Annotated in this window: 97 protein-coding genes and 1 tRNA gene (2 of these 98 running past the window's edge); 39 read left to right on the top strand and 59 right to left on the bottom strand. The window is 66.8% G+C overall.

The window, feature by feature from the left end:
* A protein-coding gene (locus tag ACJMK0_RS01880; protein ID WP_405235119.1) for a TonB-dependent receptor crosses the window boundary here: on the bottom strand, positions 1-477 show its 5' end (the start). 1584 nt of this gene lie to the left of the window's left edge; only the first 477 of its 2061 coding nucleotides appear in the window; the start codon lies at positions 475-477; its stop codon lies beyond the left edge, outside the window.
* A gap of 136 nt (positions 478-613) precedes the next feature.
* Complete coding sequence (gene nikR / locus ACJMK0_RS01875; protein WP_405235118.1) at positions 614-1027, bottom strand: nickel-responsive transcriptional regulator NikR; 414 nt, start codon at positions 1025-1027, stop codon at positions 614-616.
* Positions 1028-1189: 162 nt separating this feature from the next.
* Between nikR and ACJMK0_RS01870 the strand changes: the two genes are divergently transcribed.
* Positions 1190-1265: transfer RNA gene (locus ACJMK0_RS01870), tRNA-Phe, on the top strand.
* Positions 1266-1333: 68 nt separating this feature from the next.
* Here ACJMK0_RS01870 and ACJMK0_RS01865 read toward each other — a convergent pair.
* The 4 genes from ACJMK0_RS01865 to ACJMK0_RS01850 form a co-directional block, all read right to left on the bottom strand.
* Positions 1334-2416, bottom strand: coding sequence for a tyrosine-type recombinase/integrase (locus ACJMK0_RS01865; protein WP_405235117.1), 1083 nt, complete (start codon positions 2414-2416; stop codon positions 1334-1336).
* Positions 2417-2645: 229 nt separating this feature from the next.
* The gene (locus ACJMK0_RS01860; protein WP_405235116.1) at positions 2646-3512 is read right to left on the bottom strand and encodes a phage integrase N-terminal domain-containing protein; all 867 of its coding nucleotides are present in this window, start codon (positions 3510-3512) and stop codon (positions 2646-2648) included.
* Between the two features lie 1014 nt (positions 3513-4526).
* Entirely contained in the window at positions 4527-5111 is a 585-nt protein-coding gene (locus ACJMK0_RS01855) for a PIN domain-containing protein (RefSeq protein WP_405235115.1), read from the bottom strand.
* Between the two features lie 3 nt (positions 5112-5114).
* On the bottom strand, positions 5115-5579 hold the full coding sequence (locus ACJMK0_RS01850) for a helix-turn-helix domain-containing protein (RefSeq protein ID WP_405235114.1): 465 nt from the start codon (positions 5577-5579) through the stop codon (positions 5115-5117).
* 344 nt (positions 5580-5923) lie between these two features.
* Between ACJMK0_RS01850 and ACJMK0_RS01845 the strand changes: the two genes are divergently transcribed.
* From ACJMK0_RS01845 to ACJMK0_RS01830, 4 genes are all read left to right on the top strand, one after another.
* The gene (locus ACJMK0_RS01845; RefSeq protein WP_405235113.1) at positions 5924-6301 is read left to right on the top strand and encodes a hypothetical protein; all 378 of its coding nucleotides are present in this window, start codon (positions 5924-5926) and stop codon (positions 6299-6301) included.
* 373 nt (positions 6302-6674) lie between these two features.
* Positions 6675-7718, top strand: a complete 1044-nt coding sequence (locus ACJMK0_RS01840; protein WP_405235112.1) for a tyrosine-type recombinase/integrase — start codon at positions 6675-6677, stop codon at positions 7716-7718.
* 95 nt (positions 7719-7813) lie between these two features.
* A complete protein-coding gene (locus ACJMK0_RS01835; protein ID WP_405235111.1) occupies positions 7814-9565 on the top strand; it encodes a HAMP domain-containing sensor histidine kinase in 1752 nt (583 codons plus the stop codon).
* Positions 9543-10241: a response regulator transcription factor gene (locus ACJMK0_RS01830; RefSeq protein ID WP_405235110.1), complete on the top strand. Its 699-nt coding sequence runs from the start codon at positions 9543-9545 to the stop codon at positions 10239-10241. Before ACJMK0_RS01835 ends, ACJMK0_RS01830 begins: the two co-directional genes overlap by 23 nt.
* On the opposite strand, the gene ACJMK0_RS01825 is transcribed toward ACJMK0_RS01830, so the two are convergent.
* A complete protein-coding gene (locus ACJMK0_RS01825) occupies positions 10229-12058 on the bottom strand; it encodes an SLC13 family permease (RefSeq protein WP_405235109.1) in 1830 nt (609 codons plus the stop codon). The genes ACJMK0_RS01830 and ACJMK0_RS01825 overlap by 13 nt on opposite strands.
* 97 nt (positions 12059-12155) lie before the next feature.
* On the opposite strand from ACJMK0_RS01825, the gene ACJMK0_RS01820 reads away from it, so the two are divergent.
* The gene (locus ACJMK0_RS01820) at positions 12156-12368 is read left to right on the top strand and encodes a GDCCVxC domain-containing (seleno)protein (RefSeq protein ID WP_405235108.1); all 213 of its coding nucleotides are present in this window, start codon (positions 12156-12158) and stop codon (positions 12366-12368) included.
* Between the two features lie 387 nt (positions 12369-12755).
* Positions 12756-13184 (top strand): cupredoxin domain-containing protein, encoded by a 429-nt coding sequence (locus ACJMK0_RS01815; RefSeq protein ID WP_405235107.1) that lies wholly within the window; start codon positions 12756-12758, stop codon positions 13182-13184.
* An 82-nt stretch (positions 13185-13266) separates the two neighbouring features.
* Here ACJMK0_RS01815 and ACJMK0_RS01810 read toward each other — a convergent pair whose 3' ends face one another.
* From ACJMK0_RS01810 to ACJMK0_RS01795, 4 genes are all read right to left on the bottom strand, one after another.
* Entirely contained in the window at positions 13267-14028 is a 762-nt protein-coding gene (locus ACJMK0_RS01810; RefSeq protein WP_405235106.1) for a diguanylate cyclase domain-containing protein, read from the bottom strand.
* A 79-nt stretch (positions 14029-14107) separates the two neighbouring features.
* The gene (locus ACJMK0_RS01805; protein ID WP_405235105.1) at positions 14108-14377 is read right to left on the bottom strand and encodes a GlsB/YeaQ/YmgE family stress response membrane protein; all 270 of its coding nucleotides are present in this window, start codon (positions 14375-14377) and stop codon (positions 14108-14110) included.
* Between the two features lie 692 nt (positions 14378-15069).
* Positions 15070-15261: a hypothetical protein gene (locus ACJMK0_RS01800; protein WP_405235104.1), complete on the bottom strand. Its 192-nt coding sequence runs from the start codon at positions 15259-15261 to the stop codon at positions 15070-15072.
* A gap of 3 nt (positions 15262-15264) precedes the next feature.
* Positions 15265-15729: a helix-turn-helix domain-containing protein gene (locus ACJMK0_RS01795; protein WP_405235103.1), complete on the bottom strand. Its 465-nt coding sequence runs from the start codon at positions 15727-15729 to the stop codon at positions 15265-15267.
* A gap of 706 nt (positions 15730-16435) precedes the next feature.
* Here ACJMK0_RS01795 and ACJMK0_RS01790 point away from each other — a divergent pair.
* The 3 genes from ACJMK0_RS01790 to ACJMK0_RS01780 are packed head-to-tail and all read left to right on the top strand — an operon-like array spanning position 16436 to position 20453.
* Positions 16436-17605 (top strand): ATP-binding protein, encoded by a 1170-nt coding sequence (locus ACJMK0_RS01790; protein WP_405235102.1) that lies wholly within the window; start codon positions 16436-16438, stop codon positions 17603-17605.
* A gap of 48 nt (positions 17606-17653) precedes the next feature.
* Positions 17654-18607 carry a calcium/sodium antiporter gene (locus ACJMK0_RS01785; RefSeq protein WP_405235101.1) on the top strand — a complete coding sequence of 318 codons (954 nt, stop codon included), beginning with the start codon at positions 17654-17656 and terminating at the stop codon, positions 18605-18607.
* A 10-nt stretch (positions 18608-18617) separates the two neighbouring features.
* Complete coding sequence (locus ACJMK0_RS01780) at positions 18618-20453, top strand: hypothetical protein (protein WP_405235100.1); 1836 nt, start codon at positions 18618-18620, stop codon at positions 20451-20453.
* On the opposite strand, the gene ACJMK0_RS01775 is transcribed toward ACJMK0_RS01780, so the two are convergent.
* Together ACJMK0_RS01775 and ACJMK0_RS01770 are read right to left on the bottom strand one after the other, a co-directional pair.
* Positions 20428-21528 (bottom strand): alpha/beta fold hydrolase, encoded by a 1101-nt coding sequence (locus tag ACJMK0_RS01775; RefSeq protein ID WP_405235099.1) that lies wholly within the window; start codon positions 21526-21528, stop codon positions 20428-20430. The two genes, ACJMK0_RS01780 and ACJMK0_RS01775, sit on opposite strands and share 26 nt — an antisense overlap.
* Positions 21529-21635: 107 nt before the next feature.
* The gene (locus ACJMK0_RS01770) at positions 21636-22838 is read right to left on the bottom strand and encodes a helix-turn-helix transcriptional regulator (RefSeq protein ID WP_405235098.1); all 1203 of its coding nucleotides are present in this window, start codon (positions 22836-22838) and stop codon (positions 21636-21638) included.
* 219 nt (positions 22839-23057) lie between these two features.
* Between ACJMK0_RS01770 and ACJMK0_RS01765 the strand changes: the two genes are divergently transcribed.
* The gene (locus ACJMK0_RS01765) at positions 23058-23390 is read left to right on the top strand and encodes a TfoX/Sxy family protein (protein WP_405235097.1); all 333 of its coding nucleotides are present in this window, start codon (positions 23058-23060) and stop codon (positions 23388-23390) included.
* 203 nt (positions 23391-23593) lie between these two features.
* On the opposite strand, the gene ACJMK0_RS01760 is transcribed toward ACJMK0_RS01765, so the two are convergent.
* The 3 genes from ACJMK0_RS01760 to ACJMK0_RS01750 form a co-directional block, all read right to left on the bottom strand.
* Positions 23594-24001, bottom strand: coding sequence for a tetratricopeptide repeat protein (locus ACJMK0_RS01760; RefSeq protein ID WP_405235096.1), 408 nt, complete (start codon positions 23999-24001; stop codon positions 23594-23596).
* A gap of 5 nt (positions 24002-24006) precedes the next feature.
* Complete coding sequence (mrcB, locus tag ACJMK0_RS01755) at positions 24007-26298, bottom strand: penicillin-binding protein 1B (RefSeq protein ID WP_405235095.1); 2292 nt, start codon at positions 26296-26298, stop codon at positions 24007-24009.
* 67 nt (positions 26299-26365) lie between these two features.
* On the bottom strand, positions 26366-28138 hold the full coding sequence (locus tag ACJMK0_RS01750; protein WP_405235094.1) for a hypothetical protein: 1773 nt from the start codon (positions 28136-28138) through the stop codon (positions 26366-26368).
* Between the two features lie 300 nt (positions 28139-28438).
* Here ACJMK0_RS01750 and ACJMK0_RS01745 point away from each other — a divergent pair, with 300 nt between their 5' ends.
* Positions 28439-28870: a YkgJ family cysteine cluster protein gene (locus ACJMK0_RS01745; protein ID WP_405235093.1), complete on the top strand. Its 432-nt coding sequence runs from the start codon at positions 28439-28441 to the stop codon at positions 28868-28870.
* A gap of 86 nt (positions 28871-28956) precedes the next feature.
* A complete protein-coding gene (locus ACJMK0_RS01740) occupies positions 28957-29922 on the top strand; it encodes a universal stress protein (RefSeq protein WP_405235092.1) in 966 nt (321 codons plus the stop codon).
* 15 nt (positions 29923-29937) lie between these two features.
* On the opposite strand, the gene ACJMK0_RS01735 is transcribed toward ACJMK0_RS01740, so the two are convergent.
* Together ACJMK0_RS01735 and ACJMK0_RS01730 are read right to left on the bottom strand one after the other, a co-directional pair.
* Positions 29938-31656: a cation:proton antiporter gene (locus ACJMK0_RS01735; protein ID WP_405235091.1), complete on the bottom strand. Its 1719-nt coding sequence runs from the start codon at positions 31654-31656 to the stop codon at positions 29938-29940.
* A gap of 97 nt (positions 31657-31753) precedes the next feature.
* Entirely contained in the window at positions 31754-31990 is a 237-nt protein-coding gene (locus tag ACJMK0_RS01730; protein WP_405235090.1) for a hypothetical protein, read from the bottom strand.
* Positions 31991-32186: 196 nt separating this feature from the next.
* Between ACJMK0_RS01730 and ACJMK0_RS01725 the strand changes: the two genes are divergently transcribed.
* Together ACJMK0_RS01725 and ACJMK0_RS01720 are read left to right on the top strand one after the other, a co-directional pair.
* Complete coding sequence (locus tag ACJMK0_RS01725) at positions 32187-34967, top strand: TonB-dependent receptor (RefSeq protein WP_405235089.1); 2781 nt, start codon at positions 32187-32189, stop codon at positions 34965-34967.
* A gap of 20 nt (positions 34968-34987) precedes the next feature.
* Complete coding sequence (locus tag ACJMK0_RS01720; RefSeq protein WP_405235088.1) at positions 34988-36856, top strand: fibronectin type III domain-containing protein; 1869 nt, start codon at positions 34988-34990, stop codon at positions 36854-36856.
* Positions 36857-36871: 15 nt separating this feature from the next.
* Here the strand turns inward: ACJMK0_RS01720 and ACJMK0_RS01715 are convergent, their stop codons facing one another.
* Both ACJMK0_RS01715 and ACJMK0_RS01710 read right to left on the bottom strand, forming a co-directional pair.
* Positions 36872-38116 (bottom strand): acetamidase/formamidase family protein, encoded by a 1245-nt coding sequence (locus tag ACJMK0_RS01715; RefSeq protein ID WP_405235087.1) that lies wholly within the window; start codon positions 38114-38116, stop codon positions 36872-36874.
* Positions 38117-38157: 41 nt separating this feature from the next.
* A complete protein-coding gene (locus ACJMK0_RS01710) occupies positions 38158-38865 on the bottom strand; it encodes a crotonase/enoyl-CoA hydratase family protein (protein ID WP_405235086.1) in 708 nt (235 codons plus the stop codon).
* Between the two features lie 182 nt (positions 38866-39047).
* On the opposite strand from ACJMK0_RS01710, the gene ACJMK0_RS01705 reads away from it, so the two are divergent.
* Positions 39048-40769: an N-acyl-D-amino-acid deacylase family protein gene (locus ACJMK0_RS01705; protein WP_405235085.1), complete on the top strand. Its 1722-nt coding sequence runs from the start codon at positions 39048-39050 to the stop codon at positions 40767-40769.
* 287 nt (positions 40770-41056) lie between these two features.
* Here the strand turns inward: ACJMK0_RS01705 and ACJMK0_RS01700 are convergent, their stop codons facing one another.
* A complete protein-coding gene (locus ACJMK0_RS01700; RefSeq protein ID WP_405235084.1) occupies positions 41057-42067 on the bottom strand; it encodes an SMP-30/gluconolactonase/LRE family protein in 1011 nt (336 codons plus the stop codon).
* Between the two features lie 398 nt (positions 42068-42465).
* Here ACJMK0_RS01700 and ACJMK0_RS01695 point away from each other — a divergent pair, with 398 nt between their 5' ends.
* Positions 42466-44649 (top strand): winged helix-turn-helix domain-containing tetratricopeptide repeat protein, encoded by a 2184-nt coding sequence (locus tag ACJMK0_RS01695; RefSeq protein ID WP_405235083.1) that lies wholly within the window; start codon positions 42466-42468, stop codon positions 44647-44649.
* Here ACJMK0_RS01695 and ACJMK0_RS01690 read toward each other — a convergent pair.
* The 3 genes from ACJMK0_RS01690 to ACJMK0_RS01680 form a co-directional block, all read right to left on the bottom strand.
* Positions 44609-45979, bottom strand: a complete 1371-nt coding sequence (locus tag ACJMK0_RS01690) for a glutamine synthetase family protein (RefSeq protein WP_405235082.1) — start codon at positions 45977-45979, stop codon at positions 44609-44611. The two genes, ACJMK0_RS01695 and ACJMK0_RS01690, sit on opposite strands and share 41 nt — an antisense overlap.
* Positions 45960-47027 carry a Gfo/Idh/MocA family protein gene (locus tag ACJMK0_RS01685; RefSeq protein ID WP_405235081.1) on the bottom strand — a complete coding sequence of 356 codons (1068 nt, stop codon included), beginning with the start codon at positions 47025-47027 and terminating at the stop codon, positions 45960-45962. Before ACJMK0_RS01685 ends, ACJMK0_RS01690 begins: the two co-directional genes overlap by 20 nt.
* 77 nt (positions 47028-47104) lie before the next feature.
* On the bottom strand, positions 47105-48424 hold the full coding sequence (locus ACJMK0_RS01680) for a condensation domain-containing protein (RefSeq protein ID WP_405235080.1): 1320 nt from the start codon (positions 48422-48424) through the stop codon (positions 47105-47107).
* A 113-nt stretch (positions 48425-48537) separates the two neighbouring features.
* On the opposite strand from ACJMK0_RS01680, the gene ACJMK0_RS01675 reads away from it, so the two are divergent.
* Positions 48538-49536, top strand: a complete 999-nt coding sequence (locus ACJMK0_RS01675) for an aldo/keto reductase (protein WP_405235079.1) — start codon at positions 48538-48540, stop codon at positions 49534-49536.
* A gap of 9 nt (positions 49537-49545) precedes the next feature.
* Here the strand turns inward: ACJMK0_RS01675 and ACJMK0_RS01670 are convergent, their stop codons facing one another.
* The 6 genes from ACJMK0_RS01670 to ACJMK0_RS01645 all read right to left on the bottom strand — a co-directional run bounded on the left by ACJMK0_RS01670 (position 49546) and on the right by ACJMK0_RS01645 (position 56977).
* Positions 49546-50496, bottom strand: a complete 951-nt coding sequence (locus tag ACJMK0_RS01670; protein WP_405235078.1) for an L-threonylcarbamoyladenylate synthase — start codon at positions 50494-50496, stop codon at positions 49546-49548.
* A 43-nt stretch (positions 50497-50539) separates the two neighbouring features.
* Entirely contained in the window at positions 50540-51181 is a 642-nt protein-coding gene (locus ACJMK0_RS01665) for a YceI family protein (RefSeq protein WP_405235077.1), read from the bottom strand.
* A 36-nt stretch (positions 51182-51217) separates the two neighbouring features.
* Positions 51218-52246, bottom strand: a complete 1029-nt coding sequence (locus ACJMK0_RS01660) for a DUF1611 domain-containing protein (RefSeq protein WP_405235076.1) — start codon at positions 52244-52246, stop codon at positions 51218-51220.
* 44 nt (positions 52247-52290) lie between these two features.
* Positions 52291-53439: a DUF819 family protein gene (locus ACJMK0_RS01655; protein ID WP_405235075.1), complete on the bottom strand. Its 1149-nt coding sequence runs from the start codon at positions 53437-53439 to the stop codon at positions 52291-52293.
* A 60-nt stretch (positions 53440-53499) separates the two neighbouring features.
* Entirely contained in the window at positions 53500-55791 is a 2292-nt protein-coding gene (locus ACJMK0_RS01650) for a TonB-dependent receptor (RefSeq protein WP_405235074.1), read from the bottom strand.
* Between the two features lie 142 nt (positions 55792-55933).
* Positions 55934-56977 (bottom strand): helix-turn-helix transcriptional regulator, encoded by a 1044-nt coding sequence (locus ACJMK0_RS01645; RefSeq protein ID WP_405235073.1) that lies wholly within the window; start codon positions 56975-56977, stop codon positions 55934-55936.
* A 127-nt stretch (positions 56978-57104) separates the two neighbouring features.
* Here ACJMK0_RS01645 and ACJMK0_RS01640 point away from each other — a divergent pair, with 127 nt between their 5' ends.
* Genes ACJMK0_RS01640 through ACJMK0_RS01630 form a run of 3 tightly spaced genes read left to right on the top strand, consistent with a single transcriptional unit; the run spans position 57105 to position 61652 of the window.
* Positions 57105-59048: a serine hydrolase domain-containing protein gene (locus tag ACJMK0_RS01640; RefSeq protein WP_405235072.1), complete on the top strand. Its 1944-nt coding sequence runs from the start codon at positions 57105-57107 to the stop codon at positions 59046-59048.
* A 10-nt stretch (positions 59049-59058) separates the two neighbouring features.
* Positions 59059-60051 (top strand): N-acetyl-D-Glu racemase DgcA, encoded by a 993-nt coding sequence (gene dgcA / locus ACJMK0_RS01635; protein ID WP_405235071.1) that lies wholly within the window; start codon positions 59059-59061, stop codon positions 60049-60051.
* On the top strand, positions 60048-61652 hold the full coding sequence (locus tag ACJMK0_RS01630) for a serine hydrolase (protein ID WP_405235070.1): 1605 nt from the start codon (positions 60048-60050) through the stop codon (positions 61650-61652). Before dgcA ends, ACJMK0_RS01630 begins: the two co-directional genes overlap by 4 nt.
* Before the next feature lie 23 nt (positions 61653-61675).
* On the opposite strand, the gene ACJMK0_RS01625 is transcribed toward ACJMK0_RS01630, so the two are convergent.
* Complete coding sequence (locus tag ACJMK0_RS01625; RefSeq protein ID WP_405235069.1) at positions 61676-62230, bottom strand: cytochrome b; 555 nt, start codon at positions 62228-62230, stop codon at positions 61676-61678.
* A gap of 132 nt (positions 62231-62362) precedes the next feature.
* On the opposite strand from ACJMK0_RS01625, the gene yghU reads away from it, so the two are divergent.
* On the top strand, positions 62363-63244 hold the full coding sequence (gene yghU, locus ACJMK0_RS01620) for a glutathione-dependent disulfide-bond oxidoreductase (RefSeq protein WP_405235068.1): 882 nt from the start codon (positions 62363-62365) through the stop codon (positions 63242-63244).
* Positions 63237-63947, top strand: a complete 711-nt coding sequence (locus tag ACJMK0_RS01615; RefSeq protein ID WP_405235067.1) for an MBL fold metallo-hydrolase — start codon at positions 63237-63239, stop codon at positions 63945-63947. Before yghU ends, ACJMK0_RS01615 begins: the two co-directional genes overlap by 8 nt.
* Here the strand turns inward: ACJMK0_RS01615 and ACJMK0_RS01610 are convergent.
* Genes ACJMK0_RS01610 through ACJMK0_RS01600 form a run of 3 tightly spaced genes read right to left on the bottom strand, consistent with a single transcriptional unit; the run spans position 63928 to position 68491 of the window.
* Complete coding sequence (locus ACJMK0_RS01610; RefSeq protein ID WP_405235066.1) at positions 63928-64938, bottom strand: 2OG-Fe(II) oxygenase; 1011 nt, start codon at positions 64936-64938, stop codon at positions 63928-63930. The genes ACJMK0_RS01615 and ACJMK0_RS01610 overlap by 20 nt on opposite strands.
* Positions 64939-64970: 32 nt before the next feature.
* The gene (locus tag ACJMK0_RS01605; protein ID WP_405235065.1) at positions 64971-66977 is read right to left on the bottom strand and encodes a carbamoyltransferase family protein; all 2007 of its coding nucleotides are present in this window, start codon (positions 66975-66977) and stop codon (positions 64971-64973) included.
* A gap of 8 nt (positions 66978-66985) precedes the next feature.
* Positions 66986-68491 carry an alanine/glycine:cation symporter family protein gene (locus tag ACJMK0_RS01600; RefSeq protein WP_405235064.1) on the bottom strand — a complete coding sequence of 502 codons (1506 nt, stop codon included), beginning with the start codon at positions 68489-68491 and terminating at the stop codon, positions 66986-66988.
* A gap of 119 nt (positions 68492-68610) precedes the next feature.
* Here ACJMK0_RS01600 and ACJMK0_RS01595 point away from each other — a divergent pair, with 119 nt between their 5' ends.
* The 4 genes from ACJMK0_RS01595 to arsB are packed head-to-tail and all read left to right on the top strand — an operon-like array spanning position 68611 to position 70916.
* A complete protein-coding gene (locus ACJMK0_RS01595) occupies positions 68611-68991 on the top strand; it encodes an ArsR/SmtB family transcription factor (RefSeq protein ID WP_405235063.1) in 381 nt (126 codons plus the stop codon).
* The gene (locus tag ACJMK0_RS01590) at positions 68972-69394 is read left to right on the top strand and encodes an ArsI/CadI family heavy metal resistance metalloenzyme (protein WP_405235062.1); all 423 of its coding nucleotides are present in this window, start codon (positions 68972-68974) and stop codon (positions 69392-69394) included. The genes ACJMK0_RS01595 and ACJMK0_RS01590 overlap by 20 nt, the downstream gene beginning before the upstream one ends.
* Before the next feature lie 8 nt (positions 69395-69402).
* The gene (locus ACJMK0_RS01585) at positions 69403-69831 is read left to right on the top strand and encodes an arsenate reductase ArsC (RefSeq protein WP_405235061.1); all 429 of its coding nucleotides are present in this window, start codon (positions 69403-69405) and stop codon (positions 69829-69831) included.
* Between the two features lie 38 nt (positions 69832-69869).
* The gene (gene arsB / locus ACJMK0_RS01580; protein ID WP_405237868.1) at positions 69870-70916 is read left to right on the top strand and encodes an ACR3 family arsenite efflux transporter; all 1047 of its coding nucleotides are present in this window, start codon (positions 69870-69872) and stop codon (positions 70914-70916) included.
* A 45-nt stretch (positions 70917-70961) separates the two neighbouring features.
* Here the strand turns inward: arsB and ACJMK0_RS01575 are convergent, their stop codons facing one another.
* Positions 70962-72416, bottom strand: coding sequence for an MFS transporter (locus ACJMK0_RS01575; RefSeq protein ID WP_405235060.1), 1455 nt, complete (start codon positions 72414-72416; stop codon positions 70962-70964).
* Positions 72417-72608: 192 nt separating this feature from the next.
* On the opposite strand from ACJMK0_RS01575, the gene ACJMK0_RS01570 reads away from it, so the two are divergent.
* From ACJMK0_RS01570 to ACJMK0_RS01540, 7 genes are all read left to right on the top strand, one after another.
* Positions 72609-74855, top strand: a complete 2247-nt coding sequence (locus tag ACJMK0_RS01570) for a glycoside hydrolase family 3 N-terminal domain-containing protein (RefSeq protein WP_405235059.1) — start codon at positions 72609-72611, stop codon at positions 74853-74855.
* 6 nt (positions 74856-74861) lie between these two features.
* Positions 74862-75755 (top strand): LysR family transcriptional regulator, encoded by an 894-nt coding sequence (locus ACJMK0_RS01565; RefSeq protein WP_405235058.1) that lies wholly within the window; start codon positions 74862-74864, stop codon positions 75753-75755.
* Positions 75756-75880: 125 nt separating this feature from the next.
* Positions 75881-76117, top strand: a complete 237-nt coding sequence (locus ACJMK0_RS01560; RefSeq protein WP_405235057.1) for a hypothetical protein — start codon at positions 75881-75883, stop codon at positions 76115-76117.
* Positions 76118-76580: 463 nt separating this feature from the next.
* Positions 76581-79157 carry a family 16 glycosylhydrolase gene (locus tag ACJMK0_RS01555; RefSeq protein ID WP_405235056.1) on the top strand — a complete coding sequence of 859 codons (2577 nt, stop codon included), beginning with the start codon at positions 76581-76583 and terminating at the stop codon, positions 79155-79157.
* A 59-nt stretch (positions 79158-79216) separates the two neighbouring features.
* Entirely contained in the window at positions 79217-82369 is a 3153-nt protein-coding gene (locus ACJMK0_RS01550) for a glycoside hydrolase 5 family protein (RefSeq protein WP_405235055.1), read from the top strand.
* A 32-nt stretch (positions 82370-82401) separates the two neighbouring features.
* The gene (locus ACJMK0_RS01545; protein ID WP_405235054.1) at positions 82402-83157 is read left to right on the top strand and encodes a hypothetical protein; all 756 of its coding nucleotides are present in this window, start codon (positions 82402-82404) and stop codon (positions 83155-83157) included.
* 78 nt (positions 83158-83235) lie between these two features.
* The gene (locus ACJMK0_RS01540) at positions 83236-84954 is read left to right on the top strand and encodes a glycoside hydrolase family 2 TIM barrel-domain containing protein (protein ID WP_405235053.1); all 1719 of its coding nucleotides are present in this window, start codon (positions 83236-83238) and stop codon (positions 84952-84954) included.
* Between the two features lie 42 nt (positions 84955-84996).
* On the opposite strand, the gene ACJMK0_RS01535 is transcribed toward ACJMK0_RS01540, so the two are convergent.
* The 7 genes from ACJMK0_RS01535 to ACJMK0_RS01505 all read right to left on the bottom strand — a co-directional run bounded on the left by ACJMK0_RS01535 (position 84997) and on the right by ACJMK0_RS01505 (position 93940).
* Positions 84997-86031: a LacI family DNA-binding transcriptional regulator gene (locus ACJMK0_RS01535; RefSeq protein WP_405235052.1), complete on the bottom strand. Its 1035-nt coding sequence runs from the start codon at positions 86029-86031 to the stop codon at positions 84997-84999.
* Positions 86032-86073: 42 nt separating this feature from the next.
* Entirely contained in the window at positions 86074-87075 is a 1002-nt protein-coding gene (locus ACJMK0_RS01530) for a glycosyl hydrolase family 17 protein (RefSeq protein ID WP_405235051.1), read from the bottom strand.
* Positions 87068-87955, bottom strand: coding sequence for a glycoside hydrolase family 17 protein (locus ACJMK0_RS01525; protein ID WP_405235050.1), 888 nt, complete (start codon positions 87953-87955; stop codon positions 87068-87070). The genes ACJMK0_RS01530 and ACJMK0_RS01525 overlap by 8 nt, the downstream gene beginning before the upstream one ends.
* Positions 87956-87972: 17 nt before the next feature.
* Positions 87973-91434: a hypothetical protein gene (locus ACJMK0_RS01520; RefSeq protein WP_405235049.1), complete on the bottom strand. Its 3462-nt coding sequence runs from the start codon at positions 91432-91434 to the stop codon at positions 87973-87975.
* Between the two features lie 14 nt (positions 91435-91448).
* On the bottom strand, positions 91449-92207 hold the full coding sequence (locus tag ACJMK0_RS01515) for a sugar-binding protein (RefSeq protein ID WP_405235048.1): 759 nt from the start codon (positions 92205-92207) through the stop codon (positions 91449-91451).
* A 240-nt stretch (positions 92208-92447) separates the two neighbouring features.
* On the bottom strand, positions 92448-92960 hold the full coding sequence (locus tag ACJMK0_RS01510; RefSeq protein ID WP_405235047.1) for an SHOCT domain-containing protein: 513 nt from the start codon (positions 92958-92960) through the stop codon (positions 92448-92450).
* A 71-nt stretch (positions 92961-93031) separates the two neighbouring features.
* Complete coding sequence (locus tag ACJMK0_RS01505) at positions 93032-93940, bottom strand: pirin family protein (protein ID WP_405235046.1); 909 nt, start codon at positions 93938-93940, stop codon at positions 93032-93034.
* Positions 93941-94106: 166 nt separating this feature from the next.
* On the opposite strand from ACJMK0_RS01505, the gene ACJMK0_RS01500 reads away from it, so the two are divergent.
* Complete coding sequence (locus tag ACJMK0_RS01500) at positions 94107-94463, top strand: hypothetical protein (protein ID WP_405235045.1); 357 nt, start codon at positions 94107-94109, stop codon at positions 94461-94463.
* 112 nt (positions 94464-94575) lie between these two features.
* Entirely contained in the window at positions 94576-94866 is a 291-nt protein-coding gene (locus tag ACJMK0_RS01495) for a hypothetical protein (RefSeq protein ID WP_405235044.1), read from the top strand.
* Between the two features lie 52 nt (positions 94867-94918).
* On the opposite strand, the gene ACJMK0_RS01490 is transcribed toward ACJMK0_RS01495, so the two are convergent.
* The 3 genes from ACJMK0_RS01490 to ACJMK0_RS01480 form a co-directional block, all read right to left on the bottom strand.
* Complete coding sequence (locus tag ACJMK0_RS01490) at positions 94919-96775, bottom strand: hypothetical protein (RefSeq protein WP_405235043.1); 1857 nt, start codon at positions 96773-96775, stop codon at positions 94919-94921.
* 73 nt (positions 96776-96848) lie between these two features.
* Entirely contained in the window at positions 96849-97433 is a 585-nt protein-coding gene (locus ACJMK0_RS01485; protein ID WP_405235042.1) for an ECF-type sigma factor, read from the bottom strand.
* Positions 97434-97451: 18 nt separating this feature from the next.
* Complete coding sequence (locus tag ACJMK0_RS01480) at positions 97452-98459, bottom strand: YVTN family beta-propeller repeat protein (RefSeq protein ID WP_405235041.1); 1008 nt, start codon at positions 98457-98459, stop codon at positions 97452-97454.
* A gap of 52 nt (positions 98460-98511) precedes the next feature.
* Between ACJMK0_RS01480 and mrtJ the strand changes: the two genes are divergently transcribed.
* Positions 98512-98961 (top strand): JDVT-CTERM system glutamic-type intramembrane protease MrtJ, encoded by a 450-nt coding sequence (gene mrtJ, locus ACJMK0_RS01475; protein WP_405235040.1) that lies wholly within the window; start codon positions 98512-98514, stop codon positions 98959-98961.
* Positions 98962-99042: 81 nt separating this feature from the next.
* Here the strand turns inward: mrtJ and ACJMK0_RS01470 are convergent, their stop codons facing one another.
* The 3 genes from ACJMK0_RS01470 to hemG all read right to left on the bottom strand — a co-directional run bounded on the left by ACJMK0_RS01470 (position 99043) and on the right by hemG (position 103219).
* Positions 99043-101688, bottom strand: coding sequence for a choice-of-anchor O protein (locus ACJMK0_RS01470; RefSeq protein ID WP_405235039.1), 2646 nt, complete (start codon positions 101686-101688; stop codon positions 99043-99045).
* 163 nt (positions 101689-101851) lie between these two features.
* Entirely contained in the window at positions 101852-102568 is a 717-nt protein-coding gene (locus tag ACJMK0_RS01465) for a Crp/Fnr family transcriptional regulator (RefSeq protein ID WP_405235038.1), read from the bottom strand.
* A 102-nt stretch (positions 102569-102670) separates the two neighbouring features.
* Positions 102671-103219, bottom strand: coding sequence for a menaquinone-dependent protoporphyrinogen IX dehydrogenase (gene hemG, locus ACJMK0_RS01460; RefSeq protein WP_405235037.1), 549 nt, complete (start codon positions 103217-103219; stop codon positions 102671-102673).
* A gap of 208 nt (positions 103220-103427) precedes the next feature.
* Between hemG and msrB the strand changes: the two genes are divergently transcribed.
* Positions 103428-103970 (top strand): peptide-methionine (R)-S-oxide reductase MsrB, encoded by a 543-nt coding sequence (msrB, locus tag ACJMK0_RS01455; protein ID WP_405235036.1) that lies wholly within the window; start codon positions 103428-103430, stop codon positions 103968-103970.
* Entirely contained in the window at positions 103967-104596 is a 630-nt protein-coding gene (msrA, locus tag ACJMK0_RS01450) for a peptide-methionine (S)-S-oxide reductase MsrA (protein ID WP_405235035.1), read from the top strand. Before msrB ends, msrA begins: the two co-directional genes overlap by 4 nt.
* Here the strand turns inward: msrA and ACJMK0_RS01445 are convergent.
* The 11 genes from ACJMK0_RS01445 to ACJMK0_RS01395 all read right to left on the bottom strand — a co-directional run.
* Positions 104577-105743 carry an iron-containing alcohol dehydrogenase gene (locus tag ACJMK0_RS01445; RefSeq protein ID WP_405235034.1) on the bottom strand — a complete coding sequence of 389 codons (1167 nt, stop codon included), beginning with the start codon at positions 105741-105743 and terminating at the stop codon, positions 104577-104579. The two genes, msrA and ACJMK0_RS01445, sit on opposite strands and share 20 nt — an antisense overlap.
* A gap of 126 nt (positions 105744-105869) precedes the next feature.
* Positions 105870-107612, bottom strand: a complete 1743-nt coding sequence (locus tag ACJMK0_RS01440; protein ID WP_405235033.1) for a complex I subunit 5 family protein — start codon at positions 107610-107612, stop codon at positions 105870-105872.
* Entirely contained in the window at positions 107609-109216 is a 1608-nt protein-coding gene (locus ACJMK0_RS01435; RefSeq protein WP_405235032.1) for a proton-conducting transporter transmembrane domain-containing protein, read from the bottom strand. The genes ACJMK0_RS01440 and ACJMK0_RS01435 overlap by 4 nt, the downstream gene beginning before the upstream one ends.
* On the bottom strand, positions 109213-110706 hold the full coding sequence (locus ACJMK0_RS01430; protein WP_405235031.1) for a complex I subunit 5 family protein: 1494 nt from the start codon (positions 110704-110706) through the stop codon (positions 109213-109215). The genes ACJMK0_RS01435 and ACJMK0_RS01430 overlap by 4 nt, the downstream gene beginning before the upstream one ends.
* Positions 110703-112142, bottom strand: coding sequence for a complex I subunit 5 family protein (locus tag ACJMK0_RS01425; protein WP_405235030.1), 1440 nt, complete (start codon positions 112140-112142; stop codon positions 110703-110705). The genes ACJMK0_RS01430 and ACJMK0_RS01425 overlap by 4 nt, the downstream gene beginning before the upstream one ends.
* A gap of 6 nt (positions 112143-112148) precedes the next feature.
* Positions 112149-112478 (bottom strand): sodium:proton antiporter, encoded by a 330-nt coding sequence (locus tag ACJMK0_RS01420; RefSeq protein ID WP_405237866.1) that lies wholly within the window; start codon positions 112476-112478, stop codon positions 112149-112151.
* Positions 112471-113148 carry a hydrogen gas-evolving membrane-bound hydrogenase subunit E gene (gene mbhE / locus ACJMK0_RS01415; protein ID WP_405235029.1) on the bottom strand — a complete coding sequence of 226 codons (678 nt, stop codon included), beginning with the start codon at positions 113146-113148 and terminating at the stop codon, positions 112471-112473. The genes ACJMK0_RS01420 and mbhE overlap by 8 nt, the downstream gene beginning before the upstream one ends.
* Complete coding sequence (locus ACJMK0_RS01410) at positions 113138-113467, bottom strand: Na(+)/H(+) antiporter subunit B (RefSeq protein ID WP_405235028.1); 330 nt, start codon at positions 113465-113467, stop codon at positions 113138-113140. Before ACJMK0_RS01410 ends, mbhE begins: the two co-directional genes overlap by 11 nt.
* On the bottom strand, positions 113464-113778 hold the full coding sequence (gene mnhG, locus ACJMK0_RS01405) for a monovalent cation/H(+) antiporter subunit G (protein ID WP_405235027.1): 315 nt from the start codon (positions 113776-113778) through the stop codon (positions 113464-113466). Before mnhG ends, ACJMK0_RS01410 begins: the two co-directional genes overlap by 4 nt.
* Positions 113765-114037: a monovalent cation/H+ antiporter complex subunit F gene (locus ACJMK0_RS01400; RefSeq protein ID WP_405235026.1), complete on the bottom strand. Its 273-nt coding sequence runs from the start codon at positions 114035-114037 to the stop codon at positions 113765-113767. Before ACJMK0_RS01400 ends, mnhG begins: the two co-directional genes overlap by 14 nt.
* On the bottom strand, positions 114034-114125 hold the end of the coding sequence (locus ACJMK0_RS01395; RefSeq protein WP_405235025.1) for a Na+/H+ antiporter subunit E. It continues 430 nt past the right edge of the window; the window shows 92 of its 522 coding nt (coding positions 431-522); the start codon falls outside the window, past its right edge; its stop codon occupies positions 114034-114036. The genes ACJMK0_RS01400 and ACJMK0_RS01395 overlap by 4 nt, the downstream gene beginning before the upstream one ends.

Below are 114125 nucleotides of genomic sequence, written 5' to 3'. Positions count from 1 at the left end.
GGAGAAGTCGCCGGTCTCGGCCGCGTACGGGCCCTTGCGATAACGGGTGGTGGCGACCAGTTCCGGGATCAGGAAATTGAGATCGAGATAGCCCTGACCGTGGCCGTGGGTGGGCATGTTCAGTGGCACGCCCTCTGCGCTCACCGAGAAGTCCGTGCCGTGGTCCAGATTGAAGCCGCGCAGGAAGTACTGGTTGGCCTTGCCGGTACCGGAGTGCTGGGTGGCGACCATGCCCGGCACCGCCTCCACCAGCTCTCCCACCCGCAGCAGAGGAGGCAGCTGGATGTCGTCATAGCCCACCAGCCCTTCGGAGGCGGTGTCGGCGGTGCCGATGAGTTCCCTGGCCCTTCCGTAGACCACGATCTCCTCGAGTGCGGTCTCCGCGACGGCGCCGTGACCCGATGAGGTATCCGGCCAGGCCGTGGGGGTGGCGGCGATGGCCAGTGCGGCGATTGCCGCGGGCAGGGGTGTTCGCATCGGGTCGTCCCTCGAAGGGTTTCACTTGCCGGCCGCGGAGACCGGTTCCTCTCGAGGGAGTATTGGTAGCACGGTCATTCTATTCGTGCTACTCGGAAAACCCGTAGCGACGTTTCGTCGTGACAGGCCGGGCCGGTCAGAAATCGGCGGCGGTCAGCGTCAGGCGCCCGTGGCGTACGCCCTTGGTGGCGATCAGCGCGTCGGCCAGCGAGCGCACCTTCCCCGCCGGGCCGCGAAGGACGATCACCTCCATGCAGTATTCGTGGGTGAGGTGCACGTGCAGGGTGGCGATGACCGCGTGGTGGGCCTCGTGCTGCATGGCAGTGAGCCGGTCGCCGAGCCGGCGCTGGCTGTGGGAGTAGACCAGCGTTACCGTGCCGACCACCTCGGTCTCGTCGTCGGCCGCCAGCTCTTCCCTGGCGATCTCCGCGCGGATCAGATCCCGGAAGGCCTCGGAGCGGCTCGGATAGCCACGCGCCTCGATCAGGCGGTCGAATTCCTCGAGGAGATCGGCCTCGATGGCCACCCCGATACGGCTCAGTTCGGACATCCCGCTAGCCTAAGCCGCGGTCCCGCGCCCGGCAAGCGCCAGCCGGACAACCCTCCCTTGACTACCCGCCCCCGGCCCGTTGTAATACCCCGCTCGCCAAGGCGAGGCATCATGTAGAAGGGCCTTCAGGCCCGACCCCCTCTGCATGCTCCTGCACGGTACGGCCAGGTAGCTCAGTTGGTAGAGCAGCGGATTGAAAATCCGCGTGTCGGTGGTTCGATTCCGCCCCTGGCCACCAGTCTTTTCAACGACTTACGTCGTCTCCGGACATTTCACTATCGGCCTTTGCGTAAATTTTGCGGGACCCTAGCTCACGCTGAGGCGCCGCAATACCACTAACTCCGGCCGGTTACCGTTTCTTTCGCACACACTGTTCGCCGCCTCGATGAGCTTCGAGAGCTCGGCGGCCGAGTAGTGTGTGGTCATTCGTCCGGAGCGGTGACCCAGCAGATCCTGGCGATCCTCGAAGCTCACGCCGGCTGCTCGCAGGCGGCGGCCGAAGGTGTGCTTCAGGTCGTGCACCCTGACCTGCGGCATCCCGGCTTCCCGTCTCGCCCGACACCAGGCGCTGTTCAGCATGCGCCTGACCGGTTCGCCCCGGTAGGTGAACACGTGGGTCTTGTGCCGACCCCGACGCGACTCCACCACGGAGCGGGCGATGTCGTTCAGCACGATCAGCCGTTCGTCACCGTTCTTGACGAATTGCCCCGGTACGATGAATACAAAGGTCTCGAGCGACGGTACGCTGACCTCCCAGTCCCAGCGCAGTCCGCAGATCTCGGCGTCCCGGCAGCCCGTGTTGACGGCGAATAACGCCATCTGCCCGAGATGCGCGGGGAGTTCCGAGAAGAGCGCCTGCTGCTCGTCCCAGCTCAGCGGATAAGGCTGGCGCTTGTTGGTATCCGGCAGCAGCTTGATGCGGGGTGCGCGCTCGATCCAGGTGAGTCCATGCTCGTCCATCCACTCGCTCTCGGCGAGGTTCAGGATGCGCCGCACCACCTTGAGACCGTGATTGATCGTTCCGGGAGCTTTGCCCTCCTTTCTTCTGTGTTCGACCCACGGCTCGAGTGTGCCCCGGTGGATGCGCTGCAGCGGCAGCGCCCCGATCCAGGGCATGAGCTGCTTCAGCAGGCAGATGTCGCGGTCGAGCGAACGCTTGTGCTGATTCTCGCGGACGAACCGGATCGCCGCTTTCTCGAAGCTCCGCTCGGGCCTGACACCGTAGATCCGCGCCTGACGGAGCGACTCCGTCAGTCTGGCGAGGTACCTCTCGGCCTCCGCCAGTTGAGCCGATCCAGTGCTTTGGCAAACTCGCTGCCCCTCGATCCGCTTGTCGATGTGCCAGATGCCCGCTCTCTTGAAGAGGCCGGGCGACTTCTTGCGTCCCATAGTCGTTCTCCTTGCGATCGACCGGGACGCCCGTTGCGGGACTTATAGTCCTCCACCCAGGTATCCAGTTCAAGGCGGTCGAAGGCGATGCCCTGGCGCCCGATGGGGATCTCGGTGAGGCCGGGGCGGACCTCGATGTTGAAGCGGTTTCGGTCCATGCCGAGGTAGGCAGGCGCATCCCGGAAGCGGACCAGGCGGGGCAGTAGCGCGGATATCCTGGCCGGCTTCGTCATCGACCCAGGTAGCTGTTGGTGATGGCAAGGCGGCTGTGGCCCAGTTCGGCAGTCACGGTGGCCCTGGCCTCGTCGTCAATGGCGCGCTGTTCCGGGTTCAGGGTTTGCCGCGCCGGTCCGCCCGCCACCGGCGCCGGCCAGCCGGTGAGGTCCCGGTAACGGCGCTGGGCATAAGCATGGCGGAGCCCGTGGAGTTTTTTCAGCTCTGCCGCCTTGGTCTGGCTCTCATAGCAGCGAAGCTGCTGCACGTAGTTCCGGTGGGGCGGGATCAGGGCGCCGCCGCCCACGAACTGGTGGATCTCCTCGAGCAGGGCTCGCTGGGAGTCCCGGGTGATCGGCACTATCCGAGTCCTCCCGCCCTTGGTCCAGCTGGCCTTGAGGCGGATGTGGTCCTCGCGGACGGCATAGCTGGGGGCGAACTTGATGGCTTCCTCACGCCTCAGAGCGAACTCGGCCTGGAGCCTGAGGCTCAGCCTGAGATAGGGGTCTTTGATCTTGGCCAGCTTCTTCGGGTCCAGATCCTGAGCCTTCGAGGTTTCTGCCACGTAGTGGCGCTCCCCGATGCCGTAGGCACCGTTGTCCCGGGCCACGACATTGGCCCGGTTCACCTTGGCGGCCCACCAACGGAGGACTGCGAGCCGGTTCTTCAGCGTCCCTATACCGAGGCCCTGGTCTTTCCAGAGAGAGACCAGGGCCTCGACGTGTTTCGGTTTGAGCGAGCGTGGTTGGAGGCGGCGGTAGCCGAGCTCCAGCAGCTGATTGGCCATCTGGCTCAAAAGGCGTTCGCGAATCTCCCGTGTCGCATGGCTCCCGTCCCGGTTGTTCCGGCAGAGGGCTTTCAGCTGGTAGTTCAGGTCCTTCATGGTGCTCAATCTCGTTCGGTTAGTTTTTCTGACCAGCTCGCAGCCCGGTGGGCATACGAGGTCCGAGACATGCTCGGAGTCGGTCCAGGGACACCAGTCCCAGAGGGATGGCCATCCTTGCCAGTCCCTACGGCCTGAAGCCTCGATCAGGTTCGCCGGTGGCACTCTGTTGAGTGCTCGGCCGGCGGCTACCAGTGGCCCCGAGGGGCCAGTACGAACGGTGATTCACCTCCTTTTGGCTAATGGATACGAGAACGGATCTGCGCCTGAAGCACAGGGCTACAAAAATTGCCGGACGCAGAGGTCCTGGCGATTTGAAGAAGCTGGCGGGGACGCCAGCGATTTTCTTGAAAATGCGGAACCAGGGGCGTTCCGCGAATTTGAAAAGGCCGGGCTATCTGATCCCGGCTTGGATCAAGCAGTCTCGAAGAGACTCCCTGACCCCAGGCAGGCTAACCCCTGCCAGGTGCCGCTTTACCGCAGCGGCTGCGGATCATGGTTGGAAAACTAGACCCGATTTATCGGGTTGTAAAGCCTGCGTCTCGGCTTCAATCGCCACGCTCTACAGGGTTCCCGACCATTGTTGTCTGGTGCCGTCCTATCCTGTCTGCTGACTCCTACTACTACTCGACCCAGCAATTTGTTGAGACGGGTCTTTATCGGTTCGGAAAGGGATCGGAATGCGCAGTGGCCAGTGGTGTTGCAGCCTCTGACTCGCATTCCCGGGAGCTCGTGAGAGACGGGAAATCGCCAATTATTTACGCCCCATTATTCGTGGCGAAAATTTCTGCGTCATTCGCCCGTCATTCGCCAATTCCGGCTGCAATCCGCGCAAATTGGTGGGTTTGGCGCCGCGTCACTACAGCGCTTCGCACTGGTAGTGACGCGGCAGACGACGCAACCTACGGTCTGCCAGACGGCGATCCTACCTGCACGAAGGCCTCATTCGCGGCTGCTCCCGCCGCGCGGCAGTTCCGGTCTCGGATCTTGGTTCAGCCTCGGAACTCGTCGCAGTCACAGACTCGGGGATTCGATCAAGTCCGCGGTCTGCACCATCCCCTCGCGTCGCAGGGCGGCCGCGAGCTCCTTCCGCGATTTCGGAGGCCTCCGGAATCGCAAGCGCATGCGCTCGATAGCCAGAAGTGCCGTGTCGCGGTGCAGATCGATAGCATCGGCGACGAAGTCGTCCGCGCTGTTCGGCTCGATGCCGTACGGCTCCAGCAGCTCCGCTGGAAAGTCTTTCAGGTTGTCGGTAACGATGACGTCGGCGCGCGTCTTGACGGCGGCTGCCAGCACATGGGCATCTCCGGGGTCAGGCAACACCCGCAGACCCCGCTGTACGGCTTCATACCCCTCCACCATCGCATCGTCGAATGCGCGGGTCATCGCCGCGCAAGCTCGTCCGGCTCGTTCCGTCGCATCAGGGACGCCCCTGTCGACGAGCATGCGCGCGATCGCCTGTTCGGTTTCGTCGATGACAAGCCGAGACCACCGCACGCGATAGAGCTCAGCTTCGGCCAGGGACAGGATGAGGTTTCGCTTCAGTGCGCTCGCAAGCACACAGGCGTCCACGAACGCGGTAAAGCGGTTCGCGAACACCGATCAGATGAGCTCGGAGTCGATATCCGCGAGTTCCTGCAGGGCCGCTTCCCTTTCGGCATCCCGGGACTTCTTGTAGGCGAACAGATCTTCGGCCCTGATCCGGCGATGCCGGCCAACCCGCTCGAACGGAATCTTGCCTTTCTCGAGCATCCCGACCAGGTAAGGACGCGAGACGTTGAGGAGATCGGCGGCCTGCTGGGTAGTGAGCCGCTGCTCGACCGGCACGAGGGTGACCGCATCACCCGACTCGATGTGCTCGAGTAGCGACATCAGCAGATTCGAGAGCGCCGGGGCGAGGATGATCTCGTGGGATTTGCCGGATTCGTCGACGATCTTGAGCCGCTGGCCGTCTTCAGCTTCCCTGTCCGCCGCAAGAATGCGCCGAAGCTGGTTCGCGGCAGCCCGTTCGCTTTCAGATGGCAGGCGATCGCCGATTTGCTCGGCATAGCTCGATGACATGGTCATGGTGTTCCCTCCTCAAGAGAGGGGACTATACGAAATATTCGAAATAATCGCAATATCCAAAAAACCGTCCGACTACGCCTTTTGTCCGCACTTTACCCGTTATCTTGGCTACAACGCGCTGGGCCGCCTGACCGCCAGGGAGTAGGGCCGAGCGGGGATCGTGTCGCTTCGCGCTGGATATTACGAAGCAGAGCGAGGCGCGTATCATTCAGGTTCCGATTCCTTAGCGTAGGGGATGGTACTTGATCAGCGCGAGGGTATTGGCGACTCCTAGGGTCCTTGTGTTTTGGGCAAGTTGCCTGCTCGCAGGCGGATACTTCGCGTCGCTCATCTACGTTGATCACATGAACAGCAGATTTCCAGATCTCGTCAGAGCCGCGGCAAGCGATATCAGCGAATCGACTGATCCAGTGTGTCTGATTGCTCCGCCCGCCAGACGAGAGCCTCTGGTCGCCATTGGTGGCCGCTTTGATTCACTTCGTTGGAGCGACATCGTATGGAGCGCCATCCGTTACAAAGCACGTCTACCCAATGAGCGCGACTATGTCAGTTTCTTCGGCAAGAGCTACCAAGAAATCCACTTCGGCGCAGTAACAAGAGATGGCCGACTCTACCACTGGTCGTTTCGCAACAGGCGATTTGAGCCGACTCGAGAAAATTATATTCGTTACGATGAAGCTAGGGCCGTCGCACAGGATTGCTTTGCAGCGATGCGAGATTAGCCCGTTGGAGTATGGTCGAGGCGGCCTTCCTCTGAACCACCCAAGCTATCCTGGAGGCTAGATTCTTTGCGGTGGTGCGCCCGAAGCTTGTGCGAACATGCTTGGCTTAAGAACAGCGATCGGAAGTGCTGCGGAAGATTTGCGTAGATCAGCTGTGCACAGTGCCTCACCGTGCTGCAGTAGTGGCAACGGGCGACCCGGTAACTTACTGAAATATAAGGCCAGCTGCTGACAATTCGCGATTGAAAATCCGCGTGTCGGTGGTTCGATTCCGCCCCTGGCCACCATATCTATCAATACCTTGCAGATTTACTGCTTTTAGTCCGCGTGTCGCTCGGTACACTTTCGGTACACCTGTGCCATGGAGTGTGCAGTGGCGACGATCACAAGGACCCCTTCTGCCACCTGGAAAGCCATCATCCGTAAACGCGGTTGGCCGACCGTGATAAAGACGTTCCGCACCAAGCGTGACGCCCTCGACTGGTCGCGGCGTACCGAGGACGAGATGGTGCGAGGCGTCTACATCGACCGGGCCCTCTCCGAGAAGACGCTCCTGAAAGATGCCCTCGACCGCTACGCGGCGGAGGTCGTCCCGACCAAGCGGGCCTCAACCGCACGGCGGGAGAAACCCATCATCGCCAATCTGAAGACGGCGCTCGGCAACTACAGCCTGGCGGCGCTGACCCCCGACATCATCGCCCGCTACCGCGACCGGCGGCAGGAGGCCGGCCTTTCGGCCAGCACCATCCGGCTCGAGCTCTCGCTGCTCTCCCACCTCTACAACGAGGCCATCAAGGAGTGGGGCATCGGGCTCCTCTACAATCCCGTCGCCAACATCCGGAAGCCGCCGCCCCATCCCGGCCGCAACCGGCGCCTAAGCGCGGCGGAGGAGGCGAAGATCCTCCGGGCGGCCAGCGCACACTCGAATCCCATGTTCGGCTGGATCGTCCGCCTTGCCCTCCACACCGGCATGCGGGCCGGCGAGATCCAGACGCTTCGCGTCAGCCAGGTGAATCTGGATCGCCGGGTCATCACGCTGACCGAAACCAAGAACGGCTCGTCCCGCACCGTGCCTTTGTCGACCGCCGCGACGGCCGTTGTCCGTGCTGCCCTCGAGAACCCCCTCCGCCCGAAGGAGACCGGCCTCGTCTTTTTCGGCGAGCCCGGCCGGGACGGTATCCGCCGGGCATACGAGTTCCGGCCGGGCTGGCACCGGCTGCTGAAGCGGCTCGGCATCCACGGCCTTCGCTTCCATGACCTCCGCCATGAGGCCGTCTCACGGCTCGTGGAGGCCGGCCTGGGGGATCAGGAGGTGGCTGCCATCTCAGGCCATAAGTCCATGCAGATGCTGCGGCGTTACACTCATCTGCGGGCCGAGGATCTGGTGAAGCGGCTCGATCAGCTGGGTATCCATTAGGTTGCCGCCGAAGGGGATGCCATCATTCGCGTCCGTCCAGATCCTATAATCAACCGGCACTTCTCCAACTCCTCCCTGATTGCCGGTGCGCCGATATGGGCCTGAGCCATCCATCTCCCGGTCTCGCTGCCCGCCTGGCCGTGCTTGTCGCTCTCGTCGTCATCCTCGCCGTCGGGACCGTGACTGTATTCGCGGTCCGGAATCTGCAGGCTCTCGCCGAGACCGAGGCACTCACGCGGGCCGAACTCGGTGTCTCGGCCGGCCGTGAGGCCATGCGCGGCTGGATCGATGACATGCGGCGGGCCGCCAGTCTTCTCGGGGAACGCCCGACGCTGCGCCGCCTGCTAACGGAGGGTTCAGACGAGGCCACCCGGGCCTATCTGCAGGACTATTGCGACAGCGCCGGGTTGGAGGCGTGTGTCGTAACAGGGAGCGGTGACGCCGTCGCGACGGAGGGCAGTGCAAAACTCGGACTCCCGGTGCCTCTCGATGCTCTGGAGCGACCGGGCGGTCTGGTCTTGTCCAGGGATGGCAGTCGCCTGCTCATCGTTGGCGCGGCGCCGGTCTCGGTGTCGGCTTCCTCCTCATTTATGGTCGTCGTGGCCCGCGGCACCGAAGACTGGCTCACCGGCAGATTCAGCCCGCGGTCGGGCGTCGAGGTCAGCTTCTTGTCACGGCAGGCTGAGACGGGGGCATCCCGGCCGTTCTACCAACTGGATGAAGTGGCGCTTTCCGCCGCAGCGACCGCCTCCGGGCCCCTGAGCAATGCCGGTGGCTATGGCGCGAGCCTGGCCATCCGGGGCGCCGATGGCGAAGCCGTGGGGTGGTTGCACGCCAGGGTCCCGTCAGAAGCGGTGATGCGTCCGGTCCGGACGACGACGATCCGTGTGCTCGGCGTCGGTCTGGTGGTTGCGATCTTCGCGACGGTGCTGGCCGTGCTGCTCGGGAGGCACTGGGTCGGCGGCGTCGCGCGCCTGACGGACGCCGCCCGCCGGCTCGGGGCGGGCGATCTCTCCACACCGGTGAACCCGGAAACCGGGCGGGAGCTCGGGATTCTCAGCGGCACCATGGAGGAGATGCGCAGAAGCCTTGCGGAACTCGAGGCCGCTCGCCGTACCCGCGATACCGTGCTGGCGAACATCTCCCACGAGTTTCGCACACCGCTCACGGCGCAGCTCGCCTCCATCGAATTGCTGCGCGAGAGTACCGACGAGACACGTCCGGCCGAGGAGCGCGAGCTGATCGCCTCACTCGAGAGAGGCGCGAAACGTCTCACCCGGCTGATCGATAATCTCCTCGAAAGCGTCAGGATCGAATCAGGCCAGCTCGCCATCCGCCGCCAGGAGGTCGATCTGAGAGCAGTCGTTGCGGACGCGCTGGAGCTGATCGGACCGCTGATCGATCAGCGCCGCCAGCAGGTCGAGTTCCGCGGGCTGGATGATGTTCCCCGCATTCGGGGTGACCATCAGCGCCTTACCCAGGTATTCGTAAACCTGCTCGCCAACGCGAGCAAGTTCGGGCGCGACGGCGGCCGGATCGGGATCGGCTGTAACGGCGTGCGGTCGGACAGGGTTACGGTCTGGGTCGAGGATGACGGCCCCGGTCCGCGAGAAGGCGACGAGGCGGTTCTGTTCGGGCAGTTCCGCCGCTCCCACGGCCCGGATCCTGACGAGAGCGGTCTGGGGCTCGGCCTGTATATTGTCCGTTCGATCGTCGCACGCCATGCCGGCCGCGTGCGGCTCGTCCGCACCGAGGAAGGCATGACGCGGGCGGTCGTCGAATTGCCCCTCGGCGGAAACGAGGGAGAATGCGAGGGAGAAAGCGATGAAAGTCCTGGTGGTCGATGATGACCGCGACCTCCTCCCCCTGATCGCCTTCGCGCTGGAGCGTGCCGGCTTCCTCGTAGTGAAGGCGGCCGACGGCGAGCAGGGCTGGGAACTTTTTCGCAGCGAGAATCCCGACCTGGCGGTACTGGACATCAACATGCCGGGCATGGACGGATTCGAGCTGGCCGGCCGACTGCGCGAAGCCAGCGAGATACCGATCCTGATGCTCACGGTACGGGGAGAGGAGGAGGATATCGTCCGGGCGCTTGAGACGGGTGCCGATGATCACCTGGCCAAGCCGTTCAGCCCGAAAGTCCTGGTCGCGCGCATCCGGGCCCTGCTTCGGCGCGTGGCGACGGAGCCCGCCGCGGCCGTGAAGGCCGGTGTGCTCGAGCTGGACGTCAGCACGCTGACCCTCCATGGAGCCGGCGAAGCGCCGGTACGCCTGACACCGCTCGAGGCGCGTCTGCTGCGCCTGCTGCTCGCCCACCCCGGGACAACCATATCCACCGAGCGCATCCTATCCCACGTGTGGGGTACCCGCGGTACGGGGAACCGCCAGCTACTCAAGCAGCTGGTGCACCGCCTTCGCCACAAGATCGAGCGCGATCCGGCCCATCCCGAACTGCTGCAGAACGTGCCGAATGCGGGTTACCGGATAGCCGGCGATTCGCCGTCGTCGGATCAGAGTCCGTAGAGCGGGGGCAGCACCAGCGAGAGCCCGATCCACATGATGAGCTGCAGCGGCAGTCCCGCGCGGAAGAAGTCGGAGAAGCGGTAGCCGCCGGCACTCATCACGAGCAGGTTGGTCTGGTAGCCCACCGGCGTCAGGTAACTCATGTTCGCGCCGTAGAGTACCGCCAGCACGAACGGTTCGGCCGGCGCGCCCAGCTGCGCGGCAATACTGATCGCGATCGGCGTGCCGAGGACCGCCACGGCGTTATTGGTCACGAGCTCGGTGAGCAGGGCGATGATGAGGATCAGGCCGCCGAGCACCCAGGCGACCGGGAACCCCTCCGTCAGCGCGACGTAGAGCATGGCCACGTACTCGGCGGCTCCGGTGGCCATCATGGCGAGCCCCAGCGCAAGGCTCGCGACGATGACCATGACGATGCGCCGGTCCACCGCGTCGATGGCCTCCCGCCACGTCAGGCAGCGGGTGGCCAGCATGAGGCCGAAGCCGCAGAATGCGGTGATCGAGATCGGCATCAGCCCGACTGCGGCAATGCCGACGGCCGCGGCGGTGATCCCGAGTGCGATGGCAGCGCGCGTCGTTCGGGGGAGGTGGATGCGCCCGTCCAGTACCAGCGCCTGTCCGCTCTTCTTGAGCTCGTCGAGGTTCTTCGGTGTGCCCTGAACCAGGAGTATGTCGCCGGTGTCGAGCATGATGTCGCCGAGGTCGGCGCCCTGCAGCCGTTCTTCTGACCGCCGGCCGGGCCGATGCAAAGCGAGAGGCAGGATGCCGTACAGCGCGAGCAGCCGTGTCGAATTGAGGCTGCGCCGGAACAGGGCCGATCCGCGGCTGACGACCACTTCGGCAAGAAGCTCCTCGCCTTTCGCGGGTTTGCCCGGGCCCTCCGCGGATGACGACTCGCCGGCGATCAGTTTTGCGCCGAGGCGGGTCTCGAAGTCCTTCAGTTGGTCCGGTGTGTCGGCGACCTCCAGCACGTCTCCCGGCCTGACCACTACCGAGGGAAGGCGCGCGAGGGACAGGCTGCCACGCGTGATGCGGGAGATCCTCATGCGTCCGTCCGTCCGTGCCCGCAGCTCCGCCAGGCTGCGGCCATCCGCGTAGCCACCCTCCTCTATGCGCAACGAACCCGCGAATACCCGCTGCTCGACGCCGGTAAGCGGCGGCTCGCGCTCGGGCAACAGCCGCGGGGCAACCAGCCACAGGTACAGGATGGCCACGCTGCCGACGATCACCACGGGCAGCGCGAAATCGAACATCCCGAACTCCGGCAGGCCGAGCTGGGTCGCCACCCCGACCACCAGCAGGTTGGTCGATGTGCCGATGGTCGTCGCCATGCCGCCGACAATGGTCGCGAAGCCCACCGGCATCAGTATTGCCGCCGGCGAGGCCCTGGCCTGCAGACTCACGGCGACCAGCAGCGGCAGGATGGCCGCCACGACCGGCGTGTTGTTCAGGAACATGCTCAGCGTGGCTGCTGTAACCAGAGTCAGCAGGAAGGCGAGTTGCGGACGGCTCTGCCACAGCTTTGCGAGTACGTGTCCGATGGGCTGCAGGGCACCCGTCTGCTCCAGCCCGCGGGCGAGTATCATGAGCGTGATAACTGTGATCAGCGCCTGATTCCCGAAACCGGCCAGGAAGTCGCGGGCCCGGACGCGCGCACCCTCGAACTCGATTGGCACGAACTCGAACCAGACGAGGATGGTGATGAGGATCAGCAGGCTCGATGTCTCGAGCGCCCGGCCTTCGCGGGTGAACAGGTAGATCGCTACCAGAGCGAGTACGATGGCACCAACGGCGTTCGGATCGGGGATCACAGGCATGAGGGGAAACCTGACCGCATCGAGTCCATGGGGTCTGCATCCTAGCCCGCGGTTGGTAACGCCACCGATCACAAGGCGGTTATAAATCGGTTACGGCATGGACCCTGATACGCAGAAGCGCTCGACGATTACTTGCCCGGCCTGTGGCGCCAAGACTACCGAGACCATGCCGACGGATGCCTGCCGGTTCTTCTACGAGTGTCCCGGCTGCCGCGAGGTGCTCAGGCCGAAGCCGGGCGATTGCTGCGTGTTCTGCTCCTGGGGGGACGTGCCCTGCCCGCCGGTGCAGGAAGACAGGGGGTGCTGCTGAGCACGGCGTTTGTTGAATTGCACCGAATACTGAGCCGAATTCGCCGAATATTTACATCGTCGATTGACCTGGATGGCGCACCGAATAGACGTTCTGCCTCACTCGCTTGGAGCGGATGATCCGGGCAAAGACTCAATGCAAATCCCGGGTCCGTTTTCTATACAAATCCACAGGCTACGAGTCTCGCTTGTTCTGCTTTTGTCATGTCGCTCTTCTCTCCGGACAGGCGTGAGAAAAGAGCTGAATGTGTCACGTATCTGTTTGGATTTCACACGGCGTGCATTCCGGCGGGCAGCGCCCGGCTCGATCGGGTACGTACGGTAACGTACAGACTGCGGACCCTTCTGACGAGCAAGCTAACCTTATTAGATGGCAAGTGGAATCAGCATGTACAGAGTAAGGCAATTGATAATCGGCACCGCACTGCTGGCAACTGTTGCCGGCTGCGCCGCCATCCAGGGTACGGAGAGCATAGCGAACACCACGAGGACCGGCGCGATTCACGACGTGAATTTCGAAGAGCGTATGACGCCGGTCGATCTCCGAGTACGGCCGGGAGACGAAGTCCGCTGGGTGAACAAGCGGAGCACACCGGTGACGGTCGAGTTTCTGGGCGACGCTCTGGCCGATGTGACCTGCCAGAGGGGGTTCTCGAGTCTGCTCCGGAGGCAGCAGGAGTCGGCCACAATCGAGCCCAACGAGAGTGCCAGCCTCTGTTTCGGGAAAGAAGGTACGGTTACGTACAATGCCCGGATGGAGTCCTCCGTGGCCGGCGGACAGCTGATTGAGTCGGGCACGATCCGGGTCTATCGATAAGTCGCGATGAGTCGCGGAACTGCTGTCCTCGCGCAGGAGTAGCGAGGGTCGCAGGGTAAGATCGACCGTGTAAACCGGCCGGTCAGAGAGCGGCGCTTTTTTCGCCCTTTTCGCGATCCATGGCCTGGTCGGCAGACCGGATCAGATTCAAGCAGTCCGTGCCTTCGGTCGGAAAAGTCGCCATGCCCAGGCTTGCGGTAGCCCGGACGGAGGTGCCGTCGATGACATAGGGGCGCGCGAGTTCATGGCGGATTTTCTCGCACACGCCGACGGCCTGTCCCCGGCGGTCTATATCCGGCAACAGAACCACGAGCTCTTCACCGCCATAGCGGCAGACCGTGTCGGAGCTGCGCACGCAGGACGACAGGCGCGATGCCATGCGCTGTAGAAGCCGGTCCGCCGCTGTGTAACCGATTGCATTACTGATTTCCCTGAAGCCGTCCAGGCCGAGAAAAAACAACACGACATAATTGTGCTTTCTTATCGCCTGCGCCGCCGCCTGGTCGAAACGGTCCGCCAGCACCCGGAGATTTGGCAGTCCGGTCAACGGATCGTGATATGCGAATCGACGTGCCTGCGCCAGGGATTCGGCCAGCAACGAGCACTCTGCCTTCAGCAGGGTATTGAGCTTCAGGAGATCGTCAATCTGGCGCAGCGCGGCTGAGAGTTGCTGGTCGCCGGACCATTTCGGATACCGTGAGCCGGGGTCATGCCTGATACTCATGAGTGCCGGCTGCTCTGGATACGACGCCTTGCCGCCATCGTCGCGACCCCGGGATAGAACGCGATCGGGGGAAACTGCGGAGGGGGCAGGTTTGCCGTTGAGCGATTCTCTTTCTGTCATCGATACTGCCTCTCAGTGGGGCGGCATGGCGTTGGCGCCGGGGCATGAAGCGGTCTGCCCGCATTGACGAACCGGCTGATCACCGCAGTGCGTCGTCCCTGGCGAATCTGACCAGAGTCAGCAGGAGTACGGCGCCGAATAGGGAGACCAGCAGTCCCGTCATATTGAAGTTCCCTTCATTGATCGGACCGGCACCGAACAGTCTGCCCGGGATCCATCCGCCCAGAACGGCGCCGATCATCCCGACCACGACATTGAGGATGATCTCTTTCAGCGATTCCGTTCGCGTGAGCATGATTGCTTGCCAGCCAACCAGACCACCGATTACGAGCCAGAGGACGATGTTCATTGATGATTCCCCGCCGCGGCGTCCCCCTCATGAGGCGCCAGTCGTTCAGCCAAGGAAGCGATTATCGGTTCTTTCCGTCGATAACTCTGTGCGACGTCGTACACAGAGCCCGGTCATGACGGGGATGCGGGGACTGGCAGTCGATCCCACCGGGCGGGGAATCTGACCCAACATCGATAGCCCGCGGCAAAGAATGTCGACCGGCCTCGGCAGGTCAGTCAGGCTGTGTCGGAAGGGGATGGCGTCATCCGGCTGCGACGAGGACCTATAATCACCAGTTGACTCTGTATTGAGTAATTCGGAAGAACCTGTTTTAGGGCACGAAGTAGCCGAGCCACGCTGCTTGGCCGTGCGATGCACGACCGCTCTCGCGCCACAAAAAGGAGTTTCGATACACGTTATCGGGCTGTTGGAGAGTTCCAATGCGCTGGAAGAATGCAATCTTTTGCTTCTAAAGATATTGTTCCACCGGCTCGGTCTCTGGCCGCCCGGTCCCCGGGAACCAACATTGAGGATTCTTAGCCGAGCAACCTGCGAAACTGTAGCGTAGATGTTTGCGAAATTGCGTGGTAGCAACGCCCGACCGGAGACCTACCGCCGCAAGGACGGTATCGCCGTTGTTCCAGCCTAGTTGTTGGGCCCTTGAGCGAGCTGCCCTTGCAGATGTGCTTCACGCGTCACATCGGCATCGACTATTCCGTCGCATCAGGGACGCCCCTGTCGACGAGCATGCGCGCGATCGCCTGTTCGGGTTCGTCAATGGCAAGCTGCGACCACCGCACCCGATAAAGCTCAGCCTCGGCCAGAGACAGGATGAGGTTTCGCTTCAGTGCGCTCGCAAGCACACAGGCGTCCACGAACGCGGTAAAGCGGTTCGCGAACACCGCTCAGATGAGCTCGGAGTCAATATCCGCGAGTTCCTGCAGGGCCGCTTCCCTCTCAGCATTCCGGGACTTCTTGTAGGCGAACAGATCCTCGGCCCTGATCCGACGATGCCGGCCAACCCGCTCGAACGGAATCTCGCCTTTCTCGAGCATTCCGACCAGGTAAGGACGCGAGACGTTGAGGAGATCAGCGGCCTGCTGGGTAGTGAGCCGCTGTTCGACCGGCACGAGGGTGACCGCGTCACCCGACTCGATGTGCTCGAGTAGCGACATCAGCAGATTCGAGAGCGCCGGGGCGAGGATGATCTCGTGGGACTTGCCTGATTCATCGACGATCTTGAGCCGCTGGCCATCACCCGCTTCCTTGTCCGGGGCAAGAATTCGCCGAAGCTGGTTCGCGGCGGCCCGTTCGCTCTCAGACGGCAGGCGATCGCTGATTTGCTCGGCATAGCTCGATGACATGGTCATATCGTTCCCTCCTCAAGAGAGGGGACTATACGAAATATTCGAAATATTCGAAATATTCGAAAAAATACTCCCGACTACTCCTTTTGTCCGCAATGTACCCGTGATCTCGGCTACGACGCGCTGGGACGGCTGACCGCCAAGGAGCAGGACCAGGCGAACGGGACGGTGCTCACCACGAGCTACAGCTATCAAGCAGATGGCTCATTCTGCCAGCGTCGAGGTTGCTTGTTTCGACTGCGAGAGTATCGCCATGCAATACAGAACTCGGGTCGTGTTGAGTCGCTGACGCCCTGATCCAGACACTTCGACTCTTGCAGGGCGCAATCCGGCGATAGTTCAAAGCGGAGACCCGGACTCGAACAGCCCGAATTGCTGTCGCAGGGGAGGGTGTCAGGGTGAACTGCATGCAGATTCCAGGCAGTCACGGTTCACCGGCGACGGTTACGTAGCCGTCCTGACTTGCCAAGCGCACCGCGCGACCAACGGATCGCCAAGCCTGGCGACGGTTTAGCGACACGAAGTCCACTAATGCGACACAAAAAGCCTTTTTGCGACAAATTAGGGCATTGCACATGCTGCCCCACAGGGGGAGCAGGTGTCTGCCATGTCGCCGAGGGGATGTGTAACCCCTCCGGTCGACCAGTCATTCAGATACCATGAAAATCCGTTATCCAATGGACGATTTTCATGGTAGGATCCTGCAACCATGGTCATCGCCCGCACCGACCTCCTTGACGAGATCCGCACCGCACTTGCCCGTGCCCCGGTGACGGTGCTCACCGGGCCGCGGCAGGCCGGCAAGACCACACTCGCCCGGGAATTACTCCCGGAGACGTCCCCGGGCTATTTCGATCTTGAAGACCCGGTCAGCCTGGCGCGCCTCGAGGAACCGATGACGGCGCTCGAGCCACTGCGTGGACTGATCGTCATCGACGAGGTTCAGCGCCGGCCCGACCTGTTCCCCGTTTTGCGCGTACTGGCCGACCGCCCGGGATCACCGGCACGGTTCCTGATCTTGGGCAGCGCCTCGGGCGAGCTCCTCCGCCAGAGCTCGGAGACTCTGGCGGGACGCATGGAACGGATCGAGATCGGCGGGTTCACGCTGGCGGAACTCGGTGCCTCTGCCGCGGATACCCTGTGGCGCCGCGGCGCCTTTCCGCGTGCTTATCTCGCTGGCAGCGAGCGCGATAGTGTGGCCTGGCGCAAGCAGTTCATTCAGACGCTGCTCGAGCGCGACCTTCCACAGTGGGGCGTCCGCGTACCGGCCGTGGCGCTGCTGCGATTCTGGACCATGCTCGCCCACTACCACGGGCAGCTCTGGAACGCGGCCGAGCCGGCCCGGGCGCTCGGCGTCAGCGCGTCGACCACGCGCCGCTACCTCGACCTGCTGACCGACGCCCTGGTTCTGCGGCAGCTTCAGCCCTGGCACGCCAACCTCGGCAAGCGACAGGTCAAGTCGCCGAAGATTTACGTACGTGACAGCGGATTGCTGCATCAGCTGCTCGGGCTCGATTCCGAAAAGGCCCTGTTGTCGCATCCGAAGCTCGGCGCCTCGTGGGAAGGCTTCGTGATCGAGCAGGTGCTGGCCGTCGAAGGTCACGACGAAGCCTGGTTCTGGGCCACCCACCAGGGCGCCGAGATCGATCTGCTGCTGCGCCGTGGAGACCGCCTGCTCGGCGTCGAGGTCAAGCGTGCCGACGCTCCGCGACTAACGCCCTCGATCCGGATCGCCATCGACGATCTCGGGCTCGAGCGCGTCGCGGTGGTCTATCCGGGCGCGAAGCGCTACCCGCTCAGCGACTCGGTGGAGACGGTACCAATCAGCGCACTGGCTACGCCGGGCTCTTTGTTCGGCAGTGAGCCCGCTCTTGGCTGAGCGCATCCGGGAAGGTCATTCTTGCACCCACATTCTTGAGGCAGCGATTTGTACGATTCGTTAGTTTTGCTTATTGGCCTGGTGGTCCTCATCAAGAGCGCGGACTTTCTGGTTGCCGGCGCTTCTTCCATAGCGGCCCGGCTCGGAATTTCTTCCCTGGTCATCGGCCTCACCATTGTGTCGTTCGGCACGTCGTTGCCCGAGATGCTGGTGACGATGGTTTCTGGTTTGCGCAACAACGCGGATCTCGCCATCGCAAACGTCATCGGCAGCAACATAGCGAACGTCCTGCTCGTTCTGGGGATTGCGGCGATCGTGCGTCCGCTCCGGGTGCAGGATTCGACGGTCGTCTCGGAAATACCGTTTTCACTGACGGCAGCACTCCTGGTCGGCTTTCTGGCCAACGCCGCACTATTCTCTCCCATTCACGAATTGAGCATCAGCAGGCTGGATGGCGGAATCCTGCTGTTCTTCTTCGTGTTGTTCATGCTTTACGTCTACAAGATGTCTCGCGAACAGGCAGCCGAGGCGGTCGAGGCGAGTGCCGTCCCGGGGACCACTCGCGCCTCGATTTATATCGTAGGCGGAATAGTCGGTCTGTATTTCGGTGGGGGCTGGGTCGTCGACGGCGCTGTCGGCATCGCACAGTGGCTGGGTGTCGATGACGCGTTGATCGGCCTGACCGTCATCGCGATAGGCACATCCAGTCCGGAGCTGGTGGCATCGGCGGTCGCCGCCTACAGGAACCAGTCCGATATTGCGGTGGGCAATGTCGTCGGGTCGAATATCTTCAATTTGCTATGGGTGCTCGGACTGACGTCCAGCGTCGTCGAACTGCCGTTCGAGGTCATCAGCAATACCGACCTCGTGATGGTAATTGCCTCGAGCGCGATGATTATCATTGCATTGGCGTTCAGCCGGAATAGCACCATCCTGCGATCTCACGGCATAGCGTTTGTCACGATGTATGTTGCATACCTCGTATACGTAGTCGGTCGATGAGGCAGGCTGTATGACAGATGACACGGACCGCCTGGAGAAGGCCGCGCAGCAGCGGATCCTCGCAGCGATCGATGCCCGGCAAATAGCCGACTTCACGTCCCTGCCCGATTCGGAACGCCGTCTGTCCGCCGCGTTCCTGCAACGCCTGATCTCCGGTTCCTACGATACCGGCGGAGGCACTGGCGGAGAATTGTGCTGTCCGCTGCGAATCCGTGGTGCCGACATCGTCGGTCTGATGCGACCGCCGTCTGCGGGTCCGGACGGAGGAAGGGCCGCGCTGGAGTTCCGGCAATGCCGTTTCGATTCGCCGGTCGACCTCAGCGGCGCCGAGTTTCTTGTCTTGCGTTTCGTGGATTGCAGACTGCCGGCCTTCATCGGTGCAAGCCTGAGCGTGAGAGCCGATCTCGATCTGTCCGGTTCGCAGTTTCCGGGCGTGAGCGACTACGAATCGGAACTGAGCCAGGTGGGAAGCTGTGCGATTCATCTCAACAATGCGCGCATCGGCGGCAAGCTGGACCTGTCGTCGACAGCCCGATCGCGCTTCACGGCTTGCCGGACGATTCGGCTCGACGGTGCGCGCATCGAAGGGGACGTCAGCTTCGCGGGAGCTTCGCTTGACGGCGCCGGTGGTGCGGCGCTCAGCGGCCGTTCGATCGTGGTCGGGGGTAACGTCGATCTGGGCTCGGCTGCGGGGCACCGCTGCGAGGCCAGGGGGGAGGTGGGGTTCGCCGCGGCCCAGATCACCGGCGACCTCCGGTGTGAGGGTGCCCGGCTCGAGAATCCCGAAGGACGCGCCCTGCACTGCGAAGACCTCAGGGTGGAATCGGTATTCCTGACGTCGGGTAATGGGAGAAACCTGCCATTCGAAGCCCGGGGCAGGCTCAATTTCCTTACGGCCGTCATCGGCGGCAGTTTCTTCCTCACCAATGCGAGACTGGAGCCGGGCCCGGACTACGGCGGGTTGCTGCGGACCGGCAACCCGGTTGCGATCAATCTGCAGCAGGCGAGAGTGTCCAACGCTCTCGCGCTTAACAACATTGGCACGCTCGGTGACGGGCCGGCGCCTGCATCGCCGGACGAGAAACCCGTGCCGGTCAGAGGCTGCTTCCTGTTGAGCGGCATACAGGTCAATTCGATACTCGACAACACCGACACCGGTTGGCCCGCACCGGGTTATCTGATGCTGGACGGTGCGACCTACGAGCGTATCCGCCACGTCGGGGACGGCGACCTGACGGCCGAACGCATCGCGTGGCTAAGGCGGCAATATCCGGCCGGCGTCCCGAGCAAACGCAGGTTTCGTCCGCAACCTTACGAACAGCTGAGCCGCGTACTGCGGCGGCACGGGTTGACGCGAGAGGCCAATGCGATCGCGGTGGAGAAGATTCGTACGCGGCTGCAGGCTCGTGTGGATCGTCCCTGGGCCCGGGCGTTCCCCAATCTCCTGATGCTGGTCAGCCAGCACGGCTACTCGTCGAGTCGCGCGGTTTTGTCGTTCCTGGTTTTCGTGTTGCTCGGCGCCGCACTGTACGCAACCGCGCTGTTCGGCTTCGGGCAGCCGTTTCTTCCGGTTGAAAGCGATCCGGAGCCGGTCATCTACCACCTGCCATTCGGTCTGGCCGAGGCTCCCGCGGAACGCGGGTGCCCGGGGCTGGATGTTCTGCATTATGCACTCGATTCGGCGCTGCCCGTCATCGACCTCGCCCAGGACACGCGCTGCCGCTTCACGCCGGAAGGGCCGTTGCGCTGGTTCTGGCTGCTGCTCCACAGCCTCTATGTGATCGGTGGCACGGCCCTGTCTGCGGTCGTCGTCCTGACGCTCACCGGCGTGTTGCGACAGGACTGATGACCGGTGGAGAGTGGCGCAGCCAGTCCACCATGATCTCTGCCTCTTCCTGCCAGGCCTTCGTGCCGTCCCGCCAGGCATAGGCATCCTCGATCGTGGCGTAGCGGTTGCCGCTGTGGCCGACATTCGGGCGCTCGACGAAGGTCGCCGTGCCCGGCCGCAAACGATTCACTGTAGCGGCGATCAGCTGGTGCCCGTGCCGGGTCTCGAACTGGTCGAATGCGTTGAATATCACCAGGACCGGCGCATCCAGTTCGGCCCAAGCCGCCAGGAAGTTGTGTGCCGCCGCCTGCTGATGCCAGGCAAATGGTCGCCCGTAATGGTCCGCGTCTCCCATGCCGAGGATGTCCTCGCGGACTGCGGCCATCTCGCTGCCGTCACTCGCGACCTCGTCGGGATGACGCTTGCGCACGAGATACTCGTAGTGGAATCGCGCTCGCCGCAGCATCTCGTCATGGATGTCGGCGGGGGCCACGGCATCCGGGCGCCGCTCGAGATAGATGCGGTCGAAGTGGAGCATGCGTTCCAGGTAGGTGACCGCCCCGCCGCCCTGGACGACGATGCCGGCGATATCGAAGCCCGCGTCCTGGAGGCGGTTCGCGACGAGAGGCGCCGTCGTCGAACCGAGGCTGGAGCCGTAGAGATAGACACGGCCGGCATCAAGCCGCTCGTCGTCCAGCAGGCGCGTGAACGCCTCGGTGTAGTGAGCCAGTTCCGTGTCGTAGTCCAGGTTCTCGCAGGCCGGGCCGGTCCCGTCCAGCGCCGTACGCTCGACCCGCACGAGGGCGAGGCCGGAATCACGCGCCAGCGCGGCGAGCAGTTCGGACGAGTTCGAGCCCGGCCGGTATTCCAGGGAGTCGCAGGATACCCACTGGGTGAACAGCAACGGATGCCGCGGCTCGGTGTCTCCGGCCGGCCGGCTGATGATCGCCGTCAGGCGTGAGCCGTCGGCCACCTCCACCACGCCGTAATGCGAAGCGACGCCCGGTATCGACTCTTCGGCCTGCCCGGTGACGGCAGCGCCGGCGAGGGTCAGGGACAGGATCAGGTAAAGGCGCAGGATCAGTCGTGTCATCGCGGGTCTCCGGAAACAGTCAGGAGACCGCAGGCTAGCCGGCCACCGGCCGGCCGGTCTTGCCGGATTTTCGAAGAATCCTTGCCGATTTCCGGATTCGGCGCCTTTCAGAGCGTCTGCGAAGCGCCGCCGGCCGTGCTCCGCCGGTATTCCGTCGGCGTCATGCCGATACGCGCCTTGAACGCACGGTTGAATGCGCCGATGGAGCCGTAACCGACATTCATCGCGATGGTCAGTACCGGGAGCCGGGCCTGGTCGGGGCTCGCCAGTTCCTCGCAGGCCTCCCGGATGCGCTGTGCATGCAGGAAGTCATTGAAATTGCGAAAGCCCATGCCGCGGTTTATCACCTTGCGCAGCACGTGCTCCCGGGTAGCGAGGTGCTCGGCGAGCGCGCCGATGGTGAGACCCTCCTGCAGGAACACCCGGTCGGACTCAAGCGCCGCTTCGAGTCTTGCGAGAGCGGCGGATTCCGCCCGATTGAGTGCAACTGTCGCAGTCGTGCGCGCCGGGTCGAGCCAGCTCTCGTTGCGCGGCCGTACCAGAAATCCGGCAGCGGTCAGGCAGGCGGCGGCCACCAGCGTCATATTGGCCCACGCTGCCAGCGGCGGTGTGGAGACTCCCTGTAACAGGTTGTAGGACTGCACGCCCAGCGTCGCCGTAAGATAGGCGCCGGTCGCGATCATGAATCCGAGCCGCAGCCGCCGCCTGCGCTCGACGAGGTCGACGGCCAGGTCACGCCAGGCCTCACGGAGACCCAGCAGGACGAACAGCAGGAGGATCGCCTCGAAGCCGTATCCGGCGAGCATCTCCCATCCGTTCGCCGTACCCGCACGAAAATCCGCAAGGAATACCGTCTGTTGCCACGTGCCGGCGACTGCGACGGCGCCGGCGATCCCAGCCTGCCGCATGCCGAGTCGTGCTTCGTCGTTGAACAATGCCCGGGCAAAGAGCCAGAACCAGACGGCCTTCGTGACGCAGAGTGCCGTCAGCAGATAGCCCCAGCCGCCGAGCGCGGCGCCGCCGCCGGGCACCGAGGTCACGAAGAAAGCGGCGACGGCCAGGCAGAAGAACGCGCCGGGGAGCGCCGCCGGTCGTTGTCTGGCGGACGCGAACAGGAGCGAAGCCAGCAGGATCGCCGCCATGACGGCTACGGTTCTGAGAACGGTATCGAATGGATCAGGCATCGCGCTCACCGGCTGGAGGTGTCTGATGATAATTCGATCGTTCGACGCCGCAAGAGTTTCCGCCACGGACACGATTGCTTCAAACGTACCCTCAGGTGCAATGTTGATCGACGATGCGCCGGGCACAGGTATCGTTTCAGCGGCTCGTCTTGCGCGCAAAGTGACCGGTCCGTTCGTCTGAGGTATGGTTTCCGGAGTCGACCCCAAGGCGACACTGGCTGTCGTATCGCTTCCGCTTCTGGTCGCAAAGGGGCCGTTGCTCACCTCTGACGCAAGAATTCCGAAGTTGACCCGAAGCGGCTATCGCGCAATTGTTGTAGAGCGTTTTACGACGGGAGACCGAGAGTGGCGCAAAGACTGGAGTTTGTTGAGTACGTCACTGAGCAGGTCGACGACAGCTGCAACCTGACGCACAGGATGATGTTTGGTGGTTGCACACTCTACCTGGACGGCAAAGTGGTAGCGCTTATCTGCGACGACCGGTTATTCGTCAAACCCACCAGGGCGGGCCGAGAGTTCATTGGTGATGTCGTTGAAGCACCAGCCTACCCAGGTGCGAAGAACTCATTTCTGATTGAAGATCAAATCGAGAATCGCGCTTGGTTGACGAAGTTGCTGACGGTGACCGCGGCGGAGCTACCAGCCCCCAGGCCCAGGAAAAAAAAGAAGAAGCGCTAATTGTGTACGCCTGCTTTTGGGCGAATCCGGCGGTTCCAATCAGAAAGGCTGGCCTGGTCACCCGGTCCGCTATTGAGGAGCTAGCGGACGCGCGCAAGTAGGAGTGCCAACGCTCGCTGGTTCCCTGAAATCGCATCTGCTTGGGGTGGGATACGAAGGTGTGTTCCGCACACGTGCCTGAAGCCGGGTCCGGAGCCGACGGATCAACGCCGGGACGCCCGCTCCAGCAGCTCTTCTGCCGCCGCCTTTGCGGCGCCATCCGACCCGGCGACACTCATGGCCTTTCTCGCAGTGGCGGCGGCTTGCCGAGGATCGTCCCGGATCAGGTGGGTCTCACCGAGCTCCAGCCACAGGTAGGGATTGCGCGGTTCGATGCGAATGGCACGCTCGATGTCTGCCAGCGCACGCGAATAATCGCCGTCTGCCCGGTACTCCCTGCTGTTCGCAACGAGTTCCCGTACTGCCTCGGCTGAACCGCTCCTGGTTTCCGGTTCTTCTTGCTCGCTGGGGACGCTGGCAGGGTCGCCGGCCGTGGGGCTCGGCGAAGGCTCGAACGGCAGATTGGCACAGGCCGACAGCCCGAAGAGCAGCACGAACAGCAGAAGGCGCATGGCGGTCAGTTCCCTAGCGATTCGAACACGTCGCGTACCCTCTCGCCGATCTCGCCGAGCACGTTGCTGCAGCCGGGTTGCCGTCCCAGCCGGGTGCCCTCGGGCACGAGGATCTGCACGGCATTGCCGCAGCCGCGACGGGATTTCAGACCGGTATCATAGTCGATCCACATGGGCTCCAGCTCCGCCGAATACGCCGGGTCGTAGCTTGTCGTCGATGGCATCGCCGCGATCATCGGTGCCCAGACGGACAGTGCGCCGGCAGCGCCGGTGAGTCCCGTCGGTTGATTGTCGTCGCGACCGATCCAGACGACGGCCAGGTGGTCCCCGCTGAAGCCCGCGAACCAGCTGTCGCGCAAGTCGTCTGACGTGCCGGTCTTGCCCGCAACCACGAGGCCTTCGGGAAGAGACGTCCTGGAAGAACGCCCGGTACCGCGCTGCATGACCTCGACCAGCCCCCGGTTCAGCTGGTGCACCGCGTTCGGGTCCGCGACCTGCTCGACCTCGAGCGCGGTCCGGCTCAATGGCTGGCCCGTGGTATCGACCACTGAGCGCACCGCGGACAGCGGTGTGCGAAAGCCGTCGTTCGCCAGCGTACTGTAGAGGCCGGCCACTTCGAACGGCGACAGGTCCACGGCGCCCAGCAGCAATGACGGATAAGCGGGTGGCGGTTCCTCGAGGCCGAACTCCACGAGTATCTCCAGCAGCGCCTCGATACCGGTTGCGAGCCCGAGCCGCACCGTCGCCTGGTTGTAAGACGCCGCGAGCGCCTGAAGCAGCGATACTTCGCCATGCGATTCGCGAGAAAAATTCTGCGGCAACCACGTCCGGCCGCTCTCCATCACCACCTCGATCGGCGCGTCCTCGATGGTGTTCGCGAGCGTGTACCGGCCTGACTGCAGTGCCGCGAGGTACACAAACGGTTTGATCAGCGAACCCACGGGCCGTCTTGCGTCGAGCGCGCGGTTGAAGCCGTCAGCGGCGATCTCGCGGCCACCGACCATCGCAATCACCGCACCTGTTGCCGGTTGCGTGACGATGATGGCACCTTCCAGGGCGGCTGTCTCTTCGTCCTCCGACTGCAGGCGTTCGAGGCCCTCGACCAGTTCCCGCTCGGCAAGCCGTTGTACGCCCGGCTCCAGGCTGGTGAATACCCGCAAGCCGTTCCTCGCAATGCTCTCCTCCGAGTACTCGGTGGCGAGCTGCCGGCGGACCAGGTCCATGTATGCCGGCTGGTAGCGTGAGCCCACGCGCGATCGTGCGGTAACACCCAGCTCCCGGTCGATCGACTCGGCGGCGGCCTGATTGTCGACGATCTCGAGCTCGGCGAGCGTCTTCAATACCAGGTTGCGACGCTGCAATGCGCGCTCGGGGTGGCGTCTGGGGTCGTAGTACGACGGCCCCTTGACCAGCGCAACGAGCAGGGCAGTTTCGTGCAATTCGAGTTGCGACAGGTATTTGCCGAAGTAGAACTCGCTCGCGAGCCCGAAACCATGGATGGCGCGCGCACCCTGCTGTCCGAGATAGATCTCGTTGACGTAGGCGTGCAGCAGCGCTTCCTTGTCGTAGCGCAGCTCCAGCGCCATCGCCATGATGGCTTCCCGGTACTTGCGGCGGAAGGTCCTGCGGCCGTCGAGGAAATAGCTCTTTACGAGTTGCTGGGTCAACGTACTGCCGCCCTGCCGGATTTCACCGCTGCGCAGGTTCACCCATGCGGCTCGCAGGATCGCAGTCAGGTCCAGGCCGAAGTGCCGATCGAATTTGCGGTCCTCGACGGCTTTGAGCGCATCCACGAGGATGGGCGGGATCGCGTCCGGTTCCACCAGAAGGCGATCCTCGTGATGGGTGGCGAAGATGCTGCCCAGGCGCATCGGTTCGAGCCGCAGCAACGCCGTGCGTTCGCCATCGGCATTCTCGAGCGAGCGTATGCGCCCACCGCCGAAGTTGACGGTGCACCGTGCCGCCGGGTCGGCCCTGTCCCAGAACCGGAAGGACCGCGTCCAGAACGTGACCCGGCCAGGCTCGAGCGCGTACTGTCCTGGTCTTGCGACGACGTCGACCTGCTGGAAGCCGAGCTGGTCGAGCGCGGCGGACAGACCGGGCGCATCGAGGGGCAGGCCGGCGTATAACTCCAGCGGAGCCGCGTAGACGCCGGCGGGGATATCCCAGCGGCGATCCTCGAACTGGCGGATAGCGCCGATGCCGACCACGAGCATGTGGATCAACAGCACGCCCAGCAGGACGGCGATGATCGACCGCCACGGCGCCCCCAGGAATATTTGCTTCAGCTCTTGCATACGCGACGGCTGTCGCCCTGATTACGAACGGCGCCCAGCATGCCACTGATCGGGCAGCATCGCCTGCTCAACCGGCGCGTACACGGTCGAGCAGACTCTCGTAGACCTGCTCGCCCAGCGCATTGCGCAGTGCGCGGGGCGAAGGCACGGGTGGTGCGTAATCGGTCACGCTGAGGTGCTGCAGCGCTCGCCACTGCTCCGTCAGATGCGCCCTGACCTCGTCGCTTCGGCAATGGCAGAGGAACTGCTGGAGGGTATCGATGCATCGCCGGGACGGCGTCCGGTTCGCACTGGCCGTGTGCTGCTCGGTGACGAGGCGATACGCGGCACCCCGGTGGGCAGGGACTGCCCTGATCTCCGCTGTCGACAATGCTTTGCCGGATTGGACGTCGTACAGGCCCACGATGAACACGGACCCGGCCCGGCCCTGGCGAGCCACCGACGATGCAGAAGTGGAGCGCAGGCAGTTCCGCATCCGGGAGCCGTGCGCCCGCAGGTCGCGATCGGTACATAGCGGCGTCACGCGCGTGCTGCCGTCCGCGGAAACGAAATCGTCCGGGACGAGAGGCATCAGTGTCTCGCGGGCGTGAATCTGCCAGACGGCGTCGCATCTCCTCGTCCGCGCCATCTCCTCTGCGAACAGCGATGCGACCTCGCCCAGCCCCTGATCCGCGACCTGCAGTACCACACTGTCTATCGCCTCGGTGATGGCCTCGCCATCGTCGTTCCCGGAGACCATCGGCGCATCGCCGGTCTCCTGTCGCACGCTGCGGGTGAGGGCGGCCCGGAACCGGGTTATCTGTTCGATATCGTTCCACCCGGGTAACCAGCGGGCCAGAGTCTGCCGGTCTCCGCGCCTCGACAGGCGAGCACAGACTCTCAACCACTTCAGCCCCGCGGCCGATTCCCAGATGGGCCGGAGAAACAACCGCTGGCCGGTGACGACGATACGGTTGAATTCCTCCCACTCTGCGGGGTCATCGCCGGGGAGGTCCTGGGGATGCAGGGCGTTGAGCGCCACGGCCAGTCCCCTGGCATCTCTGGACCATTGCAGGCCGACGTCGCTCCAGTCCCGACCGACGAGATGCCGGACCACCCCCGGCCGCACATCCCAGCGCGCCGCCAGGCCCTTAATCAGCGGGGCACCCGAATCGACGAACGAACGCAGGTCTTCACCGAAGCTCCGGGGTTCCGCGACGACGGCCGTCACAAGCAGGCTGGGAAACGTCTCGGCGAACTGCAGGCGATAGCGCTGATACCGCCGGTGTGCGAGGTAGTTGTAGACACGCAGGTCGAAGCGCCGGCCGGTGGTAGTCAGGGGTAGCGCCTCGGGGTCCATCAATCGCCGGAAACTCTGCAGGGCCTTGCCGAGACCGTGCCGCAGGTCGGCCCGCAGGGTCCACTCGAGCCTTGCGAGCCCGGGTTCAGGAATCCCCGTACCCGCGTGTCGCGCGGCGGGGCCCCTGACGCAAGCGAATGCGACTTTCTCGATCTCCCACAGGCGCTCGTCGATGCGACGGACCGATGGAGTCGCCATGGCGAGCGATCGGATCCCGAGATCCTGACGCAGCAGTGACTCGACCGAGCTCCGCGTGAAGGCCTGCTCCGAGACACGGGCCAGACTCTCGGCGGCGGCCCTCAGCCGTGCATTCGTCCAGGCTGCATTCCGGAGAATCAGCATCCAGATGGTCGCGTCCTCCAGTCTGAAGAGCGCCACGCTCCTGATGTGGCGGAGAGGCGGGGGTCCGGTGAGAAATTCCGCCCTCGGGAAGACGACGAGATCGGTGATCGGACACTGCGCATCCATGGAGGTCTGAATGAGTTTGCTGACTTGTTCCACTGGTTTTCGCTCGACGCTGGTACGACGCTGGTACGACAACGGACGCCCTCAGGCACACCCGTCCGCGCGTGCAGCGGACAAAAGGAGGCTGTCGCCACGCGTGCATGCGGTGGCGTCTTCGGGGCAGTCCAGGGACTATCCGAAGTTACCCGAAAATGCGTCCGGGTCAAAAGGGTTTTCCGAAGCGTCCGGCAACCCTTTGATTCGACGATCGCGGCAGCCGATTCCTGTTGCGCAATCCCGGGTTCGGGCGCAATATCGCGCATCTTCTTCATTCGGACAGGTGCCGCTTCGGCGTGTATGTCGAACACGTGTCTGTCGTGCGGCGCCTGCTGCGCCCACTTTAGAGCCTCGTTCCACTGGCTGGAGACAAACTCGGCTCCGGGCGGCCTGACGCCCGCCGAGCTGACCGTGCCGGTGTCGAGGCATCTGGTGGCCATGCGCGGCACCGACCGCAACCCGCCGCGCTGCATTGCGCTGGACGGCCGCATCGGCGAATCCGTCCGGTGCACCATCTACGAGCAGCGCGCCTCGCCTTGCCGGGAGTTCCAGGCGTCATGGGTCGACGGACAGCAAAACGAGCGCTGTGACCGGGCCCGTGCGGTTCACGGGCTACCGCCGTTGCCGCCGCCGTTGCCGCTACCGGTGGCAGTGCCGGACGGTTCCGTGCCGTTACCATCGTCCGAAACGGGCGGACCCGATCCCTGTTCCGGGGCGGCGGTTCCGCCCTGACCGGGGCTGGTGACGGCCCTGCATTGTCGCGATAATGATCCCGTTGTGCGCCTCCGGCGCCATAATCGCAGGGCGGGAAACTTCTCATGCAACGCTTCCGGAACATCCTCTGTGTGGTGCAGGAGCCGTCGGATGCCGCGGCACTCGAACGCGCCGTATCCCTTGCCGAGAACAACCAGTCCGCGCTGACTATTGCCCGGGTGATCCCCCGCCTCGCGACGGACATGCGCCTGCCGGAGGGCGGCCCCACGTCCGAGGCACTGCGCGAGTGGACGAGAGCCGAGCATCTGGAGTCGCTGGAGGCGATGGCTCGTCCCTACGTTGACAGGGTCGATCTTGCCCTGCGGCTGCTGGAGGGTACCGAATTCCTGCAGATCATCCGCGCCGTGCTCGCTGACGGCTACGACCTGATCATCAAGGCGGCGGAGGATCCTCCCTATCTGCGGCGACTCTTCGGCGCCGACGACATGCACCTCCTGCGCAAGTGTCCGTGCCCGCTGTGGCTGACCCGGCCCGCGGAGAAGGCCAACTACGGCCGGATTCTCGCTGCGGTGGATTTCGACCCGGCGGAACCGCGGGAAGCCGCGACCGCGCTCAACCGCACGATACTGGAACTGGCCGCTGCGCTGTCGGTCTCGGATTTTGCCGAGCTACATGTGGTCCATGCGTGGGACGCGCCGGCAGAGGATGTGATCCGGCGCTGGGCGGCCGTGCCTGACAGCGCGGCTACGAACTACGCGGAGGCCGAGAGGTCGGCCCACGCCAGGGGACTGGAGCAGCTCGGAGCCCAATTGAAGGAATGGCTCGGCGACGAGAGCTATGACTACATCGCTCCTCGATACCACCTCGCCCGCGGCTCGGCGGTGACCGTGGTGCCACACCTCGCAACGGAACTGCAAGCCGATCTGGTGGTGATGGGGACGGTGGCGCGTACCGGAATCTCGGGGCTGATCATCGGCAATACCGCCGAGTCCATCCTGGAGCAATTGCCCTGCGCCGTACTGGCCGTGAAAGGGCCGGGCTTCGTCTCGCCGGTACGCCTGCCCGGCTGATCCCCGCCCGCGGCCTCAGGGCAGGTTCTTGTCGCCGAGCTCGCCCTCCGGGATGGCGGTGCGCTCTCTCTGCTCGCTCCCCGTGAGCAGATCCACGGCCCGGTCGGCCGCATCCTGGAAGGGCTCCAGCACCAGGTCGGCGCCGGCCTTCCTGAGTTCGTCGGAGTCCGTCTGCTTGTGTGACGTAACGGCGATCCGGCCCCTGAAGCCCGCACTGCGGCTCACCTGCAGCAGTGTCTCCTGGACGTCTTCGTAACTGAGGCCCGTGGGTTGCACGGGCATTGTCGAGACCAGCCAGCCGGAACGCTCGAGAGGCAGCGTGGCCAGAAACTCCGGATCGCTCGCATCGCCGTATTCCGCCTCGAGGCCCAGGGCGTGCCAGCGCCGCACGGCTACCGGGTTGAAGTCGACCCCCAGCACGGAGATGCCCATGTTGTCGAGACGCATGCCGATCGCCGTGCCGAAACGGCCGAGACCGAAGATGATCACCTCGTACCGGCCCTTGCCATGTCCCTGGCCCTCCGCGGGCTCGGCGGGCGTGTTGCGGCGCTCGAACACGCCGAGCGCCGGCTCGAATACGGCGTACAAATGGTGCGAGTAAGTGATCATGTAGGTGGATACGGCGATGGTCACCAGCCCCACGAGGGTGACCAGGCCGAGTGCATCGGATGCCACGTGGCCGAGCGAGACCCCCATGGCGATGAATATCAGCGAGAACTCGCTGATCTGCGCCACGGTGAGACCCGCGAGAAATCCGGTGCGCTTGCGATAGCCCATTCCGCCCATGATGGCCAGTACGATCAGTGGGTTGCCGATCAGCACGAAGAGCGAGAATACGACCGCCGCGAAGATATTCGAACCCAGCACCGACAGGTCGAGCGCAGAGCCGAGGGCGATGAAGAAGAACAGCAACAGGAAGTCACGCAGCGGCGCGAGCCGCGCCGCAATGGTCTCGCGGTAGGGCGTGGAGGCGAGGGAGATTCCCGCCAGCAGGCCGCCAACCTCCTTGCCGAGCCCGGCGAGGTCGCCCGCCGCGGCGAAAAGCGCCGCCTGCGCGATGGCGAATACGAGGAGCAGTTCCGGGGCCTGCGCCAGCTTCTCGATGAGCGGGTCGGCGATGTAGCGGACGAAGATCACGACCACCGCAACGAGTGCCAGGCTGGAGACGAGCACCCGTACCACGGATGATCCGCCGTGTTCGCCGCCGCCCATCCCGATGGCCGACAGCGCGATCATCGCGAATACCACCACCAGATCCTGGACAATCAGGAAGCCGAGGGCGATCTGGCCGTGCAGCGAATCGATCTCGCGCTTGTCCGAGAGGAGCTTGACGATGATGATCGTGCTCGAGAACGTGAGCGCGACGGCGACGTACAGGCTGGTGACCGCATCGAGGCCCAGCGCGAGCCCGATGAGAAAGCCGAACAGAGACGTGAACAGGACCTGGCCGAGGCCGGTCATCAGCGAGACCGTGCCGAGCGTCCGGATCAGTTTGATGTCGAGCTTGATTCCGACCAGGAAGAGCAGGACGGCGATGCCGAGCTGCGAGAGCAGCGTGATCTGGGGCTCCGAGCGGACGAGGTCCAGCACGGATGGGCCCGCCAGCAGTCCGACGGCGATGAAGCTGACGATGAGCGGCTGGCGCAACAGCAGGCCGATCGAGCCGACCCCCGCCGCGAGCACCAGCAACGCGGCGATTTCGGTGAACGGCGACTGGTGGATGAGTTCGTACACTGGCACCCGCTCGTGTCAGGAGTCCGCGCCGGTCGATGATAGATGAGCGCCGGTCCCGGCGCGACGGCCTCGTGACCGGGTCCGGGGGACGCCCGAGTCAGGCGTCCTGCTGCCGCTCGATCTCCGCCGCCAGGTCGATGCGCTCCAGTTCTTCGTCGATCGCGCCGATCCGCTGCTCGAGCGCAGCCTGCTCCGGCCGGCCCTCCGATCCCTGTCCAGCCTCCGCGGAAGCGGCTCTGAGCGCATCGAGTTCGCCCCGCAGCCGGCTGCGCTCCTCTTCGAGCTGATGCCGGCGGCCGGTCTGCGCCGGCGCCATGTCGTCGTCGTCCTTCATAAGGCCCGTCGTCGGCATTCCCCTGACTGATGAACTGTCATTGTCATACGAGCATACCGCAGCGAGATACGAACATCTCGCAGCTCCTGGAAACCTTCCCCTCACATAACCGTCAAGAGCGCGCAATCTGCAGGTGCTCGAATAGCGCCCGTCAGACGCCCGGCCATCGCCGGGCCTCGAACAGGGACGCATAACAATGAACCATCGCCTCATCCGGAGCGTCGCAGCCGCCGCGCTCCTCGTACCGTTTGCCACGTCAGCCGGCGATCTCTCCGGCCGTGTTACCGACGAGAATACGGGCCGCTGGCTTGCCGGCGCCGCCGTCAGCATCAAGCCCGGCAACGAGCGGGTCGTCGCCGATGGCAGCGGCCGCTTCCAGATTCGCGACCTCCCCGCCGGCGAGTACCGGGTGGAGATCCTGCAGACGGGTTACGATCCGGCCGCATTCACGGTCAGCGTGCCTGCCGAGGGCACCGTCACCCGAGACGTCGCCATGTCCTCCAGCATGGAGACCATCGTCGTGACGGGTTATCGCGCCGCGCTGACGGATGCCATCCAGGACAAGCGCTTCGCGGACGTCATCAAGGACTCGGTGACCTCCGACGACGTCGGCAAGCTCCCCGACCGAAACGCCGCGGAGGCCCTGCAGCGCGTCCCCGGCGTCTCGATCACCATCGATCAGGGCGAGGGCCGTTACGTGACGCTCCGGGGCATCGATCCCGGCCTCAACCTGGTGACCATCGACGGCGCCACCATCGGTTCCCCCGAGAGCGACCGGCGGATCGCCCTCGACACCATCCCCTCGAACGTGCTGTCGAAGCTGGAGGTAATCAAGACGGTCACCCCGGACATGGACGGCAATGCCGTGGGCGGCGCGGTCAATCTGGTGACCCCCAGCGCCTTCGATCTCGCGCCCGGCGAGCGCATCAGCGTATCCGCGGACTACGGCTATTACGATATGAGCGGCGAGAGCCCGTATGGCGCCAGTGCCAGCTGGGGCACGGTGTTCGGCGACGACCACCAGTTCGGGCTGCTCCTGAGCGCGAGCCACCTCTCCCGTGACTACGAGTCAGAGAACATCCAGGGTGGCAACATCTGGGAAGAAGAGGGCGACTTCTTCGTGCCCGAGGAACTAGTGCTGCGCGACTATACGCTCGAGCGCCTGCGCACCAGCGTCGTCGCGAACCTCGAGTGGCGCCCCAACGGCGATTCCCGGTTCTATTTCCGCAACATCTGGAACGAGTTCCAGGACACCGAGCAGCGCCTCGAGACGCTGTACGACTACCGCAACGGCGGCCTGGTGGATCAGACGCCCACCTCCGGCACCTTTACCGAGGGCGAAGGCGAGCGGGCGTCCAAGGACCGCCGCGAGAAGCAGTCCATCCTGAACAGCACCCTGGGCGGCGAACTCTTCCTCGGTGCGTGGACGGTGGAAGGGTCCTACACCTTCGGCAAGGCCGAGCAGGACACACCCTACGACGACGAGTACGTGTTCGTGCTGGCCGATCCCCTGCCGATGACCTACGACACCTCCAGTTTCTTCTTCGACGTCGACGGCGGCGCTGCCTTCGACGATCCGGCCAACTCGGAATTCGACCAAGTGGAGTTCGCCAGCCAGATCGTGGAGGAAGACCTGAACGTCATCCGGCTGGACCTGACCCGGGATCTGCAGTTCGCCGGTAATCCGGGCGCTATCAAGTTCGGCGCCAAGTTCACCGGGCGCGAGAAGACCAGCGACCAGCAGGCGGACGTCTACGACGGCTTCGACGGCGATTTCCTGCTGTCCGACGTCTTCCGGCCCGGCAAGTCGGGCTTCTATTGCGACGAGCGGTGCTACGACTTCGGCCCGGTGATCGACCACGGCGCCGCGAACGCGTTCTTCAACGCCAACCGGGACCTCTTCGAGTTGAGCGAGGACGACAGCCGCGAGGTCAGCGCCGAGGCGGACTTCACCGTGGAGGAGGACATCTCCGCCGCCTACTTGATGGCCTCGGCGGATATCGGCGGGCTCGCGCTGACGGGCGGCGTCCGCGTTGAGCGCACGGAGACCGAGTCCCGTGCCTTCGACATCAGCTTCGAGGACGGCGATCTCGCACCGGAACTGCCCCAGCGTACCGGCAGCAAGGACTACACGAACTGGCTGCCGGGCCTGCAGGCGCGCTGGGCGGTCAACGACGGGGTCGTGCTGCGCGCCGCGTGGACCAACACCATCGGCCGGGCCCCCTACGAGCAGCTGGCCCCTTTCCGCATCTTCGAGGCCGACCCGGACGGGCCCGACGCCTTCGAGGGCGAGGTGGAGGAAGGCAATCCGAACCTGGAACCGCTGGAGTCGATGAACCTCGACGCCGCCGTGGAATGGTATCTGGATTCGGGTGGTCTGGTGGCGGTGGGGCTGTTCTACAAGGACATCGACAACCCGATCTACACTCAGGTCACCACCCTGGAGGACCAGGAGTTCGAAGGCCGGTTCTTCACCGAACTCGAGCGCAGCCGGCCGGAGAACGCCGACAGCGGCGAGATACTCGGCGTCGAGCTGAACCTGCAGCAGCAGTTCACGGGCCTGCCCGCGCCCTTCGACGGTTTCGGCGTATCGCTGAATTACACCTACACGGACAGCGAGGCGACCGTGTTCGGCCGGGACGACAAGGTGCCCTTCTTCCTGCAGTCCGAGAACGTCGGCAATGCCGCCGTCTTCTGGCAGCAGGGCGGGCTCGAGCTGCGTGCGGCGATCGCCTACCGGAGCGAGTACCTGGACGAGGTGGGCGAGGATTCCGACAGTGACCTGTACATCGACGAGCGTACCCAGGTCGATCTCAAGGGCAGTTATGCCTTCGACAACGGCCTGAAGGTGTACCTGGAGCTGCTGAACGTCACCGACGAGCCGCTGCGCTTCCTGAGCGGCGGGCGCTCCGACCGGCTCGCCGAGAACGAGATCTACGGCTGGAACGCGATCGCCGGCATGCAGTACCGCTTCTGATGCACGGGCCGATGCGCGGCATGCTCCACGGACTGATCGCCGGCGTCCTGCTGGCCGCCGCGGCGGCCCCGGCGCTCGCCGACCAGAGCCCCCTTCCGGCGGCGGAGCCGCGCTCCGTCGTGCGCCCGGCGCCGCACCAGGCTCTGGAGGGGACAGTGGCGTCGATACGCGAACGCATGGCGGCGGAGCTCGGCCCCGACGAGCGGGTGGACATTACCCCCGAGGCCGCAGCCGCCTTCCTGCAACCCGCGGAGCGGCGCGCCCTCGCCACCGGGTTCGTCCGCTTCCGCGTGGACGGGCCGGCGCGCATCTACGTGGCGTTCGAGGGCGAGCAGGGCGAGACGCCGTTCTGGCTGCCGGAGCTGGGCTTCGGGCGCCGGGCGGGCCTGGACTTCATCGTCGATGCCGAGGATACCTACCACGTCTGGGACAAGACGGTGCCCGCGGGAGAGGTCCGGCTCGGCATCCCGAGCCTCTCCGGCGAGATGAAGCCCTATCTCGTGTTCGCGGCGCCCGCGGACGAGGGCCGGGCGGTCACCCTGACGCCCCTGGTGCCCGGCACCGACGTCATCACCGCCCGGGCCGGCGTAACGCCTTTCCTGGACGATGATGACTACCTCAACGCGCTGCCGCAGGAACTCGACGGACTGCCCGTACTGAGGAGCTACGAGCGCTGGGAGCTGGTCTCGCGGCTGGTCGGCTGGTTCCGCCGGACTGAGTACCCGTCCTCCGCCGCGCCGGACCAGCTGCTGCTCACCTGGCAGGGCGATCCCCGCCGTTCGGCCACCCTCCAGTGGCGCACCGACGTCAGCGTGCCGGGCAGCGTGTTGTGGATCGCGCCGAAGCAGGAGTTCTTCGCGTCCGGTTCCGCGGCGGGCCGCCGCATCGACGCCTCGTTCCGCGAGCTGGAGAGCGAGCGCATCGTGAACGACCCGGTGGTCCGGCTGCACCGGGTGCGCCTGGACGGCCTCGAGCCCGGGACGGATTATCTCTATGCCGTCAGCGCCGATGGCGGCCGCACCTGGACCGACGTGCGGGAGTTCCGCACGGCCGCCGAGTCCGAGCCCTACTCCTTCGTCTACCTCGGCGACCCCCAGAACGGCCTCGACCAGTGGGGGCAACTCCTGCGTCAGGCCGACTTCCGCTACCCCGAGGCGCGCTTCTACATGATCGCCGGCGACCTGGTGGACAAGGGTGCGGAGCGGGACAACTGGGACGAGTTCTTCCACGAGGGTTCGCCGGTGTTCGACGAATCCGCCGTGGTGCCCGCCATCGGTAATCACGACAGCCACGGCGGCCACCCGACCCTGTATCTGCAGCAGTTCGCCCTGCCGGACAACGGCACGGAGAGGCTCGATCCGGGCCGCACCTACTACGTGGACTACCAGGACCTGCTGGTGGTGGTCATGGACTCCAATTACCAGCTCATCCAGCCCGAACTGCAGGCCGAGTGGCTGGACCGGGTGCTGGGCGGAAGCGATGCGCGCTGGAAGGTGGTGATCTATCACCATCCCTTCTACGCCTCGCGCCCGGACCGCGACAACTACCCGCTGCGCGAGACCTGGGGGCCGATCTTCGACCGCCACAACGTGGATATCGCCTTCCAGGGCCACGATCATGCCTACATGCGCACCGTGCCCATGCGCGGCCACCGGCCCGCCGGGCAGGGCGAGCACGGCACCATCTACCTGGTGGCCGTCTCCGGCACGAAGATGTACGAGCAGCAACTGCCGGCGTTCGCCGCCTTCGGCACCACCGATACGCGGACCTTCCAGGTCATCGAAGTGGACCCGGCGGCGGGCACCCTCGAGTACCGCGCCGTCGACACCCGCGGCGAGGTCATCGACACGTTTCGGCTGGAGAAGCCCCCGGCGACGGCAACGGACTGAGGCGAGCGCGAAGCGTCAGTCCCGACCCACGAAGATATCCAGCGGCAATACCGCGGTCACACCGACGTTCGGAACGTCCACCAGCTGGCCGATACGCATGTCCACCGCGACGCTGGCGATCATGTACGCCTGCGCCCGGTCATAACCATATTCGGACTCGATGTGGTCGATCATCGCGTGGAGGGCATTTCGTGCCGCCAGATTGATGTCGGCCGACAGATTGCTCAGCTCCGCGATCTTCGGCGACTGCAGATACGCGAGGTCCGCGGGCACGCTGCCTTTCTCTTTCAGCGGGAAGCCGGTCACGGCGTAGAAGCGCTCCGAGGGTATCCCGAGTACCCCTGCCGGCCCCTCGTAATGCGGGCCGTGGGAGAGGTCCGGCGGGTCGTCGACGATACGGGTGGTGACCGTCAGCCGGCCGCCCATCTCGATCGCCGTGCCCGCCACCTCGCCGTCACCCTGCGCGTAGTGAAAGTCGCCCACCGCAAGTCCGCAGCCGTCGACGAGACACGGCAGATACACGGTGGTGCCGATAGTGATGTAGCGGATGTCCATGTTGCCACCGTGTTCACGCGGCGGGATGGTGCGCAGGCACTCCGACGGCTTCGTGCCTTCCGGCCCGCACACTGACGCCGGCGCGGCCTCGTCCGGGTCGGGGCCCATCACGGCGCCGCCGGACTCCAGCAGCTGGCTCTCCCGGGCCAGCGCATCGGCCAGCAGGGCCTCGCCGGGCAGCGTCGTCACGACGCCGGGAAAACTCGCGTTCGGGATACGCACGCCCGGCAGGGCGTCGCTGACCGCGTAGTCCTCATTGATGCGCCAGACGATGAAGCGCTCGTCCGTGCCGAACTGGTCGCCTGCGAAGCCGAACGGTCCGGCCGTGGTCCAGCCGACGTCGTCGGGGTCGAGTGCCTCGATGGTCACCGCCAGCACGTCGCCGGCTTTGGCGCCTTCGATGAATACGGGTCCCGTCAGCGCATGGACGATGCCGACTCCTTCCCGCGGCATGCTCTTCGCACTCGAGGACTTATCCGGGTCGAGGGTGAGGTCGAAAGCGTCACGGCCGTTGAACACGATACGCTCACCGGGCTCGGCGCTGGCAACCATCGGGATATCCGGATGCAGGCGGTTCATACACGCCGGATCGTCGGCGCAGGCCACGCTGCGATCGCCGACGACGACCTCGGCGGCGGCGTCCACAACTGCCGCCAGGCTCGACAGCAGCACTATGGAAAGACAAGCAAGTAGACCCCGTTTCATACGCATATCCCCGCTGGAGTTGTTGTATCCGTGCTGCGGCCTCAGGACGAGGCCACCTGCACGCCGCCGGCCGCGAAATCCCGCTGCAATGCAAGTTCAAGGCGCTCCGCGAGCGGCTCGCGTACCCGCTGCTTGGTATTGCGATGCGCTTCCATGTTGAGGGTGGCGAGGGTTGCGGCCATGTCGGCGGCCCGGGTCCCGAGATCGCCGGCCGGCACTGCCTCGTCCAGGAACCCGGCCTCCACGGCGCCCGCGGGGTCGTAGATCCTGGCCAGTCCCACGGCCTGGTCGAGGTGCACCTGCGCCAGCCGGGCACGGGCGAGTTCCACGCCGAACCAGGGCAGCGTCATGCCGATGGCCACCTCGTTCAGGCCGAGTTTGTAATTGCCTTGCACGCCGATGCGGTAGTCGGCCGACAGGCACAGCAACGCACCCATGGCGAGCGCATGCCCGCTCACAGCCAGAACCACCGGCATCTCGAAGGTCAGCAGCCGGTTGGCCACCTCGGCGCCCTGGCGCAGCAGTCTCGCGGCATCCTCCCCGCCCTGGCTCATCACCGAGAGATCGAAGCCCGCGCAGAACTTGCCCTCCCGGCCGGTGATGATCACGACCTTGCCGGCGGCCGCCGCCTGGTCCAGGCCCGCATTAAGGCTTGCGAGCATGTCGAAGGACAGGGCGTTGGCCTTGCCGTCGTCCATGGCCAGCAGGCAATGGGTTTCGTGTTCGGTGACTTCGAGCAGTGCGGTCATAAATCTCTCCCGGTCGGTCCGGCGGCCAGTCTAGCCTTACCGCGCGCCGATGGGGAGGTCGGCGCACGGAATCCTGCAGGAATGCGGGCAGCCGGATGACGTATCCTTGGCGGCGTATCCAGAGCCGCGACAGTCGGCTCGATGCGGGTTTGCCCGTCGCACTGACGGAAAGGATGGAACTCATGCTGAAAAGATTCGCTCTGCTCGTTCTCGCCGCGCTCGTAGTCACTGGCTGTTCCGGCGAACAGACGCCCGTGCAGTCAGGGCAGCCCGCGCAGCCGGAGGCCGCCCGCTACGATCTGCTGATCGAGAACGGCACGGTGTACGACGGCCTCGGCGGCGAGCCGTACGTGGCCGATGTTGCGATCTCGGACGACCGCATCGCCGCCATCGGCACGGATCTCGGCACGGCCGAACGGGTCATCGATGCGAGCGGCCTGGCGGTCGCGCCCGGCTTCATCAACATGCTGAGCTGGGCCACCGAGTCGCTGATCGAGGACGGGCGCTCACAGAGCGACATCCGCCAGGGCGTGACGCTGGAGGTGATGGGCGAGGGCTGGACCATGGGGCCGGTAAACGAGGCGATGAAGGCCGAGGCGCTGCAGCGCCAGGGGGACATCACCTTCGACATCGCGTGGTCCACGCTGGGCGAGTATCTGCAGTTCCTGGAGGACAAGGGCATCTCCACCAACGTCGCGTCGTTCGTCGGCGCCACGACGGTGCGCATCCACGAGCTGGGCTACGAGGACCGAGCGCCGACGCCGGAGGAGCTGGAGCGCATGCGCGGGCTCGTCCGCACGGCCATGGAGGAGGGCGCGCTCGGCGTCGGCTCGTCCCTGATCTATGCGCCGGCATTCTATGCGGACACGGCGGAGCTGATCGCGCTGGCGGAAGTGGCGGCGGAGTATGGCGGCCGCTACATCTCCCACATGCGCAGCGAGGGCGCCCAGCTGGTGGAGGCCGTGGACGAGCTCATCACCATCGCCAGAGAGGCCGACATCGGTGCGGAGATCTATCACCTGAAGGCGGCGGGCGCGGCCAACTTCGACAAGCTGGACACGGTGTTCGAGCGCATCGAGGCGGCCCGCGCCGATGGGCTGGACATCACCGCCGACATGTACACCTACACCGCCGGCGCCACCGGACTCAACGCGTCGATGCCGCCCTGGGTACAGGAGGGCGGCTATGAAGCCTGGGCGGAGCGCTTGCGTGATCCCGATGTGCGCGCCAGGCTGGAGGAGGAGATCCTCACGGCCTCCGACGAATGGGAAAATCTGTATCTCGCAGCCGGGGGACCGGAGAACCTGGTGCTGGTCGGGTTCAAGAACCCCGAGCTGAAGTCGCTGACCGGCAAGACGCTGGCCGAGGTGGCCGAGATGCGGGGCACCTCACCGGTCACGACGATGATGGATCTGGTGCTCGAGGACGGTAGCCGGGTGGGCACCATCTACTTCATCATGTCCGAGGAGAACGTAAAGAAGAAGATCGCGAAGCCCTGGATGGCGTTCGGCTCCGATGCGGGGTCTCTGGCGCCGGAGGGCAAGTTCCTGCTGTCCAACACCCATCCGCGCGCCTATGGCACGTTCGCCAGATTACTCGGCAAGTACGTGCGCGAGGAGCAGGTGATCCCGCTGCAGGAGGCCGTCCGGCGGCTGACCAGCCTGCCGGCGGAGAACCTGAAGCTCGCCGGGCGCGGCGCGCTGAAGGAACAGTACTACGCCGACGTCGTGGTCTTCGACCCGGCGACCATCCAGGATCACGCGACCTTCGCCGAACCCCACCAGTACTCCACCGGCGTCGATCACGTGATCGTCAACGGGGTGCCCGTGCTGCTGGACGGAGAGCATACGGGAGCCACGCCCGGCCGCTTCGTGAAGGGACCGGGCTACGTGGCTGCCGACTGACGGCGGACTCGGGGCGGCCCGTGCGGCCTCAGTGATGATGCTGGCGATGAGCCAGATAGCAGGTCAAGGCGATAGCCGCGCAGAGAATCGCGAGTGAGGCCGCGTTGAGGGCGAAATAGACGTCCACATAGTTCATGGCTTACCTCCCGCACCACCAGAGTGCCTGCAGGGCCGGCGCCGCCTTGCGGAGAATCGGGCTTACCGGCCTCCACGGATATTAGACCGCGAGAGGCGTCTCGGTTCCGTGAGTTTCATCACAGGGCGGCCCCGGGGCTAGTCCGGGTTTGTCACTTGCCCCGGCCGCGCTTTTCCCTGATATCCAGCTGCGTGAGCCAGTATTCGGTGTCGGCCTCCGGGAAGGTCGTGTAGCGGGCATTGTTCACGTACAGGGAGTTGCCGAAGAATGCGCCACTCGCCACTCCGTCCAGGTCCGGATCGGTGATCACCTGTACGAGGGTTCCCGTGAGCAGGTTCTTGTCCAGCGCGACTACCTGGATGCTGTCGAAAGAGAAGGGAGGGCCGGGGAAGTCGTACGGCGTCATGATGTACAGTGTCTTGCCTCGCATCGCTATGCCGTCGATGAAACCGGTCAGCGGCGGATTCACTTCGATCCTGTCCGCGTGGCCGGTGGCCGGGTCCACTTTGTAGATCTGGGCGTTGTTCGAGTTGCCGACGATCAGCGTTTCCCCGTCGGGCGTGGCCACGATGCCGTTGCCGGCGCAGCAGCCTGGATCGTCGCTCACGAAATCGCCGCTCAGCGGCAGCGCCATGACGGCAGACTCGGGGGGCAGCCGGCCGTTCCTCGACAGCGGCAGCCGGTACAGGAACGGTTGCGTGAAGTCGGTGAAGTAGACGGCTTCCCTGGTGATCGCAAGATCGTTGATGACCGTCGAGAAAGGCGGCGCGAGCTCATAGTTCATGATCTCTTCACCGGTCTCAGCGTCGAAGACGTAGGCGTTGCCCACCTGGCAGCCCGCGACGAAAAGGTAATTGCTGCGCGCGTCGACGCGCATGCCGAGCTTGTAGCAATCGGTGAATATGTCGAAGTCGGGTTCGGCCGGGACCAGGACTTCACCCTCGCCGCTGCGCAGGTCCACTTTGTAAATGGACCCGTCGATGGAGCCGTTGTAGGCCGTGGATGCCCGGCCGATGGCGAATCCTTCCGGCGGCGCCCCGCTCAGCGCGGGGACGGTTTTGGCGAATGGCCGGGCGGCCGGCTTCTCACCGGCCTGTACGGTGTGGGTGGGCAACGACCATGCAGTCATCAGCAGCGTGGCAATCAGGATTTTCTTGTTCATATTCTCTCTCCTCCAGGAGCCTCTCAATCGGGCTATCCACGCATGGATAAGACCCGGCGGCCCGGCGCCTGACGCTCTGGGGAGATGACGTCATGCATCCGGGCTGCCGGTGAGACCTGCCGACTGTCCATCGACAAATTTGTCGACTGGCTGCGCCCACGAGCCGCAATAGGCTCTACAATCGGGTTTCTGGGCCAGCCCGCCTTTCCGGCGACATGGCATCAGAGTGTGGCGAGGAGTGGGCCCGGGCGCCTGATCGAACGCTGATTTTCTGCCGATGGTTTGCTGATCTGTATCGATAGGGCCGGGTTTCGGATGTTTCTGTTGATGGTCGATGAACGCGGGAGCTCCGAGCTGCCTGCCCGCCTGCCTGCCCCGGCTCCGCGGTGGGCCGCCCGGTGAACGGTTCCGGCGGCGACGGACCGATCCTCCATGAATTCGGCCGCTGGCGGTTCGACGCCGGTACGGGCGACCTCTTCGACGGCGCGACCATCACCCGGCTCGAGCCGCAGGTGGCCCGGCTGCTGGATTACTTCCTGATCCACCAGAACACGCTGATCAGCCGGGACGAGCTGATGACCGCGGTCTGGGACAACCGGATCGTCTCCGACCACGCCGTCAACCGCTGCATCTCGATTCTGCGCAACCAGCTGTCGCCGGACGAACGGAATGCATATATCGAGACCGTGGTGCGCCGGGGGTTCATCAGCCACTTCCCGCCGTCGTCGGACCGACCGCCAGGCGTGGCGACGGACGAGAGAGCGGACGATACGGCGCCCGGTCCCGCGCCGGCCGCGCAGAAGTCGCGCAGCCGCAGAGGCTGGATGCCGGTCGCGCTGGCCGGCGTGGCGGCGGCCGTCGCGTTCGGCGTATTCCGCCTGCTCGGCGACGGGCCGCCGCCCGCCGGCGCTGCGGCAAACGCAGGCGCCCCCATGGTGGCCGTACTCCCGTTCATCTCAGCCGGACTGGCCGGCGAAAGCGATTTCTTCGCCCGCGGGATTCACGATGATCTGCTCACCCAGCTGGCACAGCTGCAGTCGATACGGGTGATCTCCCGCACCTCCGTATCCGAATACCGGGACAGTCAGCGCAATATCCGGGAGATCGGCCGCGATCTGGGCGCCGACGCCATCCTGGAGGGCGGTGTGCAGCATGTCGGCGACCAGATACGCATCAACGTGCAGCTGATCGATGCCCGCACCGACGTCCACCTGTGGGCGCAGCAGTACGACCGCGAACTGACCCCGGCCAATATCTTCGACATCCAGGCGGAGATCGCGCGATCGATCGCCTCCGCCCTGCAATCCACCCTGACCCGCCGGGACGCCACGCAGCTCGACGTCCTTCCGACCGACAACATGGCCGCGTATCGCGCCTATCACGAGGCCATGGAACTGCGGGACACTGAGACGATTGCCGCGCCGGCCTACGTCGCCGCACTGGAGCGGGCCGTGGCGCTGGACCCGGAGTTCGTCCGGGCCCGGGCGGAGCTGGCCGGCTCGCTCAGCTACATCAATATCCAGGAGCGGGACCCGGAATCGATCCGGCGCCTGGAGAACCAGCTGGAGCGCATCCGGGCGCTGGCGCCCGAATCGTCCGAATACCTGATCGCGCAGAGCTACTTCACCTATTACATCCTGAAAGACCACGATCGCGCCTTCGAACTGGTCACGCACGCGCAGTATCTGCGGCCGAGCGACCCCCAGGTGCTGGAGCTTCAGTCCTGGATCCAGCGCCGCCAGGGGGATATCGACGGCGTGATCGATTCCATCCGCGAGGCGCGAACCCTGGACCCGAGGAATCCTTACTGGACCCGCAGGCTGGCGATCAATCTGATGGCTGCTCATCGATACGACGAGGCGGCGGAGGAACTCGACAGCGCGCCGTTCGAGAGCTTCAGGCTGTCCGCCTTGCGCAGCACACTGCGCGTACGCGAGCACGGGGAGCCCGGCCGGCTGCTCGACGATCTCGTGGCGCTGCAGCGGGAGTACGGCGAGGAGGCCACCGCTTTCGAGCTGTGGGAGGCGCATATCGCCGCCCGGGATTACGATGGTGCGACCGCCCTGCTCAATGCCGTCCAGCAGGCCGAATCTCCGGCCGAGGTCTGGTCGGCGTTCGACATTCCCGATATCGGACTGGCTCGCGTCATCACCGAGCGGCTCCTGAACGGCCCGGAAGCGAAAGGCCCGGTCCTGGCCGAGGCGCGACGGCAGGTGGCAGCGGAGCGGGCGGTCCCGGACTTCGCAGTCAACGCCGATCTGGCCATGGCCTATGTCACGGCTGCCGAGGGAGACCGGGCGGAGACGGAACGCCTGATCCGCACCTGGTTCCGCGAGGCCACCGCCGACCTGGCGGAGCGGCTCGTCCTCAGACACCATGCCTGTCGGGCCCTCGGCCTCGCCACGGCGGTCAACGCCGCGGTCGACTGTCTCCGATCCGGGCTCGCGGAGCCGAGCCAGGCTATTCCGTTTATCGAGCCGTTCCTGCCTTACTACGATTCGATCAGAGACGATCCGCGCTTCGTCGACTTCGTCGCTGCGCTCACACGTTCAGCAGCAGGTGCTCGCGCTCCCACGGGCTGATCTCGCGGTGGAACTGCCGCATCTCGGCGCGCTTGACGGCGTCGAACACCATGCAGAACTGCCCCCCCAGCACCTCATGCATCTCGGTGGCGGCCTCGAAACGGGTCAGCGCCTCATCGAGGGTGGTGGGGATCGGCCAGGCGTCCTCGTCGGGCTCGCCCGGCTCGGGCGGGCCGGGTTCGGTGGCGTGCAGCATGCCCAGATAGCCGCAGGCGAGCCCGACGGCGATAGCCAGGTACGGGTTGGCGTCGACGCCCACCACGCGATTCTCCATTCGGCGATTCTCCGGACTCGAGTTCGGCACGCGCAGGCCTGTCGCCCGGTTGTCGTAGCCCCAGGCGAAATTGGTCGGCGCACTGGATTCCTCGTCGTGGAAGCGGCGGTAGCTGTTCACGTACGGGGCAAGCACCGGCATCGCCTGCGGCAGGTAGTGCTGGCTGCCGCCGATGAAGTGCCGGAACACCTTGCTCTCGCTGCCATCGGCGCGGCTGAACAGGTTGTTGCCGTCCGCGTCCAGGACGCTCTGGTGCACGTGCATCGCCGAGCCCGGCTCGTCGCGCATGGGTTTGGCCATGAAGGTGGCGAACATGTCGTGATTGAGCGCGGCCTCGCGGATTATGCGCTTGAAGAAAAACACCTGGTCGGCGAGCAGCAGCGGCTCGCCATGGGTGAGGTTGATCTCAACCTGGCCGGCGCCGTCCTCCTGGATCACGGTGTCGATCGCGAGCCCCGCGTCCTCCGCGAAGCGGTAGATGGTGTCGATGACCGGGCCGTAGTCGTCCACCGCCGACATGGAATAGGACTGGCGGCTGGTGCGGCGGCGCCCGGTGCGCCCGAGCGGCGCCTCGATGGGCTCGTTCGGGTCCGTGTTGGGCTTGATCAGGTAGAACTCGAGCTCCGGCGCCACCACCGGCGCCCAGCCGCGCTCGGTATAGCGCTGCACCACGTTCTTCAGCACCTGCCGCGGCGCGATGGCGACCGGCACGCCGTCGCGGGTGTACAGATCGTGGATGATCTGCAGCGTCGGTTCCTTCGCCCACGGTACGGCCCGCGCCGTCGACATGTCCGGCCGCAGCATCAGGTCCCCCTCCGCCCACTGGTTGTCGATGTCCATCTCGACGTCCAGCCCCGAGATCGTCTGATAGAAGATCGAGACGGGCAGATAGGTGACGTAGTCGGGGCTGAACTTCTTGGCGGGCATGGCCTTGCCGCGCGACATGCCGGCGAGGTCCGGCACGATGCACTCCACCTCGTCGATGTCGCGGCCGCTGCGGTAGGCCTTGAACGCCTCCGGGAGCGCGTCGCGCCAGTCAGCCTCTCGGTTGCTCATTTCGGGGTTCCTGTTGTGAGCCTGTGTGAGGACAGAAGCCTACACGAACCGCGTCGAGTAATGCCTGCGTGCGTTCGGCGGCGTGCATGCGCTGCTCCCGCAGCGTCGGGTCGCGGGCGTCGGTGGCGAAGTTCCGGAACATGAGCGCAGGGCCGGATTGCGCCGAGTCCACGCGGACCGCGGTCCCGGCGTCTTCGCGGGCGCGATTGCCATTGGCCCAATAGCGATAGCTCGCCGTGCCGCCTTCCTCCTCGCCGACGAAGTTCTCCATGTGAATCCATCCATGGCTGCCGGACAGTGTCAGGTTGATCGAGACCGTATCGGCGTCGAAACCGCAGCGCCACGTCGAGAGCGTGTCGTTGTCGAACTCGATCGAGCCTTCGCCGGCGACGATGACGCCGGTCGGCTCGTCGTGCCGGAGCCGGGCGCTGACCGAGCGCACGGCGCTGTCGGCGGCCAGATATTCCAGCGCGGCACGCATGTTGTACCAGCCGAGGTCGCCGAGCGCCCCCAGGGGCTCCAGGGCCGGGTCGTAGCGGATGTCGCCGCGGTCGGTGAGGCTGATCAGGAAAGACGAGTCCAGCGTTTCCGGCCGGCCCGTCATCTCCTCCGCGTGCGCCAGTAGCTGCGCCGTCCGCGGATGATGGACGAAGTGAGTCGCGTCCATGAATGCCACGCCGTTCTTGCGGCATGCGGCCGTGATCCGCTGCAGCGAGAGGAGGCTCGCGAACGGCTTCTCGCCGAGTACGTGCTTGCCCGCTGCGGCGGCGGCCACGCAGATCTCTTCGCGCAGCGCCGTGGGTGTGGCAACGTAGACGGCGTCGATGCCGTCCCAGGCGAGCATCCGTTCCCAGGAATCGAAGGCCTTGCCGGCACCGTGAGTCGCGGCGAATGCCGAGGCGTTCTCCGTGCTGCGGCTGGCGACGGCGGCGAGTTCTGCCGAGGGCGATCCTCGAACTACGTCGGCCATCCAGCCGGCGATATTGCCGGTGCCGACGAAACCCCAGCGCAGTGGCGGCGGATCCGAGGGCAGCTTTCCGGTCTTCATCGGTGTTACTCCCCCTTTGCGATCGATCGCAATCGCATTCGTTATCCTCTGCCAGCAGCCCTGTGTCCGACCACGTTCTACCGCCGGCCATCGAGCAGGATTGCGCGATATCGCTCGGCGAAATCCTTCGCTGCCGCGGCATCGAACACCGCACGGCGGTAACGCAGCGTCAGGGTCATGCGGTCTTCCAGCGAAACGGCGCCCACCGACACGCCCATCGGCATGTGCGCCGGCGGCGAGAAGTAGATGGCGCTCACCGGGCCCGCGTCCCCCATGACCGGTGCGGCCGCCAGGCGACCCAGGTTCGACAGCCAGCTCGTCTGCACGTGCCCCCTGCCGACGGTCGGCGCGATCTCCCGCAGGCGGGCCTTCAACACGGCCGGCAGGAATCGCGGGATGGACAGGACGTCTATCAGGGTACCGGCCGCTCCCGCCTCCTTGAGCCGCAACGTCTGCCGGCAGACGGCGTCCACGGCGGAATCGAAGGCCCTCTGGTCGGTCTCGTCGAGGATGACGTTCACGTACGAGGAGAAGTTGGAGACCACCTCGAACCACCATTCCCGCGGCCGCAGGTTCACCGGCATCATCACCGAGATCTTGCCGGTCCTGCCGCCGGTCTCCCGGTTCCATGCCCGTATCGTAAGGGCGAGCCCCACCAGCAGCATGTCGTTGACCGTCGCCGGCTTCCGGCGGGCCGCCAGGAATCGTGCCGTCTCTTCTGCGGTGAACGGCAGGAGGTGTACGCCGTAGCCGGGCGCATCGTCCGGATCGCCCGGCGGCGCGCCGCGGCCGTTGACCCGTACGGGCGCGGTCGTCGAGCGCATCAGGTATTCGGCGAACAGCCCGAGCCGTTCCAGGCGCTCGCGCAGGCTCTGCGTCGCCGCCAGCGATCTGAGGTCGCGTACGGCGAACGGATCCACGTCGGGTACCGGATCCGTCTCCCCGGCGTAGTGGCGCACGATGGACGTCATAATCCGGAACGCGGAGAGGCCGTCCGCCACGGCGTGATGCAGGTTGATCATCAGACGGTCGCCGTCCGGCGCGCGGGCCAGCAGCAGACGGAAGCCGGGCGAGACATTGAGCGGCACGCTGGCGCTCAACAGTTCCGCCCGCAGCTCGGCGAGGTCCCGTTCGGTCTCGGCCTGCCGGACGCGCAGCGGCTCCACATCCGACTGATCGCCGATTTCCCAGCTGTAGCTCAGCGACCCGGCGTGATAGGGCCGCAGGCGGGCACGCGCGAGCGGATGGAGCCGCTGTGCATGCGCGATCGCCGCCCGCAGGCGCTCCTCGTCGATGCGCTTCTCCAGCTGCAGCTCGAGGTGGATGCTCCAGGGGTCCTGCGGGCGCTCGATATTGAGGAACGCGGCATCGAGGAGATTCAGTTCGGTTGTTATCATTATTCCCCGGTGCCCCCGGGCCGGGTACGCCCGGCTCATCGATGGCATACCATAATGACGCGAGATCATAACCGCTGCACCCCGCAATCGTTTCCGCAACAGAAGGTCTGAGCATGTCGATCACACACAGGCGACTCGGAAAACACGGCGTCCTGGTCAGCAACCTCTGTCTGGGCACGATGAATTTCGGCTGGCACACCTCGGAGGAGGACAGCTTCCGTATCATGGACCGGGCGCTGGAGCTCGGCATCAACTTCTTCGATACGGCGGACGTCTACGGCTGGGCGGTGGAGAACGGGCACACCGAGGAGATCATCGGCCGCTGGCTGGCCCAGGGAGGCGGGCGCCGGGATGCGATCGTGCTGGCCACCAAGGTCTACAACCCGGTGGATCGCAAGGCGAACCTGCCCGAGGTGAACAGCGACGGCTCGAGCCTCAGCGCCTACAAGATCCGCAAGCACTGCGAGGGCAGCCTCAGGCGCCTGCAGACCGAGCACATCGACCTCTATCAGATGCACCACATCGACCGCGCCTGTCCCTGGGACGAGATCTGGCAGAGCTTCGACGCGCTGGTGGGGCAGGGCAAGGTGGTCTACGTCGGCTCCAGCAACTTCGCGGGCTGGGACATCGCCACCGCCTGCCAGGAGGCCTCGCGGCGCGGCTTCATGGGTCTGGTGAGCGAGCAGAGCACCTATCATCTCGACAACCGCATGGTGGAGCTGGAAGTCATTCCCGCCTGCCGTCACTACGGCCTCGGGCTGATACCGTGGAGCCCCCTCGGCGGCGGTCTGCTCGGCGGCGCGCTGGAAAAGCACGACGCCGGCCGGCGCACCGACGAGAACTTCGCGAAGTACATCGAGAAGAAGCGCGGTCAGCTGGAGCAGTATGAGGGGCTCTGCCGCGACATCGGCCATCCGCCCGGCGAGATGGCCATCGCGTGGCTGCTGCACAACCCGGTGGTGACCGCGCCCATCATCGGGCCGAGGACCATGGAGCAGCTGGAGAGCGCCGTGCGCGCAGCCTCCATCGAGCTGGACCAGGAGACGCTGGCCAGGCTGGACGAGATCTTCCCCGGACCCGGAGGCGAGGCACCGGTGGCCTACGCCTGGTGAGTGCCGTGCTCAGCCCCGTGGCGCGGCCGCCCTGCGCAGCCGGTCGTTGATGGCCTCGCCGAGGGCCTCGGCGGGTATCGGCATGACGGCGATGGTGTCCGCGCCCTCGGCATCGAGTTCCCGCAGCATGCGGTAGAGGTTGGCCGCCGCCTCCACGGTATCTCCGGCCGGCGAGAGATTGAGGGCCTCCGGCGGAGCGTTCGGCCCGAAGCCCAGCAGCACCTCGCCGTCCCGCGCCTCAGCCGCCTCGAGCCGGATGGCGGCCCTCGGGGCATAGTGGGAGGCCAGCTGACCGGGCGCAGTGACCGACTCCCCGGCAGGTTCCGCCACGGGCCCTGCGATCGATTCGATGCGCTCGCGCTCGATGGCGCCCGGACGCAACAGCCGCGGCGGCTCGCCGGGCAGCAGCGAGACGATGGTGGATTCGATACCGGCGCTGCAGGGTCCGCCGTCCAGCACCAGTGCCACGCCGTCGCCGAGTTCGCGGGCGACGTCCTCCGGCCGGGTGGGACTCAGCCGGCCGGACGGGTTCGCCGAAGGCGCCGAGACCGGTCCACCGAACGCCTCCAGCAGCGCCTGCGCCACCGGGTGGCCCGGCACCCGCAGGGCGATGCTGCCGAGCCCTGCGCGGGCAAGGTCGCAAGTGCGCCCGGTCGCGGCCGCCGGCACCACCAGTGTCAGCGGGCCCGGCCAGAACGCCTCCGCCAGTGCGAGCGCACGCTCGTCCAGCTCGCCTTCCCGGGCGGCGAGTTTGGCGGAGGCGACATGAGAGATGAGCGGGTTAAAGCGGGGGCGGCCCTTGGCGGCGAAAATCCGGGCTACGGCCGCGGGATTGGCCGCATCGCCGGCCAGCCCGTACACCGTCTCGGTCGGCATGCCGACCAGGCCACCGTCACGAAGCGCCTGAGCCGCCCGCTCCACGGCTGCTGGGCCTCGGACGATGGGGACTGACTGGCTCATCGGCAGGAAACTCGGCGCTTGCGCACGGTGCGTTGGCGGGATTCTAGCCTGCCGGTGGTTCCTGCTGTGCGCTCAGCGTGACCTCGAACTCCACGACGACCTCATTGCGTACGAAATCGGGATCCGCGAACTCGCCGGTGCCGACGTCGAAGCGCTGCCGGTCGATGCGGGTACCGCCGGCCATCGTGAACCGTCCCCGTGCGATGATCGCTTCGCCGGCGGGGTTGAGTTCGTAGCGTATCGACTGTGGCGCGGTCATGCCTTTCAAGGAGAGCTCGCCGTCGGCGACGTAGCCGTTGCCTTCACGGCGCACGCCGGTGCTCTGCCACACCGCGGTCGGGTGGCGCTCGACGGCGAAAAACTCGGGACCCTTCAGCGTCTCGTCCCGGTCCCGGTTGTCGCTGTCGGCGGAAGCGAGACTGACCGTCACGCGGATCTCGTGATCCTCCGGTGTCTCGCCGGCCTGGCAGTAGCGCACCGAGAATTCCCCGAAGCTTCCGGTGAAGCCGGTATCTTCGACCGCGCCCGCGAAGGTGAGCACGCCGGAAGACCCATCGCCGGCGTAGCAGCGCTGCTGCGCCGGGGCGGGCGCAGCCAGCACGAGCGACGCTGCCAGGGTGGATGCCGTAAGCACGAACTTCTTCACGATGGGGACATACTCGCCCGTTTCCGGCTTCGGACGCAAAGACTTCCGGCGCGTGACGGCCGCGTCGGACAAGGGCTATCCGAGCGACTCGCGCACGAATCGCACCAGGGCCTCGCAGCCGTCGATGAGCGGGTCCACCGCGGGCACGCCGTGCCGCCGGCGCAGCGTCTCGAGATAGTCGTCCCGTTCCCCGCAAGCGAGCCCCGAGGTGTTGACGGAGATGCCGACGCAGCGTGCCGCCGGGTTGGTCCGGCGCGCGAGGCGCTCGTGCAGTGCGATTGCCTCGTCGATTTCCGGCAGGCGGAAGTCCGGCCAGCCGCTGACCGTCTCCCGGCCCGCCTCGTGGCAGAGCACGAAGCCGTCCGGCCGGGAACCGTGCAGCAGGCCCAGGCTCACTCCGGAGTAGGCCGGGTGGAACAGCGAGCCCTGCCCCTCGATGACGTCCCAGTGATCCGGCTCGTTGTCGGGCGATAGCACCTCGGCAGCGCCGGCGATGAAGTCCGCGCCGACGCAGTCGATGGGCATGCCTTCGCCGGCGATGATGATGCCGGTCTGGCCCGTCGCCCGGAATGTCGATTTCAGGCCGGCCACGCGGAACGCCTCGGCCAGCGCGAGCGCGGTGTACTTCTTGCCGATGGCGCAGTCCGTGCCGACCGTCAGGATGCGCCTGCCGCTGCGCTTGCGGCCGCTGCCCACCGGCAGGTTCGCCGGCGGCGTGCGCACGTCGATCAGGCGCACGCCGGAGGCCTCTGCGGCGAGGACGAGGCCCTCGTTGTCCGCGAGCCGCGTGTGCAGACCGCTGACGACGTCCAGCCCCGCCGCCGCCGCTGCCTGCATGACGGCCCACCAGGAATCGGGGATCGCGCCGCCCGGCGGCGCCACGCCGATCACGAGGCTGCCGGCGCCGGCATTCGCCGCCGCGTGGACGTCCATGTCCGGGACGCCCAGGTCCACGGCGTCGGGTGACAGCCGCAGCTGTCCGACGACCCGGTCGCGCCGCCACTGCACGATGCCCAGGCCGGTCTTGGCGAACGTGGGCTGCTTCTCCTCCCCCACGAGTATCAGGTAGGGGCTTCTCAGTTCGATCCTGCTGACCAGAGACATGGCGACTTACCTTGTGCGAGTGCGGTGCCGCGCGCCGACCGGAACTACAGCCCCAGCAGCGCGGCGAGTCCTACGCCGATGAACGTGCCGACGGCGTAGCCGAGCATGCCCACGAGGATGCCGGGAGCGACGAGGGCCTGCCAACCCTTGCTCGCGGCCAGGGCGGCGGCCGGCGCCGGGCCAAGGATGCAGGCGTTGGACGCGATCATGACTTCCGCCAGATCGAGGCGCAGCAACCGGCCCGCCGCGACCAGCACCACCAGGTGCACGGCCACCATCACCAGGATGAACAGCAGTATGGGGAAGGCGGCGCCGACCACGTCGGCCAGATTGGCGCCCGCGCCGATGCAGGCGAAGAAGACGTACATGAACAGGGTGCCGAGCTCGAAGTCTGCGCTGACCCGGCCGACGAGCGGCTTCGCTAAGTTCGCGACGACCAGCGCGAGCACCGTCACCACCAGGATGAACAGGGATTCGATGCCGAGCAGGCTGGCGAGCCAGCCGCTGACCGCGCAGATGGCGAGGCTGAGCGCGAGCCCGGTGGCGGCGCCGGTGAGGTCGAACGGGCCGGTGTCGTGGGGGGCGGCGATCGCAGTGGATTCCGGCGGCGCCGACGCGCTCCCGCCCATGTGCCGCGACGGCATGGCCGCGCGCACGAAACGCAGGGCCGGCAACAGCATGAGCGCGAGCAGGAAGAACACAGCGCCGGCCGCATCCGCCGACAGCCCCGCCACGTAGATGGCGGAGTCCTTGATGCCGAGTGCCTCGGCGGTGGCGACGAAGTTGAGCGAGCCGCCGATGTAGCTCGCCGCGACGGTGCCCGCGATGCGCGGCTCGAGTTCGCCCATGTCGATCACGGCGGCGCCGACGAACGCGCCGGCCACGGTGGCGCCGACGGCCACGCCGAAGGCCAGCAGCATGGCGCCGGACTCGGCGTAGATGCTGCGGAAGTCCGCGCGCAGCAGCAGCAGCGGGATGGCGAAGGGCACCAGGTAGCCGGCCACGGTGCCGTACAGGGGGGCGGAGTGGGGGATGACGCCCAGGTTTGCCAGGGCCATGGCGGCGGCCAGCAGCACCAGCGGTCCGCCGAGGTTCCGCCCCCAGGCGGTGCGCTCGGCCCACATGCCGAACGCCACCACCGCCATGATCACCGCGCTCAGCGCGAACGTGCTGTCGGCCGCGATCAGCGGCATTCGGTCTGCCCGGTCGGCATCATGGTAGCCCGGCATCGCCGGGCCGGTGTCACCGATCGATCAGAAGCGCGCGCCAACGGAGATTCCGACGGTCCGCGGCCGGATCAGGGCCAGGCCGATGAGGCCGTTCGGCAGCGCGCCGGGAGTGTTGATGTCGTTGATGCCGTCTTCGTCGCCGAGGTTGTTGCCGTACAGCTCCACCGACCACGAGCCGAAGTCGATGCCGGCGCGGGCATTCAGCGTGGTGTAGGCGTCCGCCTCGCGCAGGCTGCCGTCGGGCAGCCGGTTGCCGAAACCGGCGGTGCGGTCGCCCACGTAGCCGAGGTTTGCGCCCACGTAGGCCATGGCATCGCCGAGCACGGGCCAGGTGTACTCGCCGTTCAGTCCGAAGCTCCACTCCGGCACGAACGGCAGCGGGTCACCGTCGGTGCCGCCGACCACCGGGTCGGTGTCCTGGGTGAGCTCGGCATCCGTGTAGGCGCTGTTGAACGACAGGGTGAGGCCGTCCGTGGGTCGCAGGGTGGCCGACACCTCCATGCCCCTGCTCTCCGCGGTGCCGCCGTTCGCGTTCAGGCCGACGCCGTTGACCACGGCCAGCAGTTGCACGTCCTCCCAGTCGAGGAAGTAGGCGGCGGCGTCGAAGGACAGGATGCCGCCGAGCGCGTCCGCCTTGATGCCCACCTCGTAGTTGGTGAGTTCGTCCGACTCGTACGAGCCGGGCGTGCCCGGAGGCGCGCCGGCGGGAATCACGTTGGGTCCGCCGGGGCGGTAGCCGGTGGCGACGCGGCCGTACACCGACACGTTGTCGTTGACCTGGAGACGGGGCGAGAAAGACCAGGTGAACGGACTCTCGGAGGAGTTCGCATCCTCGAAGTTCACCGAGCCGCCGAGCAATGCGCCCTGCAGCGTCTGGCTGGCCTCCTGGTCGTTGTCGCTGGCGCGGGCGCCGAACGAGAGCTCGAAGCGCGGCGTCACATACCAGGTGGCGTTGGCGAACACCGCGTACTCCTCGTAGGTGGAGATCAGTGCGGCCTCCAGCAGCGTCGGGATATCGCTCGCGAGGGTGTCCGTGCCGGCTTCCACCGCCAGGATGCTCTGCGGATCGATGCCGGAGTCCTCGTCGGTGTAGTAGAGCCCGACCAGCCACTCGAACGTCTCGCTCTCGGGGGAAATCAGGCGGAATTCCTGGGTGAGCTTGTCGGTATTCGTCACCTGTCTCTGGACGGCGCTCAGCGGGCGCGTCGCGGCATCGCCAAAGAACAGCGTGGCTACGGCCGCCACCGGTGCGCCCAGGAGCGTGGTGTTCGCCGCGACGTCGGTCTGGAAGTCCTGGTCGAAGGTGCTGTAGCTGGTGACCGACTGCAGGGCCATGCCGCCGAGATCCCAGTCCAGCGTCGCGCTGTAGACCCGGTACTCGATGTCGGTGTAGTCCTCGTGATAGCGCGAGCGCACGAAGTCGCCGACCGGCTCGACCGTCAACGGATCGCCATCGATGACGTTCGAGGCATCGCTCTCGATGTTCTGGGCGAAGGCGGTTAGGTCCAGCGAGACGTCCTCGTTGATGTTGAACAGGGCGGAGATGCGTCCGCCGAAGACGTCCACCGAGTTGATGTCCTCCTCCACCCGCGTCCCTTCCACCACGTTCACTCCCGGTACGGTGAGGCTGGGGATGGGGTTGTTGCCGATCGAGTCGATGTAGCCGTCGTCGTGGCGGTAGAAGCCGCTGGCGCGCACGGCCACCCGATCGGAGACCGGCACGTTCACCAGGCCGGTGAAGTTGTAGCCGGTGCCGCCTTCCTCGACGCTCTCCAGCGATACCTCGCCGCGGGCCTCGAAAGCCTCCGGGTCAGGGGCGTTGGTGACGTATTTCATGACCCCGCCGAGGGCGCTCGCGCCATACAGCGTGCCCTGCGGACCGCGCAGCACCTCGATGCGGGCCACATCGAAGGTGTCGAAGTTGCCGGAGAGAACGGCGGCGTTGGCGAGGCCACTGCTCGAGCCGAACGGCACGTCGTTCACGTAGACGCCGACGGTCGTCGCAACGCCGCCCGTGTTGATGCCGCGCAGCGTGATGCGGTTGACGCCGGCCGTGCTGCTCTCGAGGCTGAAACCGGGAATCAGGGCCACGAAATCCTCGAAGCTGTCCGCCCGCACCCGCTCCAGGAAGTCGCCGGACAGCACCGTCACCGACATCGGGATTTCGGTCAGCGCCTCGTCGCGCTTCTGGGCGGTCACGATGATCTCCTCTACCGCGCGCTCGCTCTGCTGGGCCTGTGCCGCAGGAACCAGCGCGAGGGTGGTCAGGACGGCGGCGCCGCTGATGGCCGCGATGATGGAATCAAATGTGCGCATGATGATGTCACCCGTCGGTGTGCTGAGCCGGAACGCTCCCCCTGCGTCCGTATCAGTGGGGGGCTCATCGATGGTAACCACTGGGCCCGGCAAAGCATTAGTCAGAGACGGCCGGAAAAATGTGCAGAAACGGCGGGCTCGATCAGGGCAGATTGGAGCTGCGCCACTGCCGGGGCGTGCAGCCGCAGGCGCGGCGGAATGCCCGCGAGAACGCCGAGGGGTCCTCGTAGCCGACGATGCTGCCGATCTCGGCGATGCTGTGCCGGTTGTCCTTGAGCAGGAAGCGGGCGGCCTCGATGCGTTTCTCGATGCAGTACTGCATGAGCGTGGTGCCTTGCATGGCCTTGAATCCGGTCTTCAACCGGGTCTCCGAGATGCCCAGCTGCCGGGCGAGTTCCGGGATAGGCGGCGGGTTGGCGTATTCCATGCCCAGTATCCGCCGGGCCTGGCGTATCTTCTCGGCGAAAGGACGATCGAGGTCCAGAGCCCTGCGATCGGTCAGGGTGCGGCTGGTCTTCAGTATCTGCATGCCGATGCACAGGAGTTCGTCGAACTTGGCGCTTATCCACTTGCCGAGCAGCGAGCCGTTGACCGGAAGGTGGAAGCAGGACCAGATCGCCTCACGGTGCCGGTCTTCCAGGAAGAAGACCCGCTGACGGGGCTTGCCGTGCTGGCCAGAAAGTATTTCCCGGAGCCAGCGCGGGTATTCTTCCGCCGATTCCGACAGGCGTTCCATGAGCGTCGACAGGGTGCTGTGGACCGCGACGTGGCGTATCTGCACCCCGGTCTTCGGGACGCGATAGGTGGTCTCCTGTCGGGGTACCGCCGAGACCACGAGCGCGGGACCGAGGTCGTGGACGTTCTTCCGCTTGCCGAGAAACTCCGAGCGTTTCACGGAGGAGACGAACTGGAACGTGATGAGGTCGCAGACCGTATTGCGTATCGCGACCGGCCGGTCCAGCACCGCCTCGTTGATCTCGATCATCCGGTCGGCGTCGATGCGGTAGCACAGCAGTCCCTCGATCCCCAGTGTGTGAGGGACATGGATGAAATTGCCGTCGGGGGTGGAGTCGAAGGCCGTCAGCCGTTGCGCGTCGAGGAACAGCGAGCCGAGCTGCGCGTGCGAGAACTCCGCGAGGTCGAATTCCTCGCCGACTTCAACCATCTGCTCATCGCCGTAGTGCATGGGACTCCGCGGGCAGGAGCCGGCGGATGCTGCCGACTCTGCATATTATGGTGGCGAAACTGCCTAACCCGCAAATGACCCCGCAGGCTATGATGCCCGGCCATACCGTATTCAGGGGGAGAGACCGATGACGACATTCGCCTGGGGTTTCGCTGCGAGTCTGCTGCTGATCGTCGCCGGCACCTGCGTCGCGGCCGAACCGGCAGGCCCGGCCGAGCCGGTCGATCCGGTCGACCGGCAGACGTTCGAGGCACTGGAGAAGTTCGTCGACGGCATGGTCAAGCCGTTGATGCAGGACAACAAGAGTCCTTCGGGCACGGTGGCCGTCCGGCACCGGGGCGAGCTGATCTTCGCCAGGGGCTACGGTTACCAGGACGTGGAGCAGCAGATTCCCGTCGATCCGGCGACCACCCTGTTCCGTCCGGGCTCCACCTCCAAGCTGTTCACCTGGGTGGCCGTGATGCAGCTCGTCGAGCAGGGCAGGCTCGACCTCGATGCCGACGTGAACACCTATCTGGAAACTTTTCAGATCGAGGACACGTTCGACGAGCCGATCACGCTGCGCCACATCCTCACTCACACAGCCGGCTTCGAGGACGGCGGCTTCGGCTACCTGATCATCGACGACCCCGACCGGATCATGCCGCTGGCGGAATCGATGAAGCGCTACCAGCCCGAGCGGGTGAATCCGCCGGGCGCCCAGACCGCCTATTCCAACTACGCCACGGCCCTGGCCGGGCTGATCGTGGCGAATGTCTCCGGCAGATCCTTCAACGACTACGTGCGCGAGAACATCTTCGAGCCGCTCGGCATGAACAGCTCCAGCTTCGAGGAGCCGCTGCCGGAGGACCTGGCCGACGACATGGCGACGAGCTACGGACTCGAGGCCGGCCGCTTCGTCGAGAAGCCGTTCGAGATCATCTCCAACTTCGGTCCCGCCGGCGCGATGTCTGCGACGGCGACGGACATGGTGCGCTTCGGCCAGGCGCTGCTGAACGGCGGCGAGCTGGACGGCGCGCGCATACTGGAGGCCGAGACCGTGGAGCAGATGCTGGCTCCCGCCTTCAGCCACGACGACCGGCTGATGGGCATGGCGCTGGGCTTCTACGCCACCGACTACAACGGCTTTCGCGTGGTCGGACACGGCGGCGACACCCGCTGGTTCCACTCCTATCTCGGCATCGATCCGGAGAACGAACTCACCTTCTTCGTCAGTTTCGGCGCCGGCGGCGGCAGCCCCGTGCGCTCGGCGTTCGCCCCGGCGCTCTATAACGAGTACTTCCCGCAGGAGCAGGAGCGGCCCGAGCCTCCCGCGGACTTCGCCGAGCGCGCGGCGCGCTACGCCGGCACCTACGGCTTCTGGCGCACCAACTTCTCCACCATCGAGAAGGCGTTCCGCATGACCAGCGTCGTGCAGGTGGCACCGACCGAGCAGGGCACGCTCATGGTCGCCCTCGGCGACGGTGCCAAGCAGTACGTGGAGGTGGAAGAGAACCTGTTCCGCCAGCTCAATCCGAATATCGCCCTGCTGGGCGGCGTCAGCCCGGCTCTGATGGCTTTCCAGGAGAACGAGCAGGGCGAGATCACGGGTTTCGTGCTCGACGGGCTGCCGTTCATGTCGCTGCGCCGGGTGTCGCTCGCTGCCACGCCGTCGTTCAACTTCACCCTGCTGGGACTGTCGGTGCTGGTATTCCTGGGAGTGGCGGCGCGGCGCTGGTACGCGCGCTCGATGATCCGCTCGTGGTCGCCGGAGGACCGCTCGGCCTACGTGGCGGCCTTCCGGGTCAGCGCCGTGAACCTGCTGACGCTGGTGGCCGGGGGCATCGTGCTGGCGGCGGTGGGTGACAACCTGTTCAGCGGCATCCCGTTCCTGTTCAAGGCGTGGCTGGTGCTGCCGATCCTGGCGACGCTGGCGGGGCTGTATCTACTCTACCGCACCGTGCTGGTCTGGTCGGGCGGCGCCCTCGCCGGTGTCTGGGCCCGGGTCCGCTACACGGTGGTGGCGGTGTGTGCGCTGTTCATGTGCTGGTTCTACTGGTACTGGAACATCCTCGGCTTCCAGTACTACTGAGGGCCGCGGCATGGCACACCTAACGACCCCGCGCAGCCTGACCGTCACTGCGGAAGCGTGGGAATTCCGCAAACCGTTCCGCATCACCGGCCACACCTTCCGCAGCGCCGACATCGTCCATGTGACGCTGAGCGAGGGCGGCCATTCCGGTCAGGGCGAGGCGGCCGGGGTCTACTACCTGAACGAGACCGGCGAAGGCATGCGCCTGCAGATCGAGGCCGTGCGCGCCGAGATCGAGGCCGGCTGCGGCCGGCAGCGGCTGCGCGAACTGATGCCGCCTGGCGGCGCCCGCAACGCCGTCGACTGCGCCCTCTGGGACCTGGAGGCCAAGCAGGCGGAGACGAGCATCTGGGACCTGACCGGCATCGAGCCGGGACCGACCTGCACGGTGCTCACCATCGGCATCGGCACGCCGGAGGAGATGGCGGAGTCCGCCCTGGCCCTGGACAGCCCGCGCCTGAAGGTCAAGCTGAACGACGAGATGCCGCTGGAGCGCATCCGGGCCGTGCGCGAAGCCCGGCCGGACGCCGAGATCATCGTGGATATCAACCAGGGCTGGAGCTTCGAGCAGCTGGTCGAGCTGGCGCCCCGGTTCGGCGAGCTGGATATCGCCATGATCGAGCAGCCCCTGCCCCGGGGCGGCGACGAGGCGCTGGAGGGTTACAGCCCGCCGGTGCCGCTCGCCGCCGACGAGTCCTGCCTGTGCGTCAGCGAGTTCGAGCAGGCTGCGCGGCGCTACCAGATCATCAACATCAAGCTGGACAAGACCGGCGGCCTGACCGAGGCGTTGGAGCTGGCGCGGCTGGCCGAGGCGCGGGACATCGACCTCATGATCGGCAACATGATGGGCACCTCGCTGGCGATCGCGCCGGCCTACGTGGTGGCGCAGCTGTGCCGCTTCATCGATCTGGACGGTGCGCTGTTTCTGACCAACGACCGGCCGCATGCCCTGTCCTACGAGCACGGCATGGTGTCGGTGCCCACGCCGGAGCTGTGGGGATGAGGCCCGGGGCGCGGAATCCGGCGGCGGCCATGGCGCACACGGCGGTCACGGCGTCCCTGGCCCTCGTGGCGGCGGTGATTCTGACCTTCGCCGTCCCTGCCGCAGCGCGGACCGCGGCCGAATCGGCCGCGTCGGTACTGGAGCGTGGGACCCGCAGCTTCGAGGTGCCCGGCATGGCGGTCGCGGTCGTCCGCGAGGGGGAAGTGTACGCCGCGGGCGAGGGCGTCACGGAGGTAGGCGGTGACGAGTTCGTGGACGCCGGGACCCTGTTCCGCATCGGCTCGATCTCCAAGGCCTTCACGGCTGCCGCGCTGGCGGTGCTGGTGGACGAAGGGCGGCTCGGCTGGGACGACCCCGTGATCGACCACCTGCCGGAGTTCCGCATGCACGATCCCTGGGTCACGCGGGAGTTCACCATCCGCGACCTGCTGACCCACCGCAGCGGCTTGCCCCTGGGCGCCGGCGACCTGCTCATCTTCCCCGACGGCAATGCCACGGTGGCCGAGATCGTGGGGGCGCTGCGCCACTTCGAGCCCGCCAGCAGTTTCCGCTCCCGCTTCGACTACGACAACCTGCTCTACGTGGTGGCCGGCGAGGTGGTCGCCCGGGTCGCCGGCAGGAGCTTCCAGGAATTCCTGGAGGGTCGCGTGCTGGCGCCGCTGGGTATGGATGACTGCGTGGCCGCCGACGACCGCATACCGGCGGGTGCAGACACGGCGACGCCTCACATGCAGATGGAGGACGGCATCGTAACGACGCCGATCCGCCTGACGCCGGTAGTGGCTGCCGCCGGCGGCATCGTCTGCAGCGCCCGCAGCATGGCGAGGTGGCTGTCGTTCGTGCTGAGCGGCGGCGAGACCCCGGAGGGCAAGCGGCTCGTCAGCGAGGCGCAGTTCCGCGAACTGACCGGCCCGGTGACCCTGCTGGGCGTCCCGTCCTACCTCGCGGAACACGCCGGCAGCTATCTCAATGCCTATGCCCTGGGCTGGGGCGTCTCCACCTTCCACGGCGAGCCGATGCTCTCCCACGGCGGCGGCGTCTGGGGCATGACGAGCTTCCTGGCGATCCTCCCGGAGCGCGACCTCGCGGTTTTCGCGACCGGCAACCTGATGTCCGCCGCACCGCGGGCGGTGGTCTACCAGATCATCGAGGAACAGCTCGGCGACTCCGCGCCGGGCAGGGACTGGATCGAGATCATCGAGGCGCTGGCCGGCGACCGCCGATCGGCCGCCGAAGAGGCCGTGGCCATCGCCTGGGAGGCGAGGGACGCGGACAGCACTCCGACCCTGCCGCCGGACCGCTACACGGGCACCTACCGGGACGAGTGGTACGGCGACGTCCGCATCTACCGGGCGGAGGACGGGGCCCTCTGGTTCGAGTCGCAGCGGAACGCGCCGTTACAGGGGCCGCTGGAGCACTTCCAGTACGACACTTTCGTCGCCCGCTGGACCGACCGCCGCCTGATGGCCGACGCCTATGTCACCTTCACCATCGGGCCCGAAGGTGAAGTGGAGCGCATCCGCATGAAGGCGGTCTCGCCCGCCACGGATTTCTCCTACGACTTCCACGACCTGGACCTGAGGCCCGTCGCCGACGAGTAACGCCCTGGCCGCCGGCCGGCGCCTCACTTGCCGAACGGCAGCATCCTCCTCAACACGTCGTCGCGCAGCAGGAAGTGGTGACGCAGGGCGGCACCGGCGTGCACGGCGGTCACTGCCAGGAGTGCCTGGCCGAGGAACTCGTGGGCGTCCACGAACAGGTCCTCCAGATCCTCGTCGCTCGGGGCCAGGTCCGGGAGGTCGATCAGCCCGAAGAACTCCGCCCCGTAGCCGGCTGCCGAGGTATAGGCCCATCCGGTGAGCGGTATCGCCAGAATGAGCCCGTACAGCGTCCAGTGGGAAGCGCTGGCCGCGATCCGCTCCCAGCGGGCCATCGTCGGCGGATCGTCCGGCGTCCTGCTGACCAGTCGCCACGCCAGCCGTATGACGGCGAGGGCCAGTACGGTCATGCCGATCGACTTGTGCTGATTCACCAGCGCGAACTCCACGCGGACGGAATCCGCCTCGTCGATACGCCAGGCCCAGACGAACTGCAGCCCGACGCCGACGACTACCAGCCAGTGCAGGAGCTGGGCGACCAGTCCCCAGGCCGCCGCGGTGTTGCGCAGTGGAACTCGCATGGCAGGGACTCTACCGCAGGGCGGCGCGGCGCGGTACACCGGACTCGACTCAGCTGGCGCGCGCCGCCGGCTTCCGGCCGACAGCGCGGATTGCTACTCTGCGCGTCTTTCCCCAGGCAGTATCGAGGCAACATGTCGGACTCAGAGACCTACACGCCACCCCGCGTCTGGACGTGGGACCAGGAGAGCGGCGGCCGCTTCGCGAAGATCAACCGGCCCGTCGCCGGCCCCACCCACGAGCAGGAACTGCCGGTGGGCGAGCACCCGCTGCAGCTCTACTCGCTGGCGACGCCGAACGGGGTGAAGGTCACGGTCATGCTGGAGGAACTGCTGGCGGCCGGGCACGGCGGCGCCGAGTACGACGCCTGGCTGATCCGCATCGACGAGGGGCAGCAGTTCGGCAGCGGTTTCGTCGCGGTGAACCCCAACTCGAAGATCCCGGCGATGACGGACCGCAGCACGTCGCCGCCGACCCGCGTGTTCGAGTCCGCCGCTATCCTGCTCTACCTGGCGGAGAAGTTCGGCGCCTTCCTGCCGACGGATCACCAGCAGCGCACGGAGTGCCTGAACTGGCTGTTCTGGCAGGCGGGATCCGCGCCGTTCCTGGGCGGCGGATTCGGGCACTTCTATGCCTATGCCCCGGAGAAGTACGAGTACCCCATCAACCGCTATGCGATGGAGGTGAAGCGCCAGCTGGACGTGCTGAACCGCCGGCTCGCGGACAACCGCTACCTCGCCGGCGACGAATACACCATCGCCGACATGGCGGTCTGGCCCTGGTACGGCGCGCTGGCGGCCGGCAAGCTCTACGAGGCGGGCGAGTTCCTCGACGTGCAGTCCTACGAGCACGTGCAGCGCTGGACCAGCGAGATCTACGACCGCGAGCCGGTGAAGCGGGGGCGTATGGTGAATCGGGCGTGGGGCGACCCGGCCTCTCAGCTGCACGAGCGCCACAGTGCGCAAGACTTCGAGACCCGCACCCAGGACAAGATCGGAGACCCGGACGGTGAATGAGACGACGAACCCGGCCGCCGACCTGGACATCCGCGTGATCCCGGTGACGCCCCTGCAGCAGAATACCTCGCTCCTCTGGTCGCGCCGCACGAAGGAAGGCGTGTTCGTCGATCCGGGCGGCGAAACGGAGCGGCTGCTGGCCGCCGCCCGCGAGTTCGGCGTGAAGATCGTCGCGGTCTGGCTGACTCACGGCCACATGGACCATGCCGGCGCCGCCGCGGAGATCGCCGAGCGCGAGGGCGTGCCGGTGATCGGGCCCCACGAGGACGACCAGTGGCTGCTGGACGAGATCGAGGCCCAGGGCGTGCGCTACGGCATCAGCGACGGCCGCAACGTGAAGCCGGACCGCTACCTGGGCGATGGCGACACCCTGGAGTTGGCCGGCGTGGAGTTCCGGGTGGTGCACTGCCCCGGCCACACGCCCGGGCACGTGGTCATCTACCAGCCCGAGGCCAAGATCGCGTTCGTGGGCGACGTCCTGTTCCGGGGTTCGATCGGGCGCACCGACTTCCCGCGCGGCGATCACGCGCAGCTGATCGCCTCCATCACGCAGAAGCTCTGGCCCCTGGGCGAGGACATGCGCTTCGTGCCCGGGCACGGGCCGGCGAGTACCTTCGGGCAGGAGCGCCAGGACAACAGTTTCGTCGCCGACCGGGTACTGGCGGCGGCGGGCCGGGTTGCAGCTAGGCCGGATACTCCCTGATCCACTGCGAGAACAGCCATTTCTCGCCGGCGGTCGGCGGCAGCCCGGCGTGCCTCGTGGCCGGGTCGGGCCGGCCGTCCGCGTCGACGTTGGAGAACAGGATGGCGTCGCCCTTACCGCCGCGATAGGAATAGCCGATCTCGGGGAAGTGGGTCTCTCCGCCCTCGAAGTCTGCGTTGAGGTAGATGAGGAAGGTCTCCGCGCGCTGGCCCCGCTGGGCCAGCTCCAGGAGGTAGGCCGGCTCGTCCGGGTCCAGCCAGTCGTAGTGGTCCGCGAAGGTCTCGCCGGGCGCGTAGTGCAGCACCTTTGGCACCTCCATCGCCCGGTCGGGCCGGCCGGTGGCGGCGGCGATACGCGCGCGCAGCACGAAGGTCAGTACGCCCGAGATTTCGATGTCCAGGTCGCACTGGGAGTTGGTGCGGCGGGCATCCTCCGTGGTCCCGCCGGTGGTGCTGTCGTAGATGGTCGCCCGGGCGAGCCGCTGCCGGGCACGCTCGACCAGCCAGTCGCAGACCGCGGGTGAGACGAAGCCCTCGATGGTGCGGATGCGTGGCGCCTCGCGGACGGTCGTGCCGGCGGGCGGCGAGAGCCAGGCGTCGAGATCGATGGCGCCGCGCAGCGCGGCCGCGTCGTCGAAGCCGTTCTCCGACGGACTCCCGTGAGGCCCGCCGGCCAGGATGCCGAGCGAACTGCGTGCCGCTGCGGAGCCGAGTTCCGCCGCGCGCTGCAGGCGGTCGAGGGCAACGTCCCAGTTGCGCGCACGCCAGAAGCCGGAGGCGGCGACGGTCGCCGCGAGCCAGGCCGCCTCCGGGTCGCCGGCGCCGGCCGCCTGCTCGATCAGCGCGATGCCGCGAAAAGGGTCGGCGGGACGCCCGCGGCCGGTGAGATACTCGAGCCCGAGGCGCGCCGTGGCGCGGGCGTGATCGCCGGATATTGCGCTGTCGCTGCCGTCGGTATCGTTAGTATCGTCAGGATCGTTAGTGTCGGGCATCGTCTCGTCGTGGCCGTCGGCGGATGTCCAGTCTAGGCGCGGAACGAGATCATACGCCAGCGCCGGAACTGGGCGAACAGACGGATCAGAAACGTGTCGGGCATGGGGCCGAGCGCGCGCCGCAGCCGGTCGAACACCACGTCGGCCGGCGTCGTGCCGTCCATGGCGCCGCCCAGCAGCACGTCCAGCACCCGCACCACGGTCTCGTCCTGCAGGCCGAAGGTATGAGGACCCCAGGGTGTCTCCACCTCGTAGATCACGGCCACACCCGACCCGTGCCGCTGCACCGCCTTCGGCCGGGTGAGGAAATACGGCCGCAGGTCGCCCAGCGCGCGATAACCGGGCTGCTTCGTCACGACGGTGGCGTCGAACACGCACGCGTCCAGGTCGGTGAGCAGCAGACACCACAGGGCGTCTTCCGGCGTCTCCACGATCGGCTCGCCCATGACGTTGAAGGAGGTGTTGAGCAGCACCGGCACGCCCGTGCGCTCGCCGAAGCGGCGCACGAGTTCGTAGTAGCGGCCATTGGCCTCCGGGGTGACCGTCTGCACCCGGCCCGTGCCGTCGACGTGGACCACGGCCGGCACCTCCGAGCGACGCTCCTCGCGGAACGCCATCACCCGCAGCATGAACGGACTCGCGGGGTCGGTGCCGTCGAGTTCGAACCAGTCGCCCGCCTGCTCGAGCGGCACCACCGGGGCGAACGGGCGGAACGCCTCCCGGTGCTTCACCCGGGCGTTGAGTGTCTCCTTGGCGTTCGGCCGGCGGGGATCGCAGAGGATGCTGCGCTGACCGAGCGCGCGCGGGCCCAGCTCCGAGGGACCGGTGAACCAGCCGATGATGCTGCCGCCGGCGAGCAGGTCGACCGCCTCTTCCACCGCGTCGGCCGTCTCGCGTTTGATGATCGCGGGCGTACCTTCGATGGCGCGCGCGACCTCGCCCGCACCGTAGACCGCGCCGAAGCCGTCCCGCTCCAGCGCCTGCGGCGTGTACTCGCCGGTGAGATGCCAGAGCCCGTGATAGGCGGCGCCGACGGCGGGGCCGGAATCCTCGGCGGCCGGCATCACGTAGACCCGCTCGAAGCCGCCCTCGCGGATGATGCGCTCGTTGGCGACGCTGTTCAGCGCGACGCCGCCGGAATAGACCAGATTGGGGCTGCCGCAGAGCTGCCGGGCGCGGGCGACCAGGTGCAGCAGCGCCTCCTCCAGCGCGTTCTGCACGGAGGCGGCCAGGTCCGCGCAGGTCTCCCGCTCGTCCGGCCAGCGCTGGCCGGCGGTGAATCTGCGGGGGACTTCGTCGGAGAACCGGAAGCGCCCGTCCCGGATCTCGAAGAACTCGGCGGCGGGGATGATCGGCCTGCCGTAGGGGGCGAGTCCCATCACCTTGCCGGCCTCCATGGGGTCGCCGAAGATCTGCTGCGCTGCCGCGGAGAAGAGACCCCCCAGGCTTGCGAAGCCGGGCATCGAGGCGCCCGCCGGCGCGGGCTTCAGCCAGCGGCCGCCCTCGGCGAGATGCTTCTCCACGGCGGTCAGTACCGTGCCTTCCGAGCGATACAGCGAGGTGGTCTCGCCGCCGCTTGTGCCCGGGTCGATGATTGCCCCCCGCTCGTCCGCGGAGAGGTCGCTGTCAGGTGATCCCATGCCGTCGACCACGAGGTTGGCGGCGTCCGCGAATCCGGAGGTGGCGAAGGCGCTCGCCGCATGACCCGCGTGGTGGGAGAGGGTGAGTACCGGTGTGCCGTGAGTCGTTACGGCGAGGTCCGGATTGGCGCTGACGTCGTTCTCCGGCAGTCGCGTATCGCTCTGCGCGCAGAGGACCACCAGGTCCAGGTCCGCCGCCGTGATGCCCCCCTGGCCGAGGCAATAGCGAATGGCCAGCGAAGGCCGCGCGCCCTGCAGGCGGGCCCGTTTCTTGCCGGTCAGGCGCTCCTCCTGCATGGCCGCCACGATCCGGTGGCCATGCAGCAGGCAGGCGGCGCCGTTGTGGGAGGCGCTGAGGCCGAGCACCCAGGGCGAGTCAGCAGTGCGATCCCTCGGCATCGATCCGCTCAGCCGTCCGCGTTGCGCGTCCTGCGCAGCCGCTCCCGCCAGAACTCCGCGTTACGGATACCGAGCTGCTCCGGGTCGAAGGTGTAGCGCTCGACCCCGGCCCGGCGCTGGCGTTCGTAGTCCCACAGGGCGGTCATGGCGGGGTGCGCCCGGAAGAACAGGATCAGGATGGCGACGATGTTCAGCCACGCCATGAGTCCCACGCCGATCTCGCCGAGGCCCCAGGCGAGGCTCGCCGTGCGCACGGCGCCGTAGAACACCGAGGCCATCAGGACCAGTTTCAGGATGGTGAGCTCGTAGGGGATGCGGAAGAAGCGGCGCAGATACGCCACGTTGGTCTCCGCGATGTAGTAGTAGGCCAGCAGCGTCGTGAAGGCGAAGAAGAACAGCGCGACGGCCACGAAGGGCTTGCCGAAGCCAGGCAGTGCGCTCTCCACCGCGAGCTGTGTGAAGGTGGGCGTGTTCGGGTCGATGGCGGCGTCCACGAAGTGGAAGCCGGCCAGCGGCGTGCCGTTGCCGTCGACGACGTTGTAGGAGTTGGTGATCAGGATCATGAATGCGGTGGCCGTGCAGACGAACAGGGTGTCCACGTACACGGAGAACGCCTGCACGAGTCCCTGCTGGGCCGGGTGATCCACCTCGGAGGCGGCCGCGGCATGGGGACCCGTACCCTGACCCGCCTCGTTGGAGAAGATGCCGCGCTTGACGCCCCAGAACACGGCGCCGCCGGTGACGGCCTCGATGGTGAAGGCATTCTCGACGATCAGGCCCACGACACCCGGCAGTGCCGATGCGTTCATGATGACGATGCCCACCGCGGTCACGATGTAACCCAGCGCCATGAACGGCACGACCACCTGGGTGAAGTGGGCGATGCGCTTCACGCCACCGAAGATGATGAAGCCGAGGACCGACACCACGGCGACGGCGGCGCCCAGCTTCGCGTAGCTGACGGTCCCGAGGCCGGTCGTGAGTTCGGCGCCGTTGCCGAAGGCCAGTTCCACGGCGTTGCCGATGGCGTTCGACTGCACGCCGGGCAGCAGCAGGCCGGTGGCGATGATGGTGGTGACCGCGAACACCCAGGCGTAGGACTTAAGCCCCATCGCCTTCTCGATGTAGAAGGCCGGCCCGCCGCGGTACTCGCCCTCTTCCTCTTCCTTGTAGATCTGACCGAGCGCGGACTCGATGTAGGCCGTGGCCGCGCCGAGGAAGGCGACGATCCACATCCACAGCACGGCGCCGGGCCCGCCGAAGCCGATGGCCGCGGCCACGCCGGCGATGTTGCCGGTGCCCACACGGCCGGAGAGTGAGACGGTCAGGGCCTGGAAGGACGAGATGCCGCGCTTCGACTCGCTGCCCGCGAACAGCAGCCGGACCATCTCGCCGAACAGGCGCACCTGGACGAAACGGGTGAGCACCGAGAACAGCAGGCCTGCGCCCAGACACAGGTAGACGAGGGGCGCGCTCCAGACGAATCCGTTGATCGCATCGACGATCTGCTGCATGCCGGGCTCCGGGGTTTGGCGGGCGAAGGCGGGATTCTATCCTGCCCGGGCACCGGCTTGCCCGGCCCAAGGCCCCGCGGACATTGACAATCCGCCAATATGTCGATTATTCTCGACATATGGAAATAACGACGGCCACCCGTTCCCTCGCCGCGCTCGCCCAGGAAAGCCGGCTGTCGACCTTTCGCTTGCTGGTGCGGGCCGGCGGCGCGGGGATGCCGGCCGGGGCGATTGCCGAGGCGCTCGGCATACCCCACAACACGCTGTCCACCCATCTCGCCACCCTGGCGAACGCCGGGCTGATCCGCTCGCGGCGGGAGGGGCGCAGCATCATCTACAGCGTCGATTTCGACGGTACCCGGGCGCTGCTCGGCTTCCTGCTGGAGGACTGCTGCCAGGGCGCGCCGGAGGTCTGTACCCCGGTCCTGGACAGCGTGCTGGCGGATTGCTGCAGCCCCCTGCCCGAAGGAGGAAGCCCCCATGAAACGCCTGCACGTTAATCTCAGCGTCGAGGATCTCGATGCCTCCGTCCGCTTCTACTCACGCCTGTTCGCGGCCGAGCCGGGCGTGCTGAAGTCCGACTACGCCCGCTGGATGCTGGAAGACCCGCGGGTGAACTTCGCCATCAGCACCCGCCAGCCCGGCCGGGGCGTGAACCATCTGGGCATCCAGGCCGAGGACGACGGCGAGCTGGCGGAGGTATACGAGCGCCTTCGTGAGGCGGGCGGGCCCGTCCTGGACGAGGGCGACACCACCTGCTGCTACGCCCGCTCCAACAAGCGGTGGATCAGCGATCCCCAGGGCGTGGCCTGGGAGACCTTCCTGACGCGGGGCGAGTCCGCGGTTTACGGTCACGACCATCCGGCGCGGACGGAGGAATCCGCCGCCCGTCCCTGCTGCTGAGGCGCGCCATGTCCGGTACCAACGCGGCGAAGCGGGTTCTCGTCCTCTGCACCGGCAACTCCTGCCGATCGGTCATGGCGGAGGCGCTGATCAATCATCTCGGCCCGGGTCGATACGCAGCCTTCAGCGCCGGCAGCCGTCCGGCCGGCTACGTGCACCCGAAGGCGCTAGAGACGCTGCGCCGCCACGGTATCGAGCCGGGTGAGCCGCGCAGCGAATCCTGGGACGCGTATGCCGACGAGCCCTTCGACTACGTGATCACGGTGTGCGACTCGGCCGCGGCCGAGTCCTGCCCCGCCTTCCCGGGCGGCTACACGAAGCTGCACTGGAGTACGCCGGATCCGGCGCAGGCCGAGGGCACCGAGGCCGAGATCGACGCGGCCTTCGAACAGGCCTACACGATGCTGAAAGTGCGCATCGAGCGGGAGCTGCCATGAGCGCCGACACCCCGAACGCTTCGTCCGGAACCCCGCCCATGGGCATCTTCGAGCGTTGGCTGTCGGTCTGGGTGGGCCTCGGCATCGTCGCCGGCGTGCTGCTGGGTGCCGTCTTCCCGGGGCTGTTCCGCGCCGTCGCGGCACTCGAGTACGCCAGCGTCAACCTGGTGGTCGCCGTCTTCATCTGGCTGATGATCTATCCCATGATGGTGAACGTCGACTTCGCCTCCCTGAAGGACGTCGGCCGCCGGCCGAAGGGGCTCTGCGTCACCCTGGTCGTCAACTGGCTGGTGAAGCCGTTCACCATGGCGGCGCTGGGCGTGCTGTTCTTCGAGTACCTCTTCGCCGGCCTGGTGGAGCCGGAGACGGCGCGGGAGTACATCGCCGGCATGATCCTGCTGGGCGTCGCGCCCTGCACGGCAATGGTGTTCGTCTGGAGTCAGCTGGTCCGCGGCGATGCCAATTACACCCTGGTGCAGGTGTCCATCAACGACATCATCATGGTGTTCGCCTTCGCGCCGCTCGCCGCCTTCCTGCTCGGCATCACCGACGTCGTCGTGCCCTGGGAGACGCTGCTGCTCTCGGTAGTGCTCTACGTCGTTACGCCGCTGGCGGCCGGTTACCTGACCCGTCGTGCCCTGGACGGCCACGACGACCCGGAGCGGGTCGCGGCCTACACAGCGAAGGTGAAGCCGTTCTCCATCATGGGCCTGATCGCCACCGTCGTGCTGCTGTTCGGCTTCCAGGCGGAGACGATCCTCGCGAGACCGGACGTGATCGTGCTCATCGCCATCCCGCTGCTGGTGCAGAGCTACGGCATCTTCGCGATTGCCTATGGCTGGGCGTGGGCCTGGCGGATTCCCTTCGAGACGGCCGCACCGGCTGCGCTCATCGGCACGTCGAACTTCTTCGAACTCGCGGTGGCGGTCGCCATCAGCCTGTTCGGGCTGCAGTCCGGGGCGGCCCTGGCCACGGTGGTCGGCGTCCTGGTGGAAGTGCCCGTGATGCTGTCGCTGGTCGCGATCGCGAATCGCACGCGGCACCATTTTCCGGCCGCGGCGACGCCGGACCCGGTCTCGGGCTGATTGGTTCGCCGCTGGCCAGCGCCGGCGTTCGGTTAGACGGTGCCGTCAGACGGCGCCGCGCCGGGCCTCCAGGTGCAGCCGCACCTCATGCGCCTTCTCCTCGGTGATGGAGTAGGTGGAGATCACCCAGATGGCGATGGCCGAGGCGGCCGCCGGTATGAAGGCATCGCACAGCCGCATGAGATAGATGGCGCGGTCGGTCTGGTTGCCGCCCAGCTCGACGTCGAAGCCCGTCGCGTTCAACAGGAAACCGCTCGCCGCGAGCGCTGCGGCCATGCCCAGCTTCACGACCCACCAGAAGATGGAGCCGTACATGCCCTCGCGCCGCTCATAGGTGTTCACCTCGTCGGCATCCACCACGTCGCAGATCATCGCGGGCATCAGCGTGAACAAGCCGCCGAGTCCGAAGGCCATCAGGGGTGCGGGCAGCAGCAGCAGCCAGGGCACTTCCGGGTTGTAGGCAACCCACTTCAGGGCATAGCCCACCATCGATACTCCGATGGCGACGAAGAACGCGCGCCGCTTGCCGATCCGGGTTCCGAGCCAGGTGATGAAAATGATGACCAGGAACGTCGATATGGCGCCGAGCGTCCCCGAGTAGCCGGCATACTTCGACCCCAGGTTGGTGTCGCCCCCGAAGACGTAATAGATGATGACGTAGAACTGGAACGATGCGATCAGCATGAAGCCGTTGAAGACGAGGAACGTGGCGATGCAGAGCTTCACGAACGGCTTGAACTTCAGGGAGGTCGCGAAACCACGGAAGAAGTCGAGCATGCTGCGCACGAACGCACTGCCGGCGGCGCTGATCTCGACTGCGGGATCGGCATCTCCCAGGGCGGCTTCCTTGAAGCGTTCCCGCAGGAAAATGGCGGGCAGGACACCGATGCCAGCGACGACGACGGCGATGATGATCGCGAGACCCGCCGCGCCCTGCGCCATGTCGTCGAACCAGGCCTCGTTCTGCATGATCCAGAGGAACCAGGGCGCCACCACGTAGGCGAGCTGGCCGATAAAGTTCTGCACGCCCATCAGCCGGGTGCGTTCGTGATAGTCGGGCGTGAGCTCGTAGCCGAGCGCCACCCACGGCGTGGCGAACACCGTGTAGGCGAGGTAGAAGATCAGCGAGCCGCTCAGGAAGTACCAGAAATAGAACGCATCGCTCTTGCCCTCCGGCAGCTGCCAGAGGATGGCGTAGATGATGGCGACGGCGATCGCGCCCACGAAGATGTACGGACGGCGGCGTCCCCACTTCGACTTCGTGTGGTCGGAGATATAGCCCATGAGCGGGTCGGTGATCGCATCGGTCAGCCGGGGGAGGGCGCCCAGCAGCCCCACGAGGGCCGGATTCATGCCGAGGCCGAGGTTGAGCACGATGATCATGCCGCCGATGGCGCCGGCCAGCAGGTTGTTGACGAAGGCGCCGAGCCCGTAGATGAGCTTCTTCGGGAACGGGATGCGGTCCTGCGGTGCAGTCTCGTAGTGTGCGGCTTCGTTCATTATTCTTCGTATGCCCCCCGACAGCACAAAGCCAGAGGGAATATGCTGCGTCAAATTGACAGCGCTGTCAAACAACATCGATAATCGATTGACGGTTGTCGATGGACGATCGATCGACGATTGATCGACGATCGGCCCGGAGCATGGGCCCGAAAATCGTATCCTTCCACCAGGCTCCTGCGAGGTTTTCCGATGACGAGCTCCAAGGCCAGCCCGGTTCAGGCCGCCGATCCGGTCGGCCGGCGCGTCGCCGCCCTGCTGGCGGAGATGACGCTGGACGAGAAAATCGGCCAGATGAGCCAGGTGAACGGGGGCGAGAGTTACATCCACGACTATCTCGCCGAGGCCTTGCGTGCCGGGCGCGTCGGCTCCGTGCTGAACGAGGTGGACGTGGACACGGTGAACGAGCTGCAGCGGATCGCCGTCGAGGAGAGCCGCCTCGGTATCCCGCTGCTGATCGGCCGCGACGTGATCCACGGCTTCCGCACCATCTTCCCCATCCCGCTGGGCCAGGCGGCGAGCTGGAATCCGGAGCTGGCGTCCGCGTGCGCGGCCGTCGCCGCCCGGGAGGCTGCCGCCGCCGGGGTCAACTGGACGTTCGCACCGATGATCGACATCGCGCGCGACCCGCGCTGGGGCCGTATCGCCGAGAGCCTCGGCGAGGATCCGCAGCTCGCGAGCGAGTTCGGAGCCGCCATGGTGCGGGGCTACCAGGGGCACAGGGACAGTAGCGGGCAGGGAGCCGGGCTGTCGACCGCGGGGGCCATTGCTGCCTGCGCGAAACACTTCGCCGGCTACGGCGCCGCCGAGAGCGGCCGCGATTACGCCACTGCCAACGTCCCCGAGAACGAGCTGCGCAACGTCCACCTGCGCCCCTTCCGCGCCGCGGTGGATGCCGGCGTCGCCACGCTGATGACGTCGTTCAGCGAGGTCGATGGCGTGCCGGCCACCGCGAGCGAGTTCCTCCTGGACACGGTGCTGCGCGGCGAGTGGGGCTTCGAGGGCCTGGTGGTCAGCGACTGGGACTCGATCCGGCAGCTCAGCATCCACGGCCTGACCGCGGACGACCGTGGCTCCGCCTTCGAGGCGGCCCGGGCCGGGGTCGACATGGAGATGCACGGCGATGCCTACCTCTGCCACCTGGCGCAGCTGATCGAGGATGGCGAGATCGCGCTGGCCAGCATCGATGCGGCCGTCACGAGAATACTGACGCTGAAATTCCGGCTCGGCCTGTTCGAGAATCCCTACACCGACCCCGGCGCCTTCCCGCCCCCGGCGGACGAGGAGGCACTGGCCACGGCGAAGCGCGCGGCCCTGCAGAGCGCGGTCCTGTTGAAGAACGACCGCCGGGCCCTGCCGCTGTCGCCGGAGACGACGCGGACCCTCGCCGTGATGGGCCCCCTGGCCGATGCGCCCCACGACCAGCTGGGGACGTGGATATTCGACGGCGACGAGGGTCTCAGCATCACGCCGCTCGAGGCCATACGGGAGCGTGCGGACGGGCAGATCGACGTCCGCTATCTGCGCGCGATGGACACCTCGCGCAGCCGGGACATGGCTGCCTTCGACGAGGCCGCGGCGCTGGCCGCCGACGCCGATGCCGTGCTGCTGTTCCTGGGCGAGGAGGCCATCCTGTCGGGCGAGGCGCATTCCCGTGCGGACATCGGCCTGCCCGGGGCCCAGACGGAGCTGGTCGCCAGGGTGTGCGAGGCCGGGACGCCGGTGATTGCGGTGATCCTGGCCGGCCGGCCGCTGACGCTGCCGGATATCGTGGACCGGGTGGACGCGATACTGTACGCATGGCACCCGGGCACGATGGCGGGCCCGGCCCTGGCCGACCTCCTGTTCGGGGTGGAGTCGCCGTGCGGCAAGCTGCCGGCCACGTTCCCGCGCATGGTCGGGCAGGTGCCGATCTACTACAACCACAAGAACACCGGCAAGCCGCCCTCGCCCGAGACCGTGGTGCACATCGACGACATCGACCCGAGCGCGCCCCAGCTCTCGCTCGGCATGACCGCCTTCCACCTGGACGCCGGCTACACGCCGCTGTTCCCGTTCGGGCACGGGCTGTCCTATACGACCTTCGACTACGAGAACATCCGCACCGACGTCGAAGAGTTCGCCCCGGGCGGCTCGGTCACCGTCAGTGCCGATATCACGAATACCGGCGACCGGCCGGCCGTGGAAGTGGCGCAGCTCTACGTCCGCGACCTCGTCGGCAACGTCACCCGGCCGGTCCGCGAGCTGAAGGGATTCCGCCGCCTGCGGCTGGAGCCGGGCGAGCGGAGCACCGTCTCCTTCGTGCTGCGGGCGGAGGATCTCGCCTTCTACGGCCGCGACATGCGGCTCCGGACCGAGCCGGGTGAATTCCATGCCTGGATCGGCGGCAGCTCGGCCACCGGGCTGCAGACCGCTTTCCGGCTGGTCGAGAGCGCCTGACGAGCCATGGCCGGCCGCTCCAGTATCTCGCTGCGGGGACTTCGGACGTTCTGCATCGCCGCCAGGCACGAGAGCTTCCGCCATGCCGCCGAAGAGCTCTACATCACGGCGTCGGCCGTCAGCCATCAGATCAAGAGCCTGGAACAGGAGCTCGGCGAACAGCTGTTCGAGCGCAACGCCCGCGAACTTCGCCTGACGAAGACCGGCCGCTCGCTGTACGAGGAGACCTGGCCGCTGATCGAGCAGCTGGACGAGGTGGTCGCGGCCTACAAGAAAGACACGCGGCGCCCCTCGATCCGCATGTCGGTGCAGCCGTTCTTCGCCAGCGAGTATTTCGTGCCGCGGCTGAGCGAGTTCACGGCGGCGCATCCCGACATCGACATCGAGGTGGGCACCAGCGACGAAACCGCAGAGACCCACCCGGCCGACGCCGACCTCTCCATCCGCCTGTTCCGCTCGCCGCCCGCGAGCGTCCGGTCCGACCTGCTGATGCCCCTGCGTCTGGTCTCGGCGGGGTCGCCGGAGTTCCGCAAGAAGCTCGCCGTGAGCGGGAAACGCATCACCAGCGACTTCCCCCTGATCGTGCACGAGACCCACCCCACCGCCTGGGAGCGCTGGTCGCGGACCAGCGGCATCTCGTTGCCGAAGGGCAGCAAGGTCACGCGGCTGGATTCGATGATCGCGGTGGTGCGCGCCTGCGAGCGCGGCATCGGCGCGGCGCTGGTGCCGGTGCCGATCGCCGACCTCTGGTTCAAGTACGGCAGCATCGTGCGGCTGTTCGAGCAGGAACTGGTCGAGGAGGTCAGCTACTACCTCATCAGCCGTTTCGAGGACGCCGACGACCCGGCGATCGAACTCCTAAGACACTGGATTCTCGAGAATTTCACCGAAGGCGGTTGATTTTTTCTCAACCCTGGCGTGAGTTTTCTTCGTTTGTGGACGCACCTCCATGGCCCTATCTTGTGTGGCGTCGGCCGAACACGCCGGCAGATCGCAAGAAGCACGTTCGCTATGGAGAGTAAAACATGCGTTTCGAAGCCAAACGAACCCGTGACCCGTTCCGGTTCAGCCTGAGAGGCAGGGCGGCGATCAACCCGTACGTCATCGTGCCCACCGTGGCCGACGACAAGATCAACGAGGCCTGGGACGCCAGACTGCAGCGGCCCGCGCCGGTGGAAGTCCCGCAGGACCGGACGGGCACCATGCGCGGATTCGAGAACCTCCTCGCCCGCTACTTCGCGCCCGGGCGCCAGGCCGCCTAGCGCCGGATTTCCCTCTGCCCCCGCAGCCGGCGAGGCCCCCCTCGCCGGCTCACTCTGCCCCGCAGGGCCGCACCGCCGGGTCCCGGGCGAACGGAGCGTCCTATGTCGGCACGGCCGGCAGGGATACTCGTGCCCGGCAAATTGACAACGCTGTCAATCTTTGATAATCCTGTTACCCGAAAATGACGATATGACGACATCCTCGCTCTGCGAGGACGATTTTCGGGGGAGCTATGAGACCTGGTAACGACGTGCCGCCGCGTGTTGCGCTGTCGCCGGCAGCGCTTTCAGCCCTGTACGCATCCAACGGCAACGGGTGCGCCGCGAGCTCGTCCCGGCTCGAACCTCGGATCTGTCCGATTCCGACCCCGAATTCCCGGACACCGAATTCCCGGACGCCGATCAGCGTCACCCACCAAATCAGCCTCAAGCCTTCGGGCTTTCCGTCTTCGAGGGAGAACCTATGATGCCCGGCCTGCGAGGATTGCCACGCTTTGTCGCCGCTCTGGCCGCCCTGGTGGCGCTGTCTGCCTGTACCCAGGAAGACCGTGACCAGCCGCTGGAGCAGGTCGAGCCGATCGAGATTCCGGTGGCGGATACCACCACCCGGACCAACTTCAACATCGCCAACCCGACGCTGGAGATACCGGAGACGTTCCCGGTCAGCGACGGCGATCTGCTGACGCTGGTCTGGAGCGACGAATTCGACGGCGCGCAGCTGGATCCCGAGACCTGGTTCTTCGAGTCCGGCGACGGTTCCGACTTCGTCGGCGACGGCGGCATCACCGGTCTGCCGTCCGGGTGGGGCAACAACGAATTGCAGTGGTATCTGCCGGACAATGCACAGCTCGAGAACGGCGTCCTGAAGATCACCGCGCGGCGCGAAAAAGTGGGGGACTTCGGTTACACGTCCGCGAGGATCACCACCCGCGACCGCTTCGCATTCAAGTACGGCCGCATCGAAGCGAGCATCAAGTTCCCCTCCGGTCAGGGCCTGTGGCCGGCGTTCTGGATGCTGTCCCAGGACAGCCCGTACGGCAGCTGGGCGGCGACCGGCGAAATCGATATCGTCGAAGCCGCCAACCTGGACGGCCAGCCCGGACCCGGGGGCGTCGGCGGCGGCAACAACATCTTCGGCACCATCCATTACGGCGGCGAGTTCCCGGCCAACGAGTTCTCGAGCGTCGACTACACGCCCTCCGAAGACGTGACGGGCGGTTTCAACACCTACGCCCTGGAGTGGGACGAGTTCGAGATCCGCTGGTATTTCAACGGCGTGCTGTACGCGGTGCAGAATTCCTGGTTCTCGGCGGCAGCGCCCTATCCGGCGCCGTTCGATCAGCCGTTCCACATCCTCCTGAATCTCGCGGTGGGCGGGGATCTGCCCGGTCCGCCGAACGGCTCCACGCCCTTCCCGGCGACGCTGGAGGTGGACTGGGTCCGCGTCTATTCGGGCGAGGAGGCCGAGGTGGAGCCGGCCGATCCGGGCATCATCCCGGATGACGTCATCTATGCGTCGGACCCCAGCGAGCCCGTGGATCTCGAGTTCGGCGTGGACTATACGGGCTTCGATCCTTTCGGTTCGGGCTCGACCTTCAACAACAACGTGACCTTCGACTCGAGTTTCAGCCCGGTCTTCGGCGTCACGACGGGCAACGGGTACGGCGCGCAGGTGGGCCAGTTCGCGATCGTCGGGTTCGCCGACGGGTTCGCAGCCGGCTACGAGAGCCTCGTCTTCAAGGCGAAGAACCTCAACAACGACCTGATCCGCGTGAAACTCCTGCCCGACGGCGACTACCTCGACATCGATCTGACGAGTTCCGCCTACTCGACGTCACTCGGCGACGGCTGGTACCAGGTCGTGGTCCCGATCGCCGATCTGACCGGGGCGGCGAACGGGAACGCGCTCCTGTTCGAAACCGACGACACGGCAGCCGCGTCCTTCACGTTCCTCCTGACCGACTTCGGCTTCAGCGGAACCGCCGGTGGCGGTGGCGGCGGTGGCGTCAGCCCGGGCATTACCCCTGACAACGTGGTGTATGCGACGGATCCGGCAGTGACCGAGGATCTGGCACCGCCGGGCGTGGACAACTTCGGCTCCGGCGCGGTGTTCGACTTCAACTTCGCCGGCGACCCGGACTTCAATCCTGCCATCCAGGTGACGAGCGGCGAGGGCTACGGTGCCGGCGTCCACGTCGGGTTCGTGGCGTTCACGGACTACGCGGCAGGATTCGCCGCCGGCTACGAGAACTTCGTGTTCAAGGTGAAGGGCGACGCGGGCAACCTGGCGGCCTTCGAGGTGAAGTTCATCAACAATGGCGACACCAGTCAGACCTATGACCTCACGACCTACGGCGGGGTCACCGATCTCGGCAACGGCTGGCTGCAGGTGTCGATCCCGATGAGCGACTTCGCGGCGACGATCGCCGGCAACGACGGTTTCCTGCTCGGCCCGCTGGGTGGTCAGGCGGCGCCGTTCACCCTGCTACTGACCGACATCGGCTTCGCGGGCACGGCCGGTGGCGGTGGCGGCGGCGGCGGTGGTGGAACCAGCCTCGTCCTGAACGGTGGTTTCGACAATGGCTTCACCGACTGGGAGACGTTCGACAACGGCGGCAGCGTCACGATTGACGCGACCGGTGGTTCGGACGGTGGCCCGGCGGCGAACCTGAACGCGACGGCGCCGGGGAACCCGACCATCAAGCAGACCCTGATCGGCGCCGGTGTGATCGAGCCGAACCAGACGTTCAGTATCACGTTCGACTGGAAGGGCACGGCGGCGAACGGCGGCGTGATCACTTTCCAGGTGTTCTCCGAACAGGCTGGCGGCGGCGTCACGAAGTCGGACCTGGTCCAGGGCGGCGATGCCTTCCCCGCGGACTGGACGACGGTCGGGCCGCTGAATTTCACGAGTGCAGGCACGGCAGCGGCCGTCGCTGACGGACTGACGCTGGAGATATCGGCGATCTGCGGCGGTGTCCCGGGCTGCGTCTCGGACCTGTTCATCGACAACATCATCGTCGAGATCGTCGGCAACTGAGTTCGATGCAGATCTCGGACAGGTCACGAAGAATGAACAATCATCAAAGAGTAGTCGCTATGGCGAAATCGAGAGTATTCAACCGTGTGGCCGTCATCGGCAGCCTGCTGGCAGCCGTGCTGGTTCTTGCCGCGCCCGACGTGAGTTACGCCCAGGCGAACAAGGTCGAGACCTACAAGGACGAGAAAGGCTGGAAACTCAAGGTCGACGGCGAGGACTTCTACGTCAAGGGCGTCGTCTGGGGCTACTCGCCGCGCGGCCAGAACTACAGTTACGGCCTGTTCAACGAATCCGACGACTTCATCCGCAAGGTGCTGGACTACGAGTTCGGCCTGATGAAGAAGATGGGCGTGAACACCATACGCAGCTTCACGACGATCCCGCCGGAGTGGGTGGAATACATCTATCGCGAACACGGCATCATGAGCGTCGTCAATCCCCTGATGGGCCGCTACGGCTATACCGTCGGCGGGCAATGGGTGCCGTTCACCGACTATTCCGACCCGTTGACGCGGGAGACACTGAAGCGGGACATGCAGGAGTTCGTGCGCCGCTACAAGGACACACCCGGCGTCCTGATGTTCGCATTCGGCAACGAAAGCAACTACGGCCTGTCGTGGTCGAGTTTCGAAATCGAGAACCTGCCCGAGGGCGAGCAGAACACGGCCAAGGCCCGTTACCTCTACAGCCTGTACGAAGAGGTGATCTCCGCGGGCAAGTCCATCGCCCCGAATCACCCGTTCAGCATCGTGAACGGCGACATCCAGTACATCGACCTCATCGCCGAGCTGGTGCCGTCCCTCGACATCCTGGGCAGCAACGTCTACCGCGGTACGAGTTTCACGGATCTGTGGCAGAGAGTCGACGAGAAGCTCGACCTGCCGGTGGTCTTCTTCGAGTTCGGCAGCGACGCCTTCAACGCGCGCACGTTCGAGGAGGACCAGTTCGCCCAGGCCATGATCCTGAAGGAGCAGTGGCAGGAGATGTATCAGCAGGCCTATGGTAACGGCGGACTGGGCAACTCGATCGGCGGGTACATCTTCGAGTGGCGCGACGAGTGGTGGAAATACCTCCAGACCGAGAATCTGGATATTCAGGATACGAATGCTTCGTGGTCGAACCAGGCTTACCTGTTCGACTGGACGCCTGACGGCAACAACATGAACGAGGAATGGTTCGGCATCACCGCGCTCGGTACGCCCAATGCGGAAGGCGTCTACAAGGCGATTCCCCGCATGGCCTACGACGTCATGCAGGAAGTGTTCTCGATGGACCCGTACGAAGCGTCCAGGAGCGAAATCAACAGCATGTTCGCCACCATGGACGTCGACTACTACGAGCTGAGAGGCGACATGCGTCGGACCATGGCGGCGGTCAATGAGTCCGAGCGCCGGCTCCGGTTCACCGGCGGCCGCTTTCAGGCCGAGTTCGTCACCCGGGGCGAGGAGCAGCCCATCGAGGAAGAGGGTGAGAACGCCCTGGAGTTCAGCGACGGCCAGATGGTATTCCTCGACTTCGCTTTCAATCCGAACTCCAGGCTGGACGGCCAGTTCACCCTGAACGTGCTCGGCGATGTCGCGGACAAGCGACCGCTGGAATTCTCCTACGGCGACCGCGGTCTGGAACGGGAGATCGACGTGGCGACCGAGGAGATCGAAGGTATCCCCGTGAGCCCCGTCCGCATAGACGACGGTCGGCGCATCGAGGTCTACGACTTCAATGCCCAGTATCGCGGTGATAACTTCGACCTGGAGGCCTTCTATCACACGCCGCGGTTCCACTGGGGCTACGAGGGCGATTTCTTCGGCCTCGTCGCGGAAGCCACCGATATCGCAGGCATCGACGTGTGGGACGCCAGCGCACCCTCGGGCGTCGAGATCAAGGGCAAGGGCTCCTGGGAGGGTCTCACGCTCCTCGCCGGTCCCGAGGTCTACTGGGGCGCCAACCCGAAGGCCATACTGAAGTACGACTGGAATCTCGCGGACATGGACTGGACCTTCATCCATTCCGAAGACATCGCCCGCCGTGGCGAGTCCGTGGGCGGAGCCGGGCAGACCGAACGCCAGTCCCGGCAGACGACGATCTACACCAAGAAGGAGTTCGCGAACGGCTGGGAGCTGGAGCTCGGCGGTATCATGTCGGCGACTGAGAAGGTGGGCGAGAAGTTCGATCGCTACGCGGCCGGCAACGTCTTTCTGGACGAGGTCGACTGGGACGACACCCTCGGCTTCAAGGCCAAGCTGACCTTCCCGCTGCTCGGCACCCGCACCTTCGTCTCCGCGGAGCATGCCGGGATCGTGGCCGACGCCGGCCAGTATCATACGGTCTACGGCGTCTCCGACCCGAGCAACCTGCCGTATTCCGGCCTGGGTAACAAACAGGAGTACATAGCGGGCATGCAGATGTTCGTCGGCAACTGGATGGTGTTCCCGCGGGTGCTGTATCGCGACAACCTGGTCCACGCCAATCCGCTCATAGAGCCGGAGATCGCCGACGGCATCCTCTCCCCGGGTACCAATCCGCGTAACCGGGATGCGGACCCGTTCGCGGTGCTGGGCAACCGGGAAGCACGCTCCGGCGAGATCTACTTCACCTGGGATCCCACCGGCGCGACGCCCTACTACGACTGGGACAACGAGTGGCGGGAGGACGCGCGGTTCGCCTTCGACTTCGGCGGCACCTACACCGAGTTCCCGACCTTCACCGATTCGTACCGGTTCTTCTTCGCGCCCACCGAGTCCAACGCGGCGTTCGGCGAGGGCCTGCCGGCCGAGGATGTCTGGACCGTCTCCAGCCGCATGACGATCAACACGCCCAACCGAAATCGCTACATCATCAGGGGTATCCGGGGCTTCCAGCAGTCGACGGGCAGCCCGACCGGCGGCACCCGGGACTTCTGGGAAGTGCACGGCAAGGCCGTCATTGGAGGACGCCACGTCCTGTCCGGCTACTTCATGAAGGACCGCTGGGGCCCGTACGACTTCTACCGGCAGTTCAACATCACGTTCCCGGAGCAGTTCGAGCTCGACTACTCGTACCTGCTCGGCACCGGTTTTGGTGCGATATCGGACCGGACGTCCGAGGACCAGGCCACAAAGATCGGCGTCCGTGCCCTGTACCGTTCCTTCGGTGAAGACTCCGAATCCGAGGAAGAGTATCCGGGCAGCGACTACATCTTCAGCGTCAACGTCTACTTCATCTATCAGTTCTAGCGAAGTGCATGCACAGCCGAGGTAATATTGGAATGAGTGAGCTGAATCGACAAAATGCCAGGCCGGCTCGCGGCAAGCACCTGCTCCTTGCGCTGCTCGGTACGGCGGCGCTGGTCTCTGCCGGCTGCAACAGCGAGCGCGACGACGGCGACGGCGAGCTGATCAATACCATCGTCCTGCCGACCGACGTGGTGCTGGATCTCTATTGTGAGGACGTCGGCATCCACCCGGAACCCTGTGTTCTGGAGGACCCGGAGAATCCGTTCGCGACGACGACCATCATCGAGTTCGACGTCAACAACCCCGAGGCCTCGAACAAGTTCGAGCTGTTCAATTCCCTGCCGCCCGGCCCCGATGGCGCGAAGGCCCGCTTCTACTTCTGGGCCACCGCGCTGGCGCAGCGCCCGTCCGGCGAGAACCAGTTCTACACCGCACTCGCGTTGCACGAACTGTTCGACGCGAACAGCAACGACTTGTCCCAGGACGAGCTGGTTCGCGAGCAAGCCAAGAAGGCATATCGCTCGTTGCTGGATAACTTCTTCGGCTCGGTTACGGTATTCGAGTGTTGTCCCGGAGCAAGTCCGGACGGCGAGCCCGTACCGTTCTCGATACCGCTCAACGAACTCACGGCCGACGCCCTGTACCGAACGGAGGCCACGGGGTTCCGGCGTCTGGTCCCGGGCGATCCTATCCTCGTGCTCGAGCTTCTGCTCGACTGGGGCTATTCGTATCAGCCTGCCACGCCGCCCAACTTCGACAACGGGGTGGTGTCAGTCAACGAGGGCTGACCGGGGCGCGAGGTGCGCGGAAGAGGCCTCATAAAGGCCCTGCTGATCGCGGGGCCTTTCCTTTTCTGGAAGCCGGTCATGGGGGAAGCCGTTCCTGTCGAGCTGCGGCAGACCGAGCAAGGCTGGGAGCTGTTGCGCGGCGGCGAGCCGTATTTCATCCGCGGCGCCGGCGGCGATCACTCGCTGGAGCTGCTGGCGGCGGCCGGCGCCAACTCGGTGCGCACCTGGGGCGCCGACAATCTCGAGCCCCTGCTCGATGAGGCGCATGCGCTCGGCCTTACGGTGACCGTCGGTATCTGGCTGGGCCACGAGCGCCACGGCTTCGACTACGACGACCCTGAGCAGGTGGCCGAGCAGCGCGAACGCGTGCGCCGGACCGTACTCCGCTACAAGGATCATCCGGCCGTCCTCCTCTGGGGGATCGGCAACGAGATGGAGGGTTTCGACGAAGGCGACGATCCGGCCGTCTGGATGGCCGTGAACGACGTCGCCGCCATGGTCAAGCAGCTGGACCCCCACCATCCGACCATGACGGTCACCACGTTCGTCCACGGCGAGCGTATCGAATGGGTCCACCGGCGCAGCCCCGCCATCGACATCCATGGCGTCAACGCCTACGGTGGGGCGCCGCTGGTGCCCGGGCTGCTGCGCGAGGGTGGCGCGACCAAGCCTTTCGTCCTGACCGAGTTCGGCCCCGTAGGACCCTGGGAGATGCCCAAAACCGGATGGGGCGCTCCGCTGGAGCAGACCAGTGCGGAGAAGGCAGTGTCCTACCGCGAGACCTGGGAGCGGGGCATCGCGGCGGCGCCCGGCCTGGCGCTGGGCGGCTATGCCTTCCTGTGGGGCCACAAGATGGAGGCCACCGGCACCTGGTTCGGCATGTTCCTCGAGGACGGCGCGAAGACGGCGGCGGTGGATGCCCTGACCGGGATCTGGTCGGGTGAGCCGCCGGATGACCTGGCACCGCGGGCGGCACCGCTAGCGGTCGTCGGCTCCACACGCGTCGAACCGGGCGCCACCGTCGAGGTCCGCGCGTCCGTGGAGGATCCGGAAGGCGGAGCGATCCGTACCCGCTGGGAGCTGCGCCCCGAGTCGTCCGAGTACCTGACCGGCGGCGATTTCCGGCCCGACATGCCTGCGGTCGAAGGCGCCGTCGAGACAGGGGATGTCGAGGGCGCGAGAGTGCGTATGCCCGAGCAGCCGGGACCCTATCGCCTGTTTCTGTACGCCTACGACGAGGCGGGCCATGCGGCCACCGCCAACGTGCCGCTCCTCGTCGAGGGTGAGGCACGCATGCCCCTGCCGTTCCCGGTATACGACGACGGTCTCGAGGGGATGCCCTGGGTCCCCTCGGGCTGGATGGGCGACATCGATCACCTGACACTGGACGGCGAGTACGCCAACGAGGTTCGCGACGGCGCGCACAGCATCCGCCTGCGCTTCGAGAAGCCGTTCGGCTGGGTGGGTGTCGCCTGGCAGCATCCGCCGAACAACTGGGGCGACCGGGAAGGGGGTTACGACCTCCGCGGCGCCGCAGAGCTGGAGATCTGGGCCCGGGGAGAGTACGGCGGCGAGAAGGTGAGCTTCGGCGTCGGCCTGCTCGAGCAGGACAAGGCACATCCCGATTCCGCCATCCGCAAGGTGGACGACATCGTGCTGACCCGGGAATGGCGGCGCTACACGGTACCGCTGAAGGGAGCGGACCTCTCGAGCATCAAGACGGGATTCGTGGTCACGGTCATCGGCCGCGCCACACCGGTGACGGTCTACCTCGACGGCATCCGCTACGTCCGCTGACGCCGTCCCGCAGACCGTTCGGGACTGCCGTAGGGCCTGCTCTCAGGACGGTGCCGGACCGGTCGACTCGCGGATCTGCAGCGTCGACGGGATCACCACCGTAGCAGGCTCCGGCTCCGGCTTGCCGAAGCCGTCGATCAGCTCGAGCGTGGCCCGCTCCGCCATCTTCGACAACGGCTGGCGGATGGTCGTGAGCGCGGGATAGACCAGCCGGGCGAGCGCGCTGTCGTCGAAGCCCGCCACCGACAGGCGCCCGGGAACGTCGAGCCCCAGTCGATAGGCCACGCGGATGACGCCCGCCGCCATGTCGTCGTTGGCCGCGAAGATCGCGGTGGGCGGATCGGCCAGCGCCAGCAGCCGCTCCGCCGCAGCCTCTCCCGACTCGATCGAGTTGTCGCCCTGCATGACCAGCTCCCCGGAATATTCGAGACCGCACCCGGCGAGGCCGTCCCGGTATCCCGGCAGCCTTCTGGCCACCGCCTTGTGGCGGCGGTCGCCGGCGATGAAAGCGATTCTCCGGTGTCCCAGCGAGGCGAGATAGCGGGTCATCTCCGCGCTGATCTCCCGGTCGTCGGTGGCGATGCACAGTTCCTCGTGGCTGCGGCCGCCCGGCGAGAGGCGCACGAAGCGGCTGCCCGTGGCGGCGATGGCAGCGACGATGCGAGGCATGTTCGACAGCGGCGCCGCCAGCACGACGCCGTCCGGCTGGGTCTGTTCGATGAGCGAGCCGAGTTCTCTCCGTACGTCCTTGCGACGGAGGTCGCAGGGATGGATCAGCAGTTCGTAATTGGCGGTTCGGCAGGCACGCAACGCCCCCTCCTGCAGCCGTATGACGTAGCCGGCACTGGGGGCCTCGTAGGCGGCGGGGTCGTCGTAGACCAGTACGATCAGCCGGGAACGCTGGCTGGCCAGGCTGCGGGCGGAGAGGTTGGGGCGGTAATTGAGCTGCTCGATCGCCAGATCGACCTTCTCGCGGGTCGACTGGCGGACGTTGGGTTCGCAGTTGACCACCCGCGATACCGTCTTGATGGAGACGCCGGCCAGTTCGGCGACGTCGTCTATGGTGGCTCTCGGCATCAGGTTTGCGCGGCTCCCTGGTGTCGTCCCGACAGGGGCCGATCAGCGGCTGGCAGCCCTGCCCACATCTCCCCCGGCGTCGCGCGCCAGGTCGGCGAACTGCGTCTGCATGACCCGTTTCGGCGTGCGCTCGACGGTGAAGAGCCCCCAGTGCTTCTCCGGTTCCAGCGGGTCCGGCGAGCCCTTCCACGGCTCGTCGAAGGCCTCGAAGACGAAGGCGAGAATCTCCTCTTCGGTGGTCCATTCGATCAGCTGCTCGTAGTAGCTGGCCTGCAGCTCCTCCGAAGCGTTGTGCGGGTCGATGCCCCGGCCGTTTGCCGCCGTCGGCCAGCCGGCCTCGGTGATCACCACCGGCTTGCCGGGATAGTGATCGGTCACCGAGTGGTAGTTCTGCTTCGTGTATTCCAGCGCGTCGTGGATGGAGCGGTACTCCCAGGCGGGGTAGGTGTGCACGGCGATGAAGTCCAGGGCCTCCGCCAGCGGCTCCAGCTTGTAGGTCCACGGCACGTAGTTCTCGCAGAACGTCACCGGCTGCTCGATGCGGCTGCCCACCGCCGAGGCGTACTCGACGAGGCGGTCCACTGGCACCATGTGGTCGGTCCACTCCACGCTGGCCTCGTTGCCGACCGAAACCGCGAGGACGCTGTCGCGATACTCCTTCGACAGCGCGACCAGGCGCTCCAGCTCCTGCTCGTTGCCGCGGCGGTTGGCGGCGAGCGTCTCGTCGTCGAATTCCGCCCCCCACGGGCAATGGGGATTGCTCATCTCCGCCGCCATGTCGAGTCCGAGCATGATGTGGAAGTCGAGCCCCTCGTCGCGGATGACCTGCAGCACGGTCTCCGCGTGCGGGCTGCAGTCGTACAGACGCAGAAATCTCCAGTTGCGCTGCAGTATCAGCAGGTCTTCGCGGATCTGCTCGTAGGACGGATAGATCCGCTCGATCGGGCTCTGGCCTTCCCGGTAGCCGGAATAGCAGATCGCATTGCCGTGGGCGAGCCGGCGGCCCGACGGGTCGGCCATGAGTGTCTTCAGTCTGTCAAACATACTTGGGGTTCCCGTCCTTGTCCCACAGTCCCCAGTAGGCGCCGACGTCGCCTTCGGAGTCCACCTTCCAGGCTTCGTCGAAACTGGAGAACCAGAAGACTTCGATGCCGTCTTCCTCCGCCCAGCGGCAGGTGTCGATGAAGTACTTGATGGCGTTCTCCCGGGAGGGCACGGCGCCGCCGGTCGCCGTGCCGATATTCGGCCAGCCGGTCTCGCTCACGATCACCCGCTTGCCGTCGCCGGCGCGCAGCGCACGCCGGTACATCTCCTTCATGTACAGGAGCGCGTACTCGGCCGGGCAGCCCTCCCAGAACGGATAGCAGTTGGCCAGTATCACGTCGCACGCGGCCGCCAGCCGGGGATGGTCCTCGAACTCGAAGTAGGCGTCGACATAGCCCACGTCGATCTCCGGCACCGCGGCCTTCACCCGCTCGAGATAGGCGATGAGCTGGTCCTCGGTCAGTTCGCCGCGCAGCAGCACCTCGTTGCCGATCCCCAGGATGTCGGCGTGGCCCGCGCTCGCGATACCGATCGCGTTGGCGAGTTCGACCTCGTTCTTCTCCAGGTCGCCGTCGAGCCAGGCCCCCACCATCGTGCGCAGGCCGAACTCCCGGGCGATCGCCGGGATCCGCTCGTTGCCGTCGGTGCAGGAGAAGGTGCGGATCCACCTCGTGTACGGCGCGATGATCGCCAGCCGTTCGCGGATCTGGTCTTCGCCGACCTTCGTGCCGGGCCCCTGCCCCTCGAAGTAGGGGCTGAACGACAGGCCGTGGATCTTCTGCTCGAGGATGCCGCGCACGAGTTCCTGCAGTTCGGCCTCCGACCAGTTCGCTACGTTGATTCCGGCCAGAGAGAGTTTTCTCTGATACAGGTTGGACATCGGGTGACCTCTAAAAGCTACAGAACGAGCAGAGTGTTCGGGTTCACGGTGACCGTCAGCCGGCGGATCCGGCCGTCGCGGCGGAACAGCGATGCGCTGTCCTCGGCCGACAGGCCGTTGGTCTCGCGAGATTGCGCGGTGCCGTCCCGGTAAGTGACGGTCAGGGACGAAGCCGGCCCGTCCGCCAGACGGTAGACCACCGGCACCTGACACCAGGTGTAGGCCAGGCCACCGTCGGGGATGGGCACGCTCGACCAGGTTCCATCGACGTCCAGGTAGCGCAGCGCATCGGGCGAGTCGGCGAATTCGCGCCGGCGCAGCAGCCGCGGCTCGAATCGGGCGCAGCCCTCGGCCACACGCACGCCCAGTTCGCCGAAGCGCGCCAGTATCCCCTCCTTGACCTGACCGGTCATGCCCGGCTGGCGCGCACCGCCGTAGCGCGGCGTGTGCGAATAGGGGTCGGCGGGGAACGCGCCGTAGGCGGCCGGCGTCTTGTTGAATCCGAGCCCCGCCCGCACCCGGTAGTACTCGCTGCCCAGGCGCAGCAACGCCGCCTCGTCCGCGCCGGTATCGAGGGCGGAGAAGAAACTCTCCTGCACGGCCAGCAGCAGCTTCGAGACCATGTGCCAGTAGATGCAGCCGAGGCCTTCGAAGCCGAACATCGTGCCCGAGCGCCCGGTGAAGAACTGATGGCCGAAGGTCTTTTCGAACAGCGCCCGCAGTGGCTCCCGGGCATCCTCCACCTCGCCGCCGCGGGTGCGGGCGAGGTCGTCCAGTTCCGCGAGCAGGTCGCCCACGTTCGCGAACTCGGCGCTGAAGCGGTAGCAGCCGTCTGCGTCCTTCAGGACGATGCGCCGGTCGCCTTCGGCCAGCAGCCGGCCGAGCAGCGGGATGCGCTCGATCTCACGCTCCGGTATGCGGTTCTTCTCCAGGAAACCGGGCAGCCGGCGGTCCGGATACAGCATGAAGCTGTCCTGGTCGGCCCGATAGACGTCGCTGGCGAACAGCGACTCCAGTATGTGGCAGGCCTCGTCGGGCCCGATCGCCCCCGAGCTGAGCACGGCGACCTGTCCTTCGAGCATCGGATAGAGGGTCTCGATGCGGATCCCGCCCGCATCCTGCTCGAGGAGGTTGTAGGCGTGGTACAGGCCGTCCTCGCGGCGATTATTGCCGATGCTGTAATCGGCCACGGCAATCACGTCGTCCAGCAGTTGCTCCACCTGGCTCATCGGCCGTGTATCGCTGCCGGACAGGCCGTCCTTCCCGTAGACGGCCTCGCGATAGCGGCCGGCCGCCTGTCCGAGTTCGGTCAGGGCCTCGAGGCGCCGACCGGCGCCGATGTCGCCTTCCTGCAGCGCCGCCCGCAGCCGGCCGAGCGCGGCCGCGGTCTCGTCCAGCCAGGTGCAGACTTCACGGGACAGCTGGCAGCGGCCGTCCTCGTCGCCGAGGAATTCCTGCAGGAAGCGGACATAGCGGCGCAGGTAATACAGCGTCACCATGGAAAGCCCCTGGCCGACCAGGGCGTTGTTGGCATCGTTCCATTCCGGCCGCTGGGTGTTCATCCAGATGCCGCCGTCCACGACCAGGTTGCCGAGTTTGGCGAGCAGCGGCACGATCAGTTTCTCGAGCAGCGTGACCAGGCGGACCTCGCCGTCCCCGTCCAGCACGAGCCGCGCGTCGGCCCCGATCTCCGCCTCGAGCCGCTCGATCTCCGCGGCGAGGCGCTCGTCGTAGTCGATGGTGTTCTTGGGGTCCTGCAGCAGCGCGTCGAACGGCCGGATGCGGTAGGGCACGTTGGCGTAGGCGAAGACCGGCTCGTGCAGCAGTCGGGCCAGTCGCGCCGGATGGAAGCGGCTGGAGATCTCCAGCAGTTTCAGCAGGTAGATGATCTGGTGGTCGCCCCAGTAGCCGATGTAGCTCCAGGGGTCGTCGGGGTCTTCCACCTCCCAGTCGATGCCGCCCTTCGTGATGCGGTACGGGTTGTACCCGTCCATGGTGGAGGCGTTCACGAACTTCGCGATCATGTTCTCCACGAATTCCGGATAACTGACCGCGAGCGCCTCCCAGTTCTGGAAGATGTCCCGCCAGTTGCCCTCGTACCACAGCACCGGGTAACCGTGCCGGTCCCTGAGGCGGATGGAGAAGTGGTTCCACGGCCGGCTGGGATCGCCGTGGCGACGGCCGAATGTGATGGGGAGGTACTCGTGGCACAGCCGCTCGAGCTGGCGATCGTCGCGCCCGCGCACGGCGTCCAGCAGCTCGCGGAACGGCAGCTTGTCGGGCAGCCCGTCCAGCAACGCGGCGTTGCGCTCGTATACGCGTGAATTGAAACTCCGCACCGTCTCGCGGAAGTCGCGGCCGACCACCTCGTACTGGTGCGGGAAATAGCCGCCGCGCAGCACGTTGAACAGGACGTTGGCGTAGTGATACTCCGTAACGGTCTCTTCCGCGGTCGCCTGGAAGCCGTCGCAGCTGGACATGATGCGGGCCAGCTCGTCCGACCCCCGCCGCACCGAGGCCTCGATCGAGGCGGCGAGTCCCGGCCTGTGCTCCAGCTGGCGCGAGAGCTCGACCACTTCCGCCTGGCTCTTCTCGACGTCGGCGACGATCTGCCAGCTGTGCGCCGCGCCGGCAGCCAGATCCAGGGACTGGTTGACGAGGAACGCTCCGCGTATCCCGCGCCTGTGATCCTCGGGGCGGACCGCGCCTCCGTGGCGGAACGTCTCCACCTGTTCCGAGGAGACGAGGATGGTCGGGTCGTCAAGGCCGAGACAGAAGGCGACGTTGGCCTTGAGCGACTCGCAGGGTTCCGCCCGGTCGGTAATGCCGGAGTAGAGCGTGAACAGCCCGAGTCCGGTCTCCGTGTCGAGTTCCGTCCACTTGTAGGCGTCGACGAGATTGCTGGAGTTCGTCTGCGCGAAGCGGGGAGTGCCTGCCGGGAGGATGTTCTGCAGACCGTCCAGCAGCTCGACGGACCGCTCGTGGCGGCCCCGGTTCTCGAGCCTGCAGCGGCGCACGAAGCCGTGGGTGTCGCTCGTCTCCCAGGTATAGCGGAAGGCGAGCTCCAGGTCGTGGTTGATCTCCTCGAAGCACAGCCGGTTGCCGAGCACGTTCTTGTAGAGGTTGCGGCTGACCGTGAACTTCTCGTCCTGCTCCCGGTTGAAGGGCTCCCACTGGTGCAGCCGCCCGTCGGCCTCCACACGCAGGAAGGTCCGCGGGCCCGTGTGCAGCGTGCTCTCGTGGATCTTGTCCACCGTGACGTAGGGGAAGAGCGCCGTGTCCGGCGACACCCGGCCCGCGGTGACGCCGCCCGTGGAGGAGGCGAACAGCCAGTGATCCATGTTCGAGACCACGGTGATGAAGAACGGCGGCATCCGGTCGACGTTGCGGATGGCGTAATGGCGCTCGTTGTCGAAGTCGACGAATTCGCCCTCGGCTTCGAGGCAATCGGTCGGCTCCATTTTCCAGGCGGTACTCAACAGTCTCTCTCTCCTCATTCCACGAGCAGCAGCGATCCGAACAGCCCGGCGTCGATCCAGCCGCGGTCCTTCGGTCCGGTGGGCACCGACTCGGAGCCGATGAAGTTCTCCCGCAGCTCGCTGCCGTCGTTGTCGCAATAAGCCAGCATCAGGCCCATCTGCTTGCCCGTCTCCAGCTCCACGGCGCGGTTGTCGTCGGCCCCGTCCACGTAGTCGTCGCCGTAGATGCGGATGGCGACCTCCCAGACGACGCCGTCGACCGTCTGTCTCCAGCGGCTCTCCACGTGGTGGGAATAGTCGCGCGGCTTGCGGTCCGTGCCGATGTCGATGGCGCGGTTATCCAGCGACAGGTGATAGGCGAAGGCGTTGTGGTTGTACTGATGCTCGCCGCCGGAGTAGTCCTCGTCGATGAAGATCTCCAGGCAGTCGTCGTCCCAGTACTGCTCCAGCGGGTCGCGGTGCGCGTCGAACAGCACGTCGTCGACGATCTCGGCGAGGATGTACAGGCGCTCCGCCGTCCAGACCACCTTGTACCGACCGCGGAAGTCCTCGGGCGTGTACTCGTCTCCCAGCCACCGGTATTTCAGCTCCTGCCACTGCGCGCGATCCCAGATCGCCTCGTCCCCCACGCCGTCCACCACGGGAGCCACCGCGGCGCGGGGCGCCCGGTACTCGGTCCTGTCCGGGTAATGGGATGCCTCGGCGGCCGCCGTCGTGGCCGCGAGGCATGCGACGGCGATTGTCATGCCGCGCATGAATTGCGTGTTGATCATCTCGATCTCCGCGCTCGCGAGCGATCCGGCGTCGGTACGTTGTTCTGTCGTTCTTTCCGGTGCTGCTCGTTCTGCCGGCCTGGTCGGCCCGGCACTCCCCCGGAGCCCCGGGCGCCGCCCGGGGTCACCCCTGCTGGAAGCCAGTATAGTTGATTTTGACAGCGCTGTCAGTACCGCGGGCGCGCTGCCGTGGCCATGCCCGGGCGCTGCGGATACGGGGTCAGTGGAGGGGGAGGGGCGCTAGAACCGGCTGTCGAGGATCCGGGTCTTGATCCGTTCGAACTCCTCGTCGGTGACGTAGCCGGCGTCACGGAGCTCGCCGAGTTCTCTCAGTTGCTCGAGGGCGCGGGATATCCGGTCGTCGTCTGCCGGCGGCGGGGAGATCGCTGCCGGCGTCCTTACGCTTCCCGTGGCGGCCGGAGCGGCGCGCGGCCGGGGCTCCTGGTCCGGCCGGGCCGGCGCCGGGTCGGCGGCCTGCGCCGGGGCCAAGGACTCACGGTTTTCGGACTCGCGGTCCTCGGACTCCAGGTCTTCGGACTCCAGGCTTTCGGACTTGAGGGCCTCGCGCTCCCGGCGCCGCCGCTCCTCCTCCGCCCGGCGCTGCGCCTCCAGCTGAATCCGCTCGTTCGCCAGGCGGGCTCGCTCGGCCGCCGTGTCGGTGGCCTGCGCGTAGGCCGGCAGCGCAACCAGCATGGTCACCAGCATCGTCGCCGGTATTGCCAGTGCCAGCGTGGATATCCGCAAGATCTTCATGACCGAATGCTACTCCGAGAGGCCCGTGCCTGGCCACCGGCCGGCATGCCGCGTCGGCGGGCTATCGCCCGTCAGGACGATTCCGGCAGCGGGATGAACTCGTCGTCGCCCTCGATCCGGTCGAAGCGGCCCTCGCGCCAGTCGCGCTTCGCCTGCTCGATACGCTCCCTGGAGCTCGAGACGAAGTTCCACCAGATGGTGCGCTCGCCCACCGGCTCGCCGCCGATGAGCATCAGCCGGGTATCGGCCGCCGCCACGAGCTCGACGGGCGCGCCCGTCCGGAACACGGCCATGAGGCCGGTCCCGTATTCCTCGCCGTCGACGGCGACGCTGCCGGAGACTACGTAGACGGCGCGGTCGGTCAACTCCAGCGGCAGCGCCAGCCGCTCCCCGGCGGGCAGCAGGGCCTCGGCGTAGAGCGTCTTCGAATACGTGCGTACCGGCGATACCGCGCCGAACGCTTCGCCCAGTATCAGCCGCAGCGTCACCCCGTCCGCGGCGACTTCCGGCAGCCGGTCCGCCGGGGTGTGGGCGAAGGCGGGCGCGATCTCCTCCATCCCGTCCGGCAGGGCGATCCAGGACTGGATGCCGTGCATCGAGGCCTCGACGTCGCGGTCGGAGCCGGCACGCTCCGAATGCACGATGCCCCGGCCGGCGGTCATGAGGTTGACGGCGCCGGGCCGGATCGGCTGGGCGTAACCCAGGCTGTCCCGGTGCATGATCTCGCCGTCGAACAGATAGGTGATGGTGGCGATGCCGATGTGCGGATGGGGCCGGACGTCGATGCCCTCGCCGGCCGGGAAGACCGCGGGGCCCATCTCGTCGAAGAAGATGAACGGGCCCACCATGTGCCGCTCCGGGGCCGGCAGCACACGCCGGACGCTGAAGCCGCCCAGATCCCGGGGGCGCGGTGTGATGACGACCTCGACCCTGCCTCGGGTCTCGGTGCAGACGGGCTCGAAACAGGGCTGAGTACTCATGTCGGCGTCCCGGTGGCAGAGGCTCCGCGTATGGTGCCACGGTCGGAGCGAAGCAGGTGATAGTCTGCCTCCGTTTCGACGTGACGGGTCGGGATTTTCGAAGCCTCGGGACGGGCCTTTCCGCTAGACTGCCGAACGATTCCGTGGCTTCCGCGAAGGACAAGCAATGAAGAATACTACCCGTCTGCTCCCGTCTCCCCTGGCCGCCGTCGCGATCGTGGCCTGTGGCCTGTTCGCGTTTTCCGGTCCTGCCTGGACGGCGGCCGGCGCAGAGGACGACAAGGCCTTCCACGATCATCATCACGGCGCGGACGGCCACTCGGGCGAGCATGAACACCACCACGGCGACGACGGCCACGCCGACGAACACGAGCACCACCACGGTAGCGACGGCCACGCCGATGAGCACGAGCACCATCACGGGGACGACGGCCACGCCGACGAGCACGAGCATCACCACGGCGATGCGGCAGACGGCGGTGCGGAGCACCACCACGCCGACGAGCATCATCCGGCCGACTGACGCAGGCCGACCAAGCCCCGCCGCCAGGCGGCCGGCCCGTCCGCAAAGGCCCGTATTAGCGCGGGCCGTGCCCCGTGCTACCGTCCGTGAAAAGCGAGACGGAGGGCACGCCGTGACAGAACCCAAACTGCCGGAAGCGCTGCAGGCCATCAAGGACCGGGGCTACGTCGTCTGGAAGACAGACCCGCCGGCGGCGCTCGCCGCCAAGTTCATGAACAGCCCCATAGAGGTGGCGGAGATCCGCCACGTACGCGTCTGGGGCCTGCAGGTGGACGACGAGCGGGAGCTGCCGGGCAAGGAACGAACGTCCATCCCGGACGAGGAGCTGTGGCAGGTGGAGCTGGTCGCCGACGACGGTTCCAAATACGAGGTGAGCGCGGCCACGGTGGAACCGGCGCCATGAATTCGCGGACGGTCGACGCGCTCCATACGCGAGTCGACCGTCCGCGAAACACTCAGTAGACGTTCGTTACCGCCTGGTTGTAGTTCACGGTATCGATGCCGATACCGCCGCTGGCCGAGAACGTCAGGCCCATGAAGTCGAGCGGGTAGTAGCTGAACCAGGCGCCGTAGCCGACGTCGCCGACGCCGACAGGGAAGGAGACGCTGGCCCCGCGGGCGTAGCCGCCGATACCGCCGGCCGACGCGTTCCACACACCGAGGGTGCCGGTGAATCCGACCGACACCGAGGCGCCGGTGGAGACGACGGTCGACATGTAGAAGCGGTAGTCGCCGTCCCAGTCCATGGCCAGTCCGGCCTCCTGCGCTGCGCCCGCGATCGCCTTGACCTCCGGGGCGCCGCCGAAGGTCAGGGTCTCGAAGCCGGACGCCCGGGACTGGTCGCGCAGACGGGCAAAGCCCGGCGTCTGCATGATGATTCTGACGGCTCTCGGCCCGTCCTGGTCGAGGATCGCCCGCCGCAGGCCCCGGTTGCCGGCGAGTTCCAGCAGGAACTGACCGGCGACGATCTGCAGTGCCTGGTGCGCCTCCCTGCGCTCCCTCGAGAGCCGGATGACGTCTTCCTTGCCGGCGCCCGCCCCGCACACTCTGTCGTACGGCGGTCCCACCTGCTGCAGCGCTTTCGGCGGCGCGGGCTGCAGACTCAGGCCCGCGTCGCAGTAGAACTCCGTCTTGCAGCTCTGACCCGGGTTGAACGCGCCGAGGAAGGCGATCTTGTTAGAGCCCTCCGGGCAGGCGTAGCACTTGCCCTTGCTCTCGAAGGTGTCGGCCGGGCAGCCATAGGCCGAACGGACGAAGGTGGCGCTCACCTCCCGCTTGTCGAAGCCGAGCCCGCGCTCCTTGCAGGCCTTCGGCTTGTGGATCGGCGTCAGGGTGCGCTTGTAGCCGTTCGGGCAGCGCCAGCACTCGCCGCCATTGTGGGGGGTGAAATACAGCTGTTTGCCCTTGCAGCCCCAGTTCTCGGCGTCCTCGACGAAGACGGCGTCGACCTTCTTCTCCTCGCCGCAGGGCTCCGCGCCGTCTTCACCGCACATGAGGTCCGGCGGCCCGAAGGAGTCGTTCATCGTGCTGTTGCGGCTGCGGGCCCAGGAGTGAGTGCTCGCCGTCTGTGCGGTGCCGGCAGGCGCGGGAGGCGGTTGATAGGGTTGCGCCTGCGGTTGATACGGCTGCTGTTGCTGAGCAGGCGGGGGCTGGTAGGCGGGTGGCTGCTGGGCCGGCGGCTGATAAGCCTGCTGGGGAGGGGCAGGCTGGTAGGCAGGGGGCGCCGGCTGGTACGCCGGGGGCGCGGGCTGATAGGCGCCGGGGGCGGGACTCTGCGGCGCCGCGATGCCGGCCGCGGTCATCTCCTGGGCATACCACTGCGGGTTGTCCAGCTGCACCGGGATCAGCTTGTACTGGACCGGCATCAGCGCTCCCTGTACCGACACCGCGAGGCTCCGGTCCGCCTGCACGGTCGCCGTCAGCTGTCCCATCAAAGGCAGGTCGCTGCCCGTGTACTTGCCCGGCGCGGCCGGCGCGATGTCGCGCAGCACCACCATGCCCGGCTCCACTTTCAGCACGAACATGTGCAGCCAGGGGTCGACGGCATAGGCGCGGCCGCCCTCGATGCGGATCTTCTTGCGGATGGTATTCACCAGCCAGGTGCCGTCCAGCGGCATGGGTTGTGTGGCCGGTACCTGATCCGCGGTGGGCAGGAATGCCGGTATCTGCGGGATCTGGGGCGTCTGCGCCAGCGCCGGCGCCGTCAGCATGGCGAACAGCACGGCGGCACACAGGCCGGAACTACGAGCCATCCGGGGCGGGCGGCGGAGCGGCCGGTCTCCGCGAGGCGGCAGGAACGCCATCGTTGCCATGGTCTCTCTCCGTTTCATGGATCTCATGCCCCTAAGCAGGGGATGGCCGGAGAAACGATAAAGAGACCGCCTGTCAGTCGGGTTTTTTCTTTTCGCTCATGTACTTGCGCAGCCAGGCCCGGGCCAGACGCAGGTCCCGCCGGCTGGTCGGCTCGGAGACGCCCACCACCCGGGCGGCCTGCTCGTGGGTCAGGCCGCCGAAGTAGTGGAGTTCGAGTATGCGGGCCATGCGTTCGTCGAAGCCGGCGAGCCTGGACAGGGCTTCGTCCAGGTCCAGCAGATCCTCGTCCGCGTCGCTGCCCACCGCGGACTCGTCCAGGGTCACCCGCAACGCATCGCCGCCGCGCTTCGCGGCCTTGCGGGCATTCGCGTGATTGACCAGCAGACGGCGCATCATGCGTGCCGCCAGCGCGTAGAAGTGCGTCCGGTCCTGCCAGTCGGTATCCACGCCGATCAGCTTCTCGTAGGCCTCGTGCACGAGAGCCGTCGGCTGCAGCGTGTGTCCCGGCGATTCGCTGCCGAACAGGCGCTGGGCTATCCGCCGCAGTTCCCCGTAGACCAGCGGCGTCAGCGACTCCAGGGCGGCCGCGTCACCGTCGGCCCAGTCACGCAGGAGTTGCGTGATTTCTCCGGCATCGGGTGGCGAAGGCTCGGACACTGCGCGATCCCGGCTGCGTCAGCGCGAAAGGATGACGCCGAGGGCGTCGGGTTCGCGGTCCGTGGACCAGCGTCCCAGGATCTCCCACGACGCCGTATCGATGACCGCGACCTCGTCGCCGCCGCTCACGGCCACCCAGGCGCGATCGCCATCCGGATGGATCTCCACGCCGATCGGCAGCGCCGCCTTTCCGAGCAGTGTCTCCTTGTACTCCGCATCGTCCTCGGCCACCGGGATCGTGTGTACGAGTTGCCGCTCTGCCACGTCGAAGACGGATACGGTCGCCGCGCGGGCATTCGTCACCAGCGCGTGTGTCCCGTCCGGGGTGAAGGCGATGCGGATGGGCACGCCCGCGGAATCCAGTGTCGCGAGGACTTCCAGCGTGTCCGTATCGACCACGCTGACCGTATCCGCGGCCCGGTTCGTGACCCAGACCTCGCCGCCGTCCCTGGTGACGGCCACCCCTTCGGCGCCGTCACCCGTGGCGAGCGAGCCCGTCACCTCGCCGGCGCGGACGTCCACCCGCTCCAGCGTACCGGCGGCGATGTTGGTGACCCAGGCGTGGGCGCCATCCGGCGATGCGGCCACCATGTGCGCCGTCCCGGGCCCGACCGGAATGCGCGCGTCGACCTCTCCAGCTCCGATATCCACGATCAGCAGGCTGTCGATGCCCTCGGCGGTGACGGCCAGCCGCCCGTCCGGCAGGAAGGCCATGCCGTGGGGACGGGCGTTCTCGCCGAGGTCGATGACCCGCGCGACCTCACCCGCCGCCCAGTCGATCACCGTCAGGCTGTCGCCCGGCGCGTCGCGCCGGCCGTAATTGCTGACCACGGCGTGACGCCCGTCCGGCGAGACCTCGATCTCGTGGGGCCCGGCGCCGGTATCGAACCACGCCCGTCTCTCTCCGGTCGCGGCATCCAGTGCCCAGACCGTGTCGGCGCTCTTATTGCCGACGAGGAGCACGTCGGCGTCGGCAACGGCGGCGAGCACGTGGATCGCGGCGAGGAGTGTGAAGGCTGCTCTCATGGGTCGTCTTCCCGCAGGTGCACGGAGGAGTTGCCGAGATTATGCTTGCCCCGTGCACGATGCAAAGCCCGTCCCCCTGTTCGTCCGCGATCCGCTGTTCCTGCTCGCGGTCGCCGCCGGCCCTGCGGGCTGGCTGGTGCTTGCGCTCATACTGCCCGCGGCGGCCGATCCAACGTGGCCGCTGGCCGAGCCGGCGAAGTTCATCATCGTTGCCGCGCTATACCCGGTCGTCGAGGAAGTGGTGTTCCGCGGCCTGCTCCAGGGCAGCCTGCTGCGCACGGGCTGGGGCACGAAGCGATTCGGCGCGCTGACGGCCGCGAACGTCCTCGCGGCGGTCGCCTTCGCCGCCGCCCACCTGGTACGAACGAGCCCGCCATGGGCGGCAGCCGTGCTTGTCCCGGGCCTCGTCTTCGGCTTCTTCCGCGAGCGTCACGGCCTGCATGCGGCCATCGTGCTGCATGTCGTCTACAACGCCGGCTTCGTATGGCTGTACTGGGGCTGAGCCGTTCGGCGGCGCGCAATAAAGAAGGGGCGCTCCTTGCGGGAGCGCCCCTTCGGGCCGCTCGGCATCATGCCGAGTGGGTCACGCCTTCTTCACCTCCCTGTGCCGCATGACGTAGATCAGGCTGAGTGCGATCAGCAGCATCAGCGTCGGGTCCGGTTCGCCGTCGCCGATGGTGCATCCGCCGCCCGATCCGCCGCCATCCGCCGCAGGCGCGGTCACCGGCGCCGGCGAGTAGACCGCGGGGGCCGCCGGGTCGACGATCGTGCCGTTGACGAGCAGGTCGTTGTCGCCGTTCTCGCCGTCTGTGACGCTGTAGGTGATGGTGTTGCCTTCGATCGTCGCCGGCACGGAGTACCAGTGGTCGGTCGGGTCTTCATGGGTCGGCCCGAACTTCCAGTAGGTCGTGCCCGCGGGCAGCGGCTCTTCGAAGGTCAGCGTCACCTGGATGGTTCCGCCGAGGTAGACGTCGGTGACGGTGAAGTCCAGCACGCCGTGCGGGAAGTCGTAGTCCGCAGGCACGTCGGGATAACCGTCCAGCGTATGCCAGCTCGTTGCCGCGAGGGTCGCTTCGGACTGTTCGTCCGGGACGACCGTCACGCGGGACTTCGCGCCGTGAGCCGTCTCGACTTCCCGGGTGTCGCCGCGCACGAAGCCGTGGCGGAACATGGCGTGCTTGGCGATGCCGTCGCTGCCGGACCAGACCGTGTAGCTCTCCCGGCCGTCCGGACGGAGCTTGATCTGGGTCTCGAAGTCACCGAAGTCATCCGGCGTGCCGAAGAACACGTCGCCGGCGGTGATCGCCTGCGGTGCGGAGAAGCTCAGCCCTGCGTCCAGGGTGACCTGCATGTAGATGTCGACGTCGCCGGCATCCTCATAGTGGTCGTAGACGTTCTCCTGCAGACCGTAGGCTATGTAGATCACGTCCGGGTTCTGGCAGTCCGTCGGGTCGGTCGCGCACTTCGGTCCGCTGCCTGGCGTCGGCACGATCCGCGGCTCCTTCACGGTGTAGCCGGAATCCGCCGTGACATGCGGCGTGAGGTTGCGCGCGTCCGTCCAGGTGGCTCCGCCGTCGGTGGAGCGACGCACCATGAAGTTGTAGGGTGCTTCGCTGTCGAGGTCGAGGAACTGCACCAGGTCGGGCACATAGCTGTAGCCGAGCAGGATGTTGCTGCCGCGCATGATGCCCCGGTGTGCGAGTGCGTTCTCCAGCGCATTGGCGCCGGTGTCGATGACCTCGCCCATCTGGCCGGTACCGGCCTCGCCGCCAATGGCCCGCGAACCGCTGAAGTTCATTGCGGCCGCGTGGAACTCGTCACGGAGAGCGTACATCGGCTCTTCGCCGTCGAGGATACTCGTGCGGCAGTTATCGACGTCAACGGCAGGCTGCAGGTTCTCCGGCATGAAGCCGCCCACGGCGCGTCGCAGCATGATGTCGGACGGGCCGCCCTGGGTGTAGTCGCCCTGCTTGAAGATGAAGAGCAGAGGCACTTCGTTGGTGGCAGACTGCACCAGGAAGCGGACGCGGCGGGCGTTTTCCCACGGGTCGCTGATGATGCAGCCGTGCTCGCCTCCTGCGGGCGGGGCGTCGAACCTGAAGGCGTGATATCGCACGTACTTGCCCTCGTCCCAGCCTTCCGTGCCCTTGGTCTCCTCGTAGGCGATGATCACGGTGTCGTCGATCAGGCCGATGTTCGGGCGGGATGCGCCCACGTTGCCTCGGTCGTATTCGCCCGGCGGATGGTTCGCAGTGTCACGGCCCTCCAGCGGTCCCTGCATGAACACGTTCCGCGTTATGCGGGCGGGTTCCCGCCACGCCTCGTTCACGAAGCGTGCCGTGTCCGCCCCGGTTCCGGCCGCGTTAAGGATGGGCAGGTGCGTGAACCAGATGTCGGTGCCGTTGTTCACGTTGGCACCGGAGGCGCCGTCGCCCGGGCCTTCCGCGTCGCCGGGTTTCAGACCGAGCGGGTCTTCCTGCCAGTTGATGACGTAGGCGAACTTGTTGCCCCGGTTGGCGTCCTGCTTGGCGTCGCGGAGACCGCTGCTCAGCTGATCGGTACGGTAGGGCAGTCCGCCCCAGGCCTCGTAGGTATTGAAGGCCTTCGCCGTGGGGTTCCAGACCAGGCGCGCGGCGTACTGGCAGCTGTAAGGCACGGTGATGCCGTAGAGCTCGGGGTACACCACGAAGCGCTGCTCGCCGCCCGGGCAGTACTTGCTGTTGAACGTCACGACGAGGTTGTTGCCGACGCTGAAGACGTTCGGTTTGTCGGAATCACCCGGGTAATCCACGGCGCGGGGGTCGTTCAGAAGATCGGGTGTCCCCGTCAGCGGGTCGAGCATCGGCTCGCCTTCCTGCACGAGGATGCCCCGGGCCGACGACAGGGCGGCCGTGTTGTCGATGTTCAGCGCCTCGCTCCAGGTAGCCCCCTCGTCGATGGAGTACTTGATGACGATGTCGTTCGGTTTCTGGGTGGCCGCTGCCTTGGCGTTCCAGGCCAGGCCGTTGCCGTTCAGGTTCACGTCCTGCGCGTCACCGTAGACGGCGAAGATCGTGCCATCCGGCGTGCGGAGGATCTTCACCTTGTTGGTGGACGCGCCGTCCGAGACCATGCTGGGACCTTCGGCCGGCTCGAATTCCAGGATGTCGCCTCCTGCGACGTCAGCGACTGCCTGGATGCTGAACACGGCCGATGCAACCGTCAGCGCGGTGAGTATCGAACGTTTCATGATTGCACCTCTCGGGGCGCTCCGGAGCCGACAGACCTGTCGGCTTTTTCGGGCCCAAACCGGAGCGCCTGGGAGGTAAGTTAGCGCTGCGTCTCGCGGGAGCGAACGCGAGACTGACGGTCGTCAGTGCTTATCGTCGGAATACTGAAAAATGTGACGCGGTTCACACTTTTCGGGCGAGGTCGGAGAGGGTCTCGGGGTCGAAGTAGAGGTGCTCGGCCGTCTCGTCCAGCAGGGACGACTCCTTCAGGTCGGCCATCACCCGGGCTGCGGTCTCGCTGGCCACGCCGGTCATGGCCGCCATGTCGGCGCGGTTCATGCGCGGGCACGAGTCGCCGTCGCCGAACTCGCCCAGGTGGCGCAACAGCTTGATTATGCGGGATCTCGCCGGCCCGCTGGCGATATCGAACAGCAGGTTCTCGGTGTGCACCATCTGCCGGTACATGCGGCTTTCCAGTTCGCCGTAGAGGGCGGGTTCCCGGGTCTTCAGCTGATCCATCACACTGACCGGAATGCGGCACAGGCTGGCGGCGGTCACGGAGGTCGCGGTGTTGTCGTAGCGCGGCTGGAACATCGCATCCAGGCCCACCAGGTCACCGGGACCGAGCAGCCTGAGTATGCGCGCGTGACCCTCGCCATCCGGGTGCCAGACCTTCACGAAGCCCTCGCGGATGGTGAACAGAGCGTCGGCCTCCTCGCCGGCAGTGACGAGGTCGACGCCGGGGTCCACGTGGTAGCCCTGTATCCGGAAGAGTGTCCCCGCGTAGCGGCGGGACTCGAGCCGTCCGAACGGCACCGGTACCCGCGACTGGCAATGCCGGCAATCCGCATGCCCGACCCGGAACTGATCGAGACAGGGTGCGACTTTCTGGCCAGGCATGGTTGCTCCGGTGGACGGCGCGCGAGGATGGTATTTGTACGATACCGCGCTCCCGTCGCCGCGTACGGGTCTGGATCACAGACCCGGTTGTGATGTCGGGCGCTACGCCAGCCCGCCGGCGAGTGTCAGCAGGTGCCGCCCGTAAGCGGCCACGTCGTCCCAGTCGGTGTAGTCGATGACCGCCGTCCGGTCGGTGGGCCCGCCGGTGAACTTCATGATCATCTGGATGGCGATGGTGTCCAGAGCGCCCCAGGAGGGGTAGTCCACCTTGCCGGCCAGCACCTTCAGGTCCCGCGGCTGCCACGGCGAGCGCTCGAGGAACTTCTGCATGTAGCGATTACCCTCGATCGTCGCCTTCTCCGGCGTGCGGGCCGTGACCGAGACGTTGAAGAAGCTGTGGGGCTTCGCCTCGAGCTTGCCGCGGTGCGTGGCGATGAACTCGAATACCTCGTCGTCGTAGCTGCCGTAGTAGACGGGGGCTCCCAGCGCCAGCACGTCGGGTGTGTCCAGATCGACGCCTTCGTGGATCGCCTCGATCACGTCCATCATCTCGCTCTCGCCGCCCGCCTCATCGATCGCCTCGCAGAGCCGCCGTGCGATGCGCGCGGTATGGCCGCTGCGGCTGCGGTACAGCACCAGTACTGACGTCATGGGTCCACTCGCTGCAGTGATACTCCACATGCTGCAACAGCCGTAATGGCGCGGACAATAGGTATTTGGCGCCCGCTGCCCGCTGCATCGGCCTGGGCAGGGCCCGCGAATAAGACCACGGGAACGGCTGCCTCGAAATAATTCGCGGCGCCGGCCGGTCCCACTCAATACAGGAGACGAATCCGGCCCGCTGCCGGCACGAGGACCCATGAACCGACGTACGCTGTTGACACGCCTGCTGGCTGCCGCCGGCGCCCTCGCCATCGGACCGACGCTCGCCGCCCGGCAAGCCCGTGCCGCGGACGACGACGGGGAAGGCGCTCACGAGTTTCCGCCCGTGAACATCACCCGCGAGCAGTGGCAGGAGATACTGCCGGCGGATCGCTACCGCATCCTCTTCCGCGAAGGCACGGAGCCGGCGGGTTCGAGCCCGCTGGACAAGGTCTACGACCCGGGCACCTACATCTGCGCGGCGTGCCATCTGCCGCTGTTCGCGAGCGAGGACAAGTTCGACAGCGGCACGGGCTGGCCGAGCTTCACGCGGCCCATCGAGGGCCGGGTCGGCACCAAACTGGACTTCAGGCTGATCCTGCCACGCACCGAGTATCACTGCATCCGCTGCGGCGGCCATCAGGGTCACGTGTTCGACGACGGCCCGCCGCCGACCGGCCAGCGCTGGTGCAACAACGGCCTCGCGTTGCGCTTCGTCCCCGAGGGCGAGGCCCTGCCCGAGCTGAGGACATCCGCATGAGGAACCGCATCGCCGCATTCGCGCTGGTGCTGGCGCTCGCCTCGATGCCGGCCGGGCCGCTGGCCGCGGCAGAGGCGGTCGCCACTTTCGCCGGCGGCTGTTTCTGGTGCATGGAGCCGCCCTACGACAAGCTGGAGGGCGTGAAATCGACCGTGTCCGGTTTCATGGGCGGCCACGTGAAGGACCCGAGTTACCAGCAGGTGGTCCGTGGCGGCACCGGCCACGCCGAGGTGGTGCAGGTCACCTACGACCCCGAGGTGGTGAGCTACGAGACGCTGCTCGCGGTGTACTGGCGCAACGTCGACCCCTTCGACGGAGCCGGCCAGTTCTGCGACCGCGGCGCGTCCTACCGGCCCGAGATCTTCTGGCACACGGCGGCGCAGCGGGAGGCGGCGGCAGCATCGAAGTCCGACCTGCAGGAGCGCTTAGACAAGGATATCGCCGTCGCGGTGACCGAGGCCGGAGCGTTCTACCCGGCCGAGGACTACCACCAGGACTACTACGAGAAGAATCCGGTCCGCTACAAGTTCTACCGCTGGAACTGCGGGCGCGACCAGCGGCTGGAAGAGGTGTGGGGCGAGGAGGCCGGCGGCGCGGGCCAGGCCGCTACGCCGCCTTCCCGCTGATCTCGCGCAGTATCCGGATGGTGCCCTCCCGGTCCAGCATCCGCGGCACCGGGTAGGCCTCGCACTCCTTCAGCGCCAGCTCGCAGAGATAGTCGTAATCCTCGGGCCGGATCTTGTCCGATTTCGCGGGCAGGCCGACCGCTTTCTTCAGATCCCGAACGGCGGCGATGAAGGCCCGCGCGTTCGCTTCCTCGCCGGCGCCTGCTTCGGCCACCCCGGCCAGGTCGGCGAGTTCGGCCAGCTGCGGCCGGGTCTCGTCGAACGTGAATTCCAGTACGTGGGGCAGCACCAGAGAGTTGGCCAGGCCGTGCGGGATGCCGTACTTGCCGCCCAGCTGATGGGCGATGGCGTGCACGTTGCCCACGTTCACCTGATTGATGGCGATGCCCGCATAGTAGGCGGCCAGCGACATGCCCTCGCGCGCTTCCCGGTTGCTGCCTTCGCGATATGCGGTTCCCAGGTGGCGGAAGATCAGTTTTACCGCGGCGGCGGCATTCTGCCGGGCCGTGCCCCGGTCCCAAGTGCAGATGTAGGCCTCGACGGCGTGGGTGAGCGCATCCAGACCCGTGGCGGCGGTAATCGGGCCGGGTAGGCCCATCAGCAGATCCGGATCCAGCGCGACGGCGGCCGGCAGCAGCGGCCGGGCGCTGATCACGGCCTTCTCGTGGGTCTCGTCGTCGGAGAGGACGGAGCCGATGGTGGCCTCGGAACCGGTGCCCGAGGTGGTGGGGATGGCGTAGATGGGCGGCACCTCGTGCCTGATCTTGGCGAAACCTACCCACTCGTGCGGATCCCGGTCGCTGGATGCGGCGGCCGCGATGATCTTGGCCGCATCCATGGACGAGCCGCCGCCGACGGCCAGCACGGCCTCCGCGCCGTGTTCCCGCCACGCCGCGACGCCGGCCGTCACCTGCCGGAAGGTGGGGTCCGGCTCGACGCCGTCGAACACGGCGTGATCCACTCCGGCCTCGTCGAGCGCGGCCGTGACCCGGTCAACCAGGCCCAGTTCGCGCAGCGGCCTGTCCGTCACGACCAGCACCCGGCGGATGCCCATCTGGCCGATGTAGCGGCAGAGCTGCCCGGCGCTGCCGCTGCCGGTGAACGCCATGTAGCTGGCGCCCGGCAAGAAGGTCGCCACAGTCTTCATCAGTCTCAGGATCAGAGCGTGTCTGGCTTTGCGCGGTAATAATGGCACGGCGGCGTCCCTCCTCCCGGGTCCTTTGTCGGATTATCGCACTGCCGGCTTCTGCCGTGGCCCCGTGAAAGCCGCAGCTCACGTCAGCAGCCAGGCCGCGGCCACCCCGAGCACCGCGACCAGGGTCCCCGTGACGGACCAGGCCATGAGCCGGTCCTCCGCCGACGCCGCGAGCGACTCCCAGCGCGCGTTGGCCCGCAGCCCCGCCCGGGGTGCTCTTTCGCGGGCCGAGGCCGCGGCTGCGCCGAGACGCAGCGATGCGCTGCGCGCCCGATCACCGGCTGCGAGCAGCAGACGCTCCAGCGCGATGCCCAGGTCGCCCGGCGGCAGGGCAGGCAGCGCGACGAGCCGCCCGGTCCGCTGCAGATAGTGCGCCGCGGCGGTCAGCAGCGCCGTGACCAGCAGGGGCTGCACCGCGCCCCACTGGGCATGCCGGGCCAGGGCGGCGAGGCGCAGCTCCGCGTCGCCGAGGAGCCATGGCAGGGTGAGGGCGGCGGCGAACAGCAGCAGCCAGGGCGCCAGCACCCCGGCGGCCGGACCGCCTCCCGCACCGGCCGGCCAGGCCAGCCTGAGGAAGCGCAGCATCAGGAGCGCCGTGAGGACGGAACTGAGCGCGAGCAGCCAGGGCAGGTGGTCGTGCCAGGGGCCGATGATGCCCGCTGCGCCCAGTTTTATGCCCGTTTTGGCGAGCAGTCCGGCGGTGAGCGGGGCGGCGCTGAGGGAAAGGGCGGCCGTGGTGAGGACGATCCGGCCCACGACGGCCACGCGCCCGCGCGCCGCCTTCATGACGCCGATGCCGAGGAACAGCGTGCCCTTGGCGAGGCAGTGGTGGACCATGAAGATCAGCAGCGCGGCACGCAGCACGGGCCATTGCCCGGGCGCGCCGAGTCCGAGGCCCACCGGCACCATCATGAGGCCCATCTGACTCATGCTGGAGTAGGCGAGGACGGTCTTCGCCTCGCGCTGGGGCAGGCCCGCGAAGACGCCCCAGGCGGCGGTGAGCAGGCCGGCTGCAGCCAGCGCCGAACCCCAGGCGGGCAGCGTCGCCTCGCCCAGGGGCAGCAGCCGGATCCACGCGAGCAGCCCCGCCTTGATCATGGCGCCGGAGAGGACGGCGCTCGCCGGCGTCGGGGCGACCGGGTGCGCCAGCGGCAGCCAGTAGTGCACGCCGACCAGCCCGGCCTTCACGCCGAAACCGGCGATCAGCAGGCCGATGGCCATCCCCGTCCCGTGCTCGCCGGCCGCCAGGTTCGCACGCAGCGTGGCGAAACCGGTATCGCCCAGGCCGGCCGTGAGCATGAGCCCGACGATCACGCAGACTTCGCCGAGCACCGCCAGCGCGATGTAGTAACGACCCGCGTGGCGGGCCCGGTCGCTGCCGTCGTGCACGATTAGGCCGTAGGCGCCGAAGGTCATGACTGTGAAGCCGAGATAGAAGGCGATGGCATCCAGCGCCAGCAGCAACAGGAAGTTGCCCGCCATGGTCACGAGGAAGAAGGCGAAGAAGGTGTGCCGCCGGGGATCTTCCGCCAGCATGGATGACGCGGCGAGGCCTGCCGCGAGCCAGAGGCCGGTCATCGCGGGCAGCAGCACCGCGCCGACGGCATCGATGCCCAGCCTGCCGCCGAACAGCAGCCAGTGGTATTCCGCGCTGCGGCTCCCGCCGAGCAGCGCGATCAGCAGCAGCGGCAAAGGTGCCCAGGGGGCCAGCCGTCGGGCCAGCGGCCGGGTTGCCGCCGGGGCCAGCAACAGGCTGTTTGCGAGGGGCCAGCAGACGCCCGCGACGACGGCGGCTGCGGCGACCGGAGCCGCCCCTGTCATGAGGCCAGCAGAGCCGCCGCGGCGATGGCGACGAGCAGCATCAGCAGCCCGGTCGCGGGCCACTGGCGCAGCATGAGTTCCAGTCGGGCGATCCGATCGGCCCAGGCGTCGCCCCGCCACAGCGCGATCACTGCCGCCTGCAACCGGTCGCGCTCACGGGGTAGCCGGCCGAGGCAAAACGCCCGAAGCGCCGGCGCGGTGCCGCGGCCTGCGGCAACGATTCGTTCTCGCGTCCGTTGCAGCCTGCCCCACCCGGCGGCCCTGCTTCGCGCGCGGACCAGCAGCAGGCCGAGCGTGATGCCGGCCGGTGCCGGCCAGAACGAGTCGAACCCCGCCCCGCCCGCGCGCCACAGGAACCAGAGTCCGGCCGCGGAGAGACCGCCGAGGGCCAGGGCCACGGCAGCCGCCTCGACGGAGTCCGGCCCCGGTTCTCGCTCGCCGGTGCGCCGCAGCGCCATGGCGAGCAGCATCGTGGACGAGCCGGCCACGAGTGCGGTCAGGAAGCCGATGGCGGGCGGCCGCCCTGCGGTCGCCAGCACCGCCGCTTGGGCGGCGGCGAGGCCGTGGCCGGCGAGTACGAGTGTGATGGACGCATTCCGCGCCCAGCCGTCGTGCTGCAGGCCGATCACCGGTACCGCGGCGCAGCAGGCCGCCAGCGATACGACGGCCCATGTCGAGACAGTGGTATCGGCAATCGCCGGCGTAGCGACGAGCAGCAATGCCGCCGTCATGGCTGCCGCGTAACCGAGCGTGCGCCGTGGGCCGGAGGCCCGCACGGCGGCGAACGCCGACCAGAGCGCGCCGGCCAGGCCGAGGCCGAGGACTGCTGCACTGATTTCCGTACCGATGGCGGCGCCGGCCGGGTGCAGCAATTGCCGGCCACCGATGAAGGCGGCGCCTGCGGGGATGCCCGCCAGCAGGACCGCGGCGGGCGCGCTGGCGCCGGAAAGCGCCGCCGGCAGCCACGCGTGAGCCGGGGGCATGCCGCTGCGCAGCAGCAGGGCGAGCCCGATGAGCAGTGCGAGGCCCTGACTCATGTTCTGGCTCATGTTCTGGCTCATGCCCTCCGTCAGGGCGTGGCTCGTGCCCGCACCGGGGTGCGCCGTGCCGTGCAGCAGCGCCTCGAATATCAGCAGGTCGCTCGCGACCAGCAGCGTCACCAGCAGCCGCCCCCGCCACCGGCGGCCTTCCTCGCTGGCGACGATGCCGTAGAGTCCGAAGCCCGTCGCCAGCATGGCGGCGAACACCAGCGGCCCGCCGCGGGCCACCGCAAGGGTCACCGCTGCGCAGAGGCCGAGTAACAGCATCATCGGCGCGGGTCCGCGCGGCTGGCCGCGCGCGAGCAGCGCCGCGGCGAGCCACAGCGCGCCGAACAGCAGCAGGGCGGGTCGGGCGGCGCTGTCCAGCGCGAGTGCCGTGCGGCCGCGGACCAGCAGATGGGTGGTCTCGAGATCCTGGGACGTCGCCAGCAGCGCCACTGCGATGGTGAAGAAAGCGGCGAGCGCGACCACCCAGCAGGCGGCCTGACGGTCGCCGCGGCGGGTCAGGCCGAACCACAGTGCGGCGAGCAGCGGCAGCAGCGGCAATGCGACGAGGATGTTCATTCGCCGTACTTCCTCGAGGCGATGAACTGGACCCAGTCGAGGGGCGTGCCCGGCATGGTGGCGAACAGGCCCCAGACCAGCGCCGCGGCGACCGTAGCCAGCGGCGGCAGCAGCAGCATCAGCGGCGACTCGAGGCTGCCCGGCCCGGCGGCCCGGATACGCTCGTCCCGCGGCTCGTCGAACCAGGCCGTGCGCACGATGGGCAGGAAATAGGCCGCGTTCAGGATGCTGCTGCCCGCGAGTACGAGCAGTACCCAGTCCTGCCCCACCTCGAGGCCGCCCAGCCCGAGGTACCACTTGCTGACGAACCCGGCCATGGGCGGCATGCCGATCATCCCGAACGCGGCCAGCGTGAACGCGGCCGTGGTCCAGGGCATGCGCCGGCCGATGCCGGCCAGCTCGCTCACCTGGTGCAGCCCGGCCGTCTCCGCATAGTTGCCGGCGCAGAAGAACAGGGTGATTTTCATGAAGCCCTGGTGCACGAGATGCACCAGGCCGCCGATGGTGGCGATGGGGCCGGCGATGGCGACGCCGAGGGTGATGTAGGAGACCTGGCTCACGGTGGAGAACGCCAGCCGGCGCTTCAGGTTGTCCTGGAACAGCGCGCGCACCGAGCCGTAGAGGATGGTGATCGCGGCCAGCACAGCGAGCGGGAGGGTGACGCCGAGCTCGGCCGCGTACTCGACGCCGAAGACGTCGTAGACGATGCGCACGATGCCGAAGGCGCCGGCCTTGACCACGGCGACCGCGTGCAGCAGTGCGCTCACCGGCGCCGGCGCCACCATCGCCCGGGGCAGCCAGGCATGCAGCGGCACCAGCGCGGCCTTCACGCCGACGCCGAGGATGAGCACGGCGAACACGGCCCGCAGCACGGCCGGGTCGATGCCCAGGCCGGAGACGAAGCCCCGGTCCACGAACTCCAGCGTCCCGGTCAGGGCGTAGAGCCATACCGTGCCGGTCAGCAGCAGCACGCCGCCGAGCAGTGTGTAGGCGAGGTAGATGCGGCCGGCCCGGCGTGCCACCTCGGTCTCGCGGTGGACCACCAGCGGATAGGTCGTGAGCGTGAGCGCCTCGTAGAAGACCAGGAAGGTGAGCAGATTGCCGGCCATGGCCAGCCCCACGGTGGCGGTGACGCAGAGGCTGAAGTAGCCGAAGAAGCGGCTGCGATGCGGCGAGCCCTCCAGGTAGCCGATGGCATACACTGTGGTCGCCAGCCAGAGCACGGCGGAGAGGTTCACGAACAGCAGCGACAGGGCGTCGGCATGCAGGACGAAGTCGAGCCCGGGCACCAGCGGGATGCGCACCTCGAACACGACGCCGTGGAAGACGCCCACCATCATCAGGACCAGCAGCAGGATCTTCACCACGGCGCCGCCCAGGTTCAGCGCGGTGCGCAGCGCCACCGCCCGCTCCGGCAGCGCGAAGATGATGAGGCCCGGGATCAGCGAGCTGGCCAGGATGGCGAGGGGCAGCCAGGCGTTCACCGTCACGGCAGCACCCCCTCCAGCAGCGACAGCGCCCAGGGGGCGATGAAGCCCAGCGAGACGGCGGCGAGGGCGAGCGCCAGCGCCGCCCATTCCATGGTGCGCGGGACGGCGTGCTGCTCACGGGCGTGGGAGGACTCCGTGAAGGCGTAACCGAGCACGCGGAAGACGTAGGCCGCGGTCAGCAGGCCGCCGCCGACGATGACCAGCGCCCAGTGCCACAGGCCCTGTTCCAGCGCCCCCTGCAGCAGCATCCACTTGCCCACGAAGCCCCCCGTGGGAGGCAGGCCGGCGAGGCTGATGCCGGCCAGGGCGAAGGCGGCCGTGGTGAGCGGCATGCGGTCCACCACCCGGTCGAGGCCGTCGATGTCGTCGTGGCCCTGCTCCGTCATGATGCTGCCGGCGGCGAGGAACATCGCGCCCTTCGCACAGGCGTGGGAGACGGCCAGATAGATCGAGCCGCCCCAGGCGAGCGCCGGGTCCGATGCCGCCAGCGGGAAGGCGAGGAACAGGTAGCCGAGCTGCGCCGCCGTGGAGTAGGCCACCAGCAGCTTCAGCCGGCGCTGCCTCAGCGCCTGGAACGAGCCCCAGAAGACGGCGACGGCACCCAGCGAGCCCAGCAGCAGCGCCAGCCCCTCGTCGGCGGGCTGGAAGTTGAACCAGAGGCGGAGCAGCACGTAGAACGACGCCTTCACCACCAGGGCCGAGAGCAGTGCGCTGACCGGCGCCCTGGCGCTGCCGTGGGCCGGCGGCAGCCAGACGTGGAACGGGAACAGACCCGTCTTCAGCAGCATGCCGGCCACCATCGCGCCCAGCGGTATGCCGAGCTGCAGGCCGCCGTCGGCCCGTGCGGCCAGCAGCGTGAGGTCGAGGGTGCCGTAGGCACGGTACAGGAGCGCGATACCGACCAGGAACGCCATGGAGCCGCACAGGCTCACCAGCAGGTAGCGCATGGCGCCGAGCAGCGCCGGGCCGCTGCCGGCCAGGGCCACCAAAGCCACGGCCGACAGCCCCAGCAACTCCAGGGTGACGTAGAGATTGAAGATGTCGTTGGTCTGGAACAGCGCGTTCAGCGCCGCCCACAGGAACAGCCACAGGGGCCAGAAGCCGCGCGCCTTGTCCGGCGTGGCCGCCAGATAGGGCCGGGCGTAGACACTCACCGCCGTGCCCACCACGGCCGCCATGGTCAGCATGATCGCCGACAGCCCGTCGGTGTGGAGATCCACGCCGATCGGCGCGCCCCATCCGCCCATGGCATAAATGCGGGGGCCGGCCATCGCCACCTGCCACAGCAGCGCCAGCGAGGCGGCGGCGGTGGCGAGGCCGAACGCGAAGCCCGTTGCGACCGCCCGCCGCGGCCACAGGAAGGCGAGCAGTGCGCCGGCGAGCGGCACGGCCACCACCCAGATCGTCCACGGTGTTTCGACGATGAAGGTCTGCATGCCGGTCTACCGCAGCGGCCCGTCGGTCGGCGCCCGCTCCCGGTCTTCCGGCAGCAGGGCGCGGCCCGTCGTCTTGGCGATCCGCAATACGATTGCGAGACCGAGTGCCGTGGCCGAGATACTGACCACGATCCCCGTGATCACCATCGCCTGGGGCACGGGGTCGACGCCGGCGTGCCCGATGGCCCCGGCGCCCACGAGCAGCAGGAACGCGCCGCTGCTCATCAGGTTCAGGGCCAGGATCTTGCGGATGAGGTGGGCGCGCAGCACCACGGCCCAGCTGCCGATCAGGAATACCCCCAGCCCTCCGGCCGCGAACAGCAGGCCGCTATCCATCGCTGCCACCCGGACGTCCGCCGATGAACAGTCCCGTCAGTATCAGCGCGATGCCCACGGCCGCCGCCGTCTCGATGAGCAGCAGCAGACCACTGCCGAGCGGCGCCGGATACTCGAGGAAATGCCCGCCCCCCGCCATCACGCCCAGCGCGACGGCGAGGAACACCCCCAGTCCGGCGACGGCGCCCGCCCGCATGGGCTGTTCCGGCAGGCGGGGGCCGGGGCGCCGCTCCGAGAGGACGTAGAGCACGGCCGCCGTCGCGAGCACGGCGCCCGCCTGGAACGCGCCGCCCGGCCCGGCGGCGCCCACCCACAGCAGGTAGCCGCAGATCATGGGGAACAGCGGCGCGATGACCCGGGTCAGGCCGATCAGCACCGGACTGGGGTTGGTGGGCCGCGTGCGATGTGCCCGGCCCAGGGACCAGACGCCGGCCAGCGCCGCCGTCAGCACGGCCATCTCGAGCAGCGTGTCGTAGCCGCGGAAGTCGAGCAACACGGCGGTCACCGGATTCGCTGCCGCGGCCCGGGGCAGCGCTGCGTGGATGGCGTCGCCGAGACCTGGAGCGACCGGCGGGGTCATGAGCGCGAGGCTTACGCCGGCCGCCACCGCGAGGAGCGCGAGCCCGAGCACCGCGCGCAGCAGATGACGTTGCCACCGGTCACGCCGCATCGGATCCGCCTGGCGCCGTCTCTTCGGCATCCTGGCCCGGCTCTTCTTCCGGCTCGTCCTCACCGTCGGGCGTGCCGGACCCGTGCGGCAGGGCGCCCCAGGTGGCCAGCAGCAGGGCGCCGGTCAGGCCCGCTCCTATCGCCGCCTCGGCGAGCCCTACGTCCGGCGCCCCGAGGCGGATCCAGACGAGGGCCAGCACCATGCCGAAGGCGATGAACAGCACGATGCCGCGGAACAGGTCACGGCTCCACAGGGCGGCCCAGGCCACCCAGAGCAGCACCAGGACGAGCACGAAGTCCAGCACCAGCGCCGCGTTCATGGCGCTGTCCAGGGGCGGATGCCTCGGCGCAGACCGGAGCGCGCGATCAGGTGGGAGGCGGTGGCGCCGGCAAGCAGCACGAGCGCCCAGATCACCAGCAGCTTGCCGACGGTGGCCAGCGAGTCGGCGCGCAGCGCCAGCCCGAGCACGGTCAGACCCAGGCCCACGTTGTCCGCCTTGGTCAGTGCGTGCAGCCGGCTGTAGAAATCGGGGAAGCGCAGCATGCCCACGGTGCCGGCGAAAAAGAAGACCGCGCCCGCCGCGAGCAGCAGGATGCTGGCGACCTCGATGAACCACTCAGTCGGGGACATCCTCGGTCCTCCGGCTCCAGACGCGCTGGACGAAAGCGACGGCGGCCACGGCCGCCAGCAGGGCGAAGACCAGCGCCACGTCGCGCAGCGCGGGTTGCTGCGTGCCCTCGGCGAGCAGCAGCAGGGTCGCCACCGCCGTCGTGCCGAACAGCTGGGCGGCGAGCATGCGGTCCGCCGCGGTGGGTCCCCGCATCACCCGCCACAGACCGGCTGCCAGGTTCAGCAGCAGAAAGGCGGCGATGGCGAGCGGCAGGTTCACGCCGACGGCTCCAGTGGCACGCGGAACACCGCGGCGATGCGCGGCTCCAGGTCGGCCACCATGCGGTGCAGGTCCTGGCGGGCGTCCA

Origin of the sequence: Lentisalinibacter orientalis, assembly GCF_040706535.1 — a bacterium.
Taxonomy (GTDB): Bacteria; Pseudomonadota; Gammaproteobacteria; order Steroidobacterales; family Woeseiaceae; genus Lentisalinibacter; species Lentisalinibacter orientalis.
This window is presented reverse-complemented; position numbering and strand designations above follow the sequence as displayed.

Excerpts from the sequence above, each read along its gene's own strand:
- ACJMK0_RS01845 (WP_405235113.1), top strand. The coding sequence starts at position 5,924 with ATGAACAGCAGATTTCCAGATCTCGTCAGAGCCGCGGCAAGCGATATC.
- ACJMK0_RS01710 (WP_405235086.1), bottom strand. The coding sequence starts at position 38,865 with ATGACCGCACTGCTCGAAGTCACCGAACACGAAACCCATTGCCTGCTG.
- ACJMK0_RS01445 (WP_405235034.1), bottom strand. The coding sequence starts at position 105,743 with ATGAAGACTGTGGCGACCTTCTTGCCGGGCGCCAGCTACATGGCGTTC.
- ACJMK0_RS01610 (WP_405235066.1), bottom strand. The coding sequence starts at position 64,938 with ATGCCCGACACTAACGATCCTGACGATACTAACGATACCGACGGCAGC.
- ACJMK0_RS01490 (WP_405235043.1), bottom strand. The coding sequence starts at position 96,775 with ATGGCAACGATGGCGTTCCTGCCGCCTCGCGGAGACCGGCCGCTCCGC.
- ACJMK0_RS01525 (WP_405235050.1), bottom strand. The coding sequence starts at position 87,955 with ATGTCCAACCTGTATCAGAGAAAACTCTCTCTGGCCGGAATCAACGTA.
- msrA (WP_405235035.1), top strand. The coding sequence starts at position 103,967 with ATGAGGAACCGCATCGCCGCATTCGCGCTGGTGCTGGCGCTCGCCTCG.
- ACJMK0_RS01595 (WP_405235063.1), top strand. The coding sequence starts at position 68,611 with ATGGAAATAACGACGGCCACCCGTTCCCTCGCCGCGCTCGCCCAGGAA.
- ACJMK0_RS01410 (WP_405235028.1), bottom strand. The coding sequence starts at position 113,467 with ATGAACGCGGCGCTGGTGCTGGACTTCGTGCTCGTCCTGGTGCTGCTC.
- mbhE (WP_405235029.1), bottom strand. The coding sequence starts at position 113,148 with ATGCGGCGTGACCGGTGGCAACGTCATCTGCTGCGCGCGGTGCTCGGG.
- ACJMK0_RS01860 (WP_405235116.1), bottom strand. The coding sequence starts at position 3,512 with ATGAAGGACCTGAACTACCAGCTGAAAGCCCTCTGCCGGAACAACCGG.
- ACJMK0_RS01850 (WP_405235114.1), bottom strand. The coding sequence starts at position 5,579 with ATGACCATGTCATCGAGCTATGCCGAGCAAATCGGCGATCGCCTGCCA.
- ACJMK0_RS01760 (WP_405235096.1), bottom strand. The coding sequence starts at position 24,001 with ATGCGCCTTCTGCTGTTCGTGCTGCTCTTCGGGCTGTCGGCCTGTGCC.
- hemG (WP_405235037.1), bottom strand. The coding sequence starts at position 103,219 with ATGACGTCAGTACTGGTGCTGTACCGCAGCCGCAGCGGCCATACCGCG.
- mnhG (WP_405235027.1), bottom strand. The coding sequence starts at position 113,778 with ATGTCCCCGACTGAGTGGTTCATCGAGGTCGCCAGCATCCTGCTGCTC.
- ACJMK0_RS01510 (WP_405235047.1), bottom strand. The coding sequence starts at position 92,960 with ATGAAGATCTTGCGGATATCCACGCTGGCACTGGCAATACCGGCGACG.
- ACJMK0_RS01830 (WP_405235110.1), top strand. The coding sequence starts at position 9,543 with ATGAAAGTCCTGGTGGTCGATGATGACCGCGACCTCCTCCCCCTGATC.
- ACJMK0_RS01570 (WP_405235059.1), top strand. The coding sequence starts at position 72,609 with ATGACGAGCTCCAAGGCCAGCCCGGTTCAGGCCGCCGATCCGGTCGGC.
- ACJMK0_RS01780 (WP_405235100.1), top strand. The coding sequence starts at position 18,618 with ATGACAGATGACACGGACCGCCTGGAGAAGGCCGCGCAGCAGCGGATC.
- ACJMK0_RS01425 (WP_405235030.1), bottom strand. The coding sequence starts at position 112,142 with ATGCAGACCTTCATCGTCGAAACACCGTGGACGATCTGGGTGGTGGCC.
- ACJMK0_RS01790 (WP_405235102.1), top strand. The coding sequence starts at position 16,436 with ATGGTCATCGCCCGCACCGACCTCCTTGACGAGATCCGCACCGCACTT.
- ACJMK0_RS01585 (WP_405235061.1), top strand. The coding sequence starts at position 69,403 with ATGTCCGGTACCAACGCGGCGAAGCGGGTTCTCGTCCTCTGCACCGGC.
- nikR (WP_405235118.1), bottom strand. The coding sequence starts at position 1,027 with ATGTCCGAACTGAGCCGTATCGGGGTGGCCATCGAGGCCGATCTCCTC.
- ACJMK0_RS01540 (WP_405235053.1), top strand. The coding sequence starts at position 83,236 with ATGGGGGAAGCCGTTCCTGTCGAGCTGCGGCAGACCGAGCAAGGCTGG.
- ACJMK0_RS01575 (WP_405235060.1), bottom strand. The coding sequence starts at position 72,416 with ATGAACGAAGCCGCACACTACGAGACTGCACCGCAGGACCGCATCCCG.
- ACJMK0_RS01420 (WP_405237866.1), bottom strand. The coding sequence starts at position 112,478 with ATGGATAGCGGCCTGCTGTTCGCGGCCGGAGGGCTGGGGGTATTCCTG.
- ACJMK0_RS01685 (WP_405235081.1), bottom strand. The coding sequence starts at position 47,027 with ATGAAGACCGGAAAGCTGCCCTCGGATCCGCCGCCACTGCGCTGGGGT.
- ACJMK0_RS01630 (WP_405235070.1), top strand. The coding sequence starts at position 60,048 with ATGAGGCCCGGGGCGCGGAATCCGGCGGCGGCCATGGCGCACACGGCG.
- ACJMK0_RS01720 (WP_405235088.1), top strand. The coding sequence starts at position 34,988 with ATGCTCCACGGACTGATCGCCGGCGTCCTGCTGGCCGCCGCGGCGGCC.
- ACJMK0_RS01655 (WP_405235075.1), bottom strand. The coding sequence starts at position 53,439 with ATGCCGCTGATCGCGGCCGACAGCACGTTCGCGCTGAGCGCGGTGATC.
- arsB (WP_405237868.1), top strand. The coding sequence starts at position 69,870 with ATGGGCATCTTCGAGCGTTGGCTGTCGGTCTGGGTGGGCCTCGGCATC.
- ACJMK0_RS01660 (WP_405235076.1), bottom strand. The coding sequence starts at position 52,246 with ATGTCTCTGGTCAGCAGGATCGAACTGAGAAGCCCCTACCTGATACTC.
- ACJMK0_RS01645 (WP_405235073.1), bottom strand. The coding sequence starts at position 56,977 with ATGCACTACGGCGATGAGCAGATGGTTGAAGTCGGCGAGGAATTCGAC.
- ACJMK0_RS01795 (WP_405235103.1), bottom strand. The coding sequence starts at position 15,729 with ATGACCATGTCATCGAGCTATGCCGAGCAAATCAGCGATCGCCTGCCG.
- ACJMK0_RS01530 (WP_405235051.1), bottom strand. The coding sequence starts at position 87,075 with ATGTTTGACAGACTGAAGACACTCATGGCCGACCCGTCGGGCCGCCGG.
- msrB (WP_405235036.1), top strand. The coding sequence starts at position 103,428 with ATGAACCGACGTACGCTGTTGACACGCCTGCTGGCTGCCGCCGGCGCC.
- ACJMK0_RS01745 (WP_405235093.1), top strand. The coding sequence starts at position 28,439 with ATGTCGAACACGTGTCTGTCGTGCGGCGCCTGCTGCGCCCACTTTAGA.
- ACJMK0_RS01725 (WP_405235089.1), top strand. The coding sequence starts at position 32,187 with ATGAACCATCGCCTCATCCGGAGCGTCGCAGCCGCCGCGCTCCTCGTA.
- ACJMK0_RS01625 (WP_405235069.1), bottom strand. The coding sequence starts at position 62,230 with ATGCGAGTTCCACTGCGCAACACCGCGGCGGCCTGGGGACTGGTCGCC.
- ACJMK0_RS01810 (WP_405235106.1), bottom strand. The coding sequence starts at position 14,028 with ATGACAGAAAGAGAATCGCTCAACGGCAAACCTGCCCCCTCCGCAGTT.
- ACJMK0_RS01555 (WP_405235056.1), top strand. The coding sequence starts at position 76,581 with ATGATGCCCGGCCTGCGAGGATTGCCACGCTTTGTCGCCGCTCTGGCC.
- ACJMK0_RS01515 (WP_405235048.1), bottom strand. The coding sequence starts at position 92,207 with ATGATCAACACGCAATTCATGCGCGGCATGACAATCGCCGTCGCATGC.
- ACJMK0_RS01550 (WP_405235055.1), top strand. The coding sequence starts at position 79,217 with ATGGCGAAATCGAGAGTATTCAACCGTGTGGCCGTCATCGGCAGCCTG.
- ACJMK0_RS01535 (WP_405235052.1), bottom strand. The coding sequence starts at position 86,031 with ATGCCGAGAGCCACCATAGACGACGTCGCCGAACTGGCCGGCGTCTCC.
- ACJMK0_RS01730 (WP_405235090.1), bottom strand. The coding sequence starts at position 31,990 with ATGAAGGACGACGACGACATGGCGCCGGCGCAGACCGGCCGCCGGCAT.
- ACJMK0_RS01560 (WP_405235057.1), top strand. The coding sequence starts at position 75,881 with ATGCGTTTCGAAGCCAAACGAACCCGTGACCCGTTCCGGTTCAGCCTG.
- ACJMK0_RS01690 (WP_405235082.1), bottom strand. The coding sequence starts at position 45,979 with ATGAGCAACCGAGAGGCTGACTGGCGCGACGCGCTCCCGGAGGCGTTC.
- ACJMK0_RS01815 (WP_405235107.1), top strand. The coding sequence starts at position 12,756 with ATGTACAGAGTAAGGCAATTGATAATCGGCACCGCACTGCTGGCAACT.
- ACJMK0_RS01500 (WP_405235045.1), top strand. The coding sequence starts at position 94,107 with ATGAAGAATACTACCCGTCTGCTCCCGTCTCCCCTGGCCGCCGTCGCG.
- ACJMK0_RS01700 (WP_405235084.1), bottom strand. The coding sequence starts at position 42,067 with ATGAACAAGAAAATCCTGATTGCCACGCTGCTGATGACTGCATGGTCG.
- ACJMK0_RS01650 (WP_405235074.1), bottom strand. The coding sequence starts at position 55,791 with ATGCGCACATTTGATTCCATCATCGCGGCCATCAGCGGCGCCGCCGTC.
- ACJMK0_RS01640 (WP_405235072.1), top strand. The coding sequence starts at position 57,105 with ATGACGACATTCGCCTGGGGTTTCGCTGCGAGTCTGCTGCTGATCGTC.
- ACJMK0_RS01505 (WP_405235046.1), bottom strand. The coding sequence starts at position 93,940 with ATGAGTACTCAGCCCTGTTTCGAGCCCGTCTGCACCGAGACCCGAGGC.
- ACJMK0_RS01435 (WP_405235032.1), bottom strand. The coding sequence starts at position 109,216 with ATGAACATCCTCGTCGCATTGCCGCTGCTGCCGCTGCTCGCCGCACTG.
- mrcB (WP_405235095.1), bottom strand. The coding sequence starts at position 26,298 with ATGCAAGAGCTGAAGCAAATATTCCTGGGGGCGCCGTGGCGGTCGATC.
- ACJMK0_RS01680 (WP_405235080.1), bottom strand. The coding sequence starts at position 48,424 with ATGATAACAACCGAACTGAATCTCCTCGATGCCGCGTTCCTCAATATC.
- ACJMK0_RS01805 (WP_405235105.1), bottom strand. The coding sequence starts at position 14,377 with ATGAACATCGTCCTCTGGCTCGTAATCGGTGGTCTGGTTGGCTGGCAA.
- ACJMK0_RS01740 (WP_405235092.1), top strand. The coding sequence starts at position 28,957 with ATGCAACGCTTCCGGAACATCCTCTGTGTGGTGCAGGAGCCGTCGGAT.
- ACJMK0_RS01820 (WP_405235108.1), top strand. The coding sequence starts at position 12,156 with ATGGACCCTGATACGCAGAAGCGCTCGACGATTACTTGCCCGGCCTGT.
- ACJMK0_RS01565 (WP_405235058.1), top strand. The coding sequence starts at position 74,862 with ATGGCCGGCCGCTCCAGTATCTCGCTGCGGGGACTTCGGACGTTCTGC.
- ACJMK0_RS01825 (WP_405235109.1), bottom strand. The coding sequence starts at position 12,058 with ATGCCTGTGATCCCCGATCCGAACGCCGTTGGTGCCATCGTACTCGCT.
- ACJMK0_RS01705 (WP_405235085.1), top strand. The coding sequence starts at position 39,048 with ATGCTGAAAAGATTCGCTCTGCTCGTTCTCGCCGCGCTCGTAGTCACT.
- ACJMK0_RS01470 (WP_405235039.1), bottom strand. The coding sequence starts at position 101,688 with ATGAAACGTTCGATACTCACCGCGCTGACGGTTGCATCGGCCGTGTTC.
- dgcA (WP_405235071.1), top strand. The coding sequence starts at position 59,059 with ATGGCACACCTAACGACCCCGCGCAGCCTGACCGTCACTGCGGAAGCG.
- ACJMK0_RS01715 (WP_405235087.1), bottom strand. The coding sequence starts at position 38,116 with ATGAAACGGGGTCTACTTGCTTGTCTTTCCATAGTGCTGCTGTCGAGC.
- ACJMK0_RS01545 (WP_405235054.1), top strand. The coding sequence starts at position 82,402 with ATGAGTGAGCTGAATCGACAAAATGCCAGGCCGGCTCGCGGCAAGCAC.
- ACJMK0_RS01775 (WP_405235099.1), bottom strand. The coding sequence starts at position 21,528 with ATGACACGACTGATCCTGCGCCTTTACCTGATCCTGTCCCTGACCCTC.
- ACJMK0_RS01600 (WP_405235064.1), bottom strand. The coding sequence starts at position 68,491 with ATGCAGCAGATCGTCGATGCGATCAACGGATTCGTCTGGAGCGCGCCC.
- ACJMK0_RS01605 (WP_405235065.1), bottom strand. The coding sequence starts at position 66,977 with ATGCCGAGGGATCGCACTGCTGACTCGCCCTGGGTGCTCGGCCTCAGC.
- ACJMK0_RS01590 (WP_405235062.1), top strand. The coding sequence starts at position 68,972 with ATGAAACGCCTGCACGTTAATCTCAGCGTCGAGGATCTCGATGCCTCC.
- ACJMK0_RS01440 (WP_405235033.1), bottom strand. The coding sequence starts at position 107,612 with ATGACAGGGGCGGCTCCGGTCGCCGCAGCCGCCGTCGTCGCGGGCGTC.
- ACJMK0_RS01865 (WP_405235117.1), bottom strand. The coding sequence starts at position 2,416 with ATGGGACGCAAGAAGTCGCCCGGCCTCTTCAAGAGAGCGGGCATCTGG.
- ACJMK0_RS01480 (WP_405235041.1), bottom strand. The coding sequence starts at position 98,459 with ATGAGAGCAGCCTTCACACTCCTCGCCGCGATCCACGTGCTCGCCGCC.
- ACJMK0_RS01465 (WP_405235038.1), bottom strand. The coding sequence starts at position 102,568 with ATGCCTGGCCAGAAAGTCGCACCCTGTCTCGATCAGTTCCGGGTCGGG.
- yghU (WP_405235068.1), top strand. The coding sequence starts at position 62,363 with ATGTCGGACTCAGAGACCTACACGCCACCCCGCGTCTGGACGTGGGAC.
- ACJMK0_RS01670 (WP_405235078.1), bottom strand. The coding sequence starts at position 50,496 with ATGAGCCAGTCAGTCCCCATCGTCCGAGGCCCAGCAGCCGTGGAGCGG.
- ACJMK0_RS01675 (WP_405235079.1), top strand. The coding sequence starts at position 48,538 with ATGTCGATCACACACAGGCGACTCGGAAAACACGGCGTCCTGGTCAGC.
- ACJMK0_RS01835 (WP_405235111.1), top strand. The coding sequence starts at position 7,814 with ATGGGCCTGAGCCATCCATCTCCCGGTCTCGCTGCCCGCCTGGCCGTG.